At 65.7% G+C, this 115,343-nt stretch carries 98 protein-coding genes, 1 tRNA gene and 1 pseudogene (2 of these 100 only partly in view); 41 read left to right on the top strand and 59 right to left on the bottom strand.

The window, feature by feature from the left end; genetic code table 11:
* The 5 genes from recQ to ICJ04_RS13420 form a co-directional block, all read left to right on the top strand.
* Positions 1-1,759: the 3' portion of a DNA helicase RecQ gene (gene recQ, locus ICJ04_RS13400; protein WP_188324717.1), read on the top strand. Its footprint begins 50 nt before the window's first position; only the last 1,759 of its 1,809 coding nucleotides appear in the window; its start codon lies beyond the left edge, outside the window; it ends in the stop codon at positions 1,757-1,759.
* A gap of 114 nt (positions 1,760-1,873) precedes the next feature.
* Positions 1,874-2,245: a CopL family metal-binding regulatory protein gene (locus tag ICJ04_RS13405; RefSeq protein WP_188324718.1), complete on the top strand. Its 372-nt coding sequence runs from the start codon at positions 1,874-1,876 to the stop codon at positions 2,243-2,245.
* A gap of 89 nt (positions 2,246-2,334) precedes the next feature.
* On the top strand, positions 2,335-4,113 hold the full coding sequence (locus tag ICJ04_RS13410) for a copper resistance system multicopper oxidase (RefSeq protein ID WP_223202891.1): 1,779 nt from the start codon (positions 2,335-2,337) through the stop codon (positions 4,111-4,113).
* Complete coding sequence (locus tag ICJ04_RS13415; RefSeq protein ID WP_188324719.1) at positions 4,110-5,069, top strand: copper resistance protein B; 960 nt, start codon at positions 4,110-4,112, stop codon at positions 5,067-5,069. Before ICJ04_RS13410 ends, ICJ04_RS13415 begins: the two co-directional genes overlap by 4 nt.
* Before the next feature lie 72 nt (positions 5,070-5,141).
* The gene (locus tag ICJ04_RS13420) at positions 5,142-5,657 is read left to right on the top strand and encodes a GNAT family N-acetyltransferase (RefSeq protein ID WP_188324720.1); all 516 of its coding nucleotides are present in this window, start codon (positions 5,142-5,144) and stop codon (positions 5,655-5,657) included.
* Positions 5,658-5,679: 22 nt separating this feature from the next.
* Here the strand turns inward: ICJ04_RS13420 and ICJ04_RS13425 are convergent, their stop codons facing one another.
* Positions 5,680-6,012, bottom strand: coding sequence for a zf-TFIIB domain-containing protein (locus ICJ04_RS13425; RefSeq protein WP_188324721.1), 333 nt, complete (start codon positions 6,010-6,012; stop codon positions 5,680-5,682).
* Positions 6,013-6,385: 373 nt separating this feature from the next.
* On the opposite strand from ICJ04_RS13425, the gene ICJ04_RS13430 reads away from it, so the two are divergent.
* On the top strand, positions 6,386-6,805 hold the full coding sequence (locus ICJ04_RS13430; RefSeq protein ID WP_188324722.1) for a response regulator: 420 nt from the start codon (positions 6,386-6,388) through the stop codon (positions 6,803-6,805).
* Positions 6,806-6,872: 67 nt separating this feature from the next.
* Positions 6,873-7,760 carry a YghX family hydrolase gene (gene yghX, locus ICJ04_RS13435; protein ID WP_188324723.1) on the top strand — a complete coding sequence of 296 codons (888 nt, stop codon included), beginning with the start codon at positions 6,873-6,875 and terminating at the stop codon, positions 7,758-7,760.
* A 45-nt stretch (positions 7,761-7,805) separates the two neighbouring features.
* Here yghX and ICJ04_RS13440 read toward each other — a convergent pair whose 3' ends face one another.
* Entirely contained in the window at positions 7,806-8,105 is a 300-nt protein-coding gene (locus ICJ04_RS13440; protein ID WP_223202892.1) for a hypothetical protein, read from the bottom strand.
* A 260-nt stretch (positions 8,106-8,365) separates the two neighbouring features.
* On the opposite strand from ICJ04_RS13440, the gene ICJ04_RS13445 reads away from it, so the two are divergent.
* Positions 8,366-8,632, top strand: coding sequence for a hypothetical protein (locus ICJ04_RS13445; RefSeq protein WP_188324724.1), 267 nt, complete (start codon positions 8,366-8,368; stop codon positions 8,630-8,632).
* A gap of 45 nt (positions 8,633-8,677) precedes the next feature.
* Here ICJ04_RS13445 and ICJ04_RS13450 read toward each other — a convergent pair.
* From ICJ04_RS13450 to ICJ04_RS13530, 17 genes are all read right to left on the bottom strand, one after another.
* A tRNA-Lys gene (locus tag ICJ04_RS13450) sits at positions 8,678-8,753 on the bottom strand.
* Between the two features lie 114 nt (positions 8,754-8,867).
* On the bottom strand, positions 8,868-9,533 hold the full coding sequence (gene queC / locus ICJ04_RS13455) for a 7-cyano-7-deazaguanine synthase QueC (RefSeq protein WP_188324725.1): 666 nt from the start codon (positions 9,531-9,533) through the stop codon (positions 8,868-8,870).
* 72 nt (positions 9,534-9,605) lie between these two features.
* Entirely contained in the window at positions 9,606-10,304 is a 699-nt protein-coding gene (gene queE, locus ICJ04_RS13460) for a 7-carboxy-7-deazaguanine synthase QueE (RefSeq protein WP_188324726.1), read from the bottom strand.
* 76 nt (positions 10,305-10,380) lie between these two features.
* Positions 10,381-11,199, bottom strand: coding sequence for a tol-pal system protein YbgF (gene ybgF / locus ICJ04_RS13465; protein WP_188324727.1), 819 nt, complete (start codon positions 11,197-11,199; stop codon positions 10,381-10,383).
* A gap of 3 nt (positions 11,200-11,202) precedes the next feature.
* Positions 11,203-11,718, bottom strand: a complete 516-nt coding sequence (gene pal, locus ICJ04_RS13470) for a peptidoglycan-associated lipoprotein Pal (protein WP_188324728.1) — start codon at positions 11,716-11,718, stop codon at positions 11,203-11,205.
* A 64-nt stretch (positions 11,719-11,782) separates the two neighbouring features.
* Positions 11,783-13,102, bottom strand: a complete 1,320-nt coding sequence (tolB, locus tag ICJ04_RS13475) for a Tol-Pal system beta propeller repeat protein TolB (RefSeq protein WP_188324729.1) — start codon at positions 13,100-13,102, stop codon at positions 11,783-11,785.
* Positions 13,103-13,314: 212 nt separating this feature from the next.
* Positions 13,315-14,379 carry a cell envelope integrity protein TolA gene (tolA, locus tag ICJ04_RS13480; protein WP_188324730.1) on the bottom strand — a complete coding sequence of 355 codons (1,065 nt, stop codon included), beginning with the start codon at positions 14,377-14,379 and terminating at the stop codon, positions 13,315-13,317.
* Positions 14,369-14,794 carry a protein TolR gene (gene tolR / locus ICJ04_RS13485; RefSeq protein ID WP_188324731.1) on the bottom strand — a complete coding sequence of 142 codons (426 nt, stop codon included), beginning with the start codon at positions 14,792-14,794 and terminating at the stop codon, positions 14,369-14,371. The genes tolA and tolR overlap by 11 nt, the downstream gene beginning before the upstream one ends.
* 19 nt (positions 14,795-14,813) lie before the next feature.
* On the bottom strand, positions 14,814-15,590 hold the full coding sequence (tolQ, locus tag ICJ04_RS13490) for a protein TolQ (RefSeq protein WP_188324732.1): 777 nt from the start codon (positions 15,588-15,590) through the stop codon (positions 14,814-14,816).
* On the bottom strand, positions 15,587-16,045 hold the full coding sequence (gene ybgC, locus ICJ04_RS13495; RefSeq protein ID WP_188324733.1) for a tol-pal system-associated acyl-CoA thioesterase: 459 nt from the start codon (positions 16,043-16,045) through the stop codon (positions 15,587-15,589). The genes tolQ and ybgC overlap by 4 nt, the downstream gene beginning before the upstream one ends.
* A complete protein-coding gene (gene ruvB / locus ICJ04_RS13500) occupies positions 16,038-17,078 on the bottom strand; it encodes a Holliday junction branch migration DNA helicase RuvB (protein WP_188324734.1) in 1,041 nt (346 codons plus the stop codon). Before ruvB ends, ybgC begins: the two co-directional genes overlap by 8 nt.
* Before the next feature lie 521 nt (positions 17,079-17,599).
* Positions 17,600-19,450 (bottom strand): potassium transporter Kup, encoded by a 1,851-nt coding sequence (locus ICJ04_RS13505; protein WP_188327341.1) that lies wholly within the window; start codon positions 19,448-19,450, stop codon positions 17,600-17,602.
* A gap of 110 nt (positions 19,451-19,560) precedes the next feature.
* Positions 19,561-20,154, bottom strand: coding sequence for a Holliday junction branch migration protein RuvA (ruvA, locus tag ICJ04_RS13510; RefSeq protein WP_188324735.1), 594 nt, complete (start codon positions 20,152-20,154; stop codon positions 19,561-19,563).
* A 13-nt stretch (positions 20,155-20,167) separates the two neighbouring features.
* Positions 20,168-20,689, bottom strand: coding sequence for a crossover junction endodeoxyribonuclease RuvC (gene ruvC / locus ICJ04_RS13515; protein ID WP_188324736.1), 522 nt, complete (start codon positions 20,687-20,689; stop codon positions 20,168-20,170).
* A gap of 12 nt (positions 20,690-20,701) precedes the next feature.
* The gene (locus ICJ04_RS13520) at positions 20,702-21,427 is read right to left on the bottom strand and encodes a YebC/PmpR family DNA-binding transcriptional regulator (RefSeq protein ID WP_188324737.1); all 726 of its coding nucleotides are present in this window, start codon (positions 21,425-21,427) and stop codon (positions 20,702-20,704) included.
* Positions 21,428-21,544: 117 nt separating this feature from the next.
* Complete coding sequence (locus ICJ04_RS13525) at positions 21,545-22,177, bottom strand: alpha/beta fold hydrolase (protein WP_188324738.1); 633 nt, start codon at positions 22,175-22,177, stop codon at positions 21,545-21,547.
* Positions 22,174-23,199 (bottom strand): hypothetical protein, encoded by a 1,026-nt coding sequence (locus tag ICJ04_RS13530; protein ID WP_223202893.1) that lies wholly within the window; start codon positions 23,197-23,199, stop codon positions 22,174-22,176. The genes ICJ04_RS13525 and ICJ04_RS13530 overlap by 4 nt, the downstream gene beginning before the upstream one ends.
* A 354-nt stretch (positions 23,200-23,553) precedes the next feature.
* Between ICJ04_RS13530 and ICJ04_RS13535 the strand changes: the two genes are divergently transcribed.
* Both ICJ04_RS13535 and ICJ04_RS13540 read left to right on the top strand, forming a co-directional pair.
* Complete coding sequence (locus ICJ04_RS13535) at positions 23,554-23,943, top strand: hypothetical protein (protein WP_188324740.1); 390 nt, start codon at positions 23,554-23,556, stop codon at positions 23,941-23,943.
* Between the two features lie 16 nt (positions 23,944-23,959).
* The gene (locus ICJ04_RS13540; RefSeq protein WP_188324741.1) at positions 23,960-25,801 is read left to right on the top strand and encodes a hypothetical protein; all 1,842 of its coding nucleotides are present in this window, start codon (positions 23,960-23,962) and stop codon (positions 25,799-25,801) included.
* A gap of 12 nt (positions 25,802-25,813) precedes the next feature.
* On the opposite strand, the gene ICJ04_RS13545 is transcribed toward ICJ04_RS13540, so the two are convergent.
* Together ICJ04_RS13545 and aspS are read right to left on the bottom strand one after the other, a co-directional pair.
* Positions 25,814-26,368, bottom strand: coding sequence for a GNAT family N-acetyltransferase (locus ICJ04_RS13545; protein WP_188324742.1), 555 nt, complete (start codon positions 26,366-26,368; stop codon positions 25,814-25,816).
* A 57-nt stretch (positions 26,369-26,425) separates the two neighbouring features.
* Complete coding sequence (gene aspS, locus ICJ04_RS13550; RefSeq protein WP_188324743.1) at positions 26,426-28,174, bottom strand: aspartate--tRNA ligase; 1,749 nt, start codon at positions 28,172-28,174, stop codon at positions 26,426-26,428.
* A gap of 158 nt (positions 28,175-28,332) precedes the next feature.
* Here aspS and ICJ04_RS13555 point away from each other — a divergent pair, with 158 nt between their 5' ends.
* A complete protein-coding gene (locus tag ICJ04_RS13555) occupies positions 28,333-29,103 on the top strand; it encodes a DUF3011 domain-containing protein (protein ID WP_188324744.1) in 771 nt (256 codons plus the stop codon).
* A gap of 270 nt (positions 29,104-29,373) precedes the next feature.
* Here ICJ04_RS13555 and ICJ04_RS13560 read toward each other — a convergent pair whose 3' ends face one another.
* Both ICJ04_RS13560 and ICJ04_RS13565 read right to left on the bottom strand, forming a co-directional pair.
* Positions 29,374-30,015 carry a hypothetical protein gene (locus ICJ04_RS13560; protein WP_188324745.1) on the bottom strand — a complete coding sequence of 214 codons (642 nt, stop codon included), beginning with the start codon at positions 30,013-30,015 and terminating at the stop codon, positions 29,374-29,376.
* An 82-nt stretch (positions 30,016-30,097) separates the two neighbouring features.
* Positions 30,098-30,298: pseudogene (locus ICJ04_RS13565) on the bottom strand (zinc ribbon domain-containing protein); the annotation flags it as partial.
* 120 nt (positions 30,299-30,418) lie between these two features.
* On the opposite strand from ICJ04_RS13565, the gene ICJ04_RS13570 reads away from it, so the two are divergent.
* Both ICJ04_RS13570 and ggpS read left to right on the top strand, forming a co-directional pair.
* Positions 30,419-31,660 (top strand): MFS transporter, encoded by a 1,242-nt coding sequence (locus tag ICJ04_RS13570; protein WP_188324747.1) that lies wholly within the window; start codon positions 30,419-30,421, stop codon positions 31,658-31,660.
* 68 nt (positions 31,661-31,728) lie between these two features.
* The gene (gene ggpS, locus ICJ04_RS13575; RefSeq protein WP_188327342.1) at positions 31,729-33,969 is read left to right on the top strand and encodes a glucosylglycerol-phosphate synthase; all 2,241 of its coding nucleotides are present in this window, start codon (positions 31,729-31,731) and stop codon (positions 33,967-33,969) included.
* A 115-nt stretch (positions 33,970-34,084) separates the two neighbouring features.
* Here ggpS and bla read toward each other — a convergent pair whose 3' ends face one another.
* Positions 34,085-34,999 carry a class A beta-lactamase gene (gene bla, locus ICJ04_RS13580; RefSeq protein ID WP_188324748.1) on the bottom strand — a complete coding sequence of 305 codons (915 nt, stop codon included), beginning with the start codon at positions 34,997-34,999 and terminating at the stop codon, positions 34,085-34,087.
* Between the two features lie 176 nt (positions 35,000-35,175).
* Here bla and ICJ04_RS13585 point away from each other — a divergent pair, with 176 nt between their 5' ends.
* On the top strand, positions 35,176-36,039 hold the full coding sequence (locus ICJ04_RS13585; RefSeq protein WP_188324749.1) for a LysR family transcriptional regulator: 864 nt from the start codon (positions 35,176-35,178) through the stop codon (positions 36,037-36,039).
* A gap of 130 nt (positions 36,040-36,169) precedes the next feature.
* Here ICJ04_RS13585 and ICJ04_RS13590 read toward each other — a convergent pair whose 3' ends face one another.
* Positions 36,170-38,032 carry an ATP-binding cassette domain-containing protein gene (locus ICJ04_RS13590; protein ID WP_188324750.1) on the bottom strand — a complete coding sequence of 621 codons (1,863 nt, stop codon included), beginning with the start codon at positions 38,030-38,032 and terminating at the stop codon, positions 36,170-36,172.
* 328 nt (positions 38,033-38,360) lie between these two features.
* Between ICJ04_RS13590 and ICJ04_RS13595 the strand changes: the two genes are divergently transcribed.
* A complete protein-coding gene (locus ICJ04_RS13595) occupies positions 38,361-40,742 on the top strand; it encodes a TonB-dependent receptor (RefSeq protein WP_188324751.1) in 2,382 nt (793 codons plus the stop codon).
* Between the two features lie 128 nt (positions 40,743-40,870).
* Positions 40,871-42,574: a YbaL family putative K(+) efflux transporter gene (gene ybaL / locus ICJ04_RS13600; RefSeq protein WP_188324752.1), complete on the top strand. Its 1,704-nt coding sequence runs from the start codon at positions 40,871-40,873 to the stop codon at positions 42,572-42,574.
* A gap of 115 nt (positions 42,575-42,689) precedes the next feature.
* Here ybaL and ICJ04_RS13605 read toward each other — a convergent pair whose 3' ends face one another.
* A complete protein-coding gene (locus ICJ04_RS13605; RefSeq protein ID WP_188324753.1) occupies positions 42,690-43,571 on the bottom strand; it encodes an AraC family transcriptional regulator in 882 nt (293 codons plus the stop codon).
* Positions 43,572-43,765: 194 nt separating this feature from the next.
* Between ICJ04_RS13605 and ICJ04_RS13610 the strand changes: the two genes are divergently transcribed.
* Together ICJ04_RS13610 and ICJ04_RS13615 are read left to right on the top strand one after the other, a co-directional pair.
* Positions 43,766-45,718 (top strand): M20/M25/M40 family metallo-hydrolase, encoded by a 1,953-nt coding sequence (locus ICJ04_RS13610; protein WP_188324754.1) that lies wholly within the window; start codon positions 43,766-43,768, stop codon positions 45,716-45,718.
* A gap of 7 nt (positions 45,719-45,725) precedes the next feature.
* Positions 45,726-48,266, top strand: coding sequence for a M13 family metallopeptidase (locus tag ICJ04_RS13615; RefSeq protein WP_188324755.1), 2,541 nt, complete (start codon positions 45,726-45,728; stop codon positions 48,264-48,266).
* A gap of 45 nt (positions 48,267-48,311) precedes the next feature.
* Here the strand turns inward: ICJ04_RS13615 and clpB are convergent, their stop codons facing one another.
* Positions 48,312-50,897 carry an ATP-dependent chaperone ClpB gene (gene clpB / locus ICJ04_RS13620; protein WP_188324756.1) on the bottom strand — a complete coding sequence of 862 codons (2,586 nt, stop codon included), beginning with the start codon at positions 50,895-50,897 and terminating at the stop codon, positions 48,312-48,314.
* A gap of 186 nt (positions 50,898-51,083) precedes the next feature.
* On the opposite strand from clpB, the gene ICJ04_RS13625 reads away from it, so the two are divergent.
* Entirely contained in the window at positions 51,084-51,794 is a 711-nt protein-coding gene (locus ICJ04_RS13625) for a glutathione S-transferase (protein ID WP_188324757.1), read from the top strand.
* Between the two features lie 182 nt (positions 51,795-51,976).
* Here ICJ04_RS13625 and ICJ04_RS13630 read toward each other — a convergent pair whose 3' ends face one another.
* From ICJ04_RS13630 to ICJ04_RS13645, 4 genes are all read right to left on the bottom strand, one after another.
* The gene (locus tag ICJ04_RS13630; RefSeq protein ID WP_188324758.1) at positions 51,977-53,569 is read right to left on the bottom strand and encodes a hypothetical protein; all 1,593 of its coding nucleotides are present in this window, start codon (positions 53,567-53,569) and stop codon (positions 51,977-51,979) included.
* Between the two features lie 175 nt (positions 53,570-53,744).
* Positions 53,745-55,463, bottom strand: coding sequence for a thiamine pyrophosphate-dependent enzyme (locus ICJ04_RS13635; RefSeq protein WP_188324759.1), 1,719 nt, complete (start codon positions 55,461-55,463; stop codon positions 53,745-53,747).
* Between the two features lie 74 nt (positions 55,464-55,537).
* Positions 55,538-56,434 carry an SH3 domain-containing protein gene (locus ICJ04_RS13640; protein WP_223202895.1) on the bottom strand — a complete coding sequence of 299 codons (897 nt, stop codon included), beginning with the start codon at positions 56,432-56,434 and terminating at the stop codon, positions 55,538-55,540.
* The gene (locus ICJ04_RS13645; protein ID WP_188324760.1) at positions 56,401-56,877 is read right to left on the bottom strand and encodes a DUF3574 domain-containing protein; all 477 of its coding nucleotides are present in this window, start codon (positions 56,875-56,877) and stop codon (positions 56,401-56,403) included. The genes ICJ04_RS13640 and ICJ04_RS13645 overlap by 34 nt, the downstream gene beginning before the upstream one ends.
* Before the next feature lie 255 nt (positions 56,878-57,132).
* Between ICJ04_RS13645 and ICJ04_RS13650 the strand changes: the two genes are divergently transcribed.
* From ICJ04_RS13650 to otsA, 4 genes are all read left to right on the top strand, one after another.
* Positions 57,133-59,562 carry a TonB-dependent receptor gene (locus ICJ04_RS13650; protein ID WP_188324761.1) on the top strand — a complete coding sequence of 810 codons (2,430 nt, stop codon included), beginning with the start codon at positions 57,133-57,135 and terminating at the stop codon, positions 59,560-59,562.
* A gap of 108 nt (positions 59,563-59,670) precedes the next feature.
* Complete coding sequence (gene otsB / locus ICJ04_RS13655) at positions 59,671-60,429, top strand: trehalose-phosphatase (RefSeq protein ID WP_188324762.1); 759 nt, start codon at positions 59,671-59,673, stop codon at positions 60,427-60,429.
* Positions 60,430-60,465: 36 nt separating this feature from the next.
* Positions 60,466-62,247, top strand: a complete 1,782-nt coding sequence (locus ICJ04_RS13660; protein ID WP_188324763.1) for a glycoside hydrolase family 15 protein — start codon at positions 60,466-60,468, stop codon at positions 62,245-62,247.
* Positions 62,244-63,608 carry an alpha,alpha-trehalose-phosphate synthase (UDP-forming) gene (gene otsA / locus ICJ04_RS13665; protein ID WP_188324764.1) on the top strand — a complete coding sequence of 455 codons (1,365 nt, stop codon included), beginning with the start codon at positions 62,244-62,246 and terminating at the stop codon, positions 63,606-63,608. The genes ICJ04_RS13660 and otsA overlap by 4 nt, the downstream gene beginning before the upstream one ends.
* 423 nt (positions 63,609-64,031) lie before the next feature.
* Here otsA and pgeF read toward each other — a convergent pair whose 3' ends face one another.
* Complete coding sequence (gene pgeF / locus ICJ04_RS13670; protein WP_188324765.1) at positions 64,032-64,802, bottom strand: peptidoglycan editing factor PgeF; 771 nt, start codon at positions 64,800-64,802, stop codon at positions 64,032-64,034.
* Complete coding sequence (gene rluD, locus ICJ04_RS13675; protein ID WP_188324766.1) at positions 64,799-65,788, bottom strand: 23S rRNA pseudouridine(1911/1915/1917) synthase RluD; 990 nt, start codon at positions 65,786-65,788, stop codon at positions 64,799-64,801. Before rluD ends, pgeF begins: the two co-directional genes overlap by 4 nt.
* A gap of 114 nt (positions 65,789-65,902) precedes the next feature.
* On the opposite strand from rluD, the gene ICJ04_RS13680 reads away from it, so the two are divergent.
* Positions 65,903-66,787: an outer membrane protein assembly factor BamD gene (locus tag ICJ04_RS13680; RefSeq protein ID WP_188324767.1), complete on the top strand. Its 885-nt coding sequence runs from the start codon at positions 65,903-65,905 to the stop codon at positions 66,785-66,787.
* Positions 66,788-66,862: 75 nt separating this feature from the next.
* On the opposite strand, the gene ICJ04_RS13685 is transcribed toward ICJ04_RS13680, so the two are convergent.
* From ICJ04_RS13685 to sucC, 7 genes are all read right to left on the bottom strand, one after another.
* The gene (locus tag ICJ04_RS13685; protein WP_188324768.1) at positions 66,863-67,855 is read right to left on the bottom strand and encodes a hypothetical protein; all 993 of its coding nucleotides are present in this window, start codon (positions 67,853-67,855) and stop codon (positions 66,863-66,865) included.
* A complete protein-coding gene (locus ICJ04_RS13690; protein ID WP_188324769.1) occupies positions 67,827-68,945 on the bottom strand; it encodes a hypothetical protein in 1,119 nt (372 codons plus the stop codon). The genes ICJ04_RS13685 and ICJ04_RS13690 overlap by 29 nt, the downstream gene beginning before the upstream one ends.
* A 56-nt stretch (positions 68,946-69,001) precedes the next feature.
* Positions 69,002-69,856 carry a hypothetical protein gene (locus ICJ04_RS13695; RefSeq protein ID WP_188324770.1) on the bottom strand — a complete coding sequence of 285 codons (855 nt, stop codon included), beginning with the start codon at positions 69,854-69,856 and terminating at the stop codon, positions 69,002-69,004.
* A gap of 74 nt (positions 69,857-69,930) precedes the next feature.
* A complete protein-coding gene (locus ICJ04_RS13700) occupies positions 69,931-70,893 on the bottom strand; it encodes a hypothetical protein (protein ID WP_188324771.1) in 963 nt (320 codons plus the stop codon).
* A 107-nt stretch (positions 70,894-71,000) separates the two neighbouring features.
* On the bottom strand, positions 71,001-72,635 hold the full coding sequence (locus ICJ04_RS13705) for an NAD+ synthase (protein WP_188324772.1): 1,635 nt from the start codon (positions 72,633-72,635) through the stop codon (positions 71,001-71,003).
* Between the two features lie 243 nt (positions 72,636-72,878).
* Positions 72,879-73,754 (bottom strand): succinate--CoA ligase subunit alpha, encoded by an 876-nt coding sequence (gene sucD, locus ICJ04_RS13710; protein ID WP_188324773.1) that lies wholly within the window; start codon positions 73,752-73,754, stop codon positions 72,879-72,881.
* 21 nt (positions 73,755-73,775) lie between these two features.
* Entirely contained in the window at positions 73,776-74,945 is a 1,170-nt protein-coding gene (gene sucC, locus ICJ04_RS13715) for an ADP-forming succinate--CoA ligase subunit beta (RefSeq protein WP_057506903.1), read from the bottom strand.
* Between the two features lie 295 nt (positions 74,946-75,240).
* Here sucC and ICJ04_RS13720 point away from each other — a divergent pair, with 295 nt between their 5' ends.
* Both ICJ04_RS13720 and ICJ04_RS13725 read left to right on the top strand, forming a co-directional pair.
* On the top strand, positions 75,241-76,851 hold the full coding sequence (locus ICJ04_RS13720; protein ID WP_188327344.1) for an ATP-binding protein: 1,611 nt from the start codon (positions 75,241-75,243) through the stop codon (positions 76,849-76,851).
* 60 nt (positions 76,852-76,911) lie between these two features.
* The gene (locus tag ICJ04_RS13725) at positions 76,912-78,291 is read left to right on the top strand and encodes a sigma-54 dependent transcriptional regulator (RefSeq protein WP_188324774.1); all 1,380 of its coding nucleotides are present in this window, start codon (positions 76,912-76,914) and stop codon (positions 78,289-78,291) included.
* Positions 78,292-78,343: 52 nt separating this feature from the next.
* Here ICJ04_RS13725 and ICJ04_RS13730 read toward each other — a convergent pair whose 3' ends face one another.
* The 3 genes from ICJ04_RS13730 to ICJ04_RS13735 form a co-directional block, all read right to left on the bottom strand.
* A complete protein-coding gene (locus ICJ04_RS13730; protein WP_223202896.1) occupies positions 78,344-79,513 on the bottom strand; it encodes a BBE domain-containing protein in 1,170 nt (389 codons plus the stop codon).
* Positions 79,489-79,971, bottom strand: coding sequence for an FAD-binding protein (locus tag ICJ04_RS18380; RefSeq protein WP_223202897.1), 483 nt, complete (start codon positions 79,969-79,971; stop codon positions 79,489-79,491). Before ICJ04_RS18380 ends, ICJ04_RS13730 begins: the two co-directional genes overlap by 25 nt.
* A 391-nt stretch (positions 79,972-80,362) precedes the next feature.
* Positions 80,363-80,803, bottom strand: a complete 441-nt coding sequence (locus tag ICJ04_RS13735) for a cupin domain-containing protein (RefSeq protein ID WP_223203076.1) — start codon at positions 80,801-80,803, stop codon at positions 80,363-80,365.
* A gap of 162 nt (positions 80,804-80,965) precedes the next feature.
* Between ICJ04_RS13735 and ICJ04_RS13740 the strand changes: the two genes are divergently transcribed.
* Positions 80,966-81,859 carry a LysR family transcriptional regulator gene (locus ICJ04_RS13740; RefSeq protein WP_188324776.1) on the top strand — a complete coding sequence of 298 codons (894 nt, stop codon included), beginning with the start codon at positions 80,966-80,968 and terminating at the stop codon, positions 81,857-81,859.
* Positions 81,860-81,945: 86 nt separating this feature from the next.
* Here the strand turns inward: ICJ04_RS13740 and ICJ04_RS13745 are convergent, their stop codons facing one another.
* The 3 genes from ICJ04_RS13745 to ICJ04_RS13755 form a co-directional block, all read right to left on the bottom strand.
* Positions 81,946-82,929, bottom strand: a complete 984-nt coding sequence (locus tag ICJ04_RS13745; RefSeq protein ID WP_188324777.1) for an aldo/keto reductase — start codon at positions 82,927-82,929, stop codon at positions 81,946-81,948.
* A gap of 447 nt (positions 82,930-83,376) precedes the next feature.
* Positions 83,377-84,522, bottom strand: a complete 1,146-nt coding sequence (locus tag ICJ04_RS13750) for a PilT/PilU family type 4a pilus ATPase (RefSeq protein WP_188324778.1) — start codon at positions 84,520-84,522, stop codon at positions 83,377-83,379.
* Between the two features lie 90 nt (positions 84,523-84,612).
* Positions 84,613-85,650 (bottom strand): type IV pilus twitching motility protein PilT, encoded by a 1,038-nt coding sequence (locus ICJ04_RS13755; RefSeq protein WP_188324779.1) that lies wholly within the window; start codon positions 85,648-85,650, stop codon positions 84,613-84,615.
* A 107-nt stretch (positions 85,651-85,757) separates the two neighbouring features.
* Here ICJ04_RS13755 and ICJ04_RS13760 point away from each other — a divergent pair, with 107 nt between their 5' ends.
* Together ICJ04_RS13760 and proC are read left to right on the top strand one after the other, a co-directional pair.
* On the top strand, positions 85,758-86,414 hold the full coding sequence (locus tag ICJ04_RS13760; RefSeq protein ID WP_223203078.1) for a YggS family pyridoxal phosphate-dependent enzyme: 657 nt from the start codon (positions 85,758-85,760) through the stop codon (positions 86,412-86,414).
* An 18-nt stretch (positions 86,415-86,432) separates the two neighbouring features.
* Positions 86,433-87,254: a pyrroline-5-carboxylate reductase gene (proC, locus tag ICJ04_RS13765; RefSeq protein ID WP_188324781.1), complete on the top strand. Its 822-nt coding sequence runs from the start codon at positions 86,433-86,435 to the stop codon at positions 87,252-87,254.
* 142 nt (positions 87,255-87,396) lie between these two features.
* On the opposite strand, the gene ICJ04_RS13770 is transcribed toward proC, so the two are convergent.
* The gene (locus tag ICJ04_RS13770; RefSeq protein WP_188324782.1) at positions 87,397-88,293 is read right to left on the bottom strand and encodes a LysR family transcriptional regulator; all 897 of its coding nucleotides are present in this window, start codon (positions 88,291-88,293) and stop codon (positions 87,397-87,399) included.
* Between the two features lie 95 nt (positions 88,294-88,388).
* On the opposite strand from ICJ04_RS13770, the gene ICJ04_RS13775 reads away from it, so the two are divergent.
* A complete protein-coding gene (locus ICJ04_RS13775) occupies positions 88,389-88,991 on the top strand; it encodes a short chain dehydrogenase (protein WP_188324783.1) in 603 nt (200 codons plus the stop codon).
* 209 nt (positions 88,992-89,200) lie between these two features.
* Here ICJ04_RS13775 and soxR read toward each other — a convergent pair whose 3' ends face one another.
* On the bottom strand, positions 89,201-89,635 hold the full coding sequence (gene soxR, locus ICJ04_RS13780) for a redox-sensitive transcriptional activator SoxR (RefSeq protein WP_188324784.1): 435 nt from the start codon (positions 89,633-89,635) through the stop codon (positions 89,201-89,203).
* 66 nt (positions 89,636-89,701) lie between these two features.
* Between soxR and ICJ04_RS13785 the strand changes: the two genes are divergently transcribed.
* Both ICJ04_RS13785 and ICJ04_RS13790 read left to right on the top strand, forming a co-directional pair.
* Positions 89,702-91,060, top strand: a complete 1,359-nt coding sequence (locus ICJ04_RS13785; RefSeq protein ID WP_188324785.1) for an MFS transporter — start codon at positions 89,702-89,704, stop codon at positions 91,058-91,060.
* A 244-nt stretch (positions 91,061-91,304) separates the two neighbouring features.
* Positions 91,305-92,009 carry a hypothetical protein gene (locus tag ICJ04_RS13790; protein WP_188324786.1) on the top strand — a complete coding sequence of 235 codons (705 nt, stop codon included), beginning with the start codon at positions 91,305-91,307 and terminating at the stop codon, positions 92,007-92,009.
* A gap of 52 nt (positions 92,010-92,061) precedes the next feature.
* On the opposite strand, the gene ICJ04_RS13795 is transcribed toward ICJ04_RS13790, so the two are convergent.
* Together ICJ04_RS13795 and ICJ04_RS13800 are read right to left on the bottom strand one after the other, a co-directional pair.
* Positions 92,062-94,038, bottom strand: coding sequence for an alpha/beta hydrolase (locus tag ICJ04_RS13795; protein WP_188327345.1), 1,977 nt, complete (start codon positions 94,036-94,038; stop codon positions 92,062-92,064).
* A gap of 5 nt (positions 94,039-94,043) precedes the next feature.
* The gene (locus ICJ04_RS13800; protein ID WP_188324787.1) at positions 94,044-95,021 is read right to left on the bottom strand and encodes a DUF4105 domain-containing protein; all 978 of its coding nucleotides are present in this window, start codon (positions 95,019-95,021) and stop codon (positions 94,044-94,046) included.
* Positions 95,022-95,236: 215 nt separating this feature from the next.
* Between ICJ04_RS13800 and ICJ04_RS13805 the strand changes: the two genes are divergently transcribed.
* On the top strand, positions 95,237-95,635 hold the full coding sequence (locus ICJ04_RS13805) for a GFA family protein (protein WP_188324788.1): 399 nt from the start codon (positions 95,237-95,239) through the stop codon (positions 95,633-95,635).
* 321 nt (positions 95,636-95,956) lie between these two features.
* On the opposite strand, the gene ICJ04_RS13810 is transcribed toward ICJ04_RS13805, so the two are convergent.
* Positions 95,957-99,058, bottom strand: a complete 3,102-nt coding sequence (locus tag ICJ04_RS13810; protein ID WP_188324789.1) for an efflux RND transporter permease subunit — start codon at positions 99,056-99,058, stop codon at positions 95,957-95,959.
* 7 nt (positions 99,059-99,065) lie between these two features.
* Positions 99,066-100,238: an efflux RND transporter periplasmic adaptor subunit gene (locus ICJ04_RS13815; protein WP_188324790.1), complete on the bottom strand. Its 1,173-nt coding sequence runs from the start codon at positions 100,236-100,238 to the stop codon at positions 99,066-99,068.
* Between the two features lie 225 nt (positions 100,239-100,463).
* Between ICJ04_RS13815 and ICJ04_RS13820 the strand changes: the two genes are divergently transcribed.
* The 5 genes from ICJ04_RS13820 to ICJ04_RS13840 all read left to right on the top strand — a co-directional run bounded on the left by ICJ04_RS13820 (position 100,464) and on the right by ICJ04_RS13840 (position 104,888).
* Positions 100,464-101,147: a response regulator transcription factor gene (locus ICJ04_RS13820; RefSeq protein ID WP_188327346.1), complete on the top strand. Its 684-nt coding sequence runs from the start codon at positions 100,464-100,466 to the stop codon at positions 101,145-101,147.
* Complete coding sequence (locus ICJ04_RS13825) at positions 101,125-102,510, top strand: ATP-binding protein (RefSeq protein WP_188324791.1); 1,386 nt, start codon at positions 101,125-101,127, stop codon at positions 102,508-102,510. The genes ICJ04_RS13820 and ICJ04_RS13825 overlap by 23 nt, the downstream gene beginning before the upstream one ends.
* 160 nt (positions 102,511-102,670) lie before the next feature.
* Positions 102,671-103,810, top strand: a complete 1,140-nt coding sequence (locus ICJ04_RS13830) for a PepSY-associated TM helix domain-containing protein (protein WP_188324792.1) — start codon at positions 102,671-102,673, stop codon at positions 103,808-103,810.
* Entirely contained in the window at positions 103,807-103,971 is a 165-nt protein-coding gene (locus tag ICJ04_RS13835; RefSeq protein ID WP_188324793.1) for a hypothetical protein, read from the top strand. The genes ICJ04_RS13830 and ICJ04_RS13835 overlap by 4 nt, the downstream gene beginning before the upstream one ends.
* Positions 103,972-104,072: 101 nt before the next feature.
* Positions 104,073-104,888 carry a sugar phosphate isomerase/epimerase family protein gene (locus ICJ04_RS13840; RefSeq protein ID WP_188324794.1) on the top strand — a complete coding sequence of 272 codons (816 nt, stop codon included), beginning with the start codon at positions 104,073-104,075 and terminating at the stop codon, positions 104,886-104,888.
* A gap of 4 nt (positions 104,889-104,892) precedes the next feature.
* Here ICJ04_RS13840 and ICJ04_RS13845 read toward each other — a convergent pair whose 3' ends face one another.
* The 7 genes from ICJ04_RS13845 to ICJ04_RS13875 form a co-directional block, all read right to left on the bottom strand.
* Positions 104,893-105,624 (bottom strand): class I SAM-dependent methyltransferase, encoded by a 732-nt coding sequence (locus ICJ04_RS13845; RefSeq protein WP_188324795.1) that lies wholly within the window; start codon positions 105,622-105,624, stop codon positions 104,893-104,895.
* Positions 105,625-105,719: 95 nt separating this feature from the next.
* A complete protein-coding gene (locus ICJ04_RS13850) occupies positions 105,720-106,616 on the bottom strand; it encodes a LysR substrate-binding domain-containing protein (protein ID WP_188324796.1) in 897 nt (298 codons plus the stop codon).
* 43 nt (positions 106,617-106,659) lie between these two features.
* Entirely contained in the window at positions 106,660-107,547 is an 888-nt protein-coding gene (locus ICJ04_RS13855) for an SDR family oxidoreductase (RefSeq protein WP_188324797.1), read from the bottom strand.
* A gap of 86 nt (positions 107,548-107,633) precedes the next feature.
* Positions 107,634-109,400, bottom strand: coding sequence for a methyl-accepting chemotaxis protein (locus ICJ04_RS13860; protein ID WP_188324798.1), 1,767 nt, complete (start codon positions 109,398-109,400; stop codon positions 107,634-107,636).
* 226 nt (positions 109,401-109,626) lie between these two features.
* A complete protein-coding gene (locus ICJ04_RS13865; RefSeq protein ID WP_188324799.1) occupies positions 109,627-110,613 on the bottom strand; it encodes an MDR family oxidoreductase in 987 nt (328 codons plus the stop codon).
* 123 nt (positions 110,614-110,736) lie between these two features.
* A complete protein-coding gene (locus ICJ04_RS13870; protein WP_188324800.1) occupies positions 110,737-111,123 on the bottom strand; it encodes a hypothetical protein in 387 nt (128 codons plus the stop codon).
* Positions 111,124-111,198: 75 nt separating this feature from the next.
* Positions 111,199-112,107, bottom strand: a complete 909-nt coding sequence (locus ICJ04_RS13875) for a LysR family transcriptional regulator (protein WP_188324801.1) — start codon at positions 112,105-112,107, stop codon at positions 111,199-111,201.
* A gap of 275 nt (positions 112,108-112,382) precedes the next feature.
* Here ICJ04_RS13875 and ICJ04_RS13880 point away from each other — a divergent pair, with 275 nt between their 5' ends.
* The 3 genes from ICJ04_RS13880 to ICJ04_RS13890 form a co-directional block, all read left to right on the top strand.
* On the top strand, positions 112,383-113,021 hold the full coding sequence (locus ICJ04_RS13880; protein WP_188324802.1) for a carboxymuconolactone decarboxylase family protein: 639 nt from the start codon (positions 112,383-112,385) through the stop codon (positions 113,019-113,021).
* Positions 113,022-113,053: 32 nt separating this feature from the next.
* Positions 113,054-113,782 (top strand): antibiotic biosynthesis monooxygenase, encoded by a 729-nt coding sequence (locus ICJ04_RS13885; protein ID WP_188324803.1) that lies wholly within the window; start codon positions 113,054-113,056, stop codon positions 113,780-113,782.
* Between the two features lie 149 nt (positions 113,783-113,931).
* On the top strand, positions 113,932-115,343 hold the 5' portion of the coding sequence (locus ICJ04_RS13890; RefSeq protein WP_188324804.1) for a PQQ-dependent sugar dehydrogenase. The gene runs 211 nt beyond the window's last position; 1,412 of the gene's 1,623 nt are visible here — the first part of the coding sequence; the start codon lies at positions 113,932-113,934; its stop codon lies beyond the right edge, outside the window.

Consider the following 115,343-nt stretch of genomic DNA (forward strand, 5'->3'; position numbering starts at 1 on the left):
CGACTTCCGCGGCCCGCAACGGGACATCGTCGAGCACGTCGCTGCCGGCCATGACGCCCTTGTCCTGATGCCCACTGGCGGTGGCAAGTCACTCTGCTACCAGGTGCCCGCGCTGCTGCGCGACGGCTGCGGGATCATCATCTCGCCGCTTATCGCCTTGATGCAGGATCAGGTCGAAGCCCTGCGCCAGCTTGGCGTGCGCGCTGAATTCCTCAATTCCACCCTGGATGGCGAAACCGCCGCCCGCGTGGAGCGCGACCTGCTGGCCGGCGACCTCGACATGCTCTATGTCGCCCCCGAACGGCTGCTGACCGGACGCTTCCTGTCCCTGCTCTCGCGCAGCCGCATCGCCTTGTTCGCCATCGATGAAGCCCACTGCGTATCGCAGTGGGGCCACGACTTCCGCCCCGAATACCGCCAGCTCACCGTGCTGCACGAACGCTGGCCGGAAATTCCGCGGCTGGCCCTGACCGCCACCGCCGATCCGCCCACCCAACGCGAGATCGCCGAGCGCCTGGACCTGTCCCAGGCACGCCACTTCGTCAGCTCCTTCGACCGGCCGAACATCCGTTACACCGTCGTGCAGAAGGACAACGCGCGGCAGCAGTTGACCACTTTCCTGGCCAGCCACCGCAACGAGGCCGGCATCGTCTACTGCATGTCCCGGCGCAAGGTCGAGGAAACCGCCGAGTTCCTGTCCAGCCAAGGCTTCACCTCGCTGCCCTACCACGCCGGTCTGCCCGCAGAGGTGCGCGCCAACAACCAGCGCCGCTTCCTGCGCGAAGACGGCATCGTGATGTGCGCGACCATCGCCTTCGGCATGGGGATCGACAAACCCGACGTGCGCTTCGTCGCCCACACCGACCTACCCAAGTCGATGGAAGGGTATTACCAGGAAACCGGGCGCGCCGGCCGCGACGGGGAGCCGGCGGAGGCCTGGCTCTGCTACGGACTGGGCGACGTGGTGCTGCTGAAGCAGATGATCGAGCAGTCCGAAGCAGGCGAGGAGCGCAAGCAGCTTGAACGTTCCAAGCTGGACCACCTGCTGGGCTACTGCGAATCCATGCAATGCCGCCGCCAGGTGCTGCTTGCCGGGTTTGGCGAGACCTATCCGCAACCCTGCGGCAACTGTGACAACTGCCTGACCCCGCCTGCCGCCTGGGACGCCACCGTCCCCGCGCAGAAGGCGCTCAGCTGCGTGTATCGCAGCGGCCAACGCTACGGCGTGGGCCATCTGATCGACATCCTGCGTGGCAGCGAGAACGAGAAAGTGCGCCAGAGCGGGCATGAAAAACTGAGTACCTACGGCATCGGCAAGGACCTGGACAGCCGCACCTGGCGCAGCGTGTTCCGGCAGTTGGTGGCGACCAGCCTGCTCGAGGTGGATACCGCCGGCCACGGCGGCCTGCGCCTCACCGATGCCAGCCGGGACGTACTCAAAGGCCAGCGGCAGATCAGCATGCGGCGTGACAGCGCGCCCAGCAGCAGCCGCGAACGCAGCACCCCGCGCAGCGGCAGCGGTCTGTCGGTGCTGCCGCAGGACCTGATGCTGTTCAACGCACTGCGCACGCTGCGCGCCGAGCTGGCGCGCGAGCAGAACGTGCCAGCGTTTGTCATCTTCCATGACAGCACGCTGCGCAACATCGCCGAACAACGGCCGACTTCGTTGGACGCGCTGGCCCGCGTGGGCGGCATCGGCGGTACCAAGCTCGCACGCTATGGCCCCAAGCTGATCGACGTGGTGCGCGAAGAAGGGTGATGCCCCAGCAGCACTGACAACCTGCGGGCATCACCGCCCTGGTGCGGGTCCAGCGTTGAACCGACCGTTCAGACCGCGGCTGCAGCCGCCGCCGGTTCCCGCTAAAGTACGCCCATGTCCGTTGCCTCCACCCTGCTGCGCGTAGTGTTGATGCTCAGCCTGCTGTTCAACGGGCTGAACGTCGCCATGGCCAGTGCCCAAGCCATGCCCGCGACGGCTGACACCGCAGCCAAGACGGCACCGCCGTGCCACACGCACGCCGACATGGCCGCAGAGCCGCACGCCAGCCAGTTGCAGGCGCCCATCGACGACAGTCACTGCAAGCTGAAGGACTGCCTGCGTGCATGCGCACAGCAGCCTGCGCTGGCGGCTACCGGTGCGCTGCTGTTGCCTGTGGCGCCTGCCGATGCAGGCCCGTTCCCGCAGCACGCCACGGATCTTCCAACGCCCTCGCTGCAGCGCATCCAACGTCCTCCCATCGGTTGAGTCCAACGCGCACGCCCCGAGCGTGATTCGACGCTGGCCCGCTGCCCTTACGGCACGGCCGGTGACCTCCTGCGTCTGGAGTTTCCAACATGAGTGTTTCTTCTTCTTACAGCGGGCGCCTGCCCGCGATGCCGTCGCGCCGCCTGTTCGTGCAAGGGCTGGCGGCCGGTGGCGTGGTCGCCGGCATCGCCGCGGCGGGTATCACGCCGCGCGCCTTCGCGGCGGCGGGGCCGGGTCTGGCGGGTGCGCCACGGGTGCTCAGCGACTCCCGCATCGACTTGGCCATCGGCGAATCAGCCGCGAACTTCACGGGCCGGACCCGTCCGGCGATCACGGTCAACGGCAGCCTGCCGGCCCCGGTCCTTCGTTGGCGCGAAGGCCAGACCGTCGACATCCACGTGCGCAACACGCTGGCCCACCATCCCACCTCGATCCACTGGCACGGCATCCTGCTGCCCGCCAACATGGACGGCGTGCCGGGCCTGAGTTTCAACGGCATCGCGCCCGGCGAGGCCTACCACTACCGCTTCACCCTGAACCAGTCGGGCACCTACTGGTATCACAGCCATTCGATGTTCCAGGAGCAGGCCGGGTTGTACGGTGCGCTGATCATCGATCCCGCTGCGCCGCCGCCCTACGCGTTCGATCGCGAGCATGTCGTCCTGCTCTCCGACTGGACCGACCTGGATCCCGGCGCACTGTTCCGGCGCATGAAAAAGCTGGCCGAGCATGACAACTACTACAAGCGGACGCTGCCCGACTTCGTGCGCGATGTCCGCCGCGACGGCTGGAGCGCGGCGTTGTCCGACCGTGGCATGTGGGGGCGCATGCGCATGACGCCCACCGACATCTCCGATGTCAACGCGCACACGTATACCTACCTGATGAATGGCACAGCGCCGGCCGGCAACTGGACCGGGCTGTTCCGCAGTGGCGAGAAAGTACTGCTGCGCTTCATCAACGGCGCAGCCATGACGTACTTCGACGTGCGCATCCCCGGTCTGAAAATGACGGTCGTCGCAGCCGACGGCCAGTACATCCATCCCGTCAGCATCGACGAATTCCGCATAGCGCCTGCAGAGACGTTCGACGTCCTGGTAGAGCCCAGCGGCCAGGATGCCTACACGATCTTCTGCCAGGACATGGGCCGCACCGGCTTCGCCGCCGGTACGCTGGCCGTGCGCCATGGCCTGCAGGCGCCGGTGCCGGAACGCGATCAGCGCCCGCTGTTGACCATGGCCGACATGGGCCACGGCATGGGTCATGGTGCGGCAGCCGGGATGGACCACGACATGGCCGGCATGGACCACGGCGCGCACGCGTCGCACGGCACGACGGCGGCCGCCGTGACACACCCGGCCAGCGAACGCGGCAATCCACTGGTGGACATGCAAAGCAGTGCGACCGACCCGAAGCTCGACGATCCGGGGATCGGACTGCGCGACAATGGCCGCGAGGTACTGACCTACGGCGCGATGCGCAGCCTGTTCGATGACCCCGACGGTCGCGAGCCGGGCCGCGAGGTCGAGCTGCATCTCACCGGCAACATGGAGAAGTTTGCCTGGTCGTTCGATGGCATCCCCTTCGCCGGTGCCGAGCCCCTGCGGCTCAACTATGGCGAGCGCATGCGCATCGTGCTGGTCAACGACACCATGATGCAGCATCCCATCCACCTGCACGGCGTGTGGAGTGACGTGGAGGACGCGCAGGGTAACTTCCACCTGCGCAAGCACACCGTCGACATGCCACCGGGCACCCGCCGCAGCTACCGCGTGCGGGCCGATGCACTGGGCCGCTGGGCCTTCCATTGCCATCTGCTGTACCACATGGAAGCCGGCATGATGCGCGAAGTGAGGATCGAAGAATGAGCCTGCATACGGCCCTCCAGCGCAGCGCACTGACGCTCATCGCCTTGGCCCCGTTTGCCGCGATGGCGCAATCGCACTCGCACTCGCATGACCACCCTGCCGCGCCACCCGCCGCTGCGATGGACCACTCCACGATGGACCATTCCTCGATGGACCATTCCTCGATGGACCATTCGGACACAGCGCATGAGCAGGGGGATGACTCGACAGGGGCCGCGCACAGGCAGGCCACGCCCGCGCTACCGCGCGTTCCCATCCCCGCCGTGACCGATGCGGATCGGGTGGCCGCGTTTCCGCCCATTCGCCACGATGCCATGCAGCATGCGCCTTCCGTCCACAGCCTGCTGCGCGTGGATCGCCTGGAGCACGGGGAAGGTCGCCACGGCAGCAGCCAAGCCTGGGAGGCCAGTGGCTGGATCGGTGGTGACATCAACCGCCTGTGGCTTCGCAGCGAAGGCGAGCGCAACGGCGGGCGGACCGGCACGGCGGATGTAGAACTGCTGTACGGCCGCAGCATTTCACCGTGGTGGGACGTGGTGGCCGGCATGAAGCAGGACGTCGGTACCGGACCGTCACGCAGCTGGGCGGCGCTGGGTATCCAGGGCCTGGCACCGTACAAGTTCGAAACGGCGGCAACGCTGTATCTGGGATCGGGTGGACAGGTGATGGCGAAGGCCGAAGTGGAGTACGAAGTGCTTCTGACCAACCGCCTCGTCCTGCAGCCCATGCTGGAGGCCACCCTGGCTGCGCGCGATGAGCCAGAGCGAGGCATCGGGCGAGGAGTGAACAAAGCGGAAGCAGGATTGCGCCTGCGTTACGAGTTCAGCCGACGCTTCGCCCCTTACATCGGCATCACCCATGAGCGTCGATTCGGCGACAGTGCCGATCATGCCGATGCCACGGGCGACCACGCGCGTGACAAACGCTGGGTTGCCGGCATCAGGATGTGGTTCTGATCCATGCCGCCCCGGTGCGCGCCACGCACCGGGGCAGTAAACTGCGGCCCCGCTGACTGCTGCCCTGCCCCCATGCCCGTCACCCTGCGCCGCGCCGGCGTCGATGATGCCGACGCGCTGTCGACCATCGCCATCGCGACCTACACCGAAACCTTCGGCGACTCGTATCCTGCGCAGGACCTGCAGGACTTCCTGCAGGCGCATTACAGTCCAATGCCGCAACGCGCTGAACTGGCCGATCCCAGCAGCGCCGCGTGGCTGCTGGAGGAGGATGGCATCGCAGTGGGTTATCTGGCGGCTGGCCCCAACAGCCTGCCGCACACGCTGGCACGGCCGGGCGACATCGAACTGAAACGCCTGTACGTTCAGGCCAGTTACCAGAATGGCGGCCACGGCGCGCGCCTGATGGACGCGTTCCTAGAGTGGCTGGATCAGCCGCGACGGCGCACGCTGTGGGTGGGCGTGTGGTCGGAAAATCACGGTGCGCAGCGCTTCTACGCACGCCATGGCTGCAGCAAAGTCGGCGAATACGATTTCATCGTGGGCGCGTCGCGCGACCTGGAATTCATCCTGCGCCGCCCCGCTTAGGGGCGGCGTGCCTGCTGCTCGATCAGAAGTCGAACAGTTCGGACAGGAACCCTTCCTTCTTTTTCTTCTTGTAGCCGTGCTGGCCCTGCGGGTTGTAAGGGTTCTGGCCAAGATGACGCGTATCGCGGTGCTGCACGGCTACCGGCGGCGGCGGCGGCGGCTGGCTGTAAGCGGGCGCTGCCGCCTGGACCGGTGCGGGCGGCGGGACGGCCGGCGCCGATGCCGAACGCTCGATGATCTTGTCCAGTTCGCCACGGTCCAGCCACACGCCACGGCATTGCGGGCAGTAATCGATCTCGATGCCCTGGCGTTCGGACATGGTAAGCGCCTGGGTCTTGCATACGGGGCACAGCATTGCTGGCGCTCCTGCCGGGAAGGGAACACGCACTCTACCCGGCGCGTGATGACTGGATGGCAACAGGCATGACCATCGACACATCGACCTCCGGCGCAGGTCCTGCTGCGGCGGCAACAAGAAAGTGGGCCCTTGCCGCCCGAATGGATGCTGCACTGCAACGCTGGTCGCGCCCTACCTGCCCTGCCGCGTTGGCCGCCGTGCTGCGCTGGCGCTACATGCCCTGCGCTACGCGATCCCCCGCTCCGCAGTAACACCCGCGTTGCGATTCCTGCACGCAGAACTCACCGGGGCGGACCGCATAATCTGCCCGCCGCCGGGGACCGTGAGCCCTGGACGGAGCTGTTCCACCCGCTGTTCGGAGTCATGCGTCATGTTGTTGTCCAAGCAGAATGTCCAGCCGCGCGTGCTGTTGATCGAGGATTCCGAGGAAACCCTCGAACTCAGCCGCCTTACCCTTGAAAGCCAGGCCTGCGAAGTGGTCGGTGTCAGTTCGGCAGAAGCCGCGCTGGGCCTGCTCAATGCCGGCGAACGCTTCGACCTGTTGTTCACCGATGTCTGCCTGGGCGGCATCAGCGGCATTGAAACCGCTAACCGGGTGCGTGACGCGTTCCCGCGCCTGCCCATTCTGGTCACCTCCGGCATGTGCCAGCACGAGGTGCTGCCGTTGCTGCACCAAGGCATCCACTTCCTGCCCAAGCCGTACAACATGAGCGAGCTGCTGGACGCGATCCGGGTGTGCTTCCGCCACACCCATGAGGGCATGGCCCACGACACCCCGCAGGCCGCCTGAAGCCGTCAGACCATGCCCCGGCGGTGGTAGATTCAGCATTCCCTGCCTGCCAACGGATGCGCCGCGCATGTCCCGACTGACTGCCAAGGATTTCCACCCCGATCTGTTGGAGCTCTACGACGGCTACGTGCACGGTCGCCTGAGCCGACGTGATTTCCTGGATCGTGCGGCCGCATTCGCCGTGGTCGGCGTCACGGCCACCACCCTGCTGGCATCCCTCAGCCCGGATTACGCGCTTGCCCAGCAGGTGCAGTTCACTGATCCGGACATCGTGGCCGAGTACATCCAGTACCCCTCACCGAACGGCCATGGCCAGGTGCGTGGCTATCTGGTGAAGCCCGCCAAAGCAGCCGGCAAGCTGCCCAGCATCGTGGTCGTGCACGAGAACCGTGGCCTCAATCCTTATATCGAAGACGTCGCCCGCCGCGTGGCGAAGGCCGGCTTCATTGCCCTGGCACCGGATGGCCTGAGTTCGGTCGGCGGCTACCCCGGCAACGACGTGCGCGGCCGCGAACTGCAGGCCCAGGTGGATCCGCAGAAGCTGATGAACGACTTCTTCGCCGCCATTGAATACCTGCGCAGTTCAGCGCTGGGCACCGGCAAGGTCGGCATCACCGGCTTCTGCTACGGCGGCGGGGTGTCCAACGCGGCCGCCGTGGCGTATCCCGAACTGGACGCGGCAGTGCCGTTCTACGGTCGCCAGGCCAGGCCGGAGGATGTCACGAAGATCAACGCCCCCCTGCTGCTGCACTTCGCCGAAAAAGACGACAACGTCAACGCGACGTGGCCAGCCTACGAGGCGGCACTGAAGGGGGCGGGCAAAACGTACGAGGCCTACGTGTATCCTGGCACGAACCATGGCTTCCACAATGATTCCACGCCGCGCTATGACGAGGCCGCCGCCACGCTGGCGTGGGACAGGACGCTCGCCTGGTTCCGTCGCTATCTCGCGTAAGCAGCGCGGTGCGCCGGGCCTGGCCCGGCATCACGCGGTGAGGGTCTACAGGCGGATGCCCGGGCGAGCGCCGAGCGTGCCCATGGTGAAGGTGTAGCCTTCGTCCATGAGGAACTGGCGCATGCGCATCTCGGCCACCTGTGGCGCATTGAGGCTGCTCGGCCCGTAGAGCGCGTAGACGATGGTGCCACTTTCGATATCTTCACGGCGGACCGAGATCCCCGGTACAGCGGCAGCGGCCGCCCAACCTGCGCGCAGCTTCGCGGGTGCGATTGACTGCCCATTGCGCAACCTGAAACTCAACCACCGTATTTCAGCCATGTCCTGTCGTTCATGCTTCGCCATCTGTGTGCTGTCCTCCCGAACCAGTCTTGACCATACTCGCCTGCAATGTCAGCTCTGAATGAGACGCCGCACCTGCCATGAAGCCCTCTTTGTTGCAGTGGCGAGTACTGGGAATCCTCAGCGAGGTGCGCGGTTTCCTGTAGCGCGTCCAACCCAACTCCTGCCAACGTGTGTTCTCTTCCAGCGAGAGAAGCAACGTGGAGGCCACACCCGGCGCGCATCACCCCGATAGCGGACCCGCGATTCGACGGCCTTCGATCGTGCTGCAGCTTCCAAGCGGCCAACCGGTGATGGAACTGCACGACCCGGTGGTGGTGCAGCTGGTGCAGAACCGTGAGCTGCCGCCGAACCGCCGGGACGCACCTGTGGATGTCATGCAGCGAACGCGACGGATGGCAGCGCGGGTGCTGGGCGCAGCGACGCTGGTCTACGCGCTGTGGTCGGTCATCAACTATCTGGCACCGCGCGGCGGCCCCGAGTCGTCGGGGATGCCTGAGCAGGCGCCTTTCGATTTCGATCACCTGTAGGCAACAAAAAAGCGCCCTTCGGCGCTTTGATGGTGAAGCCTGCAATGGTGGGCCGTGATGGATTCGAACCATCGACCAAAAGATTAAAAGTCTTCTGCTCTACCAACTGAGCTAACGGCCCATTGCTGCCCCCGCTTCGCAGCGGAGGGCGTGCATTCTACCCTGATTTAGGCAGCCGGGTGAAGGGGGTAAACGCGTAAAGCCCAACCCTCACCACTCACCCTCTGCTGCAGCGTCAGGCGTAGTGAGTGGGGTCGACCACACCGGCATCGGTGAAGCCCTGCGCACGCAGCCCGCAGGCATCGCAATGACCGCACGCCGCACCGCTGGCATCTGCGTTGTAGCACGACACCGTCAGCCCGAAGTCCACGCCAAGACGCACGCCTTCGCTGACGATCTGCGCCTTGCTCATGAACTGCAGCGGCGCATGCACGGTGATCCCTGCGCCTTCCACGCCGGCCTTGGTGGCCAGGTTGGCCAGCGCCTGGAATGCGGCGATGAACTCGGGGCGGCAGTCGGGGTAGCCCGAGTAATCGACCGCGTTGACGCCGCAGAAAATGTCATTGGCGCCGAGCACTTCCGCCCAGCCCAGCGCGAGCGACAGCATGATGGTGTTGCGTGCCGGCACGTAGGTGACCGGGATGCCCTCGCCGCCCGCTTCGGGCACGTCGATGTCAGCGGTCAGCGCCGAACCGCCGATGCTGCGCAGGTCGACATCCACGGTCTTGTGCACGATGACGCACTGGGCTGCAGCCACGCGCACGGCGGCATCCAGCTCGGAGGTGTGGCGCTGGCCATAGCGCACGCTGAGGGCGTGCACGGCAAAGCCCTGCTCCTGGGCAAGCGCGATGACGGCGGCTGAGTCCATGCCGCCGGAGAGAAGCACTACTGCCTTCTTCATGGGTGTTATCCGGTTGGGGGAAAGAGCCAGCACGCTGTCCCGCGCCGGGGTGTTGCAGGGCGACGTGGCCGGTTACCTCCCCGGCTCGTCATTCCACAGAATCTTGTGCAGCTGCATCTGGAAGCGCACCGGCAAGCGGTCGGCCACGATCCAGTCGGCCAGGTCACGTGCGGTGATCTCCCCTTTGCTGGGCGAGAACAGCACCATGGTGCGTTCGGCCAGCTGATGCTCCACGACCATGGCCTTCGCCCAGTCGTAGTCCTCGCGGCTGCAGATGACAAACTTCACCTGGTCACGAGCCGTCAGCAGCGGCAGGTTTTCCAGCTTGTTGCGGGCCATCTCGGCCGAACCGGGCGTCTTCAGGTCGACCACGCGCGACACCCGCGGATCCACCTCGGATACATCCAGCGCGCCCGATGTTTCCAGTGACACGTCCATGCCGGCGTCGCACAGCTTCTGCAGCAGGATCAGGCAGCGCTTCTGCGCCAGCGGCTCGCCGCCGGTCACGCAGACATGCCGCACGCCCTGCGCGAGCACCTCGGCGACGATGTCGTCGATATCCCACCAGGTGCCACCGTGGAAGGCGTACGCGGTATCGCAGTACTGGCAGCGCAGCGGGCAGCCGGTCAGCCGCACGAACACGGTCGGCCAGCCAGCGGTATCCGCTTCGCCCTGCAACGAAGTGAATATCTCGGTGATCTTCAGTCGCGACAGGGGCGACTGAACGATGTCACTGGGGGTGGCGACGGCGTTGGCGGGCGTAATGAGCATTCGGATTTCTTGGTGTTCTTAAACGAGAGCAGCCGGGCATGGCCCGACTCTACTGGTGAAGCATCCTGCGGCACGATCAGCGGATCTGCTGGCCCAGCCGGATGGATTGCAGGCGATCCTGCGCGGTGCGCGCGGCGTCCGAGCCCGGGTACTGCGATACGACGCCTTCCAGGGTCTGCTCGGCCTGTTCCACCTGGCCTGCGCCAAACTGGGAAAGACCTACTTTCAGCAAGCCACCGGATGCCTTGTCGTGCGTGGGATAACGCGAGATCAGTTCACGGAACCGGCTCTCGGCCATCGGGTAGTTACGGGTGGCGTAGTAGCTTTCGCCCAACCAGTACAGCGCGTTGGGGGCATATACCCCGTTGGGATACAGCTCCAGGAAGCTGAGGAACAGCTGCGCGGAGTCGTCATACTTGCCCGCCTTCAGTGCGTCGAAGGCCACGTTGTACGTCGTGCGCTCATCACCACTGACGGCCAGGCTGCCGGCATCACCGTGTACCGAAGGCGGCCGCTCGGAAGTGGCCGCTGCGGGTGGCTGTACAGCCGGAACCGGGGGAAGCGGTGCATTGCTGCCGGGTGCCGTGGGGACGACCGGCGCTGCACCACCTTCAAGGCGGTTCAGGCGTTCGTCCAGATCCAGGAAAGCGTCCTGGTTACCCTGCTTGAGCTGTGCGCTGTCGTGCTGCAGCTGTTCGATCGTGCCCTGCATCTGCCGGACCTGCTGGCGGAGCTCGGTGATCTGGTTCAACAGGTCCTGGTTGGCACTGTTGTTGTACAGCTGCTGCTCGATGGTGCCAACGCGGTCGGCGAGGCTCTGCCGCTGCGCGTACGCCGGAGCGGCAGCCATGAAGGCTGCCGCCACGACCAGCATCAGATTGATGCCGATGCGCATGTATTACTGCGCGGTGTAGACGATTTCGACGCGACGGTTCTGCGAATAGCAGGACTCGGCCGAATCGGTGCAGACCGGACGCTCTTCACCGTAGGACACCACGGTCAGCTGCGAAGCCGAACCGCCGTTGGCAGCCAGAGCCGAGTTCACGCCGTTACCACGACGCTCGCCCAGTGCCTGGTTGTAAGCGCGCGAACCGCGCTCATCGGTGTGGCCCTGCAGGGTGATGCGCGAGGACGGACGGTCACGCAGGTACTTCGCATGGCACGCCATGATGGCCTGGAACTCCGGCTTGACCGAATCCTGGTCCAGGTCGAAGTAGACAACGCGCTGGCGCAGGCAAGCGTCGGTGTCCAGGTCGCCCGGGCCGTACAGGCCGGAGGTCGACGGGCCCGACGGCTGCGTGGTGGTCGCCGGTGCGGTCGTTTCGGCCGGGACTTCCTTCACTTTCTTCGAGCAACCGGCCAGGACGGCCACGGACAACAGGGAAACAAGCAGAACGTTGGTGGTCTTGTTCATGGCGATACCTTTGAGGCTCCTAAGCCGGTGAATGGGGTAAATCTAGGAAAATATTAACACTCTTTTAGCGCTTGGTACGGTAAGGCGACCATGCCGGCTCACGAACATCACCATCGGCGAGCACCAGGCGCTGGCGGACGCGGGCATCGGCTGACACCGCATACAGCACACCGCGACCACCCTCGCGTGCGGCATACAGCACCATGCTGGCATTCGGCGCGAAGCTGGGCGACTCATCGAGCGAGCCGGTGGAGAGCGTGCTCCAGCGCGGCGAGCCCAGCGAGCTGTCCATCATCGCGACCTTGTAGCTGTTCCCCGAGCCCTGCGCCACGGCGATCTTCTTGCCATCGTAGGAGACCGACGGCTTGGCGTTGTAGTTGCCCTGGAAGGTCACGCGCTCTGCGCTGCCACCACTGGCGGAGACCTTATAGACCTGCGGACGACCACCGCGATCGGAGGTGAAGTACACCGCGCTGCCATCCGGCGACCAGGTCGGCTCGGTATCGATGGCCAGGTGGTTGGTCAGCTGGGTCAACTGCTTGCTGCCCAGGTCCATGGCGTAGACCTCCGGGTTGCCCGAGCGCGAAAGCGTCAGGGCCAGCTTGCGGCCATCCGGCGAGAACGCGGGGGCGCTGTTGATGCCGCGGAAGCTGGTGACCAGCTCACGCGCGCCGGTGGCGATGTTCTGGATGTAGATCGCCGAGTTGCCACGCTCGAAGCTCACGTAGGCCAGCTTGCCGCCGTCCGGGCTCCACGACGGCGAGAGCAGCGGCTCGGCCGAGCGCACGATCGTCTGCGGGTTGTAGCCATCCGAGTCGGCCACCATCAGCGCATAGCGCATGGCATCGCCGCGACCGCTGGCGGTGACATAGGCGATGCGGGTCCAGAAAGCACCGCGTACACCGGTGATCTTCTCGTAGATGGCATCGGCCATCTGGTGAGCTACATCCCGCATCGCGTTGCCGCGGGCGGTCATTGCCAAGCCGAGCAGACGCTCACCCTTGGGCACGTCATACAACTCGTATTCGACGCGGTAGGCGCCGGCACCGGCATCCTGCACGCGGCCAACCACGATGTAGTTCTGCTTCAGCGCGCGCCACGTCGGGAACTGGATGTCCGCGCCGCGGGTGGGCTTCTCGACGATCTGGGCTTCAGGCAGGGTGCGGAACTGGCCGGACCGGTCCAGGTCGGCACGGATGACGGACGCTACATCCGTCTGCGGCGCAGCGGCCGACCCCTCGTAGGGCATCGGCACCACGGTGACCGGCGTGGCAGACGCACTACCGCCCACGATATCGATCTCAAGGCCCTTCTGCTGCGCAAGCGCGGCGAAGGGAAGCAACAAAGCCGCGAACGCGACGAACCAGCGGGGCATCTTTTTCATGGAATGCTCAGTCGAAGAACCACAGCGAGGGATAGCAGGATGGAGGTGAATGGTTTCGCAATCATGAACCAGACCCATGTGAAAGCAAGGTCGCTACTCAAAGGTAGTGATGGCCGCTGGCCTTCAACCTGGTGGGCCGCTCGCCTTCCGGCAAGCAGCCTACTGGCCCGAGGCCGACGTGTAACGGCCAGCGGCCGTCACTACCGGGGCACTCAATCCGGGCGGAAGTTGAGGATCAGCGCGCGGTTGAACACCTGCTCGAAGCCGGCATAGGGCAGCGGCTGCGCGTTGAGTACCGCCGCCTCGATCGAGCGCTTGCCGGCCTCATCGTACGGACAGTTCGCGCCGACCTTGGCCGACAGCACCCGGCCGCCACGCAGCTGGGTGATGACGATCTGGCAACGCTGGCCGCTGGCGATGTTCTCCGGACGGATCCAGGCATCCTGCACCTTGGCCTGGATCGCCGCGGCATACTTGGCGGTCAGATCGTCACTGGTTCCGCCCGCGCCACCTGCCGGCTGCGCAGTGGAATTGGCGCTGGCGCTCGAGCTGGCCGCCGCTGCATTCCTCGCGGCAGCGACCTGGCGCAGCCGCTGCTCAGCCAGCTTCGCTTCCTTCTCGGCCTGCTCGCGGCGTGAACGCAGGTCGGCGATCTTCTTCTGCTTCTCCGCCTCTGCCTTGGTCTCGTTTGCTTTGCGCTCATCCTCGGCAATCTTCTTCTGCCGGTCAGCTTCCTGCTGCTTGGCCAGTCGGGCGCGCTGCTCGGCCTCTTCCTGGCGCTTGCGCTCGGTCAGATCGATCTGCTCCTGACGACGCTTGGCCTCCTGCTCCTGCTTGGCCTTTTCCTGCGAAATGGCCAACGCGCTGACCGCATCCTGGTCGACCTTGTCCGGCTGCGCGACGCGCTCCTGCGCTTGGGCCTGCTGCTGCGTCGGCGCGTCCATCGGGCGCGGTTCGGGCAACGGCTGCGGCGGCGGTACGGTGTCTTCCGGCACCGGCTCGGGCTCGGCGATGGGTTCGGGAATCGGCTCCGGCAGCGTCTCCAGCCGTTCGGACTGGCGCAGCGCCTGACGCGCCTCGGACATTTCCGCAGCCGATGCCATCTCGGCCTGCACGCCGGGATCGCCGGCGGCCGCATCGGTGGAGCGCTCGGGCGACCACAGCCAGGCCACGATGAAGATCAGTGCGAGCAGCAGATGGATGAGCAGGGCCAAGCTAACCGGCCAACCCCAGTCATTCTCTTCCTTGCGCGGCGGTGGCAGGGCGTCACTGTGCATCGCTGGCCAGGCTGAGCTTTTCTACTTTCGCGCGCTTCAACGCGTCCATGGCATCCATCACCTTCTGGTAGGCGACGGCACGGTCCGCTGCCAGGATGACGCGCACGTCCTTGTCCTGCGCCACGATGCCGCCCAGCCGCGCCTGCAGCTCCTCGGCGCCCATGGCCTTGGGCTCCTTGTCATCAGGCAGCTTCAGGCTGAGCTGGCCATCCTGGCGGACGGCCACGATGATCGGGTTCTGCTTGCTATCCAGTGCCTTGGCATTGGAACGCGGCAGGTCGACGTCGTAGCTCAGCGTCAGCAACGGCGCGGTGACCATGAAGATGATCAACAACACCAGCATGACGTCGATGTACGGCACGACGTTGATTTCAGATTTGAGCTTGCGACGCTTGCGGCGACCGATAGCACTCATGGCGGGCTCCTCGGTGGGTTCAGTCGTCTACGCCGGTCTGGCGCTGCAGGATGGAGCTGAACTCATCGGCGAACGTTTCAAACCGGACCGCCATGCGCTCGACGCGGGTGGTGAAGCGGTTGTAGGCCCAGACGGCTGGAATGGCCACGAACAGACCGATCGCCGTGGCGAACAGGGCTTCGGAGATGCCCGGTGCGACCGAGGCGATGCCGGCCTGCTCGCCGCTGTTGACCATGTCGTGCATGGTGACCATGATGCCGAACACGGTCCCGACCAGGCCCACGTAGGGGGCGGTGGAGCCGATGTTGGCGAGCAGTTCCAGATTACGTTCCAGCCGGTCCACTTCGCGGGTGTAGGTGGTGCGCATGGCGCGCTGTGCGCCTTCCAGCAACGCCCGCCCGTCCAGTCCGCGACGGTCACGCAGACGGTTGTATTCGCGGAAACCTGCCTCGAAGATCGCCTCCAGGCCCGCCACGCTGCGGTTGCGGTCGGTAGCCGAGGAATACAGCTTGCCCAGGTCGGCGCCGGACCAGAACCGGTTCTCGAACTCGTCGGCCTCGCGGGTCGCCTGCGAGAACACACGGGCCTTGCGGAAGATGATGACCCAGCTGATGAACGAGCCGGCCAGCAGCAGCAGCACGATGAGAATCACCGGGATGCTGGCTTTGGTCATCAGCTCCCAGTAATTGATGCCGCTGCGCGAGGCCTGTACGGCGGTTTCGGCGGCGGCGCTGGTGACGTCCTCCGGCAGCGCCTCGACCACCGTGGCCTGCAGGCCCAGAAGCATTGCGATCATCGTTGTTCCTCAGTCTGCAAATCAGGATTGTTCGGAGTATCAGGGTGTTGATGTGGTTTCAGCGCCAACAGCAGCGCGTCGTCCATGCCGCGCGGGCGGAAGGTCTGCGCATCCAGTGCGGCAATCCTCACCTTCGCGTCCAGCAGCAACTGGCCGTCGCGCAGCACCTGCTGGGCGAAGACCAGGCTGGCACGCTTGCACTGCACCAGCGTCGCGGTGACCGCCAGTGCATCGTCCAGCCTTGCTGGCTTGATGAAATCCATCTCCATGGAGCGGACCGCAAACACCATGCCGTGCTCGCTGCGCATGCGCTCCTGGCCGAAGCCCAGCGCCCGCATCCATTCCGTACGCGCCCGTTCCATGAAGGCCACGTACCGCGCGTGGTAGACCACGCCACCTGCGTCGGTATCTTCCCAGTAAATGCGTGTCGGCCAACTGAACCGCGGCTCACTCATTGTCGGATGGCTCGCTGAAAAGATCCACGGGGGCGACCTTCGGCTTGAGCCCAAGGTGGCGATACGCGCGGTGCGTGGCCATCCGGCCACGGGCGGTCCGCACCAGGAAGCCCTGCTGGATCAGATACGGTTCCACCACATCTTCCAGCGTCCCCCGCTCTTCGGACAGCGCCGCCGCCATCGACTCCACGCCGACCGGGCCGCCTTCGAAGTAGTCCACCAAGGTGCGCAGGAAACGGCGATCCAGCTCGTCGAAGCCTTCCGGATCGACTTTCAGCATCACCATCGCGGCCTTGGCCACGTCCTCATCGATGTGCCCGTTGGCTTTGACCTGAGCGTAGTCGCGCACGCGGCGGAGCAACCGGTTGGCGATACGCGGGGTACCCCGCGACCGCCGTGCGATCTCCCCTGCCCCGTCTGCCGTGCAGTCGATGCCGAGGATCTTCGCCGAGCGGCGCACGATGCGCGTCAGTTCTTCGGCGGTATAGAACTCCAGGCGCTGGATGATGCCGAAGCGATCACGCAGCGGAGCGGTGAGCAGACCGGCGCGGGTGGTGGCGCCGATCAGCGTAAACGGGGGCAGGTCGAGCTTGATCGAGCGGGCCGCCGGGCCTTCGCCGATCATGATGTCGATCTGGAAATCTTCCATCGCCGGATACAGCACTTCCTCGATGACCGGCGACAGGCGATGGATCTCATCGATGAACAGCACATCGTGCGGCTGCAGGTTGGTCAGCAGCGCGGCCAGGTCACCGGCCTTTTCGATCACCGGCCCGGACGTCACGCGCAGGGCAACGCCCAGTTCATTGGCGATGACATGGCTGAGCGTGGTCTTGCCCAGCCCGGGCGGGCCGAAGATCAACACGTGGTCCAGCGCGTCACCGCGCGCCTTGGCGGCCTGGATGTAGATGTCCATCTGCTCGCGCACCGGCACCTGGCCGAGGTAGTCGGCCATGCGTTTGGGGCGGATGCTGGCGTCGACGGCGTCATCCTCGCGGGTGGCGTCGGCGCCGATGATGCGGTGCTCGGTCATCCGGTGATTATGCGGCAAATCGCCCTTGCCTCGTGCGACTGGCGTGGTCGAACGGGTGAACAGCCCCTCGCGGCTGCCTCTGACAGCGGGTTACGAGTTTGGGGCCGGGCGGTGGGGCTGGGCGGGGGACGCGCACAAGTACGTCCATGTAGCGCTCGTTTCGCGCCATCCATGGCGCTCAACGCCCCCGCCCAGCCCCATCGCCCGGCCCCCTGACAGGTTCCGTGGCCGCCAGCCGCGTAATAAAGAAAAAGGAAAAGCGGTAGCGCCGACCCATGGTCGGCGAGCGCAGCGGGCCGTTGGCGGAAACATTCCGCCGAGCACGGCTCGGCGCTACCGATGACAGTGGCCCGTCGGGTGCAAGGAGCCCCTGAGTCAGGGGCGGCCGCGAAGCGGCGGGGTGTGGATGCTGGTGAGACGGGGCCCGCGGTTTGCGCAGCAAAGCGTGGGAGCGGCAGCGCGAATGCGATGACGTGGACCCCCGTTGCTCCTGCTTCGAAGCCGAGCGCAGCGGAAGAAAACTAGATCTCGACCTGCGCGCCCAGTTCGACCAACCGGTTGCCGGGAATACGGAAGAACCCGGTCGCCGGCGCCGCATTGCGATGCATCAGCGCGAACAGCTTGTCGCGCCAGATCGGCATGCCGCGGTTGGCCGTCGCTACGATCGTTTCGCGGCTGGCGAAGAACGTGGTGTCCATCGGATCGAAGTAGATGCCCCCGTGGTCGCACGAGCGCATCAGCGCCAGCGGCACGTCAGGCGTCTCCATGAAGCCGAACTTCACGTAGACCCGATGGAAATCATCCCCCACCGACTCGATCTTCAGCCGCTGGCCCTCCGCCGCGTAGGGCACCGGCAGGGTGACCACGTGCAGGAACACGTTGCGTTCGTGCAGCACCTTGTTGTGCTTCAGGTTGTGCATCAGCGCATGCGGGGCCACCGTCGGATCGGCGGTGAGGAAGACCGCCGTGCCGGGCACCCGTACCGGCGGCGCCAGCATCAGCCCCGGCAGGAAGGTATCCAGGCGGATGCCGTCCTTGCGGATCTCGTCACGCAGCAGCTCACGCCCCCGACGCCAGGTGCGCATCAGGGTGAAAAGCAGGATGCCGAGCACCACCGGGAACCAGGCACCCTGCATCAGCTTGGCACCGTTGGCGATCACGAAGCCCAGATCGATGATGAAGAAAACCACGCACAGCGCGACGATCCAGTGCCGCGACTTCGGCCACAGGCTGCGCGCCACCAGGGCCAGCAGCAGGGTGTCGATCAGCATCGTGCCCGACACCGAAATGCCGTAGGCCACCGCCAGGTTCGACGAACTCTGGAACGCAAGCACCAGGCCGATGACCATCACCGCCAGGCCCCAGTTGATGCCGGGAATGTAGATCTGGCCGATGGTGTCGTGCGAGGTGTGCTTGATCCGCATGCGCGGGATGTAACCCAGCTGCATGGCCTGCCGGGACACCGAGAACGCACCGGTGATGACCGATTGCGACGCAATCACCGCCGCCATCGTGGCGAGAATGATCATCGGGTACAGCGCCCAGTCCGGCACCGCTTCGAAGAACGGGTTCTTCACCGCTTCCGGGTGCTCGAGCACCAGCGCGCCCTGTCCCAGGTAGTTCAGCACCAGGCACGGCAGCACGAAGAAGTACCACGCGTGGCGGATCGGCTTGGCGCCGAAGTGGCCCATGTCCGCGTACAGCGCCTCGCCACCGGTGACCGCCAGCACGACGGCGCCGAGGATGAACACCCCGTGCCAGCCGTGGTCCATGAAGAAGCGGATCGCCCACCACGGATTGAAGGCCTTCAGCACTTCCGGCGCATCGACGATGTTGTACAGGCCGATCGCCGCCAACGACAGGAACCAGATGGTGGTGATCGGGCCGAACGCCTTGCCGATCTTTTCCGTGCCGAAGCGCTGCGCGGCGAACACCGCCAACAGCACCACGATGGTGATCGGCAGGATGAACTTGTGCAGGCCGGGGGCCGCGATTTCCAGGCCTTCCACCGCACCCAGCACCGAGATGGCCGGCGTGATAACGCCATCGCCGAAGAACAGCGATGCACCGAAGATGCCCAGGATGCCGACCACGTAAGCCGAACGCGACCCCTTGCGCAACGTGCGCTGGGTCAGCGCCATCAAGGCCATGATCCCGCCTTCGCCGTCGTTGTCGGCGCGCATGATGATGGTGACGTACTTCAGCGTCACCACCAGGATCAGCGCCCAGAACGCCAGCGACAGCACGCCCAGCACGGTGTCGTGATCGCTGGTCAGCCCGTAATGCCCGGAGAACGCCTCTTTCAGCGTGTACAGCGGGCTGGTGCCGATGTCACCGAACACCACGCCGATGGCGCCGATGACCAAGGCCATGCTGCTCCCGGTGGGAGCATGGCCATGAGTGCCATCAGGCGCGTTGGAAGGGCTGGACATGGAAGGGCTCGGTGGAGGTAACGAAGGGGAGTAAGACGGCTCAGCTCAGCTCAGCGTAGCGCCGACTGCAGCGCCTTGCGGATGACCTGGGCCACATCGTCGCCGTCGGCATGCGCATCGCGCGCCATCCGTGCCGCTTCAGCGGGCTTGTAGCCCAACTGCTGGAGCGCCACGGTGGCTTCGGACACCGGATCGGCCGCGGCGGGGCCGCTGCTGGACGGCAATGCGCCACCGGCGCCCAGCTGGGCAGCGCGGTCGCGCAGCTCAAGCACCATGCGCTCGGCGGTCTTCTTGCCGATGCCCGGGATGCGGGTCAGCGCGGTGATGTCACCGGACTGGACCATGCGCACGAACTCTTCCACGGTCACGGCCGACAGCACGGCCAGCGCGATCTTCGCACCGATGCCGCTGACCTTCTGCACATCGCGGAACAGGCGGCGCTCGCCCTCGCGCAGGAAGCCGTACAGCGACACGCTGTCCTCCTTCTGCGCGTAGTGCGTGTACAGGATCACCTCGCGGCCGATGTCGGGCAGGTCATAGAACGTGCTCATCGGGGCCTCAAGCTCATAGCCGACCCCGTTGACGTCCACCACCAGCCACGGCGGTGCCTTGTAGGCCACGATTCCACGCAGGCGACCGATCATGCAGCGTTGCTCCTCATTTCCGGCCCCACGCCTGGCGGGCACTGAGCCCCAGGCGATTGGCCGTCGCCCGTACATGGGCATGGGTGATGGCCACGGCCAACGCATCAGCCGCGTCGGCCTGCAGCTTCGTCTTCAGGCCGAGCATGAGCCCGACCATGTGTTGGACCTGTTGTTTTTCCGCCCCACCCCGCCCTACGACGGCCAGCTTGATCTCGCTGGCCGCGTACTCGCTCACCGGCAGGTCACGGATCACCACCGCTGAAATGGCGGCGCCGCGCGCCTGGCCCAGCTTCAGGGCGGAGTCCGGGTTGCGCGCCATGAACACCTTTTCGATGGCCACTTCCTGCGGTTGGTACTCGATGATCAGCTCGGCCAGGCCGAGCACCAGGATCTTCATGCGCTGCGGGAAATCGTCAGCGCCCAGCAGCACCAGCGGCTGATGGTGGACATGGGTAACGCGGCCAGCCGCATCGACGTCGATGATGCCGACCCCGGTACGTTGCGAACCGGGGTCGATGCCGAGGATGCGGGTCATGGGGTCTCAGGTCTAGGCGTGCACGCCGAGATCGGCGTTGGAGTAGACATCCTGCACGTCGTCGAGGTCTTCCAGCATGTCCAGCAGCTTCTTCACCTGCAGGGCGGTATCGCCCTCCACGGCAATATCGTTGTCCGCGCGGAAGGTGATCTCGGCATGATCGGGATTCAAACCGCCCGATTCCAGCGCATCCTTCACGGCATGGTAGCCGTCTGCGGCGGTAACCACGTCGATGGCGCCGTCTTCCGGGTAGACGATGATGTCGTCCGCACCGGCCTCGATGGCCGCCTCCGTGATGGTGTCTTCGTCGGCACCGGAAGCGAAGTGAAGCACGCCCAGGCGCTTGAACATGAAGGCGACCGACCCTTCGGTGCCCATGTTGCCACCGCACTTGCTGAAGGCATGGCGGACGTCGGCGACGGTGCGCACCTTGTTGTCGGTCAGGCAGTCGACGATCACGGCCACGCCACCGGGCGCATAGCCTTCGTAGCGGATTTCTTCGTACTCGACGCCTTCCAGCTCGCCGGTGGCCTTCTTGATCGCCCGTTCGATCACGTCCTTGGACATGTTCGACGACAGCGCCTTGTCCATCGCCACGCGCAGCCGCGGGTTGTTGTTGGGGTCGCCTCCGCCACCACGCGCGGCAACGCCGATCTCGCGGATGATCTTGGTGAAAATCTTGCCGCGCTTCGCGTCAGACGCGTTCTTGCGGCCTTCAATCGAGGGACCTCTACCCATGGGGGCTTCCGTTTCGCAGCGTCAGGAACAGGGCGCGGATTCTACCTGATCCCGTGGCTGCACCGTGTCGAACGGGCAAAGGGATCAGCAGGAACCCCCATCCCGGCCCGGCGGTCCTCAGGCTGCCGCAGCGTCGCGGCCCGGATGGAAATGCCCGTGGCGGAGGAACTGGGCGGTCTGCCGGGCGGCATCCAGCGAGAAGACCAGGCCACTGTGGCTGCAGCGGACGACGCAATGATCGGCCAATCCCGGCAGACGCGTCTCATCCAACCCCACGGTGCCATCGGAATCCCCGTCGAACACCCCCAGCAGACTGCCGAGGCCATGGGGTACACAGCCGGCGATCAGGCCGACCTTGGCCTCGCCCTGCCAGTCGGGCAGGCCGTCCAGCAACAGCTCGCTGCTGCGACCCAATGCCGCTGCCCAGCCGTGCTCGGCCAGCGTACGGGCGGTGCCACTGCCACGCAGGGGCGAGCCGAGGCAGACCACCCGCTGCACCTGCAGCGTGGGATTCCGGCGCAGCGCCTCCAGCGCCACCAACCCGCCCAGGCTATGGCCGACCAGGGACACCGGCCCGCTGTCCTGCAAGCGTTGCAGCAACTGCGGCACGGCGATGTCCGGCCCTCCCAGCACGCTGGAGTAGCCGAAGGTCTCCACGTTGAAGCCGCGCGCGCGCAGCCGCCATGCCAACGGCCCGACCCAGGCGCGGGCGTTCCAGATGCCATGCAGAAGGAGAACCGATTGCTTCATCCGCCAAGTTTGACGCATCTGACCATTTCCGGCGACCGCAGGCAGGCCGCTGCCCGGAATTCAATCAGGTTGCCGACTTGCCGCGGTTGGACTGTCTGCCGGATATCCAGTACCGGTCGCCCTTCGGTCCAGGCCAACAGGGCCACGGACTCGCCACCGTCCAGGTTGAGCGAGATATTCGGCGCTCCGTGCTGCCCACCCAGACGATCCAGGCGGGCCAGCGCGCCGGAAAATTCCGCCAAGGTCCAGCCGGAGTCGGCACAGCCGCGATCGGTCATCGGGGCTGCTACCAGGCGGATACATCCGCTGTCCGCGGTGGTGGGCAGGCTGACCGCTGCCCGCGGGTTGGCATCATGCGCATGCCACAGCACGCCGGGAGCGACCTGGTCGCCCCGCTCGAAGGCGAAATCCCGCGGCAGCTGGTACAGCGGACTACCGCTGGCCTTGGCCGCGAACACCGGCGCCCCCCGCTCAGCCAGCAACGGCGCGCAGGCCAGCGAGGAGCCGTCCGCGAATCCCAGTTCGTGATAGTCATCGGCAAAGGCCGGTGGCAGCGGCAGGGTGGGCTGCGGCGTTCCGCCCTGCGTCCGCAGTGGCCCGATGGACAGATGCTCGGGGCGGTCGACGCAGGCGCGCTGGCGGAAGTTGAAGTATCCGCCATTGATCCGCGCGCACGGCCTTGCCGCCGCCTCGCCCGCGGGAAGCACGCAGGGGTCCAACAGCGCATCGCCCTGCACCACGTGGCCACTGAAACGACGGGGATCCAGACTCATCCACGCAAGCCGCTTGGTCACTGCGTCAGAAGGGTCTTCTGCGAGCGCGGCCGTCGTGGCGTGCTGCAGGCCCATGCGCTGGAGCAACGCCGGCGTTGCCTGCAGGTGGACGGCGACCATCCCCGGCGCCAGCGTGGTGACATGAATCGAGCGGCGCAGCTGACGCCCTTTCACCACAGCATGCCAGTGCTCCGCCGCGCGTGCTGCTGCAGGGGGCAGGCTGGCGTTGTGCACGCGGATTCTTTTCATTGTGCCCCGCGACGACGTGGCGGAAACGCAGAGCAGGTCGGGACGAGGAATCGGTGCCGGCGGGGCCAGCAGGGAGGAAGGCGAAGGACGCATGGTGTCCGGTCTGCATCTGCTGCATTGATGTCGCTTTCGACGCCAACGATCGTTGCGGAAAGCGAGCGCTTGAAAGAACGCGTATTGGAGAGTCATCGGGACCGTTGATTTCACCACGGATACGAGCGATATGCGCAGTGAAATTGCCTACGACAACGCCAAGTTCGATTGATCTTCCTCGTGTTAAGGCGTGCCTCAGCGTAACGGGCACACGCACTGTGCAGGCTATCCCTCCCTCCCTCCCTGCACCCGAACACATCGATGACTGCATCTCTGCCAGCCTGGGCACTGCCGATCCTTCAGCGCGCCGCGCAGCACCTTCCCTTGCCACTGGACATTTCCGCCGCAGCCTACACGCTGCTCGACGCCGTCGGGGTGGAATGGCACCTGGAGTGCTCGGCCGAGCAACTGCTGATCCACTGCCAACTTGCCGATGATGGCTTGCACTGCGATGCCGAACGGCTACGGGCATTGCTGGCCCACCATCACCAGCCACGGGTAATGGACGGCGCCTCCATCGCGCTTGATCCACGGACCGGTGTCCTGCGCCTGGTACAGGCGCATGCCAGCGACTCTCCTGCACTGGACGACCTGCCCGGCGCATTGCAGCGCCTGCAGGTCGTACGCCAGCGACTGCTCCACTCCCTCTGAACTTCTGGACTCCTCCATGCTGACATTGAGCATTCCCCAGACCTCCCCCTGTCTGCTTCCTGCTGCACCATCACGTGGCGCAGGCTCTCCCATCTGCGAACACGCCTCGCTGTTGTTCAGTGCGGCCGGACCCTCTGCACCAGTGCTCAGCCAGTCACGCGCTGCGGCCGAGTTCGACGTGGGCCGTGACTCGCGGAAGTTCGTCGCCGGCTGGGCGTGCGTGACGATGCTCGGCGGCAGCGTCGAAGTCCCTGCCGCCGAGCAGCGGATCCATCCAGCTGCCTTCTTCACCGCAGCCAACCCCACCGACAAGGCCACCCGCGACCTTTACCTCAAGGCCTACCAGCACCATTCGCATGACAGCCAGAGCGTGCGCCAGGAAATCGGCCGCACCGCGCTGGCGCAGGTCCTCGAGCAGGCGCAGCAGCTGGACCTGCAGGTACCTCTCGAGGATGTGAAGTTGCGGCAGGGCTATCGGATCGATGCCGTCACGGGCCAGGGCGTTCCCTACCTGCATCCCCGCGACGTGGATTTCAGCGCAGCCCTGGAGGCCGCGGATTCAAGCATCCACACCTTCCTGCCCGGCTATGCCACCGGCGACCGCTATTCGCTGATCCTTGCCATGTTGATCAATCCAAAGCTCAACGTATCCATCGCCTACAGCCGCGGCAACCAGGCCGAGCAGGCCCATGCCCGCGAGGCTTTCGAGGTCATCCGCACCGCTCTCACCGCCAGTAGGCAGGCGGACGCGGCCGATCGGGTGTCGCTGTACGAACACACCGGCAAAAGCCTGAAGGACGCGCGTGAATCGCTGGACGACAGCGCGACGCGCGCGGACTTCAGGCACGTGGAGGGTGCGGACTCGCCATTGGCAGGCGACGCCGAGCACCAGGGCACGCACGTCTTCCACATATCCGCCACCACCGAGCTGATCGCGCGCCGCTTCCGCGAACCGGACATGTCACCCGAGGATCGTTGCATCGATGTCCGCAACAAGCTCATCGCACTGGTCGATCCGGCCGAACGCACGCGCATCGACGCGCTCGTCGACACGGTCATTGCCGAACAGGGCATCCAGCCCGGTGCTGCCGCGCTATGGATCGCCGATCGCGAATATGCCAATGCCCGCGAAGCAGAGGCGATCTCCCGACCGATGATGTTCGAGCAGATCGCCGATGCGTTGGGCCCAGATAAAACGGGCGCAGCAGGTACCCGGGTGTACTGCATCGCCGATACCTACATCAACCGCGCACGCGATGAAAACGGCGAGGATCGGCTCACCGACCGTCATCCGTATCGTCCGCAGCTGCATCCACATGTCGGTCGTTTCTGGGCGGCCGAACTGAACGGTGAGCGCGTGCTGGCACCGCGTGAACACCAGTGGTACTTCATGCATAAGCTGCTGGACACCGTCGGTGGCCCGGTGATCGGCATCCGCAGCGGTGCGCTGGAACCGTTCGCGTTGATGGGGCACCAGGTGATCTATCTGGAGCACCACGACATGTTCACGCCAGACCGCCATGCCTGCTGGCAGGGCGTCATTCCCTACCACCGGCTGATCACCCATCACACCACCGGCTACCGCAACAAGGAAAGCGAAACCTACCGTGGCAACGAGCTGCGCAGCCTGCTCAGCGAGACGTTGCAGCGCAGGTTCAATCTGGGTGCCGCAGAGCCGGTGCACGGCCCCTGGCCTGATCGGCAGCAGTCGCTATCGCGAATGGGGGACGACCTGTCCAGCGGAATCCTCAGCGGCAACGAGCTGAAACTGCTGGTGGCGATGACGCAGAGCCGTAGCACGGCGGCGCAGACCGCCGCGTTGCCCGGTACGTTCAGCGCCGCACCACGCACCCGCTGAGCGGGCCCCTGCCTATGCTGTCGCCGGCTGATCGGCGGCAGCGACCAGCGGCCGTCGCAGGATGAACTCCAGGTCCTGGGTCTCACCCACCGGGAACAGGTATTCGCCCACTTTGTGGAAACCGTAGCGGGCGTAGAAGCGTTGTGCGCCGAAATTTTCCGACCACACTCCCAGCCACAGCGGACGCGGGCCGTCGCGCTCCAGCCAGGCCAGCGCGGTCTCCAGCAGCCTGCTGCCCCAGCCACAGCTCTGCTCGTCCTTGATCAGATACAGCCGCTTGAGTTCCCCGTCACCGGGCTGGACCTCGGCGTGCGGCAGGCCACACGGTCCTGCCGCGGCATGGCCAACCGCCACTCCGTCACGCTCCAGCAACCACACCGCGTAGTCGGGGTGGCCGAGGATCACCTGCTGTCGCTCGACGACGTAGTGCTCCTCAAGGAAGTCCTGCAGGTGCTGTGCCGGATACAGATGACCGAAGGTTTCCGTGAAGGTGCGCGCTGCCAGCACCGACAAGGTCGCGGCGTCATCGACAGTGGCACGGCGGATGGCGTAGTGGCCTGCGGTCATGGCGCTCTCCAGGGTGGCGAGCGTGACGGCGGGAAGCCGACACGCCAAGGAAACGGGTCAGCCCTTCGGTCGCACCTGGATATGCACTTCTGCCAGCTGCACATCGGCGATCGGCGACGGTGCATCCGTCATCAGGCACTGCGCACCGGTGGTTTTCGGGAACGGAATGACATCGCGGATGGATTCGGTGCCCGCCATCAAAGCAGCAATGCGGTCGATGCCGAAGGCGATGCCGCCATGCGGCGGTGCGCCGTAGTTCAGCGCATCCAGCAGGAAGCCGAACTTCGCCCGGGCTTCGTCCGCGTCGATGCCCAGCAGTTCGAATACCGCGCTCTGCATGTCGGGGCGATGGATGCGGATCGAACCGCCGCCGATCTCGTTGCCGTTCAATACCATGTCGTAGCCGCGCGACACAGCGGTCTTCGCGTTCGTGCGCAGATCGGCAATGTCATCCACCGCAGGCGCGGTGAAGGGGTGATGCAGGGCGACGTAACGCTGCGCCTCCTCGTCCCATTCGAACATCGGGAAATCGGTGACCCACAGCGGCGCCCAGCTGTCGGCGACCAGGCCGAATTCCTTGCCGGCCTTGAGCCGCAGCGCGCCCATGAAGTCGGACACCTTGTTGTAGCCACCTGCGCCGAAGAACACGATATCGCCATTGCCGGCCCCCACATGGGCGACCAGCGAGGCGAAGCCTTCTTCAGTGAAGAACTTGGCGATCGGCGAGCTGACTTCGCCGTTGTCGCCGATCTTGATGTAAGCCAGGCCTTTGGCGCCGTACTTGGCAGCGTGCGCGGCATACTCGTCGATCTGTTTGCGGCTCAGGCTGGCGCCACCGGGAATGCGCAGCGCGGCGACGCGGCCGTCGGCATCGTGGGCAGCGGCCGTGAACACCGGGAACTCACTGGACTTGACCAGCTCGGCCACGTCCACCAACTCCAGTGCGATGCGCAGGTCCGGCTTGTCCGACCCATAACGACGCATCGCCTCGGCCCAGGTCATGCGCGGGAAGCTCGCCGCCAGTTCGACGTCGATCACTTCCTTGAAGATGCAGCGGATCATGTTCTCGACAAAATCCTGCACGTCCTGCTCGCGCACGAAGGCGAACTCCATGTCCAGCTGGGTGAACTCCAACTGGCGATCTGCGCGCAGGGCCTCGTCGCGGAAACAGCGCGCGATCTGGTAGTACCGATCAAAGCCGGCCACCATCAGGATCTGCTTGAACAGCTGCGGACTCTGCGGCAACGCGTAGAACTCACCCGGGTGCATGCGCGCCGGCACCAGGAAGTCGCGGGCGCCCTCCGGGGTGGCCTTGGTCAGGATCGGGGTTTCGATATCCTGGAAGCCTTCGCCATCCAGGTGGCGACGCAGGGCCTGCACGAGCTTGATCCGGGTGCGCTGCATGCGCTGCATCTCCGGGCGTCGCAGGTCCAGGTAGCGGTACTTCAGGCGGGTTTCTTCGCCCGGATTTTCATGGGCGTGGAAGGGCAGCGGGGCTGCCTTGTTGAGCACGGTGATGGCGGTGGCGATGACTTCCACCTTGCCCGTGCGCATCTTGTCGTTGACCGCGTGGCGGGCACGCACGACGCCCTCCACCTGCAGCACGTCCTCATAGCCCAGCGACGCGGCCACCGCGAACACGGCGGCGTTGTCGACCTCCACCGTCACCTGCACGATGCCCTCATGATCGCGAAGATCGATGAAGCAGACGCCGCCCTGGTTACGGGCCACGTCGGTCCAGCCGGCGAGGGTGACAGTCTGGCCGATCAGGGTTTCATCGATCAGGCCGCAGAAGTGGGTACGCATGGGGGAAGCTCCGCTGGAGTACGCCGGCACCAGGAGGGGCCGGAAAGCCCGTTATTCTGCGGCCCAGCCCCCTCCGGGGGCAAATCCCGCGCGGTCACGTGGATTTAATCCACCCGGTTCGTATAGTCGCGCACCATCGACTGCTCGGGGATGTCGCCATGAACCGTTGGACTCTGGCCTGTCTGGCCGTCGCTTTGGCCGGCTCGACCGCCCTGCCCGCTGCACACGCACAGGTCGGGACCCGTGCCTACGCGCCGGAAAACCTCGCCCAGCTCACGGCCAATGACCGGATCCGGGTGATCAGCCAGGAATATGCGGATCAGTCCAACGGACGGCGCATTCCTGACGACCAACTGCGCTTCTATCTGGACCAGGTCAGCTCGGGCTGGGCGTTTTCGCGCATCAAGCAGGACATATCCACCTCACTGAGAGGCGCCGGCCAAGGAGGCTCCGGCGGTTGGAATGATGGCCGGCCGGGTGGCAGTCACGGCGGCAACGCCGGTAATAGCGGGACGATCCGCTGCGAGAGCCAGAACAACCGCGAGCGCGTCTGCAACGCCGGCTGGCGCAATGCCCGACTGGTCCGCCAGATATCCGGCACGGCCTGCGTGGAAGGGCGCACCTGGGGCGTGCGGGATGGCGCGGTATGGGTGAACGGCGGCTGCCGCGCCGAGTTCGCGGAAGCGCGCGGGCAAGGCAACGGCGGCAACTGGGGCGGTGGCTGGAACAGTGGCAACGCCAACTACAGTGTCACCTGCAGCAGCAATGACAAGCGCCGCAGCACCTGCGCGTGGGAAGCCCGCCGCGGCCAGCCGGTACTGCTGCAGCAACTGTCCGGCAGCGCCTGTCGCGAGGGCCAGAGCTGGGGCTACAGCAATGGCAGCCTGTGGGTCAGCAACGGCTGCCGCGCCCGCTTCGGCCTGCGCTGAGACACCGGCAACGGAAGCGCCAAGGGCGGTCACGCATTCCGCCGAGCATGGCTCGGCGCTACCACGGCGTGCGGGATCGGTAGCGCCGACCCATGGTCGGCGAGCGCAGCGGCAAGGGCGTCCGAGGCCGGTAGCGCCGACCCACGGTCGGCGAGCGCAGCGGCAAGGGCGTCCGAGGCCGGTAGCGCCGACCCACGGTCGGCGAGCGCAGCGGCACAGGTGTCCACGCATTCCGCCGAGCATGGCTCGGCGCTACCACGGCGTGCGGATTCAGGGCGCGGCTGAGCGGTCCGCACCCCACGGGGCCGGCGGCAGCGCCACAGGGCGGGTCAGGTCGAACACTACCCGGAAGCGCCGCCCGTCAGGGCGCGTGAGCTCGTAAACGAACTCCTCGTCCGGCTTGATCTCCATTGCCCACGTGTTGTGCGTGGAGGCCAGCATGTCCGCCTTGCGGAACATCGCCACCGAATCGGTATCGGCCGGAAACTGCTGCCGCTCTGCCGTACCCGGTGGCTTGCTGTCGCCCCCATACAGGGTGATCGCATCGGGACTGCCGTCTTCGTGCCGGTGGTCGTGCTTCAGCCGCAGCCCGTGCTCGGTGCGGCTGAGCACCCACGTCCGCGAATGGTCGTCACCCACGTGAAACGGAATGCGCACTTCGCGGGAAGTGTCCTCGCAGCCGCGTACGTGCATCACCAAGCGCTTGCCGGCGAACGGGGCGGGGCCGGTGGCGACCGGATTATCCTCGACGATCTCGCCGGCGTAGGCCTTGCCGCAGTGCGCGGCCACGCTGGCCAGGAAAGCATCCGCGGGCGCCGTCGCCACCTCGTTGGACACCACGTGGCGGGATTTTCCATCGCAGCCCGCCAGGGCCAGCAGCCCCATCATGGGTATGAGTCGAAGCATGTTCATCGCTCCACCCTACCCAGCCACGCCACTCCGCGCAAACCTGCCGTGATCAGTCGCCGCTGCTCGTCGGCACCGCGGCAGGCTTCTCGACGAGGTTCTTTTTGTTCTTGCCGAAGTCGGTCTCATACCAGCCGCCACCGGCCAGGCGGAACGACGGCGCGGTGATCTGCCGCTTCACCGTGGACTTGCCGCACTGGGGACAGTCGACGGGGTCGGCGTCGGCAATTTTCTGCAGACGGTCGAAGGCGTGGCCGCAGTCGGTGCAGGCGAAGGCGTAGATCGGCATGGCGTGGGCATCGCAGGGGTATCGAGCCGCGCATGGTAAGCCATTGCAACAGGGAGGTCAGGTCCGCTGTGTTAAGGTCGTTGACGTGTTTGCCCAACCTTCCCCACGAAGGTCGCACCCATGTTGCGGCTGACTTCCCTGCTGCTTGGCGTGGCTTTGCTGCTTACCGGCGGCGGCCTGCTCGGCACCCTGCTGGCCGTGCGCGGCGGGCAGGAAGGCTTCAGCGCCAACGCGCTGGGCTGGGTGATGTCCGGCTATTTCGCCGGCTTTTTCGTCGGCACGTTCACCGCCCCGCCGCTGATCCGCCGGATGGGCCACAGTCGCGCTTTCGCCTTCCATGCCGCGCTGGCGACGATGGCCGTCCTGCTGCATCCCTTGTGGCTCGACCCATGGGGCTGGGGGCTGCTCCGCGTGGTCACCGGCATCGCGCTGGTCGGCCTGTACACGGTGATCGAAAGCTGGCTCAACGCCGAGCCGGATCCGCAACGACGCAGCCGCGTCTTTTCGCTGTACATGATGATCAACCTGTCTGCGCTCGCCTTGGGCCAGGTTCTGCTGATGCTCGGCGATGCCGGTGCAGCGGCGATGTTCACGGTCACCGCCCTGCTCGTCTGCGCCGCGATGCTGCCGGTGACCGCTACCCGCCTGCAGCAGCCCGATGTGCCCAATGTGCCGCGCCTGAAGTTGGCCAACCTCTACACGCTGGCCCCCGTCGCCACCGTGGCTGCCGGCCTTTCCGGGCTTGCCATGGGGCCCTTCTGGGGCCTGCTGCCGGTGTACGCCGGCGAGATCGGCCTGAGCGGCGATGGCGTGCCGTTGTTCATGCTGACTGCCATCGCCGGCGGCGCCCTGCTGCAGTGGCCGCTCGGGCGCATCAGCGACGGGCATGACCGCCGCATCGGCCTGCTGGCTGTCAGCCTGGCAGCCGCTGGGTTGGGCGTGTTGGCGGCGATGCCACTGATCCAACAGCAGATCCACGTGATGTTCCTGCTGGTGTTCTGCTACGGCGGCCTGGTGTTCGCGCTGTATCCGTTCGCTGTCGCCCACATGCTCGATTATCTGGCCAGCGAAGACCTGCTGTCCGGCTGCAGCAGCCTGTTGCTGGTCCATGGCGTGGGCGCGGCGATCGGGCCGGCCATCGCCGGCGCGCTGATGACCCGCTTCGGGGCACCGGCCCTGCCGCTGTATTTCGCCGTGGTGCTGGCCTGTCTGGCCGCCTTCACCGCCACCCGCCTGTTGCGCCACGCGCGCCTGCGCACCCATCCGGCTCCCTTCCGCGCGATGGTGCGGACCACCCCGTCCGCGCTGGAGCTGATGCCGGAAACCGAAACTCCCCTCCACCCTGAAAAGGAAACACATTGACTGTCGAGTACCCTACCCTTGCAACCGAACCCGCTGTCCCCGCTACTGAAATCGCAGCACCGCCACAGCTGATCCTCGCCACCGACCTCGATGGCACCTTCCTTGCCGGCAGCGCCGCGCAACGGCACCGCCTCTACCGGTTGATCGACCAGCATCCCGGCATCTCCCTCATTTTCATCACCGGCCGCGGCCTGGAAGCGGTGATGCCGCTGTTGTCCGACCCCTCCATCCCGGTGCCCGATTACATCGTCTGCGACGTCGGCGCCACGGTGGTCGACGGCCACACGCTGCAGCCCGTGCAGCCGCTGCAGTCCATGATCGATGCGCACTGGCCCGGTGAGCACGTGGTCGCCGAGGCCATGCGGCCGTTCACCGCGCTGCAGCGCCAGGATGTGCCCCAGGAGCGCCGGTGTTCGTATTTCTGCGATCCGGAGACCCTGGCGCCACTGCGCGCGCAGATCGAACAGACCGCGCGCGGTCTCGGCTGCGACGTGCTGTACTCGGCTGACCGTTACCTGGATATCCTGCCGCCCGGCACCGACAAGGGCCGCACGCTGGCCGCACTGGCACGTACGCTGGACCTGGAGGTCGATCGCATCCTCGTGGCCGGCGACACGCTCAACGACCTGTCGATGTATGTCGCCGGCTTCCGCGGCGTCTGCGTCGGCCAGTCAGAGGCCGCTCTGCTGGAGGCGACCGACGGGCAGGAGCGCACCCTGCATGCCGAAGCACCCGGCTGTGGCGGCATCCTCGAAGCCATTACACACTTCGGCTTGCTCGACGCCCGTGATCCGCACCTGGCCGCACCGGCGCCGGTGTCCCACGAAGGCGCCAAGCTGCTGATGGTCTATCACCGCATGCCGTTCGATGAGAGCTTCGAAGACGGCAAGCTGGTGCAACGGCCGCCGCGCTCGCCGAATGGCATCATTCCGTCGCTGCTGAGTTTTTTCAAAGGCGGGCAACAGGGCAGCTGGATCGCTTGGGGCATCGACGATCCCAAGCATCGGCCGTTCCAGCGACATGTGACCGTAGACGAAGCGCAGTACCCCACCTTGCGCGCGACACGGGTGCCGCTCAGCCGCCAGGAAGTGGACATCTTCTACAAGCGCTTTTCCAAGGAAGCCTTCTGGCCGATGCTGCACGTGTTCTGGGAACGCGCGCGCTTCCGCGAGGATGACTGGCAGGTCTTCCTGAAGGTCAACCGCAAGTTCGCCGAAGCCACCGCCGCCGAAGCCGCACACGGGGCGACGGTGTGGATCCACGACTACAACCTGTGGATGGTGCCGGCGTACCTGCGCGAGCTGCGCCCGGACGTCAAGATCGCCTTCTTCCATCACACCTATTTCCCGTCCGCGGATGTGTTCAACGTGGTGCCGTGGCGTCGCGAGATCATCGGCAGCCTGCTGGCGTGTGACTACGTGGGCTTCCACATCCCGCGCCAGGTGGAGAATTTCGTCGACGTGGTGCGGGGGGCGGCTCCGGTGGAGCGGCTGGCGTGGGAGAACTGCGCACCCCGCTTCCTCACCTACGGCTGCGCGGTGGGCCTGGACACCATGACCACGCGCTTGCGCGTGGGCGACCGGGAGGTGGCACTGGGCGCACATCCGGTCGGCACCGATCTGGGTCGTATCCACGACACGCTGGCGCGTAGCGATGTGCGCAATGACATCTTCAAGCTGCGCCGCGAAATCGGGGCGCGCAAGCTGGTGCTGTCGGTGGAGCGGCTGGACTACACCAAGGGCACGCTCGCCAAGCTGGAAGCCTTCGAACGTGTGCTGGAGCAGCATCCCGAACAGCAGGGCAAGGTCACGCTGCTGATGGTCTGTGTGCCCGCGGCACGCGAAATGACCATCTACCGCACCCTGCAGAACCAGATCGAGCAGGCCGTAGGTCGCATCAACGGACGCTTCGCGCGGCTGGACTGGACCCCGGTGCGCTTCTTCGCCCAGGCCCTGCCGTTCGAGGAGGTCGTTGCACATTACGCCGCCGCACAGGTGATGTGGATCACCCCGCTGCGTGATGGCTTGAACCTGGTGGCGAAAGAGTTCGTCGCCACGCAAGGCATCGAAGGCAGCAACGGCGTGCTGGTGCTGAGCGAGTTCGCGGGAGCAGCAGCCGAGCTGAAGGGCGCCGTGTTGACCAACCCGCATGATCCGGCCGATCTTGCCGCCGGCTTGATGCAGGCCCTGTCCATGCCGGACGAAGAAGCCGGCGGTCGCCTGCGCCAGTTGTATGGCATCGTCGAACACTACGATGTGGACCGCTGGGGACGCGATTTCCTCGACGCGGTGGACAAAGCGAGCGCCTGAGCAGGCGCAATGCCGAATCGGCCGCACCGCGCATTGCGCGGTGCACTGACGTAGCGCCGAGCCATGCTCGGCGCGCACACCGCGCGGCATGCATTAGCCCGGCGCTTACAGGGCGTCAGACGATCATTCGGTCCGCCAGCACGCCTACCTGCTTGAGCACCACGTCGCGCATCGTGCCGTCGACCGTCGCCCCCTGCAGGTAGCTGGTCAGGATCCACGGCGTGCCGCCGGCCAGCGGCCACAGCACAGCGATGTCGTTGCTTATGCTTTTGCCATCCCCGCCGGTACGGTCGCCGATACGCCAGCGTTGACCCAGGCCTGCGCGCAGGCGGGCATCGCCGGTCGCGTTATCGATCAACCAATCGGTCAACTGCAGCCGCGATGCGTCGTTCAGCACGTTGCCCAGCACGATGCGGCGCAGGCTGCCGGCCGTTGCCACTGGACTGGTCGTATCACGTGGGTCACCGGGCTCGAAGCGGTTCATTTCCGGCTCGTAGCGGTCATTGCGCGTCACGTCGTCGCCGTTGGCCCGCAGGAAAGCGGTGATGCCCGCCGGCCCGCCGAGCAGTCGCAACAGCAGATTGGCCGCCGGATTATCGCTGGTCATCATCGTTGCCCGGCACAGATCACGCACGGTGAGATCCTTGCCCACATGGCGGGACGTGATGGGCGCATGCTCGATCAGGTCAACCGCCCGCATCGGGATGCGCCGGTCCAGCAGACCGGGACTGCGCTCGGACTGATGCAGCGCAGCGGCACCCAGCAGCCACTTGAAGGTGCTGCACATCGGGAACAGCTCCTTCTGTCGATGCCCGGCGATCACCTTGCCCTGGTCGTCCATCAGGGCCACACCGAGGCGCCCGCCACTGAGGCGCTCGAGCGCGTCGAAATCCTTCGCCTCTGCAATGGCGCCTGCGGCGGAAACGGCCGCGGGCGTCCCCGTCGCCGCGGTACGGGCCAACAGGGGAGCAGCAGCCAGCGAGGCGAGTGCAGCGCCCCCTGCCTTCAGGAAACGGCGTCGGTCGGTCATGGGAAATCTCCAGTGCAATGAAACGTGAGTATCGAAGGGAACATGCAGCGCAACCAGCTGATAGTTTCAGCAGGAGCCATGAGCCAGATGAATGCCTTCTGCCATAACCCACCCTGAAAATCGGTGCATTGAATCTAGAATGAGTGGATTCCATAACCCTTGCTCACGGCTCTCCTATGCTGCGTTCCCAGCTTCCGCTTGCCGCGCTGCGTGCGTTCGAAGCCGCCGCACGCCACCAGAATCTCACCCGTGCCGCCTTGGAGCTGTGTGTCAGTCAAGCCGCACTGAGCCACCAGATCCGGCAGCTCGAAGGCCGCTTGGGTACGCGACTTTTCCACCGCTTGCCACGCGGCGTTGCACTGACCGACGAAGGGGCCGCGTTGTATCCCGTGCTGAACGAGGCCTTCGACCGCATCGGGGCGGCCGTGGCGCGATTCGGTGGCGCCAGCGGCAGGCGGGATGTGCTCACCATCGGGGTAGTGGGCACATTCGCGTGCGGTTGGCTGTTGCCACGCCTGTCCTCGTTCGAGAGCGCTCATCCGCACATCGAGCTGCGCGTGCAGACCCATAACAACCGCATCGATCTGGCCGGGGAAGGTCTCGATCTGGCCATCCGCTTCGGTGACGGAGACTGGCAGGGGCAAGAGTGCACACAGGTGCTCGACGCGCCATTCGCGCCACTCTGCGCACCCGCGGTGGCGCGTCGGCTGCACAGCCCGCGTGATCTCGCCCAACTCACCTTGCTGCGTTCGTACCGCAGCGATGAGTGGCCCTACTGGCTGCAGGCTGCCGGCGTGCAAGGTGTGGAAGCGCGCGGCCCGGTCTTTGATTCCTCGTTGACCTTGGCAGCGGCAGCGGCAGGAGGCACTGGCGTGGCCCTGCTGCCGCTATGCATGTTCGAGCAGGAACTGGCCGAGGGTCGGCTGGTGCAACCGTTCCCGCAGACCGTCGCGCTGGGCAGTTACTGGCTGGCGCGCCTGCGCTCGCGGCCAGAGCGCGAGCCCGCCGCGCGCTTCCGGGAATGGCTGCAGAGCGCGTGATGCGGGGTGAGTTGAGGTGGGGGGACGTCGGGGTCCTGGTAGAGCCGACTTCAGTCGGCTCTACCCTCGCCTCTACCGTCAGCGTCAGCGCCGACGTCAGCGTCAGCGCCACCATCGGCGCCGCCGCGGCTCAGCCGTCCAGTAGCGCCATCCAGGCCGCTTCGGCCTTTTCCAGTTGGGCGGCGGCGGTTTCGCGGTCGCGTCCCAGCACCGCCATCCGCGTCGGATCGGCGTAGCTGGCCGGGTCGGCCAACTGGCGGTCCAGCTCGGCCAAACTGGCTTCAAGCTCAGCCACCTTGGCCTCTGCAGCGGCCAGCTTGTGCGGGTTCGGTGCCTTCTTCTGCACGACCTGGGCGACCGGCTCGGTCTTGACCGCAGCGGCGGCCGGCTCGGGCAGCTTGCCCTTGGTGCCCTGCGCCTGCGGGCGCGTGCGCAGCCACGATGCATATTCATCCAGATCGCCATCGAACGGCTCGACCACGCCGTCGGCCACGCGCCAGAACGTATCGCAGACCAGACCGATCAGATGGCGGTCATGCGACACCATCACGATCGCGCCTTCAAAGTCACTCAGCGCCTCGGCCAACGCTTCGCGCATTTCCAGGTCAAGGTGGTTGGTCGGCTCATCGAGCAGCAGCACGTTCGGCTGCTGGTAGGCGATCAGTGCCAGCGCCAGGCGCGCGCGCTCGCCACCGGAGAATCCATCCACCGGCTCGAAGGCACGGTCGCCGGCGAAATTCCACTTGCCGAGGAAATCCCGGAACGACTGGTTCGGCGCATCCGGCGCGATGTCGCGGAAGTGCTCCATCGGCGATTGCCCTTCGTGCAGCGATTCCACCGTGTGCTGGGCGAAGTAGCCGATGCGCAGGTCCGGATGGGCCGCGCGGTCGCCCGCGATGGGGTTCAGTTCGCCCACCAGGGTTTTCACCAGGGTGGTCTTGCCGGCGCCGTTCGGGCCCAGCAGGCCGATGCGCTGGCCCGCCTCCAGGCCGAAGCCCACATCGTGCAGGATCACCGAATCGGCGCCGTAGCCGGCCTCGACATGGTTCAGCCGGATCAGCGAGAACGGCAGCTTCGCGGGCGGGGCGAACTCGATGCGGAACTCCCGCTCGGCGCGCACGGCTTCGGTGCCGGCCATCTTCGCCAGTCGCTTCATGCGGCTCTGTGCCTGCGCGGCCTTCGACGCGGTCGCCTTGAAGCGGTCGATGAAGCTCTGCAGGTGGGCGCGCTCGTTCTGTTCTTTCTCGTGCGCGATCTGCTGCTGGCGCAGCTGCTCGGAACGCTGCCGCTCGAAATCGGTGTAGCCGCCCGGGTACAGCTTGGCGCCCCCGTTATGCAGGTGCAGGGTGTGGGTGGCGACGTTGTCGAGGAACTCGCGGTCATGCGAGATCAGCAGCAGCGTGCCCGGATACTTCAACAACCACTGCTCCAGCCAGTACACCGCGTCCAGATCCAGATGGTTGGTCGGCTCATCGAGCAGCAGCAGGTCACTGGGCATCATCAGCGCGCGCGCAAGGTTCAGGCGCACGCGCCAGCCACCGGAGAACGAGGACACCGCACGGTGATGCGTTTCAGCGGGGAAGCCCAGGCCGTGCAGCAGCTTGCCAGCGCGCGCTTCGGCGTCGTAAGCGCTGACTTCAGCCATCTTCGTGTGCGCCTCGGCCACCGCTTCCCAGTCTTCACGCGCGGTGGCGGCGGCTTCTTCGGCAAGTACCGCAGCAACCGCCACGTCGCCGCCCAGCACGAAGCTCAGCGCGGGGTCGGGCAACGACGGGGTTTCCTGCGCCACGCTGGCGATGCGCACCCGGCCAGGCAGCTCGACATCGCCTTTGTCAGCTTCCAGTTCGCCCTGCACGGCCGCGAACAGACTGGACTTGCCAGCGCCGTTGCGGCCCACCACGCCCACCCGGTAACCGGCATGCAGGGTCAGGTCGACGTTGGACAACAGCAGCCGCTCGCCGCGGCGCAAGGCGAAATTACGGAGGGAGATCATTGGGGGAGGTCCATATAACGGAATGGAATGTGCTGGTGAGCACCTTTCCTGCGACGCAATTCTAACGTTAACGAATACTTGACGTATCCCGGGGGCACGCCAAGGGCGCCTCTCTCTCTCCCACGGAGGGTGCCCCACGGCTCCCGGGCCTCTCACCCCCACTCCTGCCAGAACCGCTAAACCGTTGCATTTGCAATAGTTTTTGACGTTACCGTCATTTGACAGGGGATTAAATTGTCGTTAATTGCTTGATTGCGCGCCGCAACACGCCGTCCCGCTCCCCGAGATGTCGCCCGGTGCCGCCGCCCCCAACCGGAGCCACGTCCAGATGACCCGCAAGACCCGCCCGCTCGCCGCCGCCATCGCCGTGGTGCTCGCCGCCTCCAGCTTCGCCGCCGCCGCACAGACCGCCAACACCCTCGACACGGTGATCGTCACCGGCACCCGCGTGGCCGACCGTACCGTCGCCGAATCGCAGTCGCCGATCGACATCATCACCCCCGAGGCCCTGCAGTCCACCGGCACCTCCGAGCTGGCCACCGCGCTGTCGCGCGCCCTGCCCTCGCTGAACTTCCCCCGCCCGGCGCTCACCGACGGCACCAGCGGCATCCGTCCCGCCCAGCTGCGCGGCCTCTCGCCGGATCAGGTGCTGGTGCTGGTGGACGGCAAGCGCCGGCACACCTCGGCAATGATCAACGTCAACGGCAGCATCGGCCGCGGCTCGTCGGCGGTGGACATCAATGCCATCCCGATCGGTGCCATCGAGCGGGTGGAAGTGCTGCGTGACGGTGCGTCGGCCCAGTACGGGTCGGATGCCATCGCCGGTGTGATCAACATCGTGCTCAAGGGCAGTGGCACGGGCGGCAGCCTGGCCATCGACCACGGCCAGTACGCGGCGGGCGATGGCAACAAGGACCAGCTGTCCGGCGATGCCGGCTTCACCTTCGGCGACGGTCGCGGTCAGGTGCACGTGGCCGGCCAGTACAGCCAGCAGGACGAAAGCAACCGCGCCGGGCCATACCAGGGCACCACCCCGAACACCGGCAACTTCCCCGACATCGGTGAGAAGACCTTCGTGGTCGGCGATCCGCAGGTCGATGCCTCGGCGGTGTCGGCCAACGCCAGCTTCGCGTTCAGTGACAACGTCACCGGCTACGCCAACGCGATGCTCAGCAACCGCGACATCACCTCGTTCGCGTTCTACCGCTCGCCCAACCACCTGGCACAGACCGCCCTGCTGGCCCAGGTCTACCCGGACGGCTATGTGCCGCAGATCAACCAGTACTCCAAGGACCGTTCGGTCGTTGCCGGCGTGAAGGGAAGCACGGAAAGTGGCTGGACCTGGGACCTGAGCGCCAACCATGGCGAGAACACGCTCGATTTCCACACCCGCAACAGCATCAACTACAGCCTGGGTGCGACCAGCCCGAGTTCCTTCTACGACGGCACGCTGAAGTACACGCAGGACATCTTCAACGCGGACTTCACCAAGTCGCTGGACTGGGGCCTGGCGTATCCGGTCACCCTGTCGTTCGGTGGTGAGTACCGTCGCGAAACCTGGGAACAGCGCCAGGGCGAGCTGAACTCGTACACCGGCAGCGGTGCGCAGGGCTTCGGCGGCTTCACGCCGATCAACGCCGTGGACGAAGACCGCCACAACTACGCGGTCTATGCGGGGCTGGAAGCGGACCTGACCGACAAGTTCTCCGCCGGCGTCACCGGCCGCTACGAGGACTACTCGGACTTCGGCGACAAGTTCTCCGGCAAGCTGTCGGCGCGCTACGCGTTCACCGACAAGGTGGCCCTGCGTGCTACCGCGTCCAGTGGCTTCCGCGCCCCGTCGCTGGCCCAGCAGAGCTATCAGGCCGTGACCAGCACCATCGTCAACGGCAACTTCGTCGAGCGTGGCACCTTCCCCGCGGGCAGCGCCGCCGCGCAGGCACTGGGTTCGGCACCGCTGAAGGCCGAGACCTCCACCTCCTACAGCGTCGGCCTGGTGCTGCAGCCGGTGGATCGCCTGTACCTGACCGTGGATGCGTACCAGATCGAGATCGATGACCGTATCGCGTTGTCGTCCAACATCACCACCACCGGCAACACGGCTGTCGCCGACCTGCTGACCGGCCTTGGCCTGCCGCAGGTGACGGCGTTCTCGTACTTCACCAATGGCCTGGATACCCGCACGCGCGGTGTCGATGCGGTGGCCAGTTACACCGTGCCGTTCACCGCCAGCAGCCTGGAACTGACCGCGGCCTACAGCTACAACGACACGGAAGTGCAGAAGTTCGATGCCTCACCGGCCACCTTCCAGGCGCTGGGCATCACCCAGGCGCTGATCGGCCGCGATGAAATCGGCCGTATCGAAGACAGCTTCCCGCGTGACAAATCGATCGTCAGCGGCACGTGGCGTTCGGATCACTGGGAGCTGGGCCTGGCCGCCACGCGCTACGGCAGCTTCACCGTGCGCAACTCCGCCACCGCCACCCGCGACCAGACCTACGACGCGAAATGGGTGCTGGATGCATCGGCCAGCTACAAGCCCAGCGACAACTGGACCCTGACCCTGGGTGCCGACAACCTGCTGGACGAATACCCCGACCGCACCGTCGACCTGCAGAACTCCACCTGGGGCATGCTGCCGTACAGCAACTATTCGCCGTTCGGCTTCAATGGCGCGTACGTGTACGGGCGCATCCGTTACACCTGGTAACAGGCAGCATGCCGTCGCTCGGCATCACCAGCGTCAACTTCAGCAAACGCCGGGCACTGCCCGGCGTTTGCTGTATCGGCCCCCATCGGTGAAAATCGGGACATCCCCCGATTTGCCTGCGAGACCTGATGCACCATGACACCGACCTGATCAACATCGTCGCCGTTGGCCTCGGGCTCGCCTTCATCTTCGGCGCGCTGGCCAACAAGCTGCGTTTGTCTCCACTGGTCGGGTATCTGGTTGCTGGCATCTGCGTTGGGCCCTTCACTCCCGGCTTTGTCGCCGACCAGGCACTGGCCAACCAGTTGGCCGAACTGGGCGTGATGCTGCTGATGTTCGGCGTCGGCCTGCACTTCTCGCTGAAGGACCTGATGGCCGTCAAAGCCATCGCCATTCCCGGTGCGATCGGCCAGATCCTGGTGGCCACCCTGCTCGGCTGGGGTGTGGCCAGCTTGATGGGGTGGCCCGCCATCCATGGCATCGTGTTCGGCTTCTCGCTGGCCACCGCCAGTACCGTGGTGCTGCTGCGGGCGATGGAAGAGCGCCGTCTGCTGGAAAGCCTGCGCGGCAAGATCGCAGTGGGTTGGTTGATCGTCGAGGATCTGGCCTGCGTGCTGGCCTTGGTGATGATGCCGGTGCTGGCCGGCGTGTTCGGTCCGGATGCGGCGAAGGAAAACCACAGCATCGGCAGCGTGCTGGCCGACATCGGCTGGACCTTCGTGCAGCTGGGGCTGTTCGTAGCGGTGATGCTGGTGGTCGGTCGGCGGGTCATTCCGTGGATCCTTGAGCGTACCGCCGGCACCGGCTCGCGCGAGCTGTTCACCTTGGCCGTGCTGGCCATCGCGCTCGGTGTGGCATTTGGTTCGGCCATGCTGTTCGGCGTGTCCTTCGCGCTCGGCGCGTTCTTCGCCGGCATGCTGTTGAACGAGTCCGAGCTCAGCCACAAGGCCGCTACCGATTCACTGCCATTACGCGATGCATTCGCCGTGCTGTTCTTCGTCTCGGTGGGCATGCTGTTCAACCCGATGATCATCGTCGAGCACCCGTGGCAGGTGCTGGCGACGGTGCTGATCATCATGTTCGGCAAGTCAGCCGCCGCATTCTTCATCGTGCGTGCGTTCGGCCATCCGACCAGTACCGCACTGACCATCTCGGCCAGTCTGGCGCAGATCGGCGAGTTCGCCTTCATCATCGCCGGCCTGGGCGTTGCACTGCAGATCCTGCCGGAGACCGGGCAATCACTGGTGCTGGCCGGTGCGTTGGTGTCGATCATGCTGAACCCGCTGGTATTCGGTCTGCTGGACCGCTGGCAGGCCCGCCAGCTGGCCCTGCAACCGGCCATCGCCGAGGCAGAAGAGGCCGCCGGCCCCTCACGCGACCTGCATGACCACGCCATCGTGATCGGTTACGGCCGGGTGGGCAGCGAGCTGGCCGCAGTACTGCGCGACAAGGGCGTGCCGGTGTTGGTGATCGATGACAACAAGGAGCACGTGGAAAGCGCACATGCCGCCGGCATCGCCGCAATCCGGGGCAGCGCTGCAGCCGACAAGGTGCTGGCCGAAGCCCATCCGGACCGCGCCAAGATCGCGGTGCTGGCCATTCCGCAGCCCTTGGAAGCCGGCGAGGCATTGGCCAAGCTGCGCGCGATCAACCCCGGCCTGACCCTGCTGGCCCGCGCCCACAGCGATGCGGAAGTACGCCACCTGCTGGAACACGGTGCCGACGGCACGGTCATGGCCGAGCGCGAACTGGCGTACTCGCTGGCCGAGATGATCATGTCCACGCCGCCCTATCGCACCATGGGCCAGCCACACCCCATCCCGGTGGTGTGAGCCACCGCGGCGGTTTGCCGTGGGGGTAGAGCCGACTTCAGTCGGCTGGCTTGGAGGTAGAGCCGACTTCAGTCGGCTGCGGGGATGCAAGCCGACTGAAGTCGGCGCTACCGCGTTACTGCAGCGGGATGCAGATGTCCGCACGCAGGATCGCTTCGGGCACTTCTTCCGGGTCGTCCAGGTACTGGTAGTACAACGGCGCATCGCGCAGCGTACGTCCGCTGTCGGGCAGCCAGTGGCGCAGCAGCACGTCAGTGGCCGTTTCCAGTCCCGCGTAACTGCCCACGTGCCGCAGCACGGCGTGGTCGCCACCGCCGAGTGTCATCACCCTCAACGGTGCAGGCACCTGCCCCTGCAGCGGACCGAAGCCCATCGCGCAGTCGAACAGGCACGCATCCGGCGGCACATCACGGTGGTCGTTCAGCGCGATGCCCGCCAGCTGCTGCAACTGGTCGGCAAGCCCTTCCCCGGCAGCCCACGCATGGATCCGACCGAAGGCCTGGTCCAGATCGTCGAACGCACCGCGCGTGCGCAGCACCACGACATCGAACGGATCCAGCGCCGTCACCCGTACCTGCAACGGAACCTGGTCATCGACCGCGTCGCCGGCTGGCAGCGATAGCCGCTGCTGCCAATCGAAACGCAGCACCGCATCGTCGCGGAGTGCGCTGGGGGTCGCCTGCAGTGCCTGGCGGCAGGCACGTGCCAGGGCCTGCGGGCTTTCGTAGCCCACGCTCAGGGCGACATCCGTGATGCGGCTTTCCGCCAGCGCGAGCAACTGAAGTGCCTGCAGCAGCCGCAGGCGCGCCACGGTGCGCCCTGGCGTTTCCCCGGTCAACGCGCGGTACAGGCGGTGGAAGTGGAACGGCGATTGATGAGCGATCGACGCCAGCGTTTCCAGCTCCGGCAAGGGCGTGCCTGCGCGCAGGCAGGCTTGGAGATGTTCGATCACGCGGTCGATTCCGTGGCGCTGGCGCAGCTGGGCGAGGTGGCTCATGTCGGGTTCCCGTTGGAAGACTGCGTGCAGGATGCAGGGGATACGGCCCAGGCGCGTGTCCGATCTTGCGCAATGGCAGCATGACCGAGCCTGACAAAAAATGCGCATCTGCATCATCGGGTCGCATTCGCCCCTATCTGCACCGGCGTGGCGCACGCCAACCTGCAGCCTTGTCCAGAAAAGGGTCAGACACGATGCCTATCGACCAGGTCAGTGCGGCACGGCGCACACAGGGCGCGTTCCAGAACCACCACCACGGCGGCGCGCCCGCCGCGCACGCATCCCGCAAGCACGCCGCATGGGGCCAGCATCGCCCTGCCCTGCGCGTGGGCAACCATCCGGCGCAGCTGCTCACCGCCGCCCTGCTGCTCGCCACCCTGGCGCCTGCGGCGCAGGCCACACCGACGTACACCACGGTACCGGGTACGGCCCCGTCGACAGGGTGCAGCGGCATCAGGTCCATCGGCAACGCCGCGCTGGGCGCGTGCACGTTGGCGCCGCGCACCTGCGCGACCGCCACGATGCTGGGCACGCTGGGCGTGTTCGGTGGGCTGGTTTACCTCAATGCACAGGGCGGCTTCCAGCCTTCCCGCGAGACATGGGACTCCGGGCGGCCGCCGCGGCCCGTGCCTCCGCATTTGCCCTCGCCCAGCGTCCCGATCCGCGACCAAGTACAGCAGACGGTACAACAGGCCAGCGTGGTGTCGGCCGATGGCACCTCCTCGCCGATGGAAGCTGCCTTGCTGCAGGTGGCGCGCAACTGCGGGGGTGACCGTGGCTGCCGCGCCGAGGCCATCAACGCGCTGCTGCACTCTTTGCCACCGGCCACGCTGTCCCAGCTGCAGCAGATGGTGGCGCGCACGGTGGCACCGTCGACGCCGCCGGTGCAGGACGGCTGGCCCCTTGCAGGCGCGGAAGCGGCCGCCTGGCCGGCCGACGCCCTGCTGCTTGAGCTGGCCGACGTGCTTGCCGATCTGTACACGCCCAGCGTGGCCGCTTTCCAGGACGACATGGAAGCCATCGTGGCCAGCACCACCAGCGTACCCAGTGGACGACAGGGCACCGGGGACGAAATCCAGCAGCGCTGGAAAAAAGCCAATGAGGGGCGGCTGGAGGCCATCGCCCGTCTGCTGGAGCGCGACGCCGGACCGGTGACGCGCGTGCCGTACGTTCTGCATGGACTGCAGCATCTGGGCATCGCCGATGGCAGCGAAGCCTTCAATCTGCAGGTGACGTTGCCGACAGCCGCTGCGGCCCCTCCTGCGAAGCGGCTGCTGCTGGTTGCCCATGGCGATATGATCGGACGCTCACGGGGCTCGGAAGGGGCCTACGACAATGCGTCCGGCGTCGCGACGCTGCTGCACATCGCCCGCCAGGTGAAAGAGGACCCGTCCCTCGCCGGCACCCAGGTCGAATTGCTGGTCACCTCCAACGAAGAACTCGGCTTCCTGGGTGCACGGGCGTACGTGGACGACTGCCTGCAGCGGGACGACTGCCCGACTTTCGTCATCAACGTGGACATGACCGGTCGCGGCGGACACGGCTATGCGCTGACCGGCACCGATGGGCTGGCTGACTCGCCGCATCTGGGCAAACCCACGATGTACCTGCGTGCGCCGGCGGTCAGTCCGGTGGAGCAGCAGGCGCGTGAGCAGCTCGAACAGCGCCTGGCCACGCAGGGCTTCGTACCTGCGTCCCCCGATCACAGCCCGTGGATCACCTCGGACAACATCGCATTCCAGAACGCCTCCATCCCCTGCGTTGCCGTTACCCAGGTGAGCGCCGCAGATGCCGCGCTGTGGAGACAATTGGAGGACGCTCGCAAGACATGGCAGGCGCGTGATGCCGAAGTGGATTGGCGTGCCTGGCAGGCGCAGAACAGCGGCACGGCCCCGCTGCCCGCAGAGGAGGCGCGCATTCTGAAGACACGCTACCAGGCAGCGGCCAGCGCTTATCACCAGTACAAAGCGCTGCGCGATGCGCACCCCAATGCACCTCCCACGATGATCCACAGCGAACGCGATCGCCTGCACCGCGTCAATCCTGCGATGTCGGTGGAATTCGCCAACGCGCTGCTGGATGGCGTGCGCCACCTTGAATGGAACGCCGATACCGCTGGCGTGATCCCCACGACACTGGACAGCTGAGGCGCCCATGCCCATCAACGCCACGCAGGCCCGCCAGCAGCAGGGCGCCTACCAGCGCAAACATCGCGGTTTGGCTGCGCCGTCCCACACTGCAACGTGCCAACAGCGCTATGGTCGACAACCGCCGGGATTCAATCTGCAGGGGGCGAGCAACCAGTTGGCGCTTGTGCTGCTGTTGAGCACCGCGCTTCCCGCAGTCGCCCACCGTCCTGCACCGGCCACGCCGGCGGCGCATCCGCCACCTCGCCCCGCGTCCGGGTGGCCACCCGCCGCGCAGGCGATGGACACCGGCTTCGAGCTGCGTGACATGAGGGCGGCCGCGGCGCCGGCGGCCGCGCACGAACCGCTGCTGGGCAGTGCCCCGACGGCCGTCGTCAACCTCGCCACCGACGCGGCGCTGGCCACCTGCCTGCGCCATCCCCGGCAGTGCGCTCCGGCTGTAGTGACGGCTGCCGGCGTGACTGCCTTCTGGGCGGCAGCAGCCACGGCCGGCTATCTGCTCCACCGCGACCCGGTCACCACCGACGATGTGGCCGAAGCGCCGGCCCCGGTCACGCATCCGCCCCTCCCGCGTTATAGGCTCGATCCGCAGCGGCTGCTGCCGCCGATGCGCTTCAATGTCAGTGATCTGGAACCGGACATTTCCCCCTGCGTCTCGCTTGGTGCACACGTGAATCGACGGTGGGAAGAGACGACCACGCTGCAACCCAGTAGAACCCAGTTGGGCACGCTCGATCACCTGCGCACCAATGCACTGCTGGTCTGCCAGCAGTTGGCCGAACAGATGGCCATCGAGCGGACGCCGGACAAGCCAGCCAAGGTGATCGGTGACCTGTGGGCAACAGGCATGGATGAGGTGGGTATCGAGGTGGCCGACCGCCGGCCTCTGCAACCTGCGCTGGAGGCCATCGAAGCGGTAAGGGACACAAACGCGCTCATCAAATATCTGTTCGATGCCTCCCGGCGTGACGCCAATCCATTGTTCACCTTTACCGTGCGTCCCGACTTCGAAGACCCGGCGACCAATATCGGGTATTTCGCGCAATCCGGTCTGGGCCTGCCCAGCAGCGAGTGGTACGACGACCCGCAAAAAGGCCCCCTCATCGATGCATACCGCGCGCACGTGGTGGAAACGCTTGTGCTTTCCGGTATGCCCCGCAGTGACGCCGACAGGCTGGCGCCGGAGATCCTACTGATCGAACGTGAGCTGGCGGCGGCTTCGGTACCCTTCTCCAAACTGGCTACCGATATCTCCGTGTTCCACAACATCGTCACCCCCGAGCAGGCTCGACAGCAGACACCCAATCTTGATTGGCGGCGCTTCTTCCACGCCCAGGGTCTGCAGCCACCTGCCACGTTCTCACTGGGCATGCCGACCTTCTTCCAGAAGCTCGATACCCTGCTGAGGGACACTCCACTGGAGACTTGGAAGGCCTACCTGCGCTTCCATGCCACCGACGACGCAGCTCCGTGTCTGTCCGCCGCCTTCGTCGACACCCATGATGCGTTTCATGGCGGGGTGATCAAGGGCCGCAGATCCCGCGTGCCCCGCTTTGCGCGGATACTCGGCATGATCCAGCAAGCAGCAGGGGACGCGATGGGCCCGGCCTACGCGCAGGTTGCGTTTCCCGCTGATACTGCACGTTCATTGAAGACCATTACCCAGCAGCTGACCTCTGCGCTGAAAAACAGGATCGCCCAGTGTGACTGGATGGACGCCGAAACCCGCGAAAGGGCGATGCAGAAAGCGAACACGCAGCGCATCGAGGTCGGCTGTCCCAGCCAATGGCCGGTTTGGGGCGATGTCGGCACCGGGCGCACCTCGTTCCTGGAAAACATGCAGGCCGTGCGGGCACATGCCCAGCGTCGCAATGTGGCCCAGTTGGGCCAGCCCGCCGATCACCATCATTGGAAGCTGACGCCGCAGACAGTGAACGCCTATCAGGATGTCTCATTGAACCTGATCGCGATCCCGGCCGCACTGCTGCAGCCTCCGTTCCATGACGCCAACGCCGACGCCGCCCTCAACTACGGAGGCATCGGCGCGATCATCGGCCACGAAATCGCCCACGGATTCGACACGGTCGGCACCTCGTTCGACGAGCACGGCCACGGAGGCGATTGGCTTACGCCGTACAGCCGGCAGCAGTTCAAAGCACGCGCAGACCAGCTTGCCCAGCAGTTCAACCGTTACGAGGGTGACGGACTTGCGGTGGACGGTAAGCTGACCCTTGATGAGAACCTGGCCGACCTGGGCGGGCTGTCCATCGCGTTGCAGGCAATGCGGCAGGCGACGGCGGGGACCCCGGATCCGATGATCGATGGCCAGACCCGCGAGCAGCGATTCTTCATCGCCTACGCGGTGGCACATCGAGCCATTTCGACTCCGCAGCGGGCTGAGCTGGATCGCGCCATCGTCGCTCACCCGCCTGAGCCTGTGCGCGCTGACGGTGCGCCGTCGAACTTTCCGGAGTTCACCGAAGCCTTCAACTGCACCGCCGGCATGGCCATGACACGGCCTGCCGACCAGCAGATTCGTTTCCTCTGACCGCAGCTGCAGCGGCCAGGCGAACCTGGCCGCTGCAGCGCTTGTTCACCGCACGCTGAAATGCAACCTGCCGTTCTCGGCTTCCACGCCAATCGTGTCGCCACTACTGAACTCACCTGACAGGATTTTCTGCGCCAGGGGGTTCTCCAGCTGCGACTGGATCGCGCGCTTCAACGGCCGCGCCCCGTAGACGGGATCGAAGCCCGCCGTACCCAGCGATTCAAATGCCGCATCGCTGACCTGCAGCTTCAAGCCGCGCTCGGCCAGCCGCGATTCCAGGCCACGCATCTGGATCCGTGCGATCTGCTTGATCTGCTGCTTGTCCAACGGGTGGAACACCACGATGTCGTCCAGCCGGTTGATGAACTCCGGGCGGAAATGCGCCTGCACCACGCCCATCACGGCGGCCTTCATCTGGGTGTAGGCCTCCGGCGAATCATCGCCACTCATGTCCTGGATCTGATGCGAACCCAGGTTGGACGTCATCACGATGACTGTGTTGCGGAAGTCCACGGTGCGGCCCTGGCCATCGGTCAACCGGCCATCGTCGAGTACCTGCAGCAGGATGTTGAATACATCCGGATGCGCTTTTTCCACTTCATCCAGCAGGATGATCGAATACGGACGACGACGCACGGCTTCGGTCAGGTAGCCACCTTCTTCGTAACCGACGTAACCGGGAGGCGCACCGACCAGACGGGCGACGCTGTGTTTCTCCATGAACTCGCTCATGTCGATGCGGATCATCGCATCGGTACTGTCGAACAGGAACTCGGCAAGGGCCTTGCACAGCTCGGTCTTGCCCACGCCGGTGGGGCCCAGGAACAGGAACGAGCCACTCGGTCGGTCAGGATCGGACAGACCCGCACGCGAGCGCCGCACCGCATCGGACACGACCTTGATGGCCTCTTCCTGCCCCACCACACGCCGGTGCAGTTCGTCTTCCATCCGCAGCAGTTTCTCGCGCTCGCCTTCCAGCATGCGGTTGACCGGGATACCGGTCCAGCGGGAAACCACCTCTGCGATTTCCTCGGCCGTAACGCGGTCCTGCACCAGCTTGAACTCGGTGTTCTCGGCCTCCTGCGCGGCAGCGAGCTGCTTCTCCAGCTGCGGCAACTGGCCGTACTGGATTTCGCTCATGCGACCAAAATCCTGCCGACGCTGCGCCGACTCCAGCTCCAGCCGTGCCTGCTCGATCTGCTCTTTGATCCGGGTTGCGCCCTGCAGCGCCGCCTTCTCCGACTTCCAGACTTCGTTGAGGTCCGAGAAATCACGCTCCAGCGCGTCGATGTCGCTCTCGAGGTCCGCCAAGCGCTGCCGGGACGCCTCGTCTTTTTCTTTCTTCAGCATCTCGCGCTGGATCTTCAGCTGGATCAACCGGCGCTCCAGTCGGTCCAGCTCTTCCGGCTTGGAATCGATCTCCATGCGGATGCGCGAGGCGGCCTCGTCCATCAGGTCGATGGCCTTGTCCGGCAGCTGCCGGTCACTGATGTAGCGGTGCGACAACGTGGCGGCCGCGACGATCGCCGGATCGGTTATCTCCACGCCATGGTGGACCGCGTACTTTTCCTTCAGACCGCGCAGGATGGCGATGGTGTCCTCCACCGACGGCTCACCCACCAGCACCTTCTGGAAACGACGCTCCAGCGCGGCGTCTTTCTCGATGTACTTGCGGTACTCATCCAGCGTGGTGGCACCGACGCAGTGCAGTTCGCCGCGCGCAAGCGCCGGCTTGAGCATGTTGCCGGCGTCCATCGCACCATCGGCCTTGCCTGCGCCGACCATCGTGTGCAGCTCGTCGATGAACAGGATGACCTGCCCTTCGCTCTTGGCGAGATCATTGAGCACGCCTTTCAGGCGTTCTTCGAATTCACCGCGGAACTTCGCACCGGCGATCAGCGCGCCCATGTCCAGCGACAGCACCCGCTTGCCACGCAGGCCTTCGGGCACCTCATCGTTGATGATGCGCTGGGCCAAGCCCTCTACGATGGCGGTCTTGCCCACGCCGGGCTCGCCAATGAGCACCGGATTGTTCTTGGTGCGTCGCTGCAGCACCTGGATGGTGCGTCGGATCTCCTCGTCACGGCCGATCACCGGATCGAGCTTTCCGCTCTCAGCGCGCGCGGTCAGGTCGATGGTGTACTTCTCCAGCGCCTGGCGCTGTTCCTCTGCGCTTTCCGACTGCACCTTCTCGCCGCCGCGCAGCTTGTCGATGGCCGCCTGCAGGCGCGCCTTGTCGGCACCGGCAGCGCGCAGCGCCATGCCCAGGGTGCCGCCATCTTCCAGCGCCGCCAGCACGAACCATTCGCTCGCGATGAAGGCATCGCCCTGCTGCTGTGCCAGCTTGTCGGTGTGGTTGAGCAGCCGGTTGAGGTCGTTGCCGATGGACAGGTTACCGGCCTGCCCGGAAACCTTCGGCAATGCCGCCAGCGCCTCGTCCAGGCGCTCACGCAGCACGGTCACGTTGACACCCGCCTGGGACAGCAGGGGCCGGGTACTGCCACCGGCCTGGTCGAACAGGGCGCTGAACACGTGCACCGGTTCAACGATGGAATTATCGCGGCCTACGGCCAGCGACTGCGCGTCCGCCAGCGCTTGCTGGAAACGCGAGGTGAGCTTGTCCATCCGCATGTCAGATCCTCGATCATGAGAAGCCGGCCACGCCGGCACTACCCACCAGATGCGGCTGCTGCCGCCGGTTTCAAGGGCATCTGAGATCATCGGCCAGAGGGAGGAAACAGGGCGTGCAGGCCATGCTCACCGTTCCCTGCCCTTCCGCGTCACATACTGGCGTCGCCTTCATGACACGGGACCGACATGCATTACGAGCTTTATTACTGGACCGGGATCCAGGGGCGTGGCGAGTTCGTCCGATTGGCGTTGGAGGATGCCGGCGCCGGTTACACCGACATGGCGCGCGAACACGGGGATGAGGTGATGGACGCATTCCTCGCCGGCAAGGCCGAGGGGGGCCGCCCGTTTGCCCCGCCGTTCCTCAAGGCCGGCCGGCAGGTGGTCGCACAGGTGGCCGCCATCCTGGATTTCCTCGGCCCCACGCTGGACCTGGTGCCGCATGCCGCATCGCGACGCACGCAGGCCGTGCAGCTTCAGCTGACCATTGCCGACCTGGTCGCCGAGGTGCATGACACCCACCACCCCATCGCGGCGTCGGCGTACTACGAAGACCAGAGAGCCGAAGCGAAGGCGCGGGCAGCTTCGATGCGCGGAGAACGGATGCCCAAGTTCCTGGACTACTTCGAAAACGTGATCAAGGAGAACGGCGGACGGCACCCGCTGCGCGAGCACTCTTACGTCGACCTGTCGCTCTTCCAGCTGCTGAGCGGGCTGGACTACATGTTCCCGCAGCGGATGCGCACGCTGTGGCCTTCGTTGCCGCTGCTTGCAGCGCTGAAGGACCGCGTGGAAAAGCGGCCGGGCATTGCCGCGTACCTGAAATCCGAGCGGCGCGTGGCCTTCAACACCAATGGCATCTTCCGCCATTACCCGGAGCTGGACGCGCCGGAATGAAACGGTAGAGATGGCCGCTGGCTGTCGGCGCCTGGCGTCGGCGCTTGCCGCTGCGCTCGCCGAGCATGGCTCGGCGCTACCGGTGGCGGAATGACACGGTTACCGGGGGGCGGAATGAGACGGTTACCGGTGCCGGAATGGCACGGTAGTGACGGCCGCTGGCCGTCAGCAACCGGCGGTCGTCATGGGCGGGGGACGGGCTGCTTCTGCAGCGACAGCAGGGCCAGCAGCACGGCCAGCGCAACGTAGGCCCCGGCGAACTGCCAGCTGATGATGCGCGCCAGGCCCTGCAGGTCCCACGGCAGGTAGATGCCACCGCGGGGATCCACCGAATGGATCAGCCCGAACAGGGTCAGCCCTGCAGCCACCAGCAGGAAGCCACAGGCCCGGCGCAGGTACCCGTCGACCATCGCCGCCACCGTGGCGATCCACAGCATCGAGGTGATGATGAAGCCATTGCCCAGCGCGAAGATCACCGCCAGCTCGGGCAGCCCATGCCCATCCACCTTGGTCAGCATGGCCACCAACTGCTCCGGCGCGATCCAGCCCGGCGCCTTGATCGCCAACAGGTAGGCCGCCGATGGCAGGAAGCCCAGCACCATCGCACCGGCGTGCTGTTTCGGCGTGGCCTGGAAGGCCTGGGTGGTGATGTCGATGCCCACGTAGACGATGATCGGCGCCAGCACCGCCAGCGGCAGCCACTGCACCAGCCCCGATACGATGCCGAGCATGCCGCCGATTCCGATGAACAGCCCCGTCAGCAGGGTGTAACCGCTACGCGCGCCCATGTGCTTGTACGCCGGCTGGCCGATATACGGCGTGGTCTGTGCAACGCCGCCACAGACACCCGCGACCAGCGTCGCGACGGCTTCCACCAGCAGGATGTCACGCGTGCGGTAGTCATCACCGGCAGCGCGCGCGCTCTCGGACACGTTGATGCCACCGACCACCATCAACAACCCGAACGGCAACAGCAGCGGCAGATAGGTCATCGCCGTCGGCATGCCGTCGAGGAAGCCCAGCGTCGGCAGCGGCAGCACGATCTGCGGCGCTGCCCACACCGGTATCTGGAAGCCGGGCGCACCCAGCCCCGCCATGCCCAGTCCGTAATACAGCACGGTACCGAAGACGAAGGCCAGCAGTACGCCAGGCCCGCGCACCGGCAGCTTGCCCTTGGCGATCAGCACATACAGCAGCAGGCCCAGGGTGACGAAGCCGACCAAGGGCGAGCGCAGCGTTTCGAGCAGCGGCAACAGGCCCATCAGCACCAGCGCGATGCCCGCGATGGAGCCCAGCAACGCGGCCCGCGGCAATGCGCGGGTCACCGCTTCGCCGAAGAAAGAGAGCACCAGCTTGAGCAGGCCCATGATGACCAGCGAGGCCATGCCCAGTTGCCAGGTGGCAATCGCTGCAGCGTTCGGGTCCATGCCCTGCGCCTTGAAGGCCACGAAGGCCGGCCCCAGCACCAGCAGGGCCATGCCGATGCTGGTCGGCGCGTCGAGCCCGAGCGGCATCGCGGTGACATCGTCGCGCCCGGTGCGCGCTGCCAGCCGCCGCGCCATGACGGTGTACAGCACGTTGCCGACCAGCACACCAAAGGCGGTGCCCGGGAACATGCGGGTGAACACCACCTCGGCCGGGAACTGGAACATCCCCACCAACGCCATGGCGATGAAACCGAGGATGGACAGATTGTCGACCACCAGGCCGAAGAAACCATTGAGATCGCCGGCGACGAACCAGCGCCGCGGAGCGGCAGGAGCAGGAACGGACATGTGGGGGCGGTGGGGGGTGTGGGGACCGCCGATGGTAGGCCTCGCGAAGCCCGGATGCCAATGATGGTTCGTGCTGAAACATCCCGGCCCGGGCATCACCGCAGCCACGGGCCGCACCGTCCTGCACCCGGGCGCAGAGCCCTCCCCTCTCGGGAGGGCTGCGGCGCTGGCCGCTTCAGCGCTTCAGGAAGTTGTCCGCCAGCAGGTCCTTGACCTCGCCGATACGCCCGGCCAGCACCGCCTTGGCCATGTAGCGCGCGGTGCCCACCACCTGCCCGGCCTCGACCTGCGGCGGCATCACCAGCTCGGTGGGCGTGGTGTGTACATCGAGCAATGCCGGGCCAGGGTGTGCCAGCAGGTCCTGCACGGCCAGCGCCAGCTCTTCGCTGCGGGTCACGGTGCGGCCATGGAAACCGATCACCTCGGCGAGCTTGCCGAAATCCGGATTCTTCAACTCGGTGTAGTAGTCCAACAGGCCCTCTACCTTCTGCTCCAGCTCTACGAAGTTGAGCGAGCCGTTGTTGAACACCACGATCTTGATCGGCAGGTTTTCCTGCACCGCGGTCAACAGATCGCCCATCAGCATCGTCAGGCCGCCGTCGCCACACAGCGCGACCACCTGCCGGCCGGGGAAGGCCTTCTGCAGGCCCAGCGCCTGCGGCATGGCGTTGGCCATCGTGCCGTGCAGCAGGCTGGTCAGCGTACGCCGGCGGCCGTTGACGCGGATATGGCGCAGCAGCCACACCATCGGCGAGCCACAGTCGCCGGTGAACAGCGCATCGTCGGCCGCGTGCTGGTCCAGCAGCGCGGTCAGGTACTGCGGATGGATCAGTCCCCCTTCACCCGGCGCTTCTTCCGCGGCGCGCTTGGCCAGGGCCTTGTCGCGGTGGCTGATGCACTCATCCAGGAAGTCGCTGTCTTCGCGCGGCGGCAGCATCGGCAGCAACGCCTCCAGCGTAGGCCGGATGTCGCCGACCACACCGAGGTCCACCGGATGGCGCCGGCCCAGATGGCTGCCATCACGGTCGACCTGGATGATGGTGGCCTTGTCCGGGTAGTACTGGCCCCACGCGAAGTCCGCGCCGAGCAGCAGCAACGTGTCGCACTCCATCACCGTGTGGAACCCCGATTCGATGCCGAAGATGCCGGTCATGCCCATGTTGAAGGGATTTTCAGGCTCGACGAAATCCTTGGCCCGCGATGTGTGGGCGATGGGCGCATTGAGCCGCCTCGCCAGCTCCAGCAGCGGCGCATGCGCGCCCTCGCAGCCGGCACCGGCATAGATGCCGATGCGCTTGCCGAGGCCGATCAGCTCGGCGATACGCAGCAGCTCCTCGTCCGACGGACGCAGCACCGGTTGCGCGCGATGCACCGCGAACGGCGGATCGTGCTTGACCGCCTGTTCGCTGATGTCGGACGGCAGGATCACCACCGCCACGCCTCGTCGGCTGATCGCCGCCTGGCATGCCAGGGTCACCACGCGGCGCGCCTGCTCGGCGCTGTACACCTGCTCGCAGAACACGCTGCAACTGGCATACACCGCCTTGAAATCGACCTCCTGCGGAAACTCCATGCCCAGTTCGCTGGTAACGATCTGGCTGGCGATCAGGACCATGGGCGCGCGATTGCGATTGTTCTCGAACACGCCGTTGATGAAGTGCAGGCTGCCGGGCCCGCACGACCCCGCGCACGCGGTCAACTCGCCACTGATCAGTGAGTCGGCACCGGCGGCAAACGCGGCCACCTCTTCGTGGCGCACGTGCACCCAGTCGATCTCGCTGCCATGGATTGCCGTGGTGACATGGTTCAAGGTGTCGCCGACAATGCCGTAGCAGCGTCGTACGCCCGCCTGCTGCAGGGTCTCAACAACGATATCGGCGACGCGCTTGCTCATGGCCTTGGCTTCCTGGAGAGGGAACGCCGGAGTCTAAGCCCCCTCCGGTGACACCGCCGTAGGCATGCCGCCGGTTACGGCAAAGCAACGGGCACCCAGCCCAGCACCGGTCCCTTGGATGGATTGCGGTAGCGCACCTGCAGCCAGCCATCGCGCTCGTCCAACAGCTCAACGCGGTCGCCGGCAACCAGATAGCGGCGCGTGCTCGTATCGCCCGGTGCGGCATACAGCGGTTGGCGTGATGCGACAACACGCGCCGTCACGCCCTTCAGGGGCACGCCATGCGCGGGCACTGCCAGGCCACCGGCAACGGCGTGCTCCAGCACCCGACCGTCGGCCGCCAAGGTGCTCCAGACCGCCAGCGGGCCAGCGTCTTCGGCGACGTCGACGTCCAACACCGCCTCAAGCGCTGGCGTCTCCAGCATCATCATCCGCTCGACGCGATACAGGTACAGCGCGTCGCCCGCGTAGCGATAAAGGTCGGTGTACCACATGGGCCCGCCACGGCAGGTACTGACCAGCGTCCGGCTGGACACATCCACCGTGAGCGACCACAACCCATCGCAGTTGGCCTGCGTGCCGGACGGCACGCGCAGCGTCTGCAACCGCCCACTGGCCGCGTCATAGCGGTAGACCGCCACCGCCTCGTTGACCTGCCCCACGCTCGCCCGCACCACGAGATCCAGGTGACCGTCGAAGTCGACGTCCTCATGGTCCAGCCGCGCCTTGCCATCCGCGTCGGCCACACCCGCCACCTGTTGGATGGCACCCGCGCTGCCGATGCGCACCTCGACACCGCCCTCGTCGCGCACCGTCGCCTCGACGGGCACACCCGGTGCGACGTCGAAGCGGATCGATTCGCGGTCCTGTGCACGGACCTCGTCCACCCCACCGGAGCCGCCCAGCACGGCGATCAGCAGCCCATAGCCCAGCGCGTTCAGAAGGACACTTCCACCGGTTGGCGCGACCACAGCACGGACTGGTGCTTGGTCGCGGTTTTCCACGCCAGGCGGATCGCTTCAATGTCGGCACGGCGCTGCGGGCTGTCTTCGTGCAGCACCACCAACACCTTGGTACGCAGGCGATTGGGTTCCGGGTCACCGCGGAACAGCCACTGACCGTACGCATCGAACACGGTCAAGCCATCGGGGAAGCGCGGCGTCACCTCTTTGTCCAGGAACGCGCGCCACTGCGCGTCACTGATGGTGTTGGCCTGCTCGCGCTCACCGGCACCGCGTTCCTCACCTACGCCGAAGTACAGCTCGCTGCGGACCCACCCGTTGGCGTTGGCCGGACGTGCGGCATCGCCCTGCAGGGTCGCGGTGGCAGACGATGCCGCCGGCGTGCCCGCCGACAAGGTGGTGCACCCGGTGGTCGCCAACGCTAAGGCAATCAGTACGGCAAAACGCTTCATCTTCAACACTCTCCAGAACCCCACGGTAACGCCGAAGTCTCCTCGGCGGACGACACGCAACGGCACAGCCTACACAGCGACACAGGTTGCAACTGCAACCACCCACATGCCAATGCGGCATCAGCTGATGCGATGAAAAAGAGGGACTTGCGTCGCATCTGCCATCACGCCAAGATAATATATCGCTATATCCGGATGGATGTAACTGAAGCCATCCTGCCCCTTCCCCATGTCGTGCCCGCAACCGGAGTTTCCATGTCCCACCGCCTGACCGCGTCGCCCTTGGGCTTCGCCATCGCGTTCGCACTGTTCCCCCTGCTGGCCACCGCGCAGGACGCCACCAACCTGGACACGGTGATCGTGACCGGCACCCGCGCATCGGACCGCACCGTGCTGGAGTCCATTTCGCCGGTGGACGTGCTCACGGCAGAAGACATCCGCAAGGCCGGCGTGATCAATGGCGAGCTCGGCAGCGCGCTGCAATCGTTGCTGCCCTCCTTCAACTTCCCGCGCCAGTCCAACTCGGGCGGTGCCGATCACGTGCGCGCTGCGCAGTTGCGTGGCCTGTCGCCGGACCAGGTACTGGTGCTGGTCAACGGCAAGCGCCGCCATCACAGCGCCCTGGTCAGCACCGGCAGCAAGATCGGCCGCGGCACCACACCGGTGGACTTCAACGCCATCCCGGTCAGCGCGATCAAGCGCATCGAAGTGCTGCGCGATGGTGCCGGCGCGCTGTACGGATCGGACGCGGTGGCGGGTGTCATCAACGTGATCCTGGACAATACCCCGGAAGGCGGCGCCATCGAGGCCAGCTTCGGCGCATATCACACCGACCTCAAGCCGATCGGCCGCACCCTGACCGATGGCCAGACCGGCAATTTCAGCGCCAACGTCGGCACTGCACTCAGCGACGACGGCGGCTTCCTGCGCGTCGGCGTGGAGTACAAGAACCGCGAAGCCACCAATCGCGCAGGCTTCGACCAGATCCCGCCGTGGGACCAGACTGATGCCAACCTGGCGCTGCGGGGCCAGCGCAATTACGTCCTGGGCGACGGTGCCAGCAAGGACCTCAACGCCTGGTTGAACACGGAGATCCCGTTTGGCGAAACCAGTACGTTCTATGCCTTTGGCACCTACAACCAGCGCGACAGCGAAGGCGCCAACTACTTCCGCTACCCCGACGGCGAAGCGAACTGGAAGGAGCTCTATCCCAACGGCTACCGCCCGATCTCCGAAGGCGAAAACCGCGACGTGCAGGCGGTGGCCGGTGCCCGTGGGCAGTGGGGCGAATGGAACTATGACGCCAGCGTGGACTTCGGCCAGAACGACTTCACCTATCGCATGCGCAACACGTTGAATGCGTCGCTGGGCCCCACCAGCCCGACCCGCTTCAAGACCGCCGATTACCAGTACGCGCAGACCGTGGCGAACCTGGACCTAGGCCGGGTCTTCCAGCAGGGCGAGGACATCACCCACAGCGTGGGCGTGGGCGCGGAGGCCCGCCATGAGCGCTACGAGACGCGCCCGGGCGATCCGGCCAGTTATGCAGCCGGCCCGTTCACCGACCGTCCCACCGGCTCGCAGGCCGGCGGCGGCTTGACCCCGCAGGACGCGGCCGACCTGGCCCGCGACGTGGCCAGCGTCTACGCCAGCGTCTCCAGCCAGTTCGGCGAGCATCTATCCAGTGATGTCGCCGCGCGTTACGAACACCACGATGATTTCGGCGGCGAACTGACCGGCAAACTCGGCCTGCGCTACGAGTTCACCCCCGCCTTCGCTGTGCGCGGTTCGGTATCGAACAATTACCGAGCACCGTCGCTGGCACAGATCGGCTACGAGTCCACCTCTACCGGCTACAACGCCGCAGGCCAACTGGTGCAGGGGCGGCTGCTCTCGGTGAACAATCCGATCGCCCGCGGCCTCGGCGCCAGCGACCTGAAGCCGGAGAAGTCGCTCAACACCAGCCTGGGTTTCACCAGCCGCATCGGCGAGAACTTCGACGTGTCACTGGATCTGTTCCAGATCGACATCGATGACCGCATCGCACTCTCCGAGGCAATCACCGGCGATGCGCTGACGGCATTCGTGCAGCAGCAGTACGGCGTCGCCGGCCTTGAAAGCGCCAGCTTCTTCGTCAACGCCGCCGATACCCGCACCCGGGGTGCCGAACTGGTCGCCAACTGGCGCCATGCGCTCGGGAATGGTCAGCTGCAGCTGACCGGCACCTGGGCATACGCCAAGACAGAACTCAAAAACGTGCTGCCGACCCCGTCGGCGCTGCAGGCGCTGGATCCGGCGTATGTGCTGTTCGGCGTGGAAGAAAGCAATACCCTCACCGATGCCACGCCACGTACACGTGCGCAGTTTTCTGCCTCGTGGAGCAACGATCGCTGGTCGCTGACCAGCCGTGTCAGCCGTCATGGCAGCGCCACGCGGGTGTTCAACTTCGGCGGCGGCTTCGAGCCCACCCAGACGTACCAGGCCGAGTGGCAGCTGGACGCGGAAGCGGAATACCGCATCACCCCGCAGTGGAGCGTGGCGATCGGTGGGCAGAACCTGACCGACAATTATCCCGACCTGTCCAACGAAGACATCTACTACTACGGCAACCTGCCCTACGACGTGTTGTCACCGATCGGCAGCAACGGCGCGTACTTCTACGGGCGGGTGCGCTACACCTTCTGAGGCAGCACGCCGGGGTCGGACCGCCTGCGCACGGCGAAGGCGATCCGACCCCCACCCTCGACAACGCGATGACCTGGTGCTCACACCGGCGCTGGCATCGTGCCCGGCATGGCAAACGACCTTCCCCTACGTCCGCCGCCACCGTTGCTGGACGACGCCTGCGCGTTGTTCCTCGACGTCGATGGCACCTTGATCGAATTCGCAGACAGCCCCGACGCGGTAACGTTGTTGCCCGAAGTGCGAGAGGCCATCGGTCGCATCAGTGACCGACTCGAGGGCGCCGTCGCCCTGGTCAGCGGCCGTCCGCTGGCGCAGCTCGATGCGCTGTTCGCGCCGTTGCACCTGCCGGCTGCGGGCCTGCATGGGCACCAACTGCGCGATGCTTCCGGCACGGTCCACGACACGACGGAAGACGAAAGCACGACCGAGTGGCTGCATGCACTGCACGAGCAAGCCATGCGCTTTGCCCACGGCCACCCCGGTGTGCTGGTGGAAGACAAGGGCCCGAGCATGGCGCTGCACTGGCGTGCCGCACCTCACGCGGCCGAGCAGGTCCGGGCGTTCGCCGACCGTCATATCCGCGGCAACGCGGGCTATCGGCTGCAACCCGGCGACCACGTCGTCGAGTTCGTCCCGGTCGGCAGCGACAAGGGCCGCGCTGTACGCCGGATGATGCAGTACCTGCCCTTCCGTGGGCGTCTGCCGGTGTTCCTGGGCGATGACCTGACCGACGAGCACGGCTTCGAAGCCGCCAACGGCCTGCATGGCTGGAGCGTGCTGGTAGGTGAACGCGACCCCAGCACGGCGGTGTTCCAGCTCAAGGACATACGCAGCGTGCACGCATGGTTGCGTGAGAATGCCTGGTAGGCCGGCCCCCACGGCTGCAGACGAGATGTTCCGCCCATGACCCACCCTGATCTGAACCTCGGCGTTGTCGGCAACGGCAGTTTTGGTGCGTTGATCGACCGCCAGGCCCGCGTTGTCTGGAGCTGCCTTCCCACGTTCGACGGCGACCCCACCTTCTGTGCCCTGCTCAGCCCCAACCAACAGGAAGGCGGTGACTTCACCGTTGAGCTGGAGGACCTGGACAGCACCGAGCAGGAGTACATCAGCAACACCGCGATCCTGCGGACGGTGTTGCGCGATACCCACGGCGGCGCGATCGAGATCATCGACTTCGCCCCGCGCTGGCGTCAGAACGACCGCTTCTACCGTCCCGTCAGCCTGATCCGCCAGGTACGCCCGATCTCGGGCAGCCCGCGCATCCGCGTATTGGCGCGGCCCTTGGCAGACTGGGGCCAGCGCGTGCCGGACTCCACCTGGGGCAGCAACCATGTGCGCTGGGTCCTGCCCGACCACGTGCTGCGCCTGACCACCGATGTGCCCATCCGCTTCGTGCGTGAGGGCCTGCCCTTCGTGCTCAACCACCCCGTCCACCTGGTGCTGGGCGTGGACGAATCCCTCAACCGCTCACTGAGCGGCTATGTGCAGGAAGCGTTCCAGCGCACGCGGGATTATTGGCGCGAGTGGGTCCGCTATCTTTCCATTCCGCTGGAGTGGCAGGACGCGGTGATCCGCAGCGCGATCACGCTGAAGTTGTGCCAGTACGAGGACAGCGGCGCGATCATCGCCGCCATGACAACCTCCATCCCGGAAGCACCGGGCAGCATCCGTAATTGGGATTACCGCTATTGCTGGCTGCGCGATGCGGCCTTCGTGGTGCGTTCGCTCAACCGCCTGGGCGCCACGCGCACCATGGAGCAGTTCCTCGGCTACATCTTCAACCTGGCCACGGCCGACGGCACGTTGCAGCCGCTGTACGGCATCGGTTTCGAAGCCACGCTGGACGAGCACGAAGTGCCTTCGCTGTCCGGCTACCGTGGCATGGGCCCGGTGCGCCGCGGCAACCTGGCCTGGGTGCAGCGCCAGCATGATGTGTACGGCAGCGTGGTGCTGGCATCGACCCAGCTGTTCTTCGACCGTCGCCTGCAGGACCCCGGCGATGAGCATGCGTTCGCGCGGCTGGAGCCGCTGGGCGAACAGGCCTTCCTGCTGCATGACGTGCCCGATGCCGGCCTGTGGGAGTTCCGTGGTCGCACTGAAGTGCATACATACACCGCAGCAATGTGCTGGGCCGCCTGCGATCGCCTGTGCAAGATCGCCGTGCGCTTGAAGCTCGACGACCGCGCGGACTACTGGCGCGGTCGCGCCGATACCATCCACCAGCGCATCATGCGCGACTCGTGGAGCGAAGAACTCGGCTACTTCACCGATGCCTTCGGTGGCCACCGCCTGGATGCCTCGTTGTTGCTACTCGCCGACATCGGTTTCATCGAAGCCAAAGATGCACGCTTCGTCGCCACCGTCGAAGCCATCGGCCGCGACCTGAAGCATGGCGATGCGCTGTACCGCTACGTCGCGCCGGACGATTTCGGCGAACCGGAGACCAGTTTCACCATCTGCACGTTCTGGTACATCGACGCACTCGCCGCGATCGGTCGCATGGACGAAGCACGCGCGATGTTCGAGGTCCTGTTGTCGCGCCGCAACCATCTGGGCCTGCTGTCCGAGGATCTTTCCTTCGAGACCGGTGAGGCCTGGGGCAACTTCCCGCAGACGTATTCGCACGTGGGTCTGATCACTGCGGCGATGCGCTTGTCGCGTTCCTGGCAGGAGGCCTCGTGAGTCGGCTCGTCGTTGTTTCCAATCGGGTTGCGATCCCCGGCGATACACGGCCCGGCGGCCTGGCGGTCGGCCTGCTCGCCGCGCTGAAGGAGCGCGGCGGTGTGTGGTTCGGCTGGAGTGGCAAGTCGGTCAAGGAAAACAGCGGCGCGCTGCACGAACAGGTGGAGGGTGACATCCGCTACGTCACCATGGACCTCAACAAGCGCGACGTGGATGGCTACTACAACGGCTTCGCGAACCGTACGTTGTGGCCGCTGCTGCACTTCCGCCTGGACCTGGTGGACTACGACCGGGGCACGCGCGAGACCTACCACCGTGTCAACGAGCTGTTCGCCAGCAAACTCGCGCCGCTGCTGCGCGAGGACGACATCGTCTGGATCCACGACTACCACCTGATCCCGCTCGCGGCCATGCTGCGCGAGCGCGGCATCGGCTGCCGGATCGGCTTCTTCCTGCACGTGCCGATGCCGTCGGCCGATCTGCTGCAGGCGATGCCGGACCATCTGCGCCTGTTTTCCTCGCTGTACGCCTGCGACCTGGTGGGCTTCCAGACCCAGCGCGATGCGGATCGGTTCCAGACCTATCTGCGATTGTTCGGCGGGGGGCGCGTGCTCGGCGATGGCCAACTGGAAGCCCCGGATGGTCGGCACTTCCGCGCGGCGGCCTTTCCCATCGGCATCGATACCGAACGTATCGCCCAGCAGGCCAAGGCGGCCGCCAACAAGACCGCGGTCAAGGACCTGCGCAACAGCCTGCGCAACCGTCAGCTGGCGATCGGCGTGGACCGGCTGGACTACTCCAAGGGCCTGCCGGAGCGCTTCCAGGGATTCGAGCGTTATCTGGAACGCCACGCTGACCAGCATGGCAGCCTGACCTATCTGCAGATCGCGCCCGTCTCGCGCGGCGACGTCACCGAGTACCGCCACCTTCGCAGCCAGCTGGAGCAGATCGCCGGACACATCAACGGGGGCCATGCCGCACCGGACTGGACGCCCCTGCGCTACGTCAACCAGAACTTCACCCATTCCACGCTGACCGGCTTCTACCGCGCGGCGGCCGTGGGACTGGTGACCCCGCTGCGCGATGGCATGAACCTGGTCGCCAAGGAATACGTGGCCTCGCAGGATCCGGAGAACCCGGGGGTGCTGGTGTTGTCCCTGCTGGCCGGTGCGGCTGATGAGATGAAGCAGGCGCTGCTGGTCAATCCGCATGATCTGGACGGCGTGGCCGATGCCATTGCCACCGCTGCCACGATGCCGCTGAAACGCCGCCAGGAGCGCTGGCACGCGATGATGGAGCACCTGCGCACGTATGACATCAATCACTGGCGGCAGAGCTTCCTGCAGGCCCTGGAAGCCTGACCCGGTAGCGCCGAAGGCAGCGGCAGGAGCCGCTGCCAACGTCGCTTGCGACGGCTCGTAGGGTGCCGGTCAGGACGACCGGCATACCCACGGTCGGCGAGCGCAGCGGGCTGTGGCCGGACACATTCCGCCGAGCACGGCTCGGCGCTACCAGAGCATCCAACATCCGTAGCGCCGACCCACGGTCGGCGAGCGCAGCGGGCCGTGGCCGGACACATTCCGCCGAGCACGGCTCGGCGCTACCAGAGCATCCGACATCGGTAGCGCCGACCCATGGTCGGCGAGCGCAGCGGGCCGTGGCCGGACACACCCCGCCGAGCACGGCTCGGCGCTACCAGAGCATCGGACATCAGTAGCGCCGACCCACGGTCGGCGAGCGCAGCGGGCCGTTGGCGGACACATTCCGCCGAGCACGGCTCCGCGCTACGCCATCCAGACCAGCGTGGCCATGCGCCCGGTACGGCGGTCTCGCCGGTGCGAGAAAAATCCAGGGTCTGCGATCGTTGACAGCGTGCCACCGTGGACATCGGCTGCGTTCATGCCAGCCGCCTGCAGCCGCTGCCGCGCAAGTGCGTACAGGTCGACCTTCCAATGCCCCGCCCGCGTCGCCGCGAAGGCAGCGCCCGCCGCGGCATCGTGCCCGACGAACGCACGGTAGACGTCCTCGCCGATTTCATACTCCGCCGGGCCCGCTGCCGGACCCAGCCATGCCACCAGATCGGCCGGTGCCGTCTCCATCGCCGCGACCGTCTGCTCCAACATCCCGTCAGCCAGCCCCCGCCACCCTGCGTGGGCAGCGCCCACCTCCCTGCCATCGCGCGCAGCCAGTACCAGCGGCAGGCAGTCGGCGGTCAGGATGGCCAGCACCACACCGGGGACCGATGTCACCGCAGCATCGGCGACCGGTTCGCCGCCTCCGTCCGCAGGCGCTGCATCAAAGCGCAGCACCGTCGTGCCATGGACCTGCCGCAGCCAGTGCGGCGTGGAAGGCAGGCCAAGCCCCTCCTGCAACAGGCGACGATTGGACTCCACACTGGCGGGAATGTCGCCGTCAGCGGTGTGTCGATTGCCCAGATTGAATTGGTCGAACGGAGGCTGCGACACCCCCGCTCCGTACCGCCGCGTGGTCAACGCGTGCACGCCGGCCGGGGCTGGCCAATCCGGCGTCAGCAGCGGCAGCGCACCCCCACTCACCAGCGGTTCCGCTCGCGTTCGGCGAAAGCCTTGCTGTCGTCATGCAGGGCTTTCATCAGCTGCAGCATGTCCGCCGGCGCGGGGGCAGTGTTACGCACCGGCTCCCCGGTGATCGGGTGGTTGAATTCCAGTGTCTCGGCATGCAGCGCCTGCCGCTTGAATCCGCGCAGCGCAGCGACGAGCTCGTCACTGGCGCCCTTCGGCAGCTTCAACGCACCGCCGTACAACTGGTCACCGACGATCGCGTGGCGCAGATGCGCCATATGCACACGGATCTGGTGGGTACGGCCCGTCTCCAGACGGCATTCCAGCGCGGTGTGCGCGCGGAACCGCTCGCGCAGGCGGTAGTGGGTGATCGCTTCCTTGCCGTCTTCGCGCACGCCCATTTTCAGGCGATCACGGGGATGGCGATCGATCGGCGCATCGGCCGTGCCACCGGCCACCAGCGCCCCCACCACGACGGCCAGGTACTGGCGGTGCACCTGGCGCTCGGACAACTGCTCCACGAGGGCGGTCTGCGCCTGGATGGTGCGGGCGATGACCATCACGCCACTGGTGTCTTTATCCAGGCGATGCACGATGCCAGCGCGCGGCAGTGCCGACACCGACGCATCGCGGTACAGCAGTGCGTTGACCAGCGTGCCGCTGGAATTGCCGGCACCCGGATGCACCACCAGGCCCACCGGCTTGTTGATCACCAGCAGGTGCTCATCCTCGAACAGCACATCCAGCGGGATGTCTTCCGGCTCGGCGTGGGTCTGGGTTTCCAGCACCGCATTCAGGGTGGCGACCTCACCGCCACGGACCGGGTCGCGTCCGCGCACGGTGACCCCGTCCAGCAGCACATCGCCGGATTTGATCCATTCGGTCAGCTTCGAGCGGGAGTATTCCGGAAACAGCTCGGCCAGCACCGCATCGAAGCGGCGGCCTGCAGCGGTATCGGGGACGGTGGCCTGGCGGGCCTGTTCAGCAGAGGAATCGGACATGGCGGCAACTTTTCAAGACGAAATCGGGGATCCCGGCGACCTGTTTCAGTCGCTGGACAGGACACTAGGCTATCATCGACCCTTCGTATTCCAGCCGCGTCCCGCCTTGACACCATGATCCGACGCTCTTCCCCGTTCTTCGCGCCCGTCCGCCTGACCGCCCTGCTGCTGGTCCTGGTGATCGCCGCCACCGGCTGCAACCGCGGCACCAAGGGCGATAACCCTGATGATGGCCTGCCGGTCGAGACGTTGTACCAGAAGGGCCACGGCCTGATGGAAGGCGGCAACTGGAGCGGCGCCGAGGCCAGCTTCCGCCGCCTGGTGGCCCAGTATCCGTACGGCCCCTATACCGAGCAGGCGATGATCGAAACCGCCTACGCCCAGTACAAGGCCGGCAAGAACGATGACGCGGTTTCCAGCGTCGATCGCTTCATCCGGACCTACCCGACCCACCGCAACGTGTCGTATCTCTACTACCTGCGTGGCTTGGCCAACAGTAATCGCGATACGGTTTTCCTCCGCCGCGTATGGTCGCTCGACGCAAGTCGCCGCGATCTGTCCACGCCGCGTCAGGCTTTTGCGGACTTCAACATCGTCGTTGACCGCTATCCGAACAGCCGCTACGCCGCAGATGCGCGCAAGCGCATGATCGACCTGCGCGACGTATTCGCCCAGCACGAGTTGGACAATGCGCTGTACTACCTGCGTCGCGAGGCGTGGCTGTCGGCCGCAGGCCGTGCCACCTATCTGCTGGAGACCTATCCGCAGAGTGCCTACCAGTACGACGCGGTGGCAGTGCTGGCAGATGCCTACACCCACGCAGGCAACAAGGTCCTGGCCGACGACGCCCGTCGCGTGCTGGAGCTGAACGCTCCGGACCATCCGTGGCTGAAGAACGAGTGGCCGGACTACCCGTGGATGGTCCGCAAGCTCAACCCGTTCGCGGGTGAGAAGTCGGCCACCACCGGCCAGCGCAATGCGACGATGAACCGCAAGTAGGTCGCAACGGTATACCGGTCAGACGAACGCCCCGCTTTCGCGGGGCGTTTTTTTTTGCGGGTCAGTGCGGAACTCTCAGCCCAGACCGTGCTTCCGATTCAGAAAGTGCGCCAGTTCCTGCAGCACGCGCGTGACCTGCTTGTCGGAAAGGTCCGCATTACGCTCCCCCTCTTGCGCTGGACGCGGCCATGCTTCGTCCAGCCACCGGCCGATCTGCACACGGCAGGTCGTATCCATGTGCCGAGGGTGCAACCGGTACAGGTGCTCACGCTGATCCAACAACGCGGCGTGGATCAACCTGCCCTGTACGCCCACTGGCTCCAACGGATCTTCCACGCTCATGTCGCCTTCAAAAAGCGCACGCAGGTCATCAGCGGTATACGCCGCCGAAGGTGCCGGAGCATCGACACCTCGCAGTTGCACGATCACGCGTTCCAGCGCGCTCATCGCGTTCAGATAGGTGTCGGATTGCCGGGTATCCCGCAGCAGATGCCGACGCGCCGGCATACAGTCGACCCGTATTTCCTCAGCCGCCACCGCGCACGCACCTGCAGAATCCCGCTGAACGCTTCGCTCGATCACACTGACGCAGCCGGGGATGCCGCCATCGGCGCACGCCGCGGCGGCAGCAGCCGTCAGACAGTGTGCGACAACAAAAGAAGGCTCGTGCGAACCCGCACCGAGTTCGCTGATGCACGCTGCCAGTGCGGGCTGCAGTGACGTGTACAAGACGGCAGGATCGGAACCGACGGCGTCCAAGTGCAGGGGCTGTACGCCGCCCTCTGCCCTGCTCCCACGCGTCAGCGCTGCGACGACGATGGGCCACCACGTCGCCGCATTGTGCAGCAGGCGACCCGGCGCCAGCACATCCAATGCGCCCATCACCGCCCTACCCAGCGGCGCTACCGTATTGCTTACCCCGCGCAGCGCCGCGCCGAACTGCAGTAACCCAGGTGATCGCGCATCCTCGGGCACCCGCCGTACGACGCAAGCGCCCGGACAGGTTGTCGAGAGGATCATTCCTGCACCTGGCGGCCGCTCACGACGCGGTCCCTGCTGCAGCGGCATGGCGCTCATTGAGCCGTTGTGCGAGCTCGGCCAGCACGAACCTCAGCTGGCCCTTCGTGATGGGCACCACACTATCCACCGGATACCGCCGATCCAACCCGTTTTCAATAACCCCGAGCGCGGAGTCATCCAAACGCTGCGGCTGCAGCTGATAGGCCTGCGCAGCCAGCCGATGAACCACTGAGCGCAGCTGCAGACCGGCTTGGCTGCAAGCACCACGCAACGCCTCTCGGTGGGCAGACTGCTCCACCAGCGCGTACAGGTCCTCGCCGGTGCAGGGCCGTCTCAGCTGCGTAAACGCCTCGCCCAGCGACTTCCTCAGCGCGTGGCGAAGCCCGTCCAGCGCCTTGTGGTAGACGGGATCTGCAGCAGCTTTTGGATACAGTTCGTCGAAGAGTGTCCGCGCATCTTCATCCTCCTGTCCCGCCTCTTCATCGCCTGCCACAGCCGGCTGCAGGGTCTGTACCGTGCGGTCGACTACGTCCAGACACGCGCCATCGCCTGATTCGCCGCACATCGCCATCGCCTCGGCAACAAGGCAGTGCGCCATGACATGGCTGTCGCGCTCGGCCTTGCCCGTTTCCACTGCATCGCCGAGCTTTTTCATGCACGCCTGCAGCGCGGGCAGCACGGTCTGTTCGAACATCGTCTCCAGCGCAGTTGGGCGCGAGCCGCTGTCACGCTCCTGGTCCACTGCAAAAGCGGGATCTTCGTCAAGGTGAAGAAACTCGGCACCTGCGCCCCGCCAGCCCGTGCTGCGCAGTGAATCAAGACGGTCCCAATGCGGATGTCCAGCGATATCCGGACTGAAGGGAGGTGGGATGTGTCTGGTCAAGCCGCGCCCCTGTGCGCTGCCTACAGCGGCCAGACCGACGCCAATCGTGAACCATCGCGCCGCGTTATCCAGCACGCGCCGGGGGGCCATCAGATCGAGCGCGCCCAGCGTCGCCCTTGCCACCCCGGCGGTGACGTTGCCGACCCAATCTGGCACGAATCGCTGTTGCCCACGTAACGGTGTTGATCCATGATCGCGCCCTCCCCGCGCCATGGTGCAGGGGACGGCGAGCGCGGGAGCTGCTGGAATTTCCATGTCGATGTCCTTCTTTCAAGTGATGATGAATCCGCCTCAGCGTCCTGCCGCTGTCGTCAGTGTCGGTTCAACCAAGCGGCCAACAAGCCGGTGACGTGATCGCGCTGAAGGTCACTGATCGCTCTTCCATCCGCCTGCGGCAGCGAAAGGTTGAGCCACTCGTCCAGTTCCGGACCCAGCGCGGTGGCGTAATGTTCAGGGCGAGCGTCGATCAGGTGATGGCCGGTGCGCTGCAACAGGGGATACAGCGCTGCCCCTGCAGCACGCAGTGCCCAGTCAAACCGCTGCATGGCACGGCTGCCGATCGGCTCGACCCTGTCAAGCTCCCGCACCCGGCCCAGCAGATCACTGCCCGCCACACCCAGCGGCAAGCGAGCTGGATCGGACTCGATCAGATCGAAATAGGCCGATTCCAGCCTCAGCAGAATCTGCTGATACTCGTAGGTGTTCCGCGCTTTGCGCTGGATCACGTCCTGCAGGTCGGGCAGCGTACGAGCCACCGCGATGTGGAGAGGCCCCGGCGCCTGGCGGTGTACACGCTGCTCCAGCGCACGCTTGGCGTGTCGGCCGAGAGCGCGCAGGCACCAGGGATCGTCCCCCGCTTCACAGGCCGCTACGGCCTGCTCCTGCAGACACAACGCCTCGGCACGGGCATCGGGTAGGCCGTGCGCCTGGCGCCGTTGCAGGCAGCCATGCAGCTGCCTGTCATCATCCCGCAACGGCAGGGCACTCCGGCCCGATCTGTCGCCGGCGTTGGCCGGCACCTGCCAGTGACGACCTTGGTTGCAGATGTCGGAAAGGGGGAGTTCCATCAGCGAGCGCGTGTGCTGGTCGCCCTGCACTGAAGGGCGGCCCTGCGCTGCAGCAGCCGCCCCTCCCAGCATCGTTAAAATACCCTCGTAAACCCTCATCTGCGGCACCTCCTATGTCGATTCCCCACCGGTAGTGCGGGAGCAGGCGTAACACCGAGCACCTTGCCTGGGCATCAACTGACAGGACGCCTTGGGTCGCGGTGATTGAGCCAGAATGCAAGATCGCCCAACACCTGCTTCGCCTGCTCACGCGTCATTTTCGCCTGCCCCGCCTGCGGGTACCGGAGAGCGACGTCCTGCAGGAATTCCGCATGCCATTGTTCGTCCACCAGCTCGGGACGCTGGATGTACACCTGCTCGCCTGCCTCAGCCCGAGCGCGCCCCAGCTGCACGGCCGGCGCCACGGCCTCGCTCCAGAAGGGCTCGCCTTGCAGCGGATTGCCGATGAGTAGCTGCACCTCGTCGGCGGTATAGCGAACGGTGGTATCGGTCAGATCACGTCGGGTCTGCCTGCCCAGCGCCGTCTCCAGTACCAACATCGCGGTGCGATACTCGTCTGAATCCACAAAGTGCTTTCGCGTTTCCTGTTTTGCCTTCTGCGATGCTTGGCGCGCTGTGAGCTGCCCATCACGGAACAGCTCGTTGCTTCCCACCTCCAATTCAGCCCGACGGTTATCGGTTGCGCTGTTCACCGCCTGCTGCATTCCCCTGTTCAACGTCCTTGCCGCTGCGTCCACGCAGCCGGGATCCGTCCCCTGCGCGCAGATACGCAGCAGAGACTCCGTCAGGCATTGGGCTGCGTACCGCTCCGCGGGAAGCGGGCCAGCGCCGGTTCCCCCCAGGCACGTGCGCAGTTCAGCAGCATCGAGATCAAAAAGATAATTGGCCTCGCTCTGATAACCGCCGCCATGGCGGAGCGGGCTGGCCGCTACATTGCTGATCGCCGACAACGCCAGTGCGCCAGGCAGCACGCGCCGAAGCCCACGCAGCACGCGGTTGGGCGCCAGTTCGTCCAGCACGGTCAGGGCCGCAACGCCGACGTGGCGTATCGCGTTGGCAACGCCGGAGACAGCACGCGCGCTGTGCCCGGCAAGGGAAAACGAGGGCGGCGGGGTGGAGCAGATGGAAAGGGGCATGCGTTCGGCACAGACAAGGGAAGGTCTGCTGAACGTTAATCAACGTCGCAGCCCGCCACTGCCATTTCCCGCGCACGCGCGCACCGATGCACGCTGGTTGACAGCCCTCAGCCGGTATAGCCGTTGGTGATCGGGTAGCGACGCTCGCGTCCGAACGCGCGTCGCGACACCTTCGGTCCCGGCGCGGCCTGATGGCGCTTCCACTCGCTGATGCGCACCAAGCGCAGCACCCGGTCCACGACCTCGGTGGCGTAGCCGGCCGCGATGATCTCTTCGCGTGACTGTTCCTGGTCCACGAACCGGTACAGGATGCCATCGAGCACGTCGTACGCCGGCAACGAGTCCTGATCGGTCTGGTTGTCGCGCAGCTCAGCCGATGGCGGCCGGCTGATCACCGCAGGCGGAATGACCGGCGCGCCCCCCACGGTGTTGCGCCACTTCGCCAAGCCGAACACTTCTGTCTTGTACAGGTCTTTCAACGGCGCGTAGCCACCGCACATGTCGCCGTAGATGGTCGCGTAGCCGACGGCATACTCGCTCTTGTTGCCCGTGGTGAGCAGCAGCCCGCCGAACTTGTTCGCCAGCGCCATCAGGATCACCCCGCGGCTGCGGCTCTGCAGGTTCTCTTCGGTGATGTCGGGCGTGGTGCCTTCGAACATCGGCGCCAACGCCTCCATCAGGCCCTTGAACGCCGGCTCGATCGACACCTGCTCCAGCTTCACGCCCAGCGCCTCGCATTGCTCGGCGGCCAGGTCATTGGACAGCCCTGCGGTGTAGCGCGATGGCAGCCGAACGGCCGTGACATTCTCTGCTCCCAGTGCATCCACGGCCATCGCCAGCACCAGCGCCGAATCAATGCCGCCGGACAGGCCCAGCCAGACTTTCTGGAAGCCGTTCTTGGCGCAGTAATCCTGCAACCCACGGGTCACCGCGCGCCAAGCCAGCGCGTCCATGCTTTCATCGCCGTCGTCCATCCACAGCAGCGGCAGGAACCGGCGCTGCTCGCTCTCGTATTCCACGACCAGCCACTGCTCGGTGAACGCAGCGGCCGCCGGGTGGACCGTGCCATCGGCATCGGCCACCACCGAAGCGCCATCGAACACCAGCGCATCCTGGCCGCCGACCACGTTGAGGTAGGCGATCGCCGCACCGCTTTCCCGCGTGCGCGCCGCCAGCACGGCATCGCGCTGCGCGTGCTTGCCGCGCTCGTAAGGTGAGGCATTGGGCACCACCACCAGCTGCGCCCCACTGCGCACGGTATCGGCCAGCGGTTCGGCGAACCACAGGTCTTCGCAGATCAGCACGCCCACCGGCACGCCGTTGACCTCGAATACGCAGCTGGGGCCGTCCGGATCGATGTCGAAGTAGCGGCGCTCATCGAACACGGCGTAGTTGGGCAGCTCGCGCTTGCGGTACGTTTTTTCCACGATGCCATCGCGGAGCACGCTGGCGGCGTTGTACACCACCGGCCCGGCCGGCTGCGGCCAGCCCACCACCGCCGTGATGCCTTTGCACGATGCCGCGATGCGTTCCATCGCCTGCTCGCAGTGGCGCAGGAAGCCGGGGCGCAGCAACAGGTCTTCCGGTGGATAGCCACTGATGGCCAGTTCCGGGAACACCACCAGGTCGGCACCGTGGTCGTCGCGCGCCTGCTCGATCATTTCGATGATGCGATCGGTGTTGGCGGCGACCGCGCCGACCGGGAAATCAAACTGCGCCATCGCGATGCGGATCGAAGCCATGAAGATTCCAGCCTGTGGTTGCTATGCCGCCATTGTAGCGCCGGGCCATCGCGGGCGATCCTGCTGCAACCTTGCGGACGCCTTCCGCCGAGCATGGCTCGGCGCTACCTGGCGTGCTGCCGTCCTGCCGGACCGCTCCGCCCATACGCAGAAAGCCGCCCGAAGGCGGCTCTCTGTTTTCGCTGGCAGTCGCCGAGCGGGGCCCGGCGCTACCGATCGTGCCGGCCGGGGCCGGCAGCGATCTTACTTGACCAGCTTGGCGATGGCCGCGCCCAGGTCGCCCGGCGAACGGACCGTGACCACGCCCGCAGCTTCCATCGCTGCGAACTTGCCTTCCGCCGTGCCCTTGCCGCCCGATGCGATCGCACCGGCATGGCCCATGCGCTTGCCGGCCGGTGCCGACGCGCCGGCGATGAAGCCGACGACCGGCTTCTTCACGAACTGCTTGATGTATTCAGCGCCCGCTTCTTCGGCGTCGCCGCCGATTTCGCCGACCATGATGATGCCCAGGGTCTGCGGATCTTCGTTGAACAGCTTGAGGCAGTCGACGAAGTTCAGGCCGTTGATCGGGTCACCGCCGATGCCGATGCAGGTGGACTGGCCCAGGCCGACTTCCGTGGTCTGCTTGACCGCTTCATAGGTCAGGGTGCCCGAACGGGACACGATGCCGATCTTGCCCGGCATGTGGATGTGGCCCGGCATGATGCCGATCTTGCACTCGCCGGGGGTGATGACACCCGGGCAGTTCGGACCGACCAGCACGGTGTCCGGATGGGCACGGGTCAGCACGTTCTTGACGCGCAGCATGTCCAGCACCGGAATGCCTTCGGTGATGCACACGATGACCTTGATGCCGGCCGCAGCCGCTTCCAGGATCGCGTCAGCCGCATACGGCGGCGGCACGTAGATCACCGACGCATCGGCGCCGGTGTTCTGCACGGCATCGGCCACGGTGTTGAACACCGGCAGGTCGATGTGGGTGGTGCCACCCTTGCCCGGGGTCACGCCGCCGACGACCTGGGTGCCGTACTCGATCATCTGGGTCGCGTGGAAGGTGCCCTGCTGGCCGGTAAAGCCCTGCACGATCACCTTGGTGTTCTTGTTGATCAAAACTGACATTGGATTTCCTTCGGTGTCGAATCAGGCGGCGTTCTTGACAGCTTCAACGACCTTCTTGGCGCCGTCGTTGATGTTGTCAGCCGGGATGATGGCCATGCCGCTGTCACGCAGCAGCTGCTTGCCTTCTTCCACGTTGGTGCCTTCCAGACGCACCACGACCGGGACCTTGACGCCCACTTCCTTGACTGCCGCGATGATGCCCTCGGCGATCATGTCGCAGCGGACGATACCGCCGAAGATGTTGACGAAGATGCCTTCGACCTTATCCGAGGACAGGATCAGCTTGAACGCTTCGATGACGCGCTGCTTGTTCGCACCGCCGCCCACGTCCAGGAAGTTCGCCGGCTCGCCGCCGTTGAGCTTGATGACGTCCATGGTGGCCATGGCCAGGCCTGCGCCGTTGACCATGCAGCCGATGTTGCCGTCCATGGTGACGTAGTTGATGTCCAGCTCCGAAGCGGTCACTTCGGTTTCGTCTTCCTGCGTCTTGTCGCGCATGGCGACCAGAGCCTTCTGACGGAACGCGGCGTTGTCGTCGCTGTCGAACTTGCCGTCCAGCGCGTACAGGTTGCCGTCGTCCAGGATGGCCAGCGGGTTGATTTCAACCAGCGCCAGGTCCTTTTCGTTGAACAGCTTGTACAGATTCACCATGATGCTGGCGAACTGGCCGGCCTGCTTGGCGGTGAGGCCGAGCTTGAAGCCGAAATCACGGCCGTGGTAACCCTGCACGCCCTCGACGAAGTCGACGTTGAGCGAATGGATCAGCTCCGGCGTTTCGGCAGCGACCTGCTCGATTTCCACGCCGCCTTCCGAAGAAGCGATGTAGGTGATGGTCTTGGTGCCACGGTCGACCAGCACCGAGAGGTACAGCTCCTTGACGATCTCACCGGCGGTGGTCACCAGCACCAGGTTGACCGGCAGCTCGACGCCTGCGGTCTGGTAGGTGGCCATCTTGGTGCCGAGCATCTTGGCCGCAGCGGCCTTCACGTCGTCGGTGGTCTTGCAGAACTTGACGCCGCCAGCCTTGCCTCGGCCGCCAGCGTGGATCTGCGCCTTGACCATCCAGGGGCCCTGGCCCAGCGAGGTCGCTGCTGCGACTGCTTCGTCCGGGGTAGCCGCGACCTTGCCGGCCGGGACGGGAATGCCGTACTCGGCAAGCAGCTGTTTTGACTGGTATTCGTGGAAATTCATGCGTCACCGTGGGAATAGGAACGACCGCGCGCATCTCCAAGGCTCCCTCGCAGGAGCACCGGCACGAACAGCGGCGGGCCCGCTATTGTGGCTGACCCCGGCGCGTGGCGCAAAGACGGCGACGCAAAATCCAGCATGCGGCCGTTTTCTGCTGGGATTTCAGGCATTTGTGGTGCCCCTCCGCGGCGTGCCCGTGGACCCGTCCAGGGCCTGCGCGCACGCTGACCAGCCCGAACGGCGCGGAGGAACGACAACCGTGCCTATACTGCGCGGCAGCCAGAAGGGGAGTTTTGGCGTGGCACCCACCGCCTCATTGATCGACCGCATCGAGTCCATCCCTCGGCGCGAACTGTATTTCTTCGCCCTGTATCGCCTGCTGATCGCCACCGCGATCGCCGGCCTGATGTTCAGCCCGATGGCCGGGCTGCTGGGCGAGGCGCACCACCCGACGCTGGCCGCTTACGTGTCCGGCGGCTACTGGCTGCTGTCCGTGCTGATGCTGCTGCTCGGCCGCAGCGAGCGCTGGCTGCGGCCCATCGTGCTCGCCGGCGTGACCCTGGACATCCTCGCCGCCTCGTTGTTGGCCCATGCCTTGCCGGGTGCCAGCGCCGGCATATCGATGTCGCTGCTGTTCAATATCGCTGCCGCCGCCACCATGCTGCCGTTGTCGCTCGGGCTTTCCCTGGCGTTGGGTGCGAGCGTGGCCACCGTGGCCGAATACCTGTGGAAGCTGCTGGAGGGCGGTGCCCCCACCCGCACGCTGGCCGAGCTGGCCATGTTCACGACCAGCTACCTGGCGCTGGCCTTCATCAGCTCGGAGGTCGCCCACCGTGCACGGCGCAACCAACAGCTGGCCAACCAGCGCGGTGACGAGGTCGCCGACCTGTTCCAGATCAACGAGCTGATCATCCGCCGCATGCGCACCGGCGTACTGGTGGTGGACGGGCAGAACCGCATCACGCTGGCCAATGAGGCAGCGTCGACCCTGCTGGGCGACAGCGGGGGTGACGGTGGCCGAGCGGGCTTGGGCAGTGCGGCGCCGGAGCTGTCACGCCGCTTGCAGCGCTGGCGCAATGGCTGGAACCAGGAAGAGGCGCCGCTGCAGCTGTCACCGGACCAGCCGGAGGTACAGCCGCGCTTCGCCCGCCTGCGCAGCGGCAGCGACCTGACCCTGATCTTCCTGGACGACACCAGCGTGGTATCGCGGCGGGCCGAATCCCTCACGCTTTCTGCGATGGGGCGCTTCTCGGCCAGCCTTGCCCATGAAATCCGCAACCCACTGGCGGCCATCAACTACGCCGTGCAGCTGCTGGAAGAAGAAGACGGCAACTTCAGCGAAAGCGACCGCCGGCTGCTGCAGATCATCCACCAGCAGTGCCAGCGCACCAATGGCATCGTGGAGAGCGTGCTGGGACTGGCCCGCCGCGAACGCGCCAATCCGGAGAACGTGGACCTGGCTGCCTTCGTGCGCCGCTTCGTACTGGAGTACAAGCAGGGCCTGTCGCTGGAAACCGACAGCGTGGAATCGATCATTTCCGACACCTCCGTTGCGGCCCAGGTGGACCCGCGCCACCTGCACCAGATCCTGACCGCCCTGGTCCACAATGCGCTGAAGTACGGCCGGATCGGCGAGCAGCCCGCCCGTATCCGGCTACGCGTGGCGCGCCAGGAAAGCGGCCCGGTGGTGGATGTGATGGACCGCGGCCCCGGCATTCCCGATGCGGTGGCGGCGCAGCTGTTCAACCCGTTCTTCACCACGTCCGAGCATGGCACCGGCCTAGGCCTGTACATCGCGCGCGAGCTCTGCCGCGCCAACCAGGCGCGCCTGGAGTACGTCCCGGTGCCTGCGGGCGGGGCCTGCTTCCGGGTGATCCTGCCCGCGCCGCACGCATTGGTCAGGCCATGATCGCGCCGCACACGCGTCAATGATTTGTCGCTACCGTCCCCCTCGGCTATCTTTCTCCACATGAACGAAACCCGTAGCGCACTTGTCGTCGATGACGAACGCGACATCCGTGAACTGCTGGTGTTGACGCTGGGCCGCATGGGCCTGCGCATCAACACCGCGGCCAACCTGGCAGAGGCCCGCGAGTTGCTGGCCAGCAATCCGTATGACCTGTGCATCACCGACATGCGCTTGCCCGACGGCAATGGGATTGAGCTGGTGACCGAGATCGCACAGCATTACCCGCGCACGCCGGTGGCGATGATCACCGCGTTCGGCAGCATGGACCTGGCCGTGGAAGCGCTGAAGGCCGGTGCTTTCGATTTCGTCAGCAAACCCGTCGACATTTCCGTGCTGCGCGGGCTGGTCAAGCATGCGCTGGAACTCAACAACGCCGAACGCCCACGCGCGGTGACCCCGGGCGAGCAGAGCAGCCGCCTGCTCGGTCGTTCGCAGCCGATGGAGACCCTGCGCGCTACGCTGGGCAAAGTGGCCCGCAGCCAGGCACCGGTGTACATCCTCGGTGAATCCGGCGTCGGCAAAGAGCTCGTCGCGCGCACCATCCACGAACAAGGCGCGCGCGCCGCAGGACCGTTCATTCCGGTGAACTGCGGCGCCATTCCATCGGAGCTGATGGAAAGCGAGTTCTTCGGCCACAAGAAAGGCAGTTTCACCGGCGCGCATGCCGACAAGCCGGGGCTGTTCCAGGCTGCGCACGGCGGCACGCTGTTCCTCGACGAAGTGGCCGAGCTGCCGCTGCAGATGCAGGTCAAGCTGCTGCGCGCGATCCAGGAAAAGTCGGTGCGCCCTGTCGGCGCATCGGCGGAAATCCCGGTCGACGTGCGCATCCTGTCGGCCACCCATAAAGACCTGGCCCACCTGGTCGATGAAGGCCGCTTCCGCCACGATCTGTATTACCGCATCAACGTGATCGAGCTGCGCGTGCCGCCGCTGCGCGAGCGCCACGAAGACCTGACCGAGCTGGCTGCCTCGATCCTGGCTCGGCTGGCGCGTAATCACGGCTGCGCCATTCCCCTGCTTGCGCCATCCGCTCTGGATGCCTTGGCGCATTACAGCTTTCCCGGCAATGTGCGTGAGCTGGAAAACATCCTGGAACGTGCGCTGGCGCTCGCCGAGAGCGACAGCATCGGTGCCGCTGACCTGCGCCTGCCCCAGGCGGCCACGCGCGCGCCCGGTGCCGCTGCCGGGCCGGTGGTGGAGGCGGTGGTCGACCTGCCGGCCGGCAACGCGGCCCTGCCCTCCTACATCGAACAGATGGAACGCACCGCCATCCAGCGCGCACTGGAGGAGAACCGCTGGAACAAGACGCGCACCGCCGCCCAGCTGGGCATCACCTTCCGTGCGCTGCGCTACAAGCTGAAAAAGCTCGGCATGGAATGAGGGCAGTGACGACTGCGGGTCGTCCGTGTTCCGGGATGACGGCCAGCGTTCGTCACTGCCCGGGGTGTGTCAGAGGAATGGAAAGGGCGTGGCGGAAGATGTTGGTCGGGTCGACCTTCGCCTTGAGCGCGATAAGCTTCTCGATCAGTTCGGTATTCCACCCGTAATAGAGGTTCAGCCAGTCCTCGTCCTCCTGCCCAGCGTCGTCATACCGCATGTCGATGTCGGGGTAGTTGATGTAACAGCCATCAAACGCGGGGCGGGATGGTTTTCCCTGATGGACCGCAGCGTAGATCGTCCGCATCCATCCAAGGTGCGCCGCATCATCAGCGCAGTCCGCCCAATAAGACTGGAACTGGGTTTTCAGCAGCGATGCGCGTTGCGCAACAGCCGTCGCGCCGATGCCGTTGCGGTTGATCGCTCCCCCGTAGGAATCGATCTGCACCAGCGTCTGCCGGAAGCGACGTTCGCTCGTCGCGGTCGTCAGATGCGTCCACAGCGCATCGCACATCGCGGGCGAGAACTGCGCGTTCTGGTACACCGATTTGTACTTGCCACGGTGGTTGGCGCCCGAACCATTCACGGTCTGGGTCAGGTAGATCCAATCCATGGCATCGTCGGCCTCCAGTTGCATCACGTCGCGGTGATGCGGGCCGCTCCGCGCCAAAGGCGGGATGTTCGGCATGATGAATTCCGCGCACCGCGTTGCCGGGATGCCCGCTGCCGCGTTCATCGTGCTGATGAAGTCCAGCAGTGGGGCATCATTCTCCCCGCCCACGTCCCCCTGCGGGCCGGTGAACTGGATGCCCAGCACGACGTTGTCCGAGGCGTCGATGTGGTTGAGTTTCAGCACCGTGAACAACCCGCCGTTGCCACGCCCTCGGATGGGGTTCGTCGCATCCGCATCATGCGCTTCGAACCACGTCCAGTACGCCTGCAGGAAGCCAGTGAAGCGCCCCTTCAACGACGACCATGGATAGACCAAGGGCAACCAGTACGCCTTGCGGGGAGCCTTCGGCAGGTCGTCGAAGTAGTACGCGATGATGATGCCGAAGTTGCCGCCGCCGGCACCGCAGCAGGCAGTGAAAAGAGCGCGCTGAATGTCAGACCGACTGTCTGCACGCACGTGCAAAGGCACCAGCGCTGTGCCCTGCGTGTTCGGCACGAGCACATCCACCCCTGTCACCCAATCCACGGTCAGCCCGTGCAGGCGTGACAACATGCCATAGCCACCGCCACTGATATGCCCCCCACGCCAACGGAATAACACGAGCCGCCCGGGAGGGTCCGCCCTGCCTGCTTGAACAGCGAAACGTAGCCGTCCCAGTTCTGGTTGCCGGTAAGGATCTTGAAGCGGTAACGGTCCGCACCCTCGTTCCAGGGGGAGGTGACCTGTTGCTCCTCGTCGTACTGCATCCCCTTCATTTCACCCAGGTCGATGATGGACAGGGACTCGCCTGCCAGCTTGTTCGCCACCAGGCCTTCATAGCAATGCCCGCCGCTGCGCACGGTGATGCGATGCCCTGCCGCGAGCGCGGCGTTGGCTGCTGCGAGTACCTCCTCCGGCGTGGTGCATATGCGGATATCGTCTGCCCCCTCCGCCAGGCTTGGTGGCCATCGAAGATTGAACCCCTTCTGCAAGGCTTCGTGGCGGGCATCGAGGCGGGTGATGACGTTCATCTCTGCGACTCCTTCGTAACCGCCTCACCAACGTGGCTCGGCTGGCTCGAAGATGATCCCCATGAACGTCCGCGTCGATGCGGTAGAGACACCCGCGTGCAGCGCACTGCAGACGCTTGACGGATTGTCTAGCGTGGTCGCCGACAGAGGCGTGCCCAAGAGGCGTTCCATCAGGCCCGACCAGCGCGCCGGAGGCGGGGATGCCCTCCTGTGTGCAAAGGCTACGCGTTGATTCATCCGACAACGATCGCGCCATGACGCACCCTCTTCGACGGGCTTCCTCGCGCCCGCTGCGACACGCTGCGGTCACACCGCACCCGGCAACGCGCGCCACGCTCGGCGAGCGCAGCGGCCGTCGACGACAGTCCAGCGGCAAGCGGCCGTCGGTGCCTTACTCGTCGCGATACTGCCCGTCGGTCACCTGCTCGAGCCACGTTACAGGACTGCCATCGAGCGACTCTGCGATGGCGATGTGGCTCATCGCTGCATCAGCGCGAGCGCCATGCCAGTGCTTCACGCCCGGCGGGATCCACACCGTGTCGCCCGGTCGCAGGGGTTGCCGGGGCTTGCCCCACTCCTGCACCCAACCCGTACCGGTGGTGACGATCAGCGTCTGCCCCAGCGGATGGGTATGCCAGGCCGTACGCGCACCGGGCTCGAAGGTCACCGTCGCCCCGCCAACGCGCGCAGGCTCGGTGCCTTGGAACGGCGCATCGATCCGAACGGTGCCCGTGAAGTAGTCTGCGGGGCCGGCTGCAGATGCCTTGCTGCCGGCGGGGTTGACCGCGATGGAAGCGCCTTCCGGCGTGCCAGCGGTCGTGGCCATGGCCATCGCAGCGGTCAGTAACAGGGACATCGTGTATTCCTTGGCAACGGTTGGAAACGCCAGCCTACGCCTCGCTGGGGCCGCCATTGCAGCAGCCTGAGCGGATGCATCCAGAAACGCCGCTCATCAATCATTGCCCACCGTGACCCAGCGCGCGATGATGCGCGCATGCCGCGCGAGAATCTCAACGATCTGCAAGCGTTCGTCCATGTTGCCCGGGAGGGCAGCTTCACCCGCGCCGCTGCCCAGCTGGGCGTATCGCAGTCCGCGCTCAGCCATACGCTGCGTGCGCTGGAACAGCGACTCGGCGTGCGCCTGCTGACCCGCACGACGCGCAGCGTGTCGACCACCGAAGCCGGGCAACGGCTGCTGGACACCCTGTCGCCGCGGCTGGCGGAAATCGAAGAAGAGCTGACCGCGCTGGCCGAATACCGCGACCGACCCGCGGGGACCATCCGCATCAGTGCCGCCGGCCATGCCGCCGAGCACGTGGTATGGCCGCGACTGCAGCGCGTACTGCTCGACTATCCGGATCTGAAGGTGGAACTGACCGTGGATTACGGGCTGAGCGATATCGTCGCCCAGCGGCATGACATCGGCATCCGGCTGGGTGACCAGGTGGCCAAGGACATGATCGCCGTGCCGATCAGCCCACCGCTGCGCATGTGCGTGGTCGGCACGCCGGCGTACTTCCGTCACCATGTCATCCCGATGCATCCGCAGGACCTCGCCGCGCACAGTTGCATCAACCTGCGCCTGCCCACGCATGGCGGCCTGATGCCATGGGAGTTCGAGCGCGATGGCGAAGAAATCAACGTCCGCGTAAGCGGCCAGTGGACGTTCAACAACAGCGCACTGATGTTGCGGGCCGCGCTGGCGGACGGGGGCCTGGCCTGGCTGCCCTGTGACCTCGCACGAGTCGCAGTCGACAGCGGCCAGCTGCTGTCGGTGCTGGAAGACTGGTGCCCGGATTTCGATGGGTACTACGCCTACTATCCCTCGCGTCGCCAGGCCTCGGTGGCCCTGCGCATCGTCCTCGATGCACTGCGCGAAGCCCGCTAGCGCCGCGCCCTGCGCTGCGAGCGCAAAGCGCGGCTTGTAGCAGACATCACCCTGCCGGACCCGATGCCGTCGAGCAGGGCTCCGCGCTATCGCCCTACCAGCTGGGCCTGCGCCGTACTGTAGCGCTCACCCACGATCGCGATCTCGGCCAGCGCCGCTTCGATGTGCGCCCGCGCCGCACCGTCCAACGTCAGCGACGCCGCGCCGAGGTTTTCCTGCAGCCTGGGCAGCTTGGTCGTTCCCGGAATCGGCACGATCCACGGCGCCTGCGCCAGCAACCACGCCAGTGCCACCTGCGCCGGCGTTGCGCCGGTATCAGCGGCGATCGTGCCGATGCGGTCCACCAGGGCTTGGTTCGCCGCGCGGGCATCGGCTGCGAAGCGCGGCACCGAATTCCGGAAATCACTGGCATCGAACGTGGTATCGGCCGAAATCGCGCCGGTCAGGAAGCCCTTGCCCAGCGGGCTGAACGGTACGAAGCCGATGCCCAGCTCTTCCAGCACAGGCAGCAGTTCTGCTTCCGGCTGCCGCCACCACAGCGAGTACTCGCTCTGTACCGCGGTTACCGGCTGCACCGCATGGGCGCGTCGTACGGTCGCGGCAGCGGCTTCGGACAGACCGAAATGCTGCACCTTGCCTTCGGCGATCAACTCACGCACGGTCCCGGCCACGTCTTCGATCGGCACGTTGGGATCAACGCGATGCTGGTAGAACAGATCAATGCGATCGGTACGCAAGCGCTTCAGGCTGGCCTCGGCCACCGCCCGGATGCGTTCAGGACGGCTGTCCAGTCCCGCGCCGGCGCGGCCTTCCTTGAAACCGAACTTGGTGGCGATCACCACTTTCTCGCGGTACGGCGCCAAGGCCTCGCCCAACAGCGCTTCGTTCTCGAATGGACCGTAGGCTTCGGCGGTGTCGAAGAACGTCACCCCCTGGTCCACCGCTGCATGCAGCAGTGCGACGGCCTGAGCGCGTTCGGTGGCGGGGCCATACCCGAAGCTCAGGCCCATGCAGCCCAGACCGATCGCGGAAACGTGCAGGCCACTGCGGCCGAGTTCACGGGACTCCATGGAAATGCTCCTGCCGGCGATGCCGGAATCAACAAAGGAAGCCCACCGTACGCCGTGCGGTATCGACGATTGGATCCCCTGCGGCGCTGGCGGTGATGAGCCGGGCTCATGAAAGCAACAGCAGTGGCCTGTGGCGGTGTGCTTGATCGCGTTGCTTTACCGCCTTGCTTCGCTGCCTTGCTTCGCTGCCTTGCTTCGCTGCCTTGCTTCGCTGCCTTGCTTCGCTGCCTTGCTTCGCTGCCTTGCTTCGCTGCTTTGCTTCGCTGCTGTTTTTTACCGCTGTGTTGTATCGCTTGGTAGAGCCGACTTCAGTCGGCTGCTTCACCGACAGCCGACTGAAGTCGGCTCTACCAAGGCGGGCGGAACAGCCGACTGAAGTCGGCTCTACCAGGGCAGGTGGAGCAGCCGACTGAAGTCGGCTCTACCAGGACGGGCGTGCCGTCGTGGTCAGCGGACTTCGGAAATCTCCACACCGTCCAGGCCCTGCGACAGTGTGCGGGCATCGCCGCCCTGGCTCAGCTTGATGCGCAGGCGCACTTCGTTCTGCGAATCGGCATACCGCAGCGCGTCCTCGTAGCTGATCTCGCCCGCCTGGTACAGCTCGAACAAGCTCTGGTCGAAGGTCTTCATGCCCAGCTGGGTGGACTCCTTCATGACTTCCTTGAGCTTGTGGATCTCGCCTTCGCGGATGTAATCCTGCACCAGCGGCGTACCGAGCATGATCTCCATGGCGACCTTGCGCGAGCGTCCGTCCGGCGAGGGAATCAGCTGCTGCGCGACCACGCCCTTGATGTTCAGCGACAGATCCATCAGCAGCTGGTTGCGGCGATCTTCGGGGAAGAAGTTGATGATGCGGTCCATCGCCTGGTTGGCGTTGTTCGCATGCAGCGTGCACAGCACCAGATGACCGGTCTCAGCGAAGGCAATCGCATGGTCCATGCCTTCGCGGGTACGCACCTCGCCGATCATGATCACGTCCGGTGCCTGGCGCAGGGTGTTCTTCAGCGCCGCTTCCCAGCTGTCCGTATCGATGCCGACCTCGCGCTGGGTGATGATGCAGCCTTCGTGGCGGTGCACGAACTCGATCGGATCCTCGATGGTGATGATATGGCCGGTCGAGTTGTGGTTGCGGTAGCCGATCATCGCCGCCAACGAGGTCGACTTGCCGGTACCGGTCGCACCGACGAACAGGATGATGCCGCGCTTGGTCATCGCCAGCGTCTTGATGATCGGCGGCAGCGCCAGCTCATCCACGGTGGGGATGCGCGTTTCAATCCGGCGCAGCACCATGCCGACCTGGTTGCGCTGGTAGAAGCAACTGACACGGAAGCGGCCGACACCGGACAGGCCGATGGCGAAATTACATTCGTGCGTCTTCTCGAACTCTTCGCGCTGCGCCGGCGTCATCACGTTCAACACCAGATCGCGGCTCTGCTGCGGCGTCAGCGGGGTCTGGGTGATCGGCGAGATCTTGCCGTTGACCTTGATCGCCGGCGGCATGCCGGCCGTGATGAACAGGTCCGAGGCGCGCTGGTGCGCCATCAGCTTGAGGAAGGAAGTGAAATCGATGGTATTGGTGGCGGCACTGTTCACGGCGGACTCCAGATGGCGGGGCGGTAGGCGCGATGCATCGGCGTGCGACGCGCGCCGGTTGGACGCGCCCCGCCCTGCCGTTGCCGCGCCTTACTCGAACAGGCGCTTGTCCTTGGCGTACTCTTTGGCTTGGTTGCGCGTGATCAGGCTGCGCTTGACCAGATCCTGCAGATGCTGGTCCAGGGTCATCATGCCGTACTGCTGACCGGTCTGGATGGCCGAGTACATCTGCGCCACCTTGTCCTCGCGGATCAGGTTGCGGATGGCGGGCGTGCCGACCATGATTTCCCAGGCCGCCGTGCGTCCACCGCCGACCTTCTTCAGCAGCGCCTGCGAGATGACCGCACGCAGCGACTCCGACAGCATGGAGCGCACCATCGGCTTTTCGCCGGCGGGGAACACGTCGACGATACGGTCGATGGTCTTGGCGGCCGAACTGGTGTGCAGCGTACCGAACACCAGATGGCCGGTTTCCGCCGCGGTCAGCGCCAGGCGGATGGTTTCCAGATCGCGGAGCTCGCCGACCAGGATGATGTCCGGATCTTCGCGCAATGCCGAACGCAGCGCTTCGTTGAAGCCATGCGTATCGCGGTGCACTTCGCGCTGGTTGATCAGGCACTTCTGCGAGGTGTGCACGAACTCGATCGGATCCTCGACGGTGAGGATGTGTCCGTACTCGTTCTTGTTGATGTAGTCGATCATCGCGGCAAGCGTCGTCGACTTGCCCGAGCCGGTCGGCCCGGTCACCAGGATCAGCCCCTGCGGCTGCTGGATGACCTCGCGGAACAGCGGCGGGCAGGCCAGGTCCTCCAGGGTCAGCACCTCGGACGGAATGGTACGGAACACCGCACCCGCGCCACGGTTCTGGTTGAAGGCATTGACGCGGAAGCGCGCGAGCGACGGAATCTCGAACGAGAAATCGACCTCGAGGAACTCCTCGTAATCGCGCCGCTGCTTGTCCGACATGATGTCGTAGACAAGCGCATGCACCTGCTTGTGGTCCAGCGCAGGAATGTTGATGCGACGGACATCGCCGTCGACACGGATCATCGGCGGCAGGCCTGCGGACAGGTGCAGGTCGGATGCTTTGTTCTTTACGGAAAACGCCAACAGCTCGGCGATATCCATGAGCGGCTACTCCCCAATAACGGCTTGGACTGGAAGGATCTTTCCCCGGGCGTCAGTATAGCGTTCTGTCAGACCGGAACGCGTACGTGCAAAGTCCCCTGCCCGGAATACTGAGCAACCTGCAGAACGCGGCCCAGGCCGCCGGGCGGCCAACCCCGTCCCTGCTGGCGGTGTCCAAGACCCACCCGGCCGACGCCATCGCCGCGTTGGCCGCCCAAGGCCAGCGCGCGTTCGGCGAAAACTACGTGCAGGAGGCCCTGGCAAAGATCGAGGCGCTGCAAGGCCTGGCACTGGAATGGCACCTGATCGGCCACCTGCAGTCGAACAAGGCCGACGCGGTTGCGCGCGCCTTCGACTGGGTGCAGAGCGTAGACCGGTTGAAGCTCGTGCAGGCGCTCGCCCGCCACCGTCCCGCCACCTTGCCGCCGTTGAATGTGCTGATCCAGGTGAACGTGGATGACGAAGACAGCAAGCACGGATGCGCGCTGGAGGCAGTGGATGCGCTGGCCGCGGCGATTTCGACCGAACCGACCCTGCGCCTGCGCGGCCTGATGGCCATCCCGGCGCCATGGCCCGATGCCGCGCGTCGGCAGCAGGCGTTCAGACGCATGTATCAGGCGCAGCAGGCGCTTGCCGACCTTCATCCCGGCGCAGACACCCTGTCCATGGGCATGAGCGGCGACTACGCCGAGGCCATCGCGGAAGGCTCGACCATGGTCCGCATCGGCACCGCACTCTTTGGCGCCCGCCCGCGCCCCGCATGAATTGAAAGGAAGATCCAGATGACCGATACCTCCATTGCCTTCATCGGCGGCGGCAACATGGCGCGCAGCCTGATTGCCGGGCTGGTGCGCCAAGGCACGGCACCGGCCCAGATCCACGTGGCCGAGCCGGTGACTGCGCTGCGCGAAGCGTTGACGGCCGAGTTCGGCGTCAAGACCTATGCAGGTGCCAGCGAAGCCGCGGCGCAGGCGGGCACGTGGCTGCTGGCGGTCAAGCCACAGGTGCTGCGCGATGTATGCGCGTCGCTGCAGCCGCTTGCCGCGGCAACGAAGCCGCTGCTGGTGTCCATCGCCGCCGGCATCACCAGCACCCAACTGGACCGCTGGCTGGGCGGAGACGTGGCCGTGGTGCGCGCCATGCCCAATACCCCGGCCCTGCTGGGGGCCGGTGTCACCGGACTGTTCGCCACGCCAGCGGTCACCGACGCGCAACGTACGCAGGCGGATCGCATCCTGGCCAGCGCAGGCGGCACGGTCTGGGTGGACGACGAGGCGCTGATGGATTCGGTGACTGCTGTATCCGGCAGCGGGCCGGCATACGTTTTCCTGTTGGCCGAGGCAATGGAAGCCGCCGGCATTGCACAGGGCCTGCCCGCGGAAGCGGCACGCACGCTGGTGCAGCAGACGCTGCTCGGTGCATCGCGCATGCTGAACGAAGCCGGCGAGGCACCCGGTGAGCTGCGCCGTCGCGTCACCTCGCCGGGAGGCACCACCCAGGCGGCAATCGAAAGCTTCCAGGCAGGCGGCTTTGAAGCGCTGGTCGCAACGGCACTGGCTGCCGCACAGACACGTGGCCGCGAACTGTCCGCCGCCAACGATTGAACCCCGGTAGTGACGGCCGCTGGCCGCGCTTCGGCTGGCACACCACAGGTAGAGCCGACTTCAGTCGGCTGGTGTTGGCGCAGCCGACTGAAGTCGGCTCTACCCAGCGGGCCGCCCCCAGCGTAGCCGACTGAAGTCGGCTCTACCGTACCTCGGGCGCCACCGGAAACCGCTCCATCAGGAACTCAACGAAACACTGCAGACGTGGCCGGGGGCGGCGGTCCGGCAGGTAGATCAGGTGCATCGGCCGTGCGGCCGGCACGTGATCGGCCAGCACGGTGACCAGCCTTCCCGCCGCGATGTCTTCGCCCAGCAACGCGGTCGGCTGCAATACCAACCCGGCACCGGCCAGCGCAGCCTGCCGCAGTGCCTGGCCGTCGTTGCTGCTCAGCCGTGCGCGCGGCTCCCAGTCCACCGCATCGCCGTTCGCCAGCCGCCATCCATGGCCCCCGCGCCAGGACAGATGGCTCAGGCACTCATGCTGGGCGAGGTCCACTGGATCACGCGGCGTCCCTTTCCGCCGCAGGTAGTCCGGCGACGCGCACAGGCTCATCGCGTAGGGCGGCAAGGGGCGCGCCACCACCTCGCGGGACGGCAGCGGGCCTACGCGGATCGCCGCGTCGAAACCGTCCTCGATCAAGTCGACAGTGCGATTGCTGAGGTCCAACTCGATGTTCACCAGCGGCTGCGCTTCCAGCAACGAAGCCAGCGCGGGCGCGAGCACGCAGCTGCCCCACGTGCTGGGCGCACTGATCCGTAGCAGCCCACGTGGCTGCAACTGCAGGCCCGCGACACTCGCTTCGGCGTGCTGCACCTGCTCGAGCACCTGCCGGCATCCGGCAAGATACGCGGTGCCGGCCTCCGTCAGACGCTGACGTCGGGTGTTCCGTTGCAGCAGCGCCGTACCCAGATGCGCCTCCAGCTGCTGGACGTACTTGCCGACCATCACGGCCGACACGTCCAACTGTTCGGCCGCGCGCGTGAAGCTGCCGAGGTCGGCCACGGTGACAAAGGCCTGCATGCAGCGGAGCCTGTCCATTACTAACTCCAGGTTAGGAATGAGCGAATCATACGCCCCTTATCCAAAGCCGATCGCCGCGCCAGACTGGCCTCACTTACTGAAGGAGTATCTGCATGAAGATCCTGATCGTTGGTGCCTCTGGGACGTTGGGGCAGGCGGTAGCCCAGCATCTGGGCCAGCACCATGACGTTGTCACCGCAGGGCGTCGCAGTGGCGATCACCGCGTGGATCTGACCGACGATGCCAGCGTGCACGCCCTCTTCCAGCAGACCGGCCTGCTCGACGCGGTGATCGCCACCACCGGCCAGTTGCACTTCGGCCCCCTGCAGGACATGACGGCTGCCCAGTTCAACAGCGGACTGCAGGACAAGCTGCTTGGCCAGGTGCGCTTGGCATTGGCCGCGCAGCATCACCTGCGCGCAGGGGGCTCGATCACCCTCACCAGCGGCATAGTGAGCGCCCAGCCGATCCGCGATGGCAGCAATGCGACGGCGGTCAATGCTGGCCTGGAAGGCTTCGTGCGTGCGGCAGCATGCGAACTGGTGGCACGCGGACTGCGCATCAATGTGGTGAGTCCTACGGTGCTGGAAGAATCCGCAGTTGCCTACGCGCCGTACTTCCCGGGCTTCGAACCGGCGGCTGCCAGCCGGGTCGCGCTGGCTTACCAACGGGCGGTGGAAGGCATCCAGAGCGGGCAGACGCTCACGGTCTGGTGAGCTGCGGGCGACTGACCGAGCAAGTCCGGGCAGCCAGGTAGAGTCGACTTCAGTCGACAAGCGCAGGCGGTGCCGACTGAAGTCGGCACTACCGAACCAACGGCGAGCAGCAGCCGACTGAAGTCGGCTCTACGAAACCAACTACGGACAGCAGCCGACTGAAGTCGGCTCTACCGAGCCAGCGGCGAGCAGCAGCCCGAGGGCTGTCCTCATTCCCAGCGCTGCGGCCCTTCGCCCTGTTCTGCCAGCACATCGCCGGGGTTGGCCAGCCAGCAGCGTTTCAGCGACAGGCAGCCGCAGCCGATGCAGCCGGTCAGCTGATCGCGAAGGAACTGCAGCAGGTGGATGCGCTCATCCAGTTCGCTGCGCCAGCGCGCGGACATGCGCGCCCACTCCGCCTTGGTCGGTGTGCGTCCTTCAGGCAGCTCTGCCAACGCCGCACCGATTGCTTCCAGTGGCATGCCTACCCGCTGTGCCACCCGGATCACTGCCAAGCGCCGCAGTACATCGCGCGGGTAACGCCGCTGGTTTCCTGCGTTGCGCAGGCTGCGGATCAGCCCCTTGCGCTCGTAGAAGTGCAGCGCCGACACCGCCACGCCGCTGCGCTTGGCGACCTCGCCTACACTAAGCTCCTGCATCGCCATCTCTTGACCTCAACCATGGTTGAGGGCGGATGCTGCCGCCTCCGCATTCCCATTACAAGCCCTGACATGAACTCCGACGTCTCTTCTCTGGCCCTGGTGGATAAGGCATCCATCCTCTCGCCACGCTATCGCGCCACGACGGTCGGCATGGTCGCACTGGTGGCGCTGGTGGCGTTCGAAGCGCTGGCCGTTGCGGCGGCCATGCCTACCGTCGCGTTCGCACTGGATGGCCTGCGCCTGTACGCGTTGGCCTTTGGCGGCGCGTTGGCGACAAGCGTGATCGGGATGACCGTGGCGGGTCGCGTGTGCGACCAACGCGGTCCATCGCGGCCACTGTGGCTGGGTCTCGCGTTCTTCGTCATCGGTCTGATCGTCGCCGGCCTCGCCCCGCGCATGGGTGTCCTGGTGGCCGGACGCCTGCTGCAGGGCGTGGGCATCGGCGCGGTATCGGTGTCGCTGTACGTGCTGGTCGCGCGAACCTTCCCCGAGCCGCTGCGGCCGAAAGTCTTCGCCGCCTTCTCGGCGGGCTGGGTGGTCCCATCGCTGGTAGGCCCGGGGCTGAGCGGCCTCATCGTGCAGTACGCCGGGTGGCGCTGGGTATTCCTGGCGGTTCCGGTGCTCGCTCTGCCGGCTGCCTGGTTGCTGGTGCCCGCGCTGCGCGCCAGTGCACAGGACGTTCGCACCGAGGTCGTTGCGCGCCCGGTCGTGCGGTGGGCCGTGGGCGCGGCGCTGGCCGCCCTTCTGTTGTACCTGGGGGGACAGCAGCAGGGCATCATCGCGCTCGCGTTGATGAGCAGCGCGCTGGTCGCGCTGGTGGTGTGCAGCCGCCACCTGCTGCCTCCCGGCACCTTGGCGCTGCGGCGCGGCTTGCCCAGTGTGATCGCGCTACGCGGTATCGCCGCGTCTGCGTTCTTCGCCGCGGAAGCCTTCCTGCCGCTGTTGTTGCAACGCGAACGTGACCTTTCCCCCCTGTGGGCAGGCGCTGCACTCAGCATGGGGGCGTTGGGCTGGTTCTCCGGCTCATGGCTGCAGGGACATCAACGTTTTGGCTGGACCCGTGCGCATCTGGTGCAGGCCGGTTCGTGGATGATGGGCGGCGGCCTGCTGCTCACCTCGCTGACCCTGCAACAGGGCGTGCCCCTGCTGCTGGCCTTGGCAGGCTGGTCACTGACCGGCCTCGGCATGGGCCTGATCTACCCCAGTCTGTCGGTGCTCACGCTGTCGATGTCACCGCGTCACGAACAGGGCGCGAACAGCTCGGCGCTGCAGCTCAGCGAAGGCATCGCAGTGGCGACCACGCTGGCGTTGTCCGGTGCACTGTTCGCCGCCTTCATCGATGGTCGCGAAACACTGGGCTACCTGCTGTGCTTCGCGGTGACCCTGCTGCTGGCGCTGCTGGCCACGGTGGTCGCGCGGCGCATCTGATCGCATGCGACCAGGGTGGGTGACGACGGTGGGTTGTCACGTCATTGGCTGTTGGCGGCCTTGTGACAACCAACGGTCGTCACCCACCAATAGCGGTCGTTTCCGACCGCGCGTTGCACCTCTGCGGATATAGCGGAACAACACCCGATTGATTCTCGATAGCTTCGCTGCATTCTGAGACGTCAGCCCCGCGCCACGCTTCAGTAAATCGTAAACATGCGAGTCCAGCACAGAGGACAACCCCATGCTTGCCACCACGTTCCTTCTCTCAGCCGCCCTGACCGCGCCGCCAATGGCCGGTTACATCGACCGCATTGTGGAGCACCGTGCGGATGGCGACGTCATCCTCCGTACATCCGAGCACTCTGACTTCAACGGAGGGAAGATCCGTCTGGAACAAAAGCTGCGCCGTCTCTCTGGCAATAAGTTTTCCATAGACTTCAGCGATCAGCCTGCTGCCACAAAGACCTACCATGAAGCGCTGTGCCTTGAGAGCGGGATGCGACCCAGCACGGGGCGGGGAATACTGGGAGGTGAAAATGCCATAGCCGCTTGGTCGTGCGTATCTTCCGAAACGCGAGAGGGCACTCCGGCCACCATCGAAGAAATCGAGCGCGCGTTCGACGAGCCTGCATCAAGCCAGGACAACTGGACAGACTATGCACGTACCGCCGCTCCCTCTGGGAGTGCAGCACCGGGGCAGCCGTTCTTCGCCATCGGATCGATGAACGTGAAAAGCTCAGTAGCCGGCGCAGTGTCCTACAGCGTCAGCGTCGATGACAGACGGTGCTACGCTCAAAGTGCCGAGCGTCACGCGGGTGCCTTCGAGCTTTCAGCGCAGACAGGTGTGAACTGCAGCGGCACCCGTCCCGGTTCTCTCAACACTGAACTGCGCGCCTGCGTCCCGCGCGCGTGTGGCCTGAGCCAAGGCAGCTACCGCATACGGTGAAGCGCCCCCAGGGCCTGTGACGACCAGCGGACGTCATCCACCAGACTCCAGCTCACGGCCTTGCACCCACCTCGTCCACGTCCTCGCGCAGGATGCGGCGGATTTCCAGCACGGCCTGCGGCGTCTCCTGCACGCTGTGGCCGGAGATGATCACCTTCTCCGACACGGCGCCCTCCAGGTGGGAACTCCAGTACGGCACCAGTCCGTCATCGGATTGCAGCAGCGGCACTTCTGGCTTGCGCTGGGCAATGATCGAGTGATATTTCAGCCCGGGCTGGATCGGCAGCGAGCCGGCTGCCATGACGAAGGGATCGGTGGATTTCAGGTTGTCGATGCTGTTGGGCACGCGCAGCTTTTCACTCCCACTACGTTGCGCATCGGCCTGCTGCAGGGTGTTGAATGCATCCTCGAATGAACCCAGGATCGTCAACGGCAGACGCACCAGACGACCGATCAGGCGCCCCACCCGGTTGCCCGCGATGTCCGTTCCCTTGTGCGGGGCCGCGATGAAGATCGCCCGTTCCACGTTCGGCTGCGGCTGGAACTGCAGCAGCGGGCCCAGCTTGGTCTTCACCCGCTGCAGGCGCTCGCCTTTCAGGTCGTAGCGTGCCATCAGGTCGTTCCACAATGCATCGCCGGATGCGCTGACCATCAGCCGTCCCAGTACACCGCCCATGCTGTGGCCGATGAACACCTGGTCCTTCGACGCACGCGTCTGCCCGCTGGGATCGAAGTGTTTCAGGGTGCTGTTGAACGCGCGCGAGATCTCGTACCGGTTCAGCGCAATCGGCGCATTGGTCGGGTAATACACCTGCCACACCTGGAATTCGCGGCGCAGCTCCTCTTCGCCCATGATTTCGTTGGCCACGTTCACCCACGCTTCCGGACTGCTGCCCAATCCATGCAGCATGAAGATGATGCGGCGGTTCGGGTCCCAGGGTTGCATCAGGTAGATGTGCGGCTCCTTGATGCCTTCGGCCAAGCCGAACAAGGTGCGCAGCGCCTGCGTGGCGAACCCGCTCTGTGCAAGCCACAGCCCATACGCCGCAGTGAAGTTGCCGGCCAGCGGCACCTGCTGCCCGTGCAGGTCGACCCGCTCGGTCGCTTCCGGTGAATACACATCAAGCAATACCTGGCTGGTCTTCAGCACGTCGTCCAGCGAGTCGCCCTTGAAGCGCAGCAGCGCGGTGGCGTTGATCGAGGACATCTCACTGTACTGCGGCACTTCGTGTTTCCTGGCGGGCGCGGCCGCATCCACCGGCGCGTCTGCCTCCGGCAAGGGGGTGCTCAACCGGGGTGGGTCCATCACCACCACCAGCTCGGCACCGAACCCATCACGGCGGTAGGTGCTGCGCAGGCCAACGAAGCTGATCGTTGCCGCCGACACCAGCCGGGTCGGCATGCTGGGCATCGACAGGCGATCGTAGTCGGAGGTGATCGTCCAGCGCTCGCCGGCCACGGGCGCGTTGTAGTCTTCGCCTTCCAGCGCGGACGCGCGTGCCCGACGGAACACCACCGACGCCGTCTGCTCAGCAGCATAGTTGTAGTAGTCGCGCACCTGCGTCTGCCGATCCTCGAAGGCGCGATCAGAGGGCGCGCGGCCACTGAAGAACAGGTACGCATACGCGTAGCGCGCCGCTTCCAGCCATGCATCCACGGCCGCGTCGCTCATCGGCTCCTTGTCTGCATGCTTGGGTTTCGGACTGAGGGCCAGCGCCGTCTGCACCCACAGTTCGGACAGCGCCGACATGCGCTGCTCGGCACTGATGCCATCGGTATCCAGCAACGTCCTGCGGCAGACCACTACGTCCTTGCCACACTGGCTGGCATCCAGCCCCACAACGCTCAGTGTTTCCTGTGATGCCGCACTGAGCTTGCCGGTGGTCAGCACATCCGAGCGCTTGCTGGACAGGTAATCGGTGTTGGCCACCTGCTTGACCGTTACCATCGCGCAGCCACTGCCCAGCAGCAGCACGGCGGCAGCGAGCAGCAGGCGTATCCTCTTCGGCAAGTAAACCGGCGCCCTCATGTCGATCATTGTTCATCTTCCTGGGCGGTGCCGGGCACGCCACAGCGGATCCATCTGGAGAAATCCTTGTCAGACGCCGGCTGCAGTGCGCGATCGGTGATGCGTGCGCGCTCGCGGAGCGCTTTGAACGAATGCCCCGGCGTCAACGCGCCTTGATCGAATGCGTAGCGGTCCAGATACCCGGACAGCAGCAGGCGGTAGTCCAGCGGCAGCCCGGGGGCGATGTGCCGCGCCAGATCAAATACGATCGTGGTGCAGTTGCTGGTCAAGGTGTTGTAGAACGCCGGCGCCGCATCGAGCGTGCGTGCCTCGTCGATGTAGGCAGCGAACAAGGTACGTAGCTGGGCCTGGCTCAGGCCATGCAGCCGGTACAGATAGACATCCTCGCCGCGCGCATTGGTGCGCGTGCGGATGATGTCGGTTTCTTCGGATGCCACCAGGGTCATTTCGAACTTGCGGAAGAAGCCGCCCAGCGCGGAGAACGACTCGCCCTGCTCTTTGCGGATCTCCAGCGAGAACACCAGCTGGCGACCGTCCTCGAACCCGAACGACACCAATGTGTGGGCGATCGCAGGTCCCATCCAATACGACATCACCAGGTCGGCCGACGCCAACTGCTGCAGGTCGTACTCCCGGCGGACCCAGCGCGCATCGTAGTCCTGCTCGGTGCGCCAGGTGAAGTCGCGCACGTTGTCCAGCACGACCCTCCGACCGTCGAAAGAGGCCACGTGCAGCCGCTGCGCCACGTCGTCGGCCCATGCGCGGTCCTGTCGCGGCGTCAGGCCCAGCCACGTCAGTGCCGCAGCCACCATGCACAGCCCGTACGCGGCGGGCAGCCTGCGCCCCGCCCGTCCGCGGGCCACACGCACCGACATCCAGCCACCCGCCAGCAACCAGAGCAGCGCCGCGCACCCTGCCAACCAGCCGGGTCCCGGCACCTGATAGAACACCAGTCCAGCGACCCACAGGGTGGCCAGCAGCATGAGGGTTCCGATACTCCAACGGCCTGCTGCCTTCACGGGGACCTGTCGCATTCATCTTGGGGCGCCTAGTTAGCCACAAGCGAGGTGCCGGGGAAATCCGAAGGCGTTCAGGAATGGCCGCCGCGCGGACCGGTGGCGTCCCGGTAGCCGCCGGGAGCGCTACCGCGCGACGGGAGATACTTCGGGCAGAATGACGCCACGCACCGGGAGGGATCATGGGCATCAAAGAGGTTTCGGCTGTGGCGGTCAACGAATGGCACACCGCCCGTTGCCATTGTGGCGCCGTGCAATTGCGCCTGCATCTGCCTGATGGCATCGTCGATCCGCGCCGGTGTGACTGCTCGTTGTGTCGGCGTCGTGGCGCCATCGCGGCCACTGTCTCTGAAAACGGGATCGAGATCCTGCAGGGGCACGCGCACCTGCGTCTGTACCAGTTCAACACCCACGTGGCCGAGCACTGGTTCTGCGATGTCTGCGGAATCTACACACACCACCGTCGGCGCTCGAATCCGCATGAGTACGGCTACAACGTGGCCTGCCTGGAGGGCATCGATCCGTTCGGGCTGGGCGTGGTACCCACCAATGACGGGGTCAACCACCCGGCCGACCGATAGACACCAGGTCAGTGCCTGCTGCGGCGGCTCGGGGCGGCAACCTTCTGCCAGGGCGAGATCGCCAGGCGACCTGCGCGTACGGGGCGCTTCAGGGTCAGGCGCCGGGCGCCTGCTTCGGGAGGCGCATCCGGTCCCTCTTCGATCGGCCCTGCATCGCTTGGCGTTGCCAGTAGTGCAGTGTGCGGAAGCAGGCGGTCAATGAGCCACATGGCGGAACTCCGTTGGGGGCGGGTGCACCCACCCTAAGTCCGCCCCGGCGACCGCCATGTGATCCGCCGATGACATGACGATGACCGTGCTGAACGGCACGGCCACTCACGTTCAGGCGCTCTTTTTCCGCCGGCCCAGACCGCGCACCAGCACGAAGAACAACGGCACCATCAAGATCGCCAACAGCGTGCCGGACACCATGCCGCCGATCACGCTGATACCGATCTCGCGTCGGCTCACCGCCCCGGCACCCGTGGCCAGGGCCAGCGGCACTACGCCGGCCACGAAGGCCAGCGAGGTCATCACGATGGGCCGCAGCCGCAGGCGCGCCCCTTCCAGGGCCGCATCCACCGCAGAGCGTCCGGCACGGTACTCGGCCTCGGCGAATTCCACGATCAGGATCGCGTTCTTTGCCGACAGGCCGATGGTGGTCAACATGCCGACCTGGAAATAGATGTCGTTGACGAAGCCTGCGACGGTGGTCGCCAACACGGTGCCGAGCACGCCCAGCGGAATCACCAGCAGCACCGCCACCGGCACTGTCCAGCTTTCATACAGCGCCGCGAGGCACAGGAAAATGAACGCAATGGACGCCAGGTACAGCCAGATCGTCTGGTTGCTGGAGAGCTGCTCCTGGTAGGACAGGCCGCTCCACTGCAGGCCGAATCCCTCTTCCTGGGCCACCAATTGCGTCATGCGGCCCATGGCCTGACCCGAGCTGCTGCCCTGGGCGGCACTGCCCTGCAGCTGCATCGCCGGCAGGCCGTTGAAGCGTTGCTGCAGCTGCGGCCCGCGCTCCCAATGCGTGCGGGCAAAACTGGCGAACGATGCCATCTGCCCATCGCTGCCACGCACATACCACTGGTTGATGTCCTCGGGCACGCTCCGGTACGGGGCGTCGCCCTGAATGTAAACGCGCTTGACCCGGCCGCGGTCCAGGAAATCATTCACGTAGGTTCCGCCCCAGGCGGCCGACAACGTGGTGTTGATGTCCGCCTGCGCCAGACCCAGGGCGCTCGCCTGGGCCTGGTCGATATCCACCTGCAGCTGGGCGCGATCGCCCAGTCCATTCAAGCGCACCGATGAAAGGCCGGCGTCCTCGTTGGCCGCCTGCACCACGCGCTGTTGCGCCACCTTCAGCGCTTCGCGGCCCGCCGCACTGCTGTCCTGCAGCCACAGTTCGAACCCGCTGGACTGGCCCAGCCCGCGCACCGCAGGCGGCGACAGGACGTTGACCTGAGCATCGGCCACAGCACGGAAGTGCGCGTTGGCGCGGGCGATGATCGCATCGGCGCTGGTGTCCCCATCGCGCTCACTCCACGGTTTCAGCGCAAGGAACCCCTGGCCCGCGTTCTGCCCTGTACCGGCATTGTTGCGACCGACCACCACGAAGGCGACATCCACGCTCTGCTTTTCATTTTCACGGAAGTAACGTCCGATTTCCTCGCCCAATGCTTCGGTCTTGGCCATGGGCGTACCCTCCGGCGTGGTGAACTGGAACATCACCAGCCCTTGGTCCTCTACGGGCAGGAAGCCGGTCGGCATGCGCAGGTACAGGCCCGCCACCGCTACGACCACCAGCAGATAGAGGACCATCCAGCGCCGCGGCCGACCGACCACGTGGGCCAGGCCGGCACGGTAGGAGGCCTGGGTGCGTTCCACCCGATCATTGAACCAGCGGAAGAAGCGTCCCGGCGGGCGCTCCTTGTCGGCGGGCTTGAGCAGGGTGGCGCACAGTGCCGGGGTCAGGGTCAGCGCGACCAGCGCGGAAAGCACCATGGCCGACGCAATGGTGATCGAGAACTGCCGGTAGATGATGCCGGTGGCTCCGCCAAACATCGCCATCGGCAGGAAAACGGCACCGAGCACCACGGTGATGCCGATCAGCGCACCGGTGATCTCGCCCATCGAGCGCTCGGTGGCTTCGGCGGGTGGCAGCCCTTCTTCGTGGATGATGCGCTCGACGTTCTCCACCACCACGATCGCATCGTCCACCAGCAGACCGATCGCCAGCACCATCGCGAACAGCGTCAGCGTGTTGATCGTGAACCCGGCGACGGCCAGCACCCCGAAGGTTCCCAGCAATACCACCGGCACCGTGATCGCCGGGATCAGCGTCGCGCGCAGGTTCTGCAGGAACAGGAACATCACCACCACCACCAGGATGATCGCCTCGATCAACGTATGGACCACCCCTTCCACCGACACCCGTACAAATGGGGTGCTGTCGCGTGGATACGCCACCTCAAGGCCAGGCGGGAACGTCGGCTTCAAGCGCTCGATTTCCGCACGCACGGCATCGGCGGTCTGCAGGGCATTGGCACCGGAGGCCAAGGTGACCGAGAATCCGGCGGCCGGGTACCCATTGAGGAAACTGCTCATGGTGTAGCCCTGCGCACCGATCTCGATGCGCGCGACCTGGTCCAGCGTCAAGGCCGCGCCATTGGGCAGTGTCTTGAGGATGATCGCGCGGAACTGCTCCGGGGTCTGCAGCCGTGACTGCGAGGTCACCGTGGCGTTGAGGCTCTGGCCGTCCATCGCCGGCAGACCGCCCAGCTCGCCGGCCGTCACCTGGGTGTTCTGCGCCTCGATCGCGCTGCGCACATCGCTCGGCATCAGGCTGTAGGCACGAAGCTGATGGGGATCCATCCAGATGCGCATCGCGTAGGGAGCGCCGAACACATCGATCTCGCCGACGCCCGGGATACGGCTCATCGGATCCTGCACGCTGCTGGACAGGAAATCCGACACGTCCACGCGCTGCATCTTGCCGGTGGTGTCATACAGCGCGACCACCATCAGCGAGTCGCCCTGCGACTTGGCTACTGTCACGCCCTGCTGCTGCACTTCCTGCGGCAGGCGGTTGATCGCCTGGTTGACGCTGTTCTGCACCTGCACCTGGGCGATGTCCGGGTCGGCCTGCTGGTCGAAGGTGACCGTGATGCGTGCCTGCCCTGCGGAAGAGCTGCTGGAAGAAAAATACAACAGGTGGTCGATGCCCTTGATCTGCTGCTCGATCACCTGCGTGACGCTGTCTTCCACGGTCTGCGCGGACGCACCGGTGTAGTTGGCGGTGATGTTGATCTGGGGAGGCGCAATGTCAGGGTACTGCTCCACCGGCAACTGCAGGACCGCGATGCTGCCCAGGGCCATGATGGAGATCGCCAGTACCCAGGCGAAGATCGGACGGTGGATGAAGAATCGGGAGAGCATGCGCAGGTCAGCCCTTCTTCGCTGCGGTGTCGGCGGGTGCCACGGCAACCTTGGCACCGTCCTTGGCGTCCGTCACCGCCACCTTCGCCCCATCCACGAGACCTTGCCGGCCGCCGATGACGATGCGCTCCCCGGCCTTCAGGCCATCGGCCACCAGCCATTGGTCGCCGACCGCGCGCAGGGTGCGGAATTCCCGCTGGCGCACTACGTCGTCGGCATCCACGACCCAGGCAAGCGCGTTGCCACGCGGACTGCGATCGACCACGGACTGCGGCACCAGCACTGCCTGCTGGCGCGTGCCCTGCCCGACCATCGCACGCACGTACATGCCCGGCAGCAGTTGCCCGTCCGGGTTCGGGAAGGTCGCCCGCAGGGTGATGCTGCCGGTGTCCTGGTCCACGTCCAGATCGGCAAACTCCAGCGTGCCCTGCAGCGGGTACGCGCTGCCGTCGGACAGCTTCAATGTCACCGGCGTCGCCGATGCCTGCACGCCGCCCTCGGCAATGGCACGGCGCAGCGCCAGGAAATCATTGCTGGACTGGGTGATATCCACATTCATCGGATCCACCTGCTGGATCTTCGCCAGCGGCTCGGCCTGGCCGGAAGTCACCAGCGCGCCCGGAGTGAAAAGCGCCCGGCCCACCCGTCCGCTGATCGGTGCGGACACCGCGGCGAACCGTAGATTGGTCTGCGCGGTCTGCAGGGCCGCATTGGCCCCATCCACCGCCGCGTCGGCCTGCTTGGCCGTGGCGATCGCATCGTCCACCGCCTGTTGCGAGGTCAGCTGCTCCTGGCCCAGCGCCTGCAACCGCCCGGCGCGCAGGCGCTCGGTCACGGCCGTGGCCTGCGCCGTGCGCAGGTTCGCCGCCGCCTCGTTCAACGCCGCCTGGTACAGCGACGGGTCGATCTGGAACAACGGATCACCTGCGTGGACGGTAGCCCCCTCTTCGAACAGCCGCTTCAGCAACACACCGGAAACCTGCGGGCGTACATCCGATTCTTCGAAGGCAACTGTTCGTCCCGGCAGCTCCTGGTCCAATGCGACGGGCCGGGCCTGCAGGGTCATCACCGATACGTCGCGCGGCGCGGCAGCGGGGGCGGCCTCTTTCTGCGTGCACCCGTTGAGAACAAAGCAAAGGGTGGCGGCGAGGACCAGCCTGCCGAAACATGGGGAGACCATCGGATATTTTCCTGCGGGGGAAGGAAATCGGGGAGTTTTCGGACGAATCCGATGCGATGCGTCGTGTGCCACGTCACAGCGGTGTCGCCCATGCCGCATCCTGCGTGCGGCGAATATAGAAGAAAACCCCTGCACGGACGTGTGGAAACTAAATGAAACTTTCTTCATTTGCAGCAGACGCCTGCGGTTGCGAGGATGCACTGTCCCCTGAACCCGGCTACGGCCATGCCGCGCGTACTGACCATTGAGGATGACGCCGTGACGGCCGAGGAGATTGCGACAGAACTGCGTAGCCGCGGGTTCATCGTGGACGTGGCCGATGACGGCATCAAGGGACTGGAATGTGCCCAAAGCGGCCGCTATGACGCGATCACCCTGGATCGCATGCTGCCGGGACTGGATGGACTGGCGTTGGTCGCCCGCTTGCGCCATCAGGGCATCAGCACGCCCGTGCTGATGATCAGCGCGCTGTCCGACGTGGATGAGCGGGTGCGCGGTCTGCGGGCCGGCGGTGACGATTACCTGACCAAGCCGTTTGCTTCCGACGAAATGTCGGCGCGCATCGAGGTGCTGTTACGCCGCCATGCCCAGGTGCCCCTCGCCGACAGCGTGCTGCGGGCCGGTGACCTTGAGCTGGACCTGATGGCGCGCTGTGCACGCCGCGGTGGACAGGAAATCAGCCTGCTGCCGACGGAATTCAAACTGCTGGAGTTTCTGATGCGAAACACCGGTCAGGTGTTGAGCCGCACCATGCTGTTCCAGGAAGTGTGGGGGTATCACTTCGATCCGGGCACCAATCTGATCGAGGTCCATATCGGCCGCCTGCGTCGCCGCATCGACCAGCCCGACCGGACGCAACCGATCAAGACCGTACGAGGAACCGGCTATGTCTTCGACGCGGCTCACTGAAGGCTGGCGCTCGTCCAGCAGCCGCCTGCTGGGGCTGTACTGCCTGTTGTTCATCGCATGGTCCAGCGTTCTGCTGGGCGTGATGTACTGGCGGGTGTCTGATTATCTGGACGGACTGGCCGAATCCGCCCTCCTGCAGCGTGCCCACCTGTTCCAGCGTTTTCAGGGGCAGATGCTGGACGAGGCGTTGAGTGACAGCCTGCGCTACGACATCCATGGCACCTACGCTTACGGTGTTTTCACACCACAGGGCGAGCATCTGGCCGGCCCCCTGTTGGCGCTTCCGCACGGCATCGAGGCCAACCAGCCATCACGCGAGGTGCCGGGCTGGCTGCTGGCCGATGGCCTGCGCACCGACGCCGGTCGCGCACTGGCCGTCACCACGCAGGACGATCGGGTGCTGGCGCTGGTGCGGCAGAGTGGCAAGCTGACTGCGGTGAACAGCATCATCCTCGACGCGCTCTGGTGGGGCGTATCGCTCACCGTCATACCGGGCCTGGCCGGCTGGCATTTCCTCCGGCGGAGACCGTTGAAGCGTATCCAGCAGATAGAGGGCGCCACCAACCGGATCATGGCCGGCGACCTTGCACAACGACTGCCGGTGTCGGATCGACGCGATGAGATTGATCGCCTGTCCAGCATCGTCAATGCCATGCTCGAACGCATCGAGCAGTTGATGACCGAAGTCAAAGGCGTCTGTGACAGCATCGCGCATGACCTGCGCACTCCGCTGACACGGCTGCGCGCCCACCTGTACCGCACGCGGGTGGACATGGGCGACGACAATCCGCAGACGGAGCAGATCGACAAGGCATTGGCGGAAACCGATCTGCTGATGGCCCGCTTCAGTGCGTTGCTGCGCGTGTCCGAACTGGAAAGCGGACAGCGTCGCTCAGCGTTCGAAGAAATGGACGTGCGGGGGTTGCTGGAAGAACTGCATGCGTTTTACCTGCCGCTGGCGGATGAGAAACAGCAGGCCTTGGTGCTGGAGATCGAGCAGGGTGTCGGCAGCCTGCGCGGCGACCGCGAACTGCTGTTCGAAGCCTTGGCCAACCTGATGTCCAATGCCATCCGGTTCACGCCCGAGAACGGCCGCGTCGTGCTGCGCGCGGTAGATGACAACGGGGCACCGCGCATCGACATCCTAGATACCGGGCCCGGTATCGCGCGAGAAGACCGGGAGCTGGTGTTCCAGCGCTTCTATCGCGGCCAGGATCCGGCAGGGCGTGCGGAGGGGTTTGGCTTGGGCCTGTCCATCGTGGCCGCCATCGCCGGACTGCATGGCTTCCGACTGCGTGCCGGTCGCGCAGCCGGAGGGGGTGCTTGGCTCAGTCTTCGCTGCGCACCCGAAGCGCTGGCCTGACGGGTGTGGGGCGCACAGGCGGTCAATCCGACTGACCCTGTTCAACGCGCCGATACTGCGAATCATTTGTATTCACATATCCGCATCTGGATAATCCGACGTTTCGCCGCGTCCCTGTCGCTGCGCCACCTCCAGCCATCGCCCGAGGCTTTCTGCTTCCATGCAACGTTCCGCCATCAAAGCCTGGTTCGTCGTCCATAAATGGACAAGCCTGGTCTGCACGCTGTTCCTGCTGCTGCTCTGCCTGACCGGCCTGCCCCTCATCTTCGGCCATGAGATCGGGCACCTCACCGGCGCTGACCCCGAGATTCCCGCGGCCCCTGCCGATGCACGGATCCGCAACCTGGATGCGCAGGTTCAGACCGCCCTGCAGCACTTTCCCGGCAACGTGCCCCTGTTCGTCGGCTGGGACCCCGATGCACCGCTGATGTACGTCAATACCGGTGCGCGCAGCGACACGCCCGCGCCGCAGATGCAGACCGTGCTGCTGAACACCGTCAGCGGCGAACAGGTCCCCGCACCGCAGTTCAACGAAGGCGTGATGTACTTCCTGTACCGCCTGCACACGGACCTGTTCCTTGGGCTGCCGGGGTTGTTGTTCATGGGCGCGATGGGGCTGCTGTTCGTCGTCGCCATCGTGTCCGGGCTGGTGCTCTACGGCCCCTTCATGCGCAAGCAGCGCTTCGGCACGCTGCGCACGGGCCGCAGCCGCCGTCTTGCCTGGCTCGACCTGCACAACGTGATCGGCATCGTCACCCTCGGCTGGGCGCTGGTCGTCGGCCTTACCGGTGCCATCAACACGCTGGCCAAGCCCTTGGAGCAGGCCTGGCAGACGCAGCAACTGGGCGAGTTCGCTGCACGCTACGCCGGCCAGCCCAAGCCGACGCAGCTCGCGTCGCTGCAGGCCGCAGTAGACACCGCGCGCGCAGCCGAGCCGGACATGCGCCCGGCGTTCGTCAGCTTCCCCGGTACCGGCTACAGCGGTGACCACCACTATGGCGTGTTCATGCAGGGCGATTCACCGGTGACCGAGCGGTTGTATCGGCCCGTATTGATCGACGCGCAGACCGGCGCCCTGACGGCACAGCCGCAGTTGCCCACCTACATGACCGTGCTGCTGCTGAGCCAGCCGCTGCACTTCGGCGACTACGGCAAGCTGCCGCTGAAGATCCTGTGGGCGCTGATGGACCTGCTGACCATCGCCGTGCTGATCAGCGGCCTGTACCTCTGGTTCAAGCGCGGAAGCACTGCCACGCGCGTAGCGGAGATCGAGCGTGCGCAGACCCAGGAGGTTGCATGAAGAGTCCTTTCATCGCACCTGCATGGATCACGCTGGCCAGCCTCATCGGGCTGGTCAGCGCGCTGCTCGGCGACGGCCTGTTCGACCTTGTGTCCTGGGTCATCTTCAGTGGCCTGATCGCGTTGTTCGTGCGGGCCTGGATCAAACGCGACCGTCGCTGATCGGCGTGCGCGGTCGGCGATCGGCCTTCGTCGATTGCCGGCTCTGGATGGCGCATGCCACGTCGACACCTCCTGCATCCCAGCGTCGGTACCCTCGCCAGATGCGGCTCACCACCTCCCCTCGTTTCCTCAACACCGTGCTGCTTGGCGGCGGCACCTCGCAGAAGCTCGCCGCCGCAGCGTCCGCCGGGTTCGATCAGGTTGAAATATGGCGCCAGGATGTAGAGCCGACGTCGGCCGCTGCGGTGCGTTCCGCGCTGCAGGACACCGGGATGGGACTTACCGACGTCCAGGTGCTCCTCGATTTTGACGGTGCACCCGACCCGCATCGCCGTGATAAACGCCACGAGGCCATCAGCCTGTTGGATCTGGCGGCTGCATTGGGGGCCCGGACGGTGCTGGTGCCCGCCTCCACCGACACGCGCTGCATCGGCGATCGCGTCGGGCCGGATCTGCGCTGGCTGTGCGCGGAAGCGGCATCACGAGGACTGCGCATCGCATATGAGGGGATGGCGTGGAGTGTGCTCAACTCCACGCTTCCCGCCGTCTGGCGCCAGGTACAGGCGGTGGACGCTGACAATCTCGACATCGTCATCGACGCGTTCCATCTGTTTGCCGCAGGCCGCAGCGTCGACGACCTGCACGGCATTCCGGCGCACCGCATCGCGCTAGTGCAACTGAGTGACGTGCAGCAGCAGCCCCTGCCCGGCCACATGATCGACACCGCCCGCCATGCGCGTTGCCTGCCGGGTGAAGGCATCTGGCCACTTCCCGAACTGCTGGATGCGCTGCAGGACATGGGCTATTCCGGCCCGGTGGGCCTGGAAGTATTCAGCGATGCGTTGAAGGCAGAGGATGTCTGCACGTTGGCACAGCGCGCGATGGATGCACTCGACCGGGTGTTGTCCCGGCGTTGATGCGTCAACGTTCGCACACCAGGTTCACCGACATGCAGTTGTGCACGTAGCCCTCCCAATAGCCGGCAGGACGGCCGCGGATATCCGCTTCCAACAGATGCGGTTCATGCCAGCTGACAGCACGGAACCCCGCTGACCGGATCGCATGCTCATAGTGTTCTCTCGCCCACCGGTAGTTGGTGATCCGCGCCGGGGGCGAGCCAGGGAACTCGAACACCAGCCGTGCACCCTCCCGCCACGGCACCTCCTCGATCGCCTTCACCCCATAAGCAGAATAGTTGCCAAGCGCCATCCGGAATTCCGGATTGAGCGTCTGCACCACCAGCCTGCCGCCACGCTTCACGTGCGGGATCACCGATTCGAACATCTGCTGCAGCGCGTGCAGCGACTGCGCGTAGTTGAACAGATAGGCCGCCAGCACGATGTCGTGCTCCGCCGTTGCGGGCATTGCGGTCACATCATTCACCTCGAAGGTCATGTCGTCACCGCGGTCCGCGGAAAGCGCGCGGGCGTAGTCGATCATGCCTTGTGATAGATCTACCCCGTGCGCGCGGCCGGCACCGTGGCGAAGAAACTCGCGTCCGTAATAGCCGGACCCACAGGCGAGATCCAGCACCGACCTGCCCTCGATCTCGCCCGCCAACTGCAGCATGGTGCGCATCTCGATGGGACGGGTGGGCGAGGAGCTGGCGTAGGCCACGTACTGATCCACCATGTTGTCGTAGTGCGCGGTCATCACATCATCCTTTGAGTGTCCGGAACGTGTGATCAGACGCTAGCGACGAAGCATTCGCCCTTGAAGAGTCATATGCGTCGCCCGCGCGCTGGATGTCAGCCGTTGGCCACCATGCGACCGTCTGCCGCGTGCAGGAAGGCCTGCAGCGCCGGCGCATCGTTCAGCACAGTGGTGCAGAAGCACAGATCGAACGTGGTCACCGGCGCCGACAAGGGAACATAGGCGATCTCGGCGGCGCGGAAGCCCATCATGCTGGCCGGGATGATCGCAATCCCGGTTTCCACTGCCACCAGCGAAAGTACGGCGTGCATGCCGTGCGCCTCCTGCACGACATTGGGTATGAAGCCTGCAGCACTGCACTGCTGCATCACGTGCGCGTGGAAACCCTCCCCTTCGGCCGCCGGCCAGCCGACAAACTCCTCACTGGCAAGGTCGGCCACCTGCAATGAGGCGCGGGTGGCGAGTGGATGATCGCGGGGCAGTGCGATCGCCAACGTGTCGCTGTCGAACGCGTGCAGCCGCAGATCTGCGGAAGAGGGAAGCGGCGGGATAAGGATGCCGACATCGATCTGTCCTTGGCGCAGCATCGTCTGTTGCTGGAATGAGGTCGCCTCGCGCAGCTCCAGGCGCACGCCCGGATGGCTTCGCCGGAAGCATCGGATCCGCTGCGGCAGGCTGCCGTACAGCGCACTGCCGACATACGCCACGCGCACCACGCCGGTGCGCCCCGCTGCCGCTTCGCGGGTCGCAGCGAGAGCATGGTCGGCCTGCTGCAAGGTGCGTCGTGCTTCGACGAGCAGCACTTTCCCGGCAGCCGTAAGCCCAAGTGTCCTGTGTCCGCGCAACACCAGCATGGCACCCAAGTGCTCTTCGAGGCGGCGGACCGCGGCGGTGAGGGGTGGCTGGGACATGTGCAGGCGCGCCGCGGCACGATGGAAGTGCAGCTCTTCTGCCACGGCCACGAACTGGCGCAGCAGACGGAGATCGATCATGGCGGTCGCCTTGCAGACAAGGCACTCAGGGTAGCAGCAGCGCTCAGCCGGAATGCGTCGAGCGCGACTCGGTGTTGGTCAACGCGATGCGTGACCACGCGGCATTGAATCCTTCAACCGTGTCGACCGCGACCGCCTTCAGATCGCGCGGATAATCCACGCCGGCCGCTTCGCCTGCGCGCGTGGCATGGAACTGCCCGTTGCTTGCACGCAGGATCCAGCCGCCTTCCGTGCAACGGGTGGACACCAGCCACGCAACGCCCGTTGCCACCGCATCGGGATGCAGCTCATCAGGCTCGCCCTGGTGCCCCCACATGCGTGTCTTCGCTACCGGCGATATCGCGTTGACCACGATGTTGTCCGCACCCCCTTCGGCGGCCAGCACGTTGACCAGTCCGACAGCGGCCATCTTTGCCATCGCATAGCTGATCAGCCCCTGCTGCACATGCTGCGGATACAACGCCCGATCAGAGGTCGTCACCACGATGCGCCCTCCTCCATTGGCGCGCATGCTTGGCCATGCCGCCTGAGCCAACCACAGCGGCGCCTTGGCCGCGATAAGCAGCGTGTGCTCCAGCTGCGCTTCGTCTACGTCCTGCACCGGCTGGTAGGCCACCCAGCCCGCGTTGTGGATCAGGAAGTCCAGGCGCCCGTGCTGCTGCAGCACGTCGTCGACCAGTGCGTGGCACTGCGCGCGCGTGTTGATGGGCAGGCAGTGACTGCTGACCGTGCGACCTTGCGCCTGCAACTGCTCCGCTGCGCGGGAGATGCGGGTCGCATCGAGGCCTCTGCCATCGGTATCGGCACCTACATCGTGCATCGCGACCGTTGCGCCACGACCCGCCAGCAAACGCGCGTAAGCGAGCCCAAGGCCGCCTGCGGCGCCGGTGATGAGGCCAACCTGGCCTTGGAAAGAAACAGGGGTATGCATGCGTCCAGCCTGAACGACCGGATGAACAACGGCCAATACCGTTGTCTGCCAGCAGTGATACCCAACACGTATCAACGCTGCCCGCGCTAGCGGGACAATGCCTCGGTGCGGAACGCGGCCACGGTGCCCAGCAGCTGCGTTGCCTGTTCTTCCATGCTGCGCGCGGCCGCGGATGCCTCCTCGACCAGGGCCGCGTTCTGCTGGGTTCCCTCGTCGATGTGATCCACCGCCTGGTTGATCTGCACGATGCTTTCGCTCTGGTGTTGAGCGGCCGCGCTGATGCCGCGGATCAGATCGTTGACCCGCCGCACGCTCTGGACGATGTCGTCCATCGTGCGCTCTGCCCCCTGCGCCAGCGTGCTGCCGGCGCCGACCTTGCCGACCGAATCGCTGATGATCTGTTTGATCTCGCTGGCGGCGGTAGCCGACCGCTGCGACAACGACCGGATCTCCGATGCAACCACGGCGAATCCACGCCCGTGCTCGCCAGCACGCGCCGCTTCTACTGCAGCATTCAATGCCAGGATATTGGTCTGGAACGCGATGCCGTCGATCACGCCGATGATGTCGCCGATGCGATGCGAAGACGCCGCGATCAGCGACATGGTCGAGACCACGTCATGCACAGCTTGACCGCCCTGTTCGGCCACCCGCACCGTCGCGCCGGCCAACTCGCTGGCCTGCTGTGCGCTGTCTGCGGTCTGCCGCACGGCCGCGGTCAGGCCCTGCATCGATACGGCGGTTTCCTCCAGCGACGCTGCCTGCTGCTCGGTTCGCCGTGCCAGGTCATCGTTGCCTTCCGCGATCTCGCCTGCGCCCATCGCGACCGCATCCGCGGACGCCTTGATCCGCCCGATCATGCCGGCTATCGACTCCACCAGCAGGTTGATCCCTTGGCAAAGCTCGCCGATCGCGCCGCGCTTGCCGTTGAGGTCGATGCGGCGACTCAGGTCACCGCCCTGCGCGGCAGCGACCACGTCCCGCGTCTGGTCCACCGCCTGCTGCAGTGCCTGTGACTCCATCACCTGCGCCGTGATATCGCTTGCGTACTTGACCACCTTGAACGGCCGCCCATCCATGTCATGGATCGGGTTGTACGAGGCCTGGATCCACACCTCACGGCCGCCCTTGCCAAACCGACGATAGCGTCCCGCATCGTATTCGCCGCGCCCGAGTTTCTCCCAGAACTGGCGGTATTCGGCACTCTGGGCATAAACGGGGTCGGCGAACATGGAATGATGTTTGCCGCGTATCTCATCGAGCGAGTAGCCCGTGGTCTCCAGGAAGTTCTCGTTGGCGGTCTCGATACGCCCGTCCAGGCTGAACTCGATGACCGCCTGCGATTTGTTGATCGCGGCAAGCTGGCCCGCGACATCTGCGGCACGTTGCCGTTCTTCCGTGATGTCAGTGGCGAACTTCACCACTTTGCAGGGCGCGCCCTTGCTGTCGAAGACCGGGTTGTAGGACGCCTGGATCCATATTTCACGCCCGCCTTTGCCCACCCGCCTGTACTGACCCGTATCGACGTCGCCACGGCCCAGCTTCTCCCAGAAGGCTTTGTACGCTGCACTGCGCGCCTGCTCCGGCTCCATGAACATGGAATGGTGCCGGCCCTGGATCTCTTCCATCGTGTAGCCGAGGGTCGCCAGCACGTTGGCGTTGGCTTTCAGCACGGTGCCATCCAACCCGAACTCGATGACCGCCTGTACCCGGTGCAGTGCATCGACCTGCGCCTGCAGGTCCTGGTCCCTGCGCGCCGCCGCGTCCGCCGCCGCGTGCCGGGTGGCGGACGGTCGAAACAGAAAGGCAGAGAGGCGTGCGGGTACCCGGGTACCGACAGATGGGCTGGGCATTGCAGGGTCCTCGGGTCCAACAGGCTGAAGGGCTGGGCCGTGCAGATACACGGCAGGGCGACGCGGTGGCGTGGGGACGAACGAAGGCCGCAGCAGGGAGAGCAGAATGCTGCGAAGTTTGTAACGGCAGTTCGCAGATTACCTTGAGGATTAACTTTGAGACCCCGGTCACGATTATCGAGATATCCGAGAAATCAGTTTCTCACTGCATGCCCTGTTCCGCCCCTTACGCGTTGACGTCGACCACCGTGCGGCCCTGCACGCGCCCTTGCAACACGTCCGCCGCCAGTCCGGGAACGTCCGCCAGGCCGATCATCCGGGTGGTGCGGGCAAGCTTGTGCAGGTCCAGATCCGTGGCCAGTCGCGCCCAGGCCTGCTCGCGCGCGGCGTACGGCGCATTGACCGAGTCGATGCCAGCCAAGGTCACATTGCGCAGGATGAAGGGCAACACCGAACCTGGTAGATCCGCCCCCTGCGCCAGCCCGAACGCCGCCACGACGCCGCGATAGCGGATCTGGGCCAGCACATTGGCAAGCGTATGGCTGCCAACGGCATCAATGGCGCCGGCCCAGCGCTCCTTCGCGATGGGCGCTCCCGGCGCCGACAGCGTGGCGCGGTCGATGATCTCAGCGGCACCGAGTTCCTTCAGATACTCCGCTTCCTGCAGGCGCCCTGTCGACGCCACGACGCGATAACCGAGCCGGGACAACAGCGCGATCGCGATGGACCCGGCCCCGCCATTCGCCCCCGTCACCAGCACGTCGCCGTGGTCGGGCGTCAATCCACCGTGTTCCAGCGCCAGCACGGACAGCATCGCCGTATAGCCGGCCGTTCCGATCGCCATCGCATCCTGCGTGGAAAATGCCTCGGGGACCTTGACCAACCATTCCCCGGGTACGCGCGCTTTCTGTGAAAAACCGCCATGGTGGGTCTGGCTCAATCCCCAGCCGTTGACCAGTACGCGGTCACCCGCCGAGAAACCGGCATGGCCGGAGCTCTCCACGATGCCCGCCAGGTCGATGCCGGGAATCAACGGGAACTTACGGATCACCGGGGACCGTCCACTCAGGGCCAGCGCATCTTTGTAATTGACCGTCGAATACTCCACGGCAACGGTGACGTCACCGGGCATCAGGTCGTGGTCCTGTAGATCGACGATTTCAGTGTTGATGGTGTCGTTGTGTTGGCTGGCAAGCAGCGCTCTGAAACGCATGGGGATCTCCGGAGATGTGGGACCAGACGAGAGGGCGACTGCCCGCTGGACTGAGCAGAAACGACGGGATTCGCCTGGCCGGCACGTACAGTACGCCCACCCCAGAGCGTGCAGTGCGCGGCGTTATCCCCCTGTTACCGCGTCGTCCCATTGCGCGAGATGCAGCAGCACGCCCGCCGGGTCCCACACGTAGGTCACCACCGCCCCGTAAGGCTCAGCCCTCGGCGGCGCGACCCTTGCCTTGGGAAACGCGCCGGTAGCCAAGACATCCCGCACCGCAGTGAAACAAGCCGAAGCGTCCTCGACCGACACGTGGAGCATGGTGTTCTCGGCCCATTCCTTGGCGTAGTGTCCCTGCACGTAGAAACGCGATTCGCCTAGCCTGAACAGCACCAGGTCCGCACTGGACCACTCCAACACGCACCCCAACGCGGTGTAGAACGCCTGCGATATCGCGAAATCCTGTGCAGGAAGGAAGGTGCGCACGTCACGTGCCTGAAGGTTGATCATGTTTCGCCTCATCTGGCTTTAACCAATGATTGGTAGCGTCGAGCGTTGCTCGGCGAGCGTAGCGGAATCTTCACCTCAAGCGCCAAGCGACTCTGCATTCCACCGGAGCGCATCAACCAGCAGCGTGAATGCCAACGAGTTCTGGCGACGGCTCGGGAAGTAGAGGTGGAATCCGGGAAACGGCGGACACCAGTCACCCATTGCACGCACCAGTCGCTTGGTCTCAAGCGCCTCCGCCACGATCAGGTCGGGCACGCAGGCCAGACCGCGGCCCTGCAACGCGGCCTGCACGATCAGGCGGACGCTGCTCAGGGTCAACCGACCCGCTACCTGCACGTTCACGCTGCGGCCCGCTCTCTCGAACTCCCACGCATACAGCCCGCCCTGCGTCAGCAGCCGCATGTTGATGCAATCGTGCGCGGTGAGATCCTGTGGGGCGCGTGGCACGCCGTGCCGCCTGAAGTACCCCGGCGTGCCCACCACCGCCATGCGCAGCGGCGGTGTGATGGGCACCGCAATCATGTCCTTGGCCACCTGCTCGCCCAGCCGCACGCCGGCATCAAAGCCCTCGGCCACGATGTCGGTCAGGCCGGACTGGTCTGCGATCTCCACCTCGATGTCGGGGTACGCGTCCATCAGGGCCGCCACTTTGGGCCACAACACGAGCTCGCTGGCAGGGTCGCTGCTGTTGATCCGCAGTCGGCCACTGGGTCTGTCACGCAGCTCACCCAGATCGTGGATCGCCGTGTCTATGCTCGCGAAATGCGGTCCCACCTGCGCCAGCAGTCGCACGCCTGCCTCGGTCGGGGTGACGCTGCGGGTGGTGCGGGTCAGCAGGCGGATGCCCAACCGCTGCTCAAGCATGCGCACCGTGTAGCTCAACGCCGCCTGCGAAACACCCAGCTGGGCTGCCGCACGGGTAAAGCTGCGCTCTTGGGCCACCACCATCAGCGCCCGTAGGTCGTTGTAGTGCTCGCGCCGCATGATCGCCCCATTGATAAGCTGTGTTTATGACTCTATTCGTCGCCAGCCGGTTTATCCAGATAAAGAAGCGGGGCACCCTAGGCCTGCGGTGATCTGCAGGGAATGCGCTGAATGCACGGAATGCACTGGTGGAGCCGACTTCAGTCGGCCGCATTGGCGAAGGCAGCCGACTGAAGTCGGCCCTACCGGCGGAGCTGCAGCCGACTGAAGTCGGCTCTACCAGGGCGAAGGCAGCCGCCAGAAGACCGACCCCGCCCCCTTCCACGGATGACACCATGAGCACCCAGCATGTACTTTCCCCCCGCCAAAAGGCCATCCTGCCCATCGCCGCGTTCACCATGGCCGGTGATCTGCAACGGCTGGACGATGCACTTCGAACCGGCCTGGAGGCAGGACTGACCATCAATGAGATCAAAGAGATCCTTGGCCAGCTGTATACCTATGCAGGCTTCCCGCGCGCCTTGAATGCGCTCGGCACCTTCATGAAGGTGGTCGATGAGCGCAAGGCACAGGGCATCACCGACGTGGAGGGAGATGCACCCGGCCCCCTGCCGGCCCCTGAGCGCATGCTGGAGGTGGGCACTGCGAACCAGACCACGCTGTCGAGCCAACCGGTCACCGGTCCGCTGTTCGCGTTCTCGCCGCAGATTGACCGGTACCTCAAGGAACACCTGTTCGGCGCGGTCTTCGCCCGCGACAATCTCCCTTGGCGCGACCGGGAGCTTGCCACCGTTGCGGCACTGTCCGCCCTCGCGGGCGCGGAATCACAGGTGCAGTCGCACATGCGCATAAGCCGCAACGTGGGACTCAGCGAAGTGCAGTTGCAGGGTGTAGTTGATGCACTCCGCGAAGAGGTCGGTACCGATGCTGCAGCGCGTGCCGACAGCGCACGCCGGCAGAGCCTGGCCGACTAGATGTCTTGCCCTCCAATAAACGGAATATCGTCATGATGGGATGGAATGCGCTGATGCTCGCGTCACTGGCTTTTGCTGCCGGCGACGCTGCTGCCCAGCCTGTGGTGCGGTTGTTCGAGCTGCAGACCGATCCGCTGCAGCAGGACGCCTTCGACGCCGCGGGCAGGCAGAACATGGCCGCATCGCTCGCCTCGGAGCCGGGCGTACTGGCGATCCACACGGCAGCCGACAGTCGTCAGCCGGGGATGGTCTACGTGTTTGAGATTTATGCGGACACGCAGGCCTATCAAGCTCACCTGGCGACGTCCCATTACGCGGATTTCCTCGGTCAGACGCAGCGACTGATCTCAAAGACAACGGTCGTCGACACCACACCGGTTTTCCTGGCGGAGAAGCCGGAACCGCTCTCCGTCATGACGCGCGGCAAAACACCCGAGGTCCGGATCGTAGAGGTCACCGTCAAGCGATCCGATCTGGCAGCATTCCGCCAGATCGTCACCGCAGAGATGCGCGAATCCATGGCTGTCGAGGCCGGCGTGCTTGCGATGTATGCGGTCACCCGCACGGATCATCCGGAGAAGTGGATTTTCTTCGAAATCTACGCCGATGCTGACGCCTACGCTGCACACAGGAAGACGCCGCACTTCAGCGCGTATCTGCAGCAGACCGGCGCGATGCTGGTAGAGAAGGGACACAAGGACGTCAGCGCCATCGCACTGAAGAACCGCGGCGGCTTGATGTACGACGTGCCTGGCGATTAGCACGCCGCCGAGCATGGCTCGGCGCTACCGGTCGCCTGGAACTTACAAGACCCTGCCTGCGGCGTCCGTCAGCCGTGCAGACGCCCCTCGCCCCCTAGAATGGGGGCAGACGGCAATGCCGATCCTGAAAGAGGAACGACAGGTTGAAGATGAAGCACTACCTCCCCCACATCGCCGCATTGCTGGCTGCCGCCATCGCGACCGGTGTTGTGGCCAGCATCGTGCAGACGCAGCTCGTCTTCAATGAGTTGTCGGGCTTCGGCATTCCCCTGCCTGCGGCTCTGCGGGCGTGGACCACGCTGGAAGACCTGGCGATGTTCGGCCCGGTCATGACCGGCATTGCGTTCGCTGCCCTGCTGCCTGCCATCGTGGTGGCGCAGCGGATCATGCGCATCACCCCCGCTGCATGGCGGAACGGCGTGTTCGCTGCCGCCTCTCTGGCCGGTGTGTGGGTGGCGTTCTGGATGATGCGTTCGGTGATTCCCATGCCGGCCCTGCCCGGAACGCGTGGTCCACTCGGCCATATCCTGATGTCACTGGCAGGCGGGGTCGGCGGTGTGTTGTACGCCACGATGAGCGCGCCGGGGCGTGCCACAGCGCAGGCGACCGCACCGGGGTGGCCGTGGCGCCATGGTGTGCTGGCCGCCGTGCTGCTGTTGGTACCTGCCCTGCTGTTCTTCACCACCGTGCGGCTTGCCGGCGACAGGCCGGTCGACACGCCTGCTGCGAGCTACCAGGTGCAGACGGTCACCAGCGGCTTGAACCGCCCCTGGTCTCTCGCGTTCCTGCCCGATGGCCGCGTGCTGGTGACGGAGATGGGCGGACGGCTGCTGGCCATCGCCGCCGATGGCACCCGTTCGGAGATTGCGTTGGACGGATTGGCCCCGATCTTCCGGCAGGGCGGCACCGCCGGCCTGATGGACATCGCGTTGGACCCGCAGTTCGACCAGAACGGCTGGCTGTACCTGACGATGGGCTACGGCGTGGCGTCGGCCAATGGCACACGCGTGGTACGTGCACGCCTTGCCGACGACAGGATCGAGGAGGTCCGCGTCCTGTTCGATACAACGCCAAAAGCGAGTGCCGGCAACAACGGCGGCCGCATCGCGTTTCTTGCCGATGGCACGCTGGTGCTGACGGTCGGTGACGGCAGCGCGCGGCGTGAGGAAGCACAGAATCCCGCCAACCACCTGGGCGCCGTGATCCGGATCGACCGCGAAGGCCGCCCGCCCGCCGATAATCCCTTCATCGGCCAGCCCGGTACCGCGCCGGAACTCTACAGCCTCGGCCATCGCAATGCGCAGGGGATCGCCGTCGACCCCACCACCGGCGATCTACTGCTTTCAGAGCACGGTCCCCGCGGCGGCGATGAGATCAACTGCATCGTGGCGGGCGGCAACTACGGCTGGCCGCTCGTCACGGGTGGCATCGACTATCCCTTCGCCCGCGTGACGCCCTTCCGCCGCCTGCAGGGTTACCAGGATCCGATGCTCGAATGGACACCGTCGATTGCGCCAGCGGGCCTTGCGGTCTACGACGGAGACCTGTTTCCGGCGTGGCG

It is taken from the genome of Stenotrophomonas sp. 169 (genome assembly GCF_014621775.1).
Lineage (GTDB): Bacteria > Pseudomonadota > Gammaproteobacteria > Xanthomonadales > Xanthomonadaceae > Stenotrophomonas.

Coding starts and splice junctions, on each gene's coding strand:
- tolA (WP_188324730.1), bottom strand. CDS start 14,379: ATGCACAGTGACGCCCTGCCACCGCCGCGCAAGGAAGAGAATGACTGG.
- queC (WP_188324725.1), bottom strand. CDS start 9,533: ATGAAGAAGGCAGTAGTGCTTCTCTCCGGCGGCATGGACTCAGCCGCC.
- ICJ04_RS13800 (WP_188324787.1), bottom strand. CDS start 95,021: ATGCTGCTGGCCACCCTGTGGGTCGCTGGACTGGTGTTCTATCAGGTG.
- ICJ04_RS13545 (WP_188324742.1), bottom strand. CDS start 26,368: ATGACCGCAGGCCACTACGCCATCCGCCGTGCCACTGTCGATGACGCC.
- ICJ04_RS13830 (WP_188324792.1), top strand. CDS start 102,671: ATGCAACGTTCCGCCATCAAAGCCTGGTTCGTCGTCCATAAATGGACA.
- ICJ04_RS13405 (WP_188324718.1), top strand. CDS start 1,874: ATGTCCGTTGCCTCCACCCTGCTGCGCGTAGTGTTGATGCTCAGCCTG.
- ICJ04_RS13730 (WP_223202896.1), bottom strand. CDS start 79,513: ATGTTGTCACGCCTGCACGGGCTGACCGTGGATTGGGTGACAGGGGTG.
- ruvB (WP_188324734.1), bottom strand. CDS start 17,078: ATGACCGAGCACCGCATCATCGGCGCCGACGCCACCCGCGAGGATGAC.
- ICJ04_RS13420 (WP_188324720.1), top strand. CDS start 5,142: ATGCCCGTCACCCTGCGCCGCGCCGGCGTCGATGATGCCGACGCGCTG.
- ICJ04_RS13610 (WP_188324754.1), top strand. CDS start 43,766: ATGCCTATCGACCAGGTCAGTGCGGCACGGCGCACACAGGGCGCGTTC.
- ICJ04_RS13585 (WP_188324749.1), top strand. CDS start 35,176: ATGCTGCGTTCCCAGCTTCCGCTTGCCGCGCTGCGTGCGTTCGAAGCC.
- yghX (WP_188324723.1), top strand. CDS start 6,873: ATGTCCCGACTGACTGCCAAGGATTTCCACCCCGATCTGTTGGAGCTC.
- ICJ04_RS13775 (WP_188324783.1), top strand. CDS start 88,389: ATGAAGATCCTGATCGTTGGTGCCTCTGGGACGTTGGGGCAGGCGGTA.
- ICJ04_RS13630 (WP_188324758.1), bottom strand. CDS start 53,569: ATGTCCGTTCCTGCTCCTGCCGCTCCGCGGCGCTGGTTCGTCGCCGGC.
- ICJ04_RS13560 (WP_188324745.1), bottom strand. CDS start 30,015: ATGAACATGCTTCGACTCATACCCATGATGGGGCTGCTGGCCCTGGCG.
- ICJ04_RS13825 (WP_188324791.1), top strand. CDS start 101,125: ATGTCTTCGACGCGGCTCACTGAAGGCTGGCGCTCGTCCAGCAGCCGC.
- ICJ04_RS13785 (WP_188324785.1), top strand. CDS start 89,702: ATGAACTCCGACGTCTCTTCTCTGGCCCTGGTGGATAAGGCATCCATC.
- ICJ04_RS13680 (WP_188324767.1), top strand. CDS start 65,903: ATGATCCGACGCTCTTCCCCGTTCTTCGCGCCCGTCCGCCTGACCGCC.
- ybgF (WP_188324727.1), bottom strand. CDS start 11,199: ATGCGCATCGGCATCAATCTGATGCTGGTCGTGGCGGCAGCCTTCATG.
- ruvC (WP_188324736.1), bottom strand. CDS start 20,689: ATGACCCGCATCCTCGGCATCGACCCCGGTTCGCAACGTACCGGGGTC.
- ICJ04_RS13840 (WP_188324794.1), top strand. CDS start 104,073: ATGCGGCTCACCACCTCCCCTCGTTTCCTCAACACCGTGCTGCTTGGC.
- ICJ04_RS13590 (WP_188324750.1), bottom strand. CDS start 38,032: ATGATCTCCCTCCGTAATTTCGCCTTGCGCCGCGGCGAGCGGCTGCTG.
- ICJ04_RS13845 (WP_188324795.1), bottom strand. CDS start 105,624: ATGACCGCGCACTACGACAACATGGTGGATCAGTACGTGGCCTACGCC.
- pal (WP_188324728.1), bottom strand. CDS start 11,718: ATGAACAAGACCACCAACGTTCTGCTTGTTTCCCTGTTGTCCGTGGCC.
- rluD (WP_188324766.1), bottom strand. CDS start 65,788: ATGTCCGATTCCTCTGCTGAACAGGCCCGCCAGGCCACCGTCCCCGAT.
- queE (WP_188324726.1), bottom strand. CDS start 10,304: ATGCTCATTACGCCCGCCAACGCCGTCGCCACCCCCAGTGACATCGTT.
- ICJ04_RS13790 (WP_188324786.1), top strand. CDS start 91,305: ATGCTTGCCACCACGTTCCTTCTCTCAGCCGCCCTGACCGCGCCGCCA.
- ICJ04_RS13535 (WP_188324740.1), top strand. CDS start 23,554: ATGACTGCATCTCTGCCAGCCTGGGCACTGCCGATCCTTCAGCGCGCC.
- soxR (WP_188324784.1), bottom strand. CDS start 89,635: ATGGCGATGCAGGAGCTTAGTGTAGGCGAGGTCGCCAAGCGCAGCGGC.
- ICJ04_RS13430 (WP_188324722.1), top strand. CDS start 6,386: ATGTTGTTGTCCAAGCAGAATGTCCAGCCGCGCGTGCTGTTGATCGAG.
- ICJ04_RS13870 (WP_188324800.1), bottom strand. CDS start 111,123: ATGATCAACCTTCAGGCACGTGACGTGCGCACCTTCCTTCCTGCACAG.
- ICJ04_RS13615 (WP_188324755.1), top strand. CDS start 45,726: ATGCCCATCAACGCCACGCAGGCCCGCCAGCAGCAGGGCGCCTACCAG.
- tolR (WP_188324731.1), bottom strand. CDS start 14,794: ATGAGTGCTATCGGTCGCCGCAAGCGTCGCAAGCTCAAATCTGAAATC.
- clpB (WP_188324756.1), bottom strand. CDS start 50,897: ATGCGGATGGACAAGCTCACCTCGCGTTTCCAGCAAGCGCTGGCGGAC.
- ICJ04_RS13820 (WP_188327346.1), top strand. CDS start 100,464: ATGCCGCGCGTACTGACCATTGAGGATGACGCCGTGACGGCCGAGGAG.
- ICJ04_RS13570 (WP_188324747.1), top strand. CDS start 30,419: ATGTTGCGGCTGACTTCCCTGCTGCTTGGCGTGGCTTTGCTGCTTACC.
- ICJ04_RS13805 (WP_188324788.1), top strand. CDS start 95,237: ATGGGCATCAAAGAGGTTTCGGCTGTGGCGGTCAACGAATGGCACACC.
- ICJ04_RS13850 (WP_188324796.1), bottom strand. CDS start 106,616: ATGATCGATCTCCGTCTGCTGCGCCAGTTCGTGGCCGTGGCAGAAGAG.
- ICJ04_RS13860 (WP_188324798.1), bottom strand. CDS start 109,400: ATGCCCAGCCCATCTGTCGGTACCCGGGTACCCGCACGCCTCTCTGCC.
- ICJ04_RS13440 (WP_223202892.1), bottom strand. CDS start 8,105: ATGGCGAAGCATGAACGACAGGACATGGCTGAAATACGGTGGTTGAGT.
- ICJ04_RS13660 (WP_188324763.1), top strand. CDS start 60,466: ATGACCCACCCTGATCTGAACCTCGGCGTTGTCGGCAACGGCAGTTTT.
- ICJ04_RS13650 (WP_188324761.1), top strand. CDS start 57,133: ATGTCCCACCGCCTGACCGCGTCGCCCTTGGGCTTCGCCATCGCGTTC.
- sucC (WP_057506903.1), bottom strand. CDS start 74,945: ATGAATTTCCACGAATACCAGTCAAAACAGCTGCTTGCCGAGTACGGC.
- ICJ04_RS13685 (WP_188324768.1), bottom strand. CDS start 67,855: ATGCCGCTGCAGCAGGGACCGCGTCGTGAGCGGCCGCCAGGTGCAGGA.
- ICJ04_RS13880 (WP_188324802.1), top strand. CDS start 112,383: ATGAGCACCCAGCATGTACTTTCCCCCCGCCAAAAGGCCATCCTGCCC.
- ICJ04_RS13410 (WP_223202891.1), top strand. CDS start 2,335: ATGAGTGTTTCTTCTTCTTACAGCGGGCGCCTGCCCGCGATGCCGTCG.
- otsB (WP_188324762.1), top strand. CDS start 59,671: ATGGCAAACGACCTTCCCCTACGTCCGCCGCCACCGTTGCTGGACGAC.
- ICJ04_RS13695 (WP_188324770.1), bottom strand. CDS start 69,856: ATGAGGGTTTACGAGGGTATTTTAACGATGCTGGGAGGGGCGGCTGCT.
- ICJ04_RS13740 (WP_188324776.1), top strand. CDS start 80,966: ATGCCGCGCGAGAATCTCAACGATCTGCAAGCGTTCGTCCATGTTGCC.
- ICJ04_RS13520 (WP_188324737.1), bottom strand. CDS start 21,427: ATGGGTAGAGGTCCCTCGATTGAAGGCCGCAAGAACGCGTCTGACGCG.
- ICJ04_RS13835 (WP_188324793.1), top strand. CDS start 103,807: ATGAAGAGTCCTTTCATCGCACCTGCATGGATCACGCTGGCCAGCCTC.
- ICJ04_RS13815 (WP_188324790.1), bottom strand. CDS start 100,238: ATGGTCTCCCCATGTTTCGGCAGGCTGGTCCTCGCCGCCACCCTTTGC.
- ICJ04_RS13635 (WP_188324759.1), bottom strand. CDS start 55,463: ATGAGCAAGCGCGTCGCCGATATCGTTGTTGAGACCCTGCAGCAGGCG.
- ICJ04_RS18380 (WP_223202897.1), bottom strand. CDS start 79,971: ATGAACGTCATCACCCGCCTCGATGCCCGCCACGAAGCCTTGCAGAAG.
- ICJ04_RS13735 (WP_223203076.1), bottom strand. CDS start 80,803: ATGGCCATGGCCACGACCGCTGGCACGCCGGAAGGCGCTTCCATCGCG.
- ICJ04_RS13505 (WP_188327341.1), bottom strand. CDS start 19,450: ATGGCCTTGGTCATCGGCGCCATCGGCGTGGTGTTCGGTGACATCGGC.
- proC (WP_188324781.1), top strand. CDS start 86,433: ATGACCGATACCTCCATTGCCTTCATCGGCGGCGGCAACATGGCGCGC.
- aspS (WP_188324743.1), bottom strand. CDS start 28,174: ATGCGTACCCACTTCTGCGGCCTGATCGATGAAACCCTGATCGGCCAG.
- ICJ04_RS13540 (WP_188324741.1), top strand. CDS start 23,960: ATGCTGACATTGAGCATTCCCCAGACCTCCCCCTGTCTGCTTCCTGCT.
- ICJ04_RS13645 (WP_188324760.1), bottom strand. CDS start 56,877: ATGAAGCGTTTTGCCGTACTGATTGCCTTAGCGTTGGCGACCACCGGG.
- ICJ04_RS13415 (WP_188324719.1), top strand. CDS start 4,110: ATGAGCCTGCATACGGCCCTCCAGCGCAGCGCACTGACGCTCATCGCC.
- tolB (WP_188324729.1), bottom strand. CDS start 13,102: ATGAAAAAGATGCCCCGCTGGTTCGTCGCGTTCGCGGCTTTGTTGCTT.
- ICJ04_RS13555 (WP_188324744.1), top strand. CDS start 28,333: ATGAACCGTTGGACTCTGGCCTGTCTGGCCGTCGCTTTGGCCGGCTCG.
- ICJ04_RS13605 (WP_188324753.1), bottom strand. CDS start 43,571: ATGAGCCACCTCGCCCAGCTGCGCCAGCGCCACGGAATCGACCGCGTG.
- ICJ04_RS13885 (WP_188324803.1), top strand. CDS start 113,054: ATGATGGGATGGAATGCGCTGATGCTCGCGTCACTGGCTTTTGCTGCC.
- ICJ04_RS13690 (WP_188324769.1), bottom strand. CDS start 68,945: ATGGAAATTCCAGCAGCTCCCGCGCTCGCCGTCCCCTGCACCATGGCG.
- ICJ04_RS13595 (WP_188324751.1), top strand. CDS start 38,361: ATGACCCGCAAGACCCGCCCGCTCGCCGCCGCCATCGCCGTGGTGCTC.
- ruvA (WP_188324735.1), bottom strand. CDS start 20,154: ATGATCGGTCGCCTGCGTGGAATCGTGGCCTACAAGGCACCGCCGTGG.
- ICJ04_RS13795 (WP_188327345.1), bottom strand. CDS start 94,038: ATGAGGGCGCCGGTTTACTTGCCGAAGAGGATACGCCTGCTGCTCGCT.
- bla (WP_188324748.1), bottom strand. CDS start 34,999: ATGACCGACCGACGCCGTTTCCTGAAGGCAGGGGGCGCTGCACTCGCC.
- sucD (WP_188324773.1), bottom strand. CDS start 73,754: ATGTCAGTTTTGATCAACAAGAACACCAAGGTGATCGTGCAGGGCTTT.
- ICJ04_RS13770 (WP_188324782.1), bottom strand. CDS start 88,293: ATGGACAGGCTCCGCTGCATGCAGGCCTTTGTCACCGTGGCCGACCTC.
- ICJ04_RS13755 (WP_188324779.1), bottom strand. CDS start 85,650: ATGGATATCGCCGAGCTGTTGGCGTTTTCCGTAAAGAACAAAGCATCC.
- ybgC (WP_188324733.1), bottom strand. CDS start 16,045: ATGAGTGAGCCGCGGTTCAGTTGGCCGACACGCATTTACTGGGAAGAT.
- ICJ04_RS13700 (WP_188324771.1), bottom strand. CDS start 70,893: ATGCCCCTTTCCATCTGCTCCACCCCGCCGCCCTCGTTTTCCCTTGCC.
- ICJ04_RS13625 (WP_188324757.1), top strand. CDS start 51,084: ATGCATTACGAGCTTTATTACTGGACCGGGATCCAGGGGCGTGGCGAG.
- ICJ04_RS13810 (WP_188324789.1), bottom strand. CDS start 99,058: ATGCTCTCCCGATTCTTCATCCACCGTCCGATCTTCGCCTGGGTACTG.
- ICJ04_RS13745 (WP_188324777.1), bottom strand. CDS start 82,929: ATGGAGTCCCGTGAACTCGGCCGCAGTGGCCTGCACGTTTCCGCGATC.
- tolQ (WP_188324732.1), bottom strand. CDS start 15,590: ATGATCGCAATGCTTCTGGGCCTGCAGGCCACGGTGGTCGAGGCGCTG.
- ICJ04_RS13725 (WP_188324774.1), top strand. CDS start 76,912: ATGAACGAAACCCGTAGCGCACTTGTCGTCGATGACGAACGCGACATC.
- ICJ04_RS13855 (WP_188324797.1), bottom strand. CDS start 107,547: ATGCATACCCCTGTTTCTTTCCAAGGCCAGGTTGGCCTCATCACCGGC.
- ICJ04_RS13425 (WP_188324721.1), bottom strand. CDS start 6,012: ATGCTGTGCCCCGTATGCAAGACCCAGGCGCTTACCATGTCCGAACGC.
- ICJ04_RS13705 (WP_188324772.1), bottom strand. CDS start 72,635: ATGGCTTCGATCCGCATCGCGATGGCGCAGTTTGATTTCCCGGTCGGC.
- ybaL (WP_188324752.1), top strand. CDS start 40,871: ATGCACCATGACACCGACCTGATCAACATCGTCGCCGTTGGCCTCGGG.
- ICJ04_RS13875 (WP_188324801.1), bottom strand. CDS start 112,107: ATGCGGCGCGAGCACTACAACGACCTACGGGCGCTGATGGTGGTGGCC.
- ICJ04_RS13525 (WP_188324738.1), bottom strand. CDS start 22,177: ATGAAGCAATCGGTTCTCCTTCTGCATGGCATCTGGAACGCCCGCGCC.
- ICJ04_RS13530 (WP_223202893.1), bottom strand. CDS start 23,199: ATGAAAAGAATCCGCGTGCACAACGCCAGCCTGCCCCCTGCAGCAGCA.
- ICJ04_RS13865 (WP_188324799.1), bottom strand. CDS start 110,613: ATGCGTTTCAGAGCGCTGCTTGCCAGCCAACACAACGACACCATCAAC.